The 99,705-nt window shown below is 60.0% G+C and carries 76 protein-coding genes, 1 tRNA gene, 1 pseudogene and 1 riboswitch (1 of these 79 running past the window's edge); of the genes and pseudogenes, 33 read left to right on the plus strand and 45 right to left on the minus strand.

Annotated elements, in window-relative coordinates:
* The 17 genes from ACI3L3_RS10865 to ACI3L3_RS10945 form a co-directional block, all read left to right on the plus strand.
* Positions 1-1,614: the 3' portion of a TonB-dependent receptor plug domain-containing protein gene (locus ACI3L3_RS10865; protein WP_404845130.1), read on the plus strand. Its footprint begins 879 nt before the window's first position; the window shows 1,614 of its 2,493 coding nt (coding positions 880-2,493); the start codon falls outside the window, past its left edge; it ends in the stop codon at positions 1,612-1,614.
* Position 1,615: 1 nt separating this feature from the next.
* Positions 1,616-2,509: an ATP-binding cassette domain-containing protein gene (locus tag ACI3L3_RS10870; RefSeq protein ID WP_404845131.1), complete on the plus strand. Its 894-nt coding sequence runs from the start codon at positions 1,616-1,618 to the stop codon at positions 2,507-2,509.
* A gap of 46 nt (positions 2,510-2,555) precedes the next feature.
* A complete protein-coding gene (locus ACI3L3_RS10875) occupies positions 2,556-3,227 on the plus strand; it encodes a hypothetical protein (protein ID WP_404845132.1) in 672 nt (223 codons plus the stop codon).
* Complete coding sequence (locus ACI3L3_RS10880; protein WP_404845133.1) at positions 3,221-4,465, plus strand: DUF4857 domain-containing protein; 1,245 nt, start codon at positions 3,221-3,223, stop codon at positions 4,463-4,465. The genes ACI3L3_RS10875 and ACI3L3_RS10880 overlap by 7 nt, the downstream gene beginning before the upstream one ends.
* 546 nt (positions 4,466-5,011) lie before the next feature.
* Positions 5,012-6,238 carry a glycine betaine/L-proline ABC transporter ATP-binding protein ProV gene (gene proV / locus ACI3L3_RS10885; RefSeq protein WP_404845134.1) on the plus strand — a complete coding sequence of 409 codons (1,227 nt, stop codon included), beginning with the start codon at positions 5,012-5,014 and terminating at the stop codon, positions 6,236-6,238.
* An 18-nt stretch (positions 6,239-6,256) separates the two neighbouring features.
* The gene (locus tag ACI3L3_RS10890; RefSeq protein WP_404845135.1) at positions 6,257-7,090 is read left to right on the plus strand and encodes an ABC transporter permease; all 834 of its coding nucleotides are present in this window, start codon (positions 6,257-6,259) and stop codon (positions 7,088-7,090) included.
* Positions 7,091-7,105: 15 nt separating this feature from the next.
* On the plus strand, positions 7,106-8,134 hold the full coding sequence (gene proX / locus ACI3L3_RS10895; RefSeq protein ID WP_404845136.1) for a glycine betaine/L-proline ABC transporter substrate-binding protein ProX: 1,029 nt from the start codon (positions 7,106-7,108) through the stop codon (positions 8,132-8,134).
* A 227-nt stretch (positions 8,135-8,361) separates the two neighbouring features.
* On the plus strand, positions 8,362-10,188 hold the full coding sequence (locus ACI3L3_RS10900; protein WP_404845137.1) for a cation:proton antiporter: 1,827 nt from the start codon (positions 8,362-8,364) through the stop codon (positions 10,186-10,188).
* 438 nt (positions 10,189-10,626) lie between these two features.
* Positions 10,627-10,941 (plus strand): hypothetical protein, encoded by a 315-nt coding sequence (locus ACI3L3_RS10905; RefSeq protein WP_404845138.1) that lies wholly within the window; start codon positions 10,627-10,629, stop codon positions 10,939-10,941.
* Positions 10,938-14,540 (plus strand): PAS domain S-box protein, encoded by a 3,603-nt coding sequence (locus ACI3L3_RS10910; RefSeq protein ID WP_404845139.1) that lies wholly within the window; start codon positions 10,938-10,940, stop codon positions 14,538-14,540. The genes ACI3L3_RS10905 and ACI3L3_RS10910 overlap by 4 nt, the downstream gene beginning before the upstream one ends.
* 169 nt (positions 14,541-14,709) lie before the next feature.
* Positions 14,710-15,762, plus strand: a complete 1,053-nt coding sequence (locus tag ACI3L3_RS10915; RefSeq protein ID WP_404845140.1) for an ABC transporter substrate-binding protein — start codon at positions 14,710-14,712, stop codon at positions 15,760-15,762.
* 44 nt (positions 15,763-15,806) lie between these two features.
* Positions 15,807-16,619, plus strand: coding sequence for an alkaline phosphatase family protein (locus ACI3L3_RS10920; protein ID WP_404845141.1), 813 nt, complete (start codon positions 15,807-15,809; stop codon positions 16,617-16,619).
* A complete protein-coding gene (locus ACI3L3_RS10925) occupies positions 16,616-17,458 on the plus strand; it encodes an ABC transporter permease (RefSeq protein ID WP_404845142.1) in 843 nt (280 codons plus the stop codon). Before ACI3L3_RS10920 ends, ACI3L3_RS10925 begins: the two co-directional genes overlap by 4 nt.
* Positions 17,451-18,224, plus strand: coding sequence for an ABC transporter permease (locus tag ACI3L3_RS10930; protein ID WP_404845143.1), 774 nt, complete (start codon positions 17,451-17,453; stop codon positions 18,222-18,224). The genes ACI3L3_RS10925 and ACI3L3_RS10930 overlap by 8 nt, the downstream gene beginning before the upstream one ends.
* A gap of 21 nt (positions 18,225-18,245) precedes the next feature.
* Positions 18,246-19,262: an ABC transporter ATP-binding protein gene (locus ACI3L3_RS10935; protein WP_404845144.1), complete on the plus strand. Its 1,017-nt coding sequence runs from the start codon at positions 18,246-18,248 to the stop codon at positions 19,260-19,262.
* Positions 19,262-19,924 (plus strand): HAD family hydrolase, encoded by a 663-nt coding sequence (locus ACI3L3_RS10940; protein WP_404845145.1) that lies wholly within the window; start codon positions 19,262-19,264, stop codon positions 19,922-19,924. The genes ACI3L3_RS10935 and ACI3L3_RS10940 overlap by 1 nt, the downstream gene beginning before the upstream one ends.
* Before the next feature lie 30 nt (positions 19,925-19,954).
* Entirely contained in the window at positions 19,955-20,683 is a 729-nt protein-coding gene (locus tag ACI3L3_RS10945) for a UTRA domain-containing protein (protein ID WP_404845146.1), read from the plus strand.
* A 241-nt stretch (positions 20,684-20,924) separates the two neighbouring features.
* Here the strand turns inward: ACI3L3_RS10945 and ACI3L3_RS10950 are convergent, their stop codons facing one another.
* From ACI3L3_RS10950 to ACI3L3_RS10975, 6 genes are all read right to left on the minus strand, one after another.
* A complete protein-coding gene (locus tag ACI3L3_RS10950; RefSeq protein ID WP_404845147.1) occupies positions 20,925-21,707 on the minus strand; it encodes a dimethyl sulfoxide reductase anchor subunit family protein in 783 nt (260 codons plus the stop codon).
* Positions 21,707-22,276 (minus strand): 4Fe-4S dicluster domain-containing protein, encoded by a 570-nt coding sequence (locus ACI3L3_RS10955; protein WP_404845148.1) that lies wholly within the window; start codon positions 22,274-22,276, stop codon positions 21,707-21,709. Before ACI3L3_RS10955 ends, ACI3L3_RS10950 begins: the two co-directional genes overlap by 1 nt.
* 9 nt (positions 22,277-22,285) lie before the next feature.
* The gene (locus ACI3L3_RS10960) at positions 22,286-24,529 is read right to left on the minus strand and encodes a molybdopterin-dependent oxidoreductase (protein ID WP_404845149.1); all 2,244 of its coding nucleotides are present in this window, start codon (positions 24,527-24,529) and stop codon (positions 22,286-22,288) included.
* Positions 24,526-25,098 carry a molecular chaperone gene (locus tag ACI3L3_RS10965; RefSeq protein ID WP_404845150.1) on the minus strand — a complete coding sequence of 191 codons (573 nt, stop codon included), beginning with the start codon at positions 25,096-25,098 and terminating at the stop codon, positions 24,526-24,528. Before ACI3L3_RS10965 ends, ACI3L3_RS10960 begins: the two co-directional genes overlap by 4 nt.
* A gap of 461 nt (positions 25,099-25,559) precedes the next feature.
* Positions 25,560-26,195, minus strand: coding sequence for a response regulator (locus tag ACI3L3_RS10970; protein WP_404845151.1), 636 nt, complete (start codon positions 26,193-26,195; stop codon positions 25,560-25,562).
* A complete protein-coding gene (locus ACI3L3_RS10975; RefSeq protein WP_404845152.1) occupies positions 26,195-27,820 on the minus strand; it encodes a transporter substrate-binding domain-containing protein in 1,626 nt (541 codons plus the stop codon). Before ACI3L3_RS10975 ends, ACI3L3_RS10970 begins: the two co-directional genes overlap by 1 nt.
* A gap of 242 nt (positions 27,821-28,062) precedes the next feature.
* On the opposite strand from ACI3L3_RS10975, the gene ACI3L3_RS10980 reads away from it, so the two are divergent.
* The 4 genes from ACI3L3_RS10980 (at position 28,063) to ACI3L3_RS10995 (ending at position 31,540) form a co-directional block, all read left to right on the plus strand.
* A complete protein-coding gene (locus ACI3L3_RS10980; protein WP_404845153.1) occupies positions 28,063-29,082 on the plus strand; it encodes a linear amide C-N hydrolase in 1,020 nt (339 codons plus the stop codon).
* A gap of 499 nt (positions 29,083-29,581) precedes the next feature.
* On the plus strand, positions 29,582-30,133 hold the full coding sequence (locus tag ACI3L3_RS10985) for an Hsp20/alpha crystallin family protein (RefSeq protein WP_404845154.1): 552 nt from the start codon (positions 29,582-29,584) through the stop codon (positions 30,131-30,133).
* A 313-nt stretch (positions 30,134-30,446) separates the two neighbouring features.
* Positions 30,447-30,968 (plus strand): YgjV family protein, encoded by a 522-nt coding sequence (locus tag ACI3L3_RS10990; protein ID WP_404845155.1) that lies wholly within the window; start codon positions 30,447-30,449, stop codon positions 30,966-30,968.
* Between the two features lie 317 nt (positions 30,969-31,285).
* Positions 31,286-31,540, plus strand: a complete 255-nt coding sequence (locus ACI3L3_RS10995; RefSeq protein ID WP_404845156.1) for a DUF4282 domain-containing protein — start codon at positions 31,286-31,288, stop codon at positions 31,538-31,540.
* 90 nt (positions 31,541-31,630) lie between these two features.
* On the opposite strand, the gene ACI3L3_RS11000 is transcribed toward ACI3L3_RS10995, so the two are convergent.
* Together ACI3L3_RS11000 and ACI3L3_RS11005 are read right to left on the minus strand one after the other, a co-directional pair.
* Positions 31,631-31,849 (minus strand): DUF3955 domain-containing protein, encoded by a 219-nt coding sequence (locus ACI3L3_RS11000; protein WP_404845157.1) that lies wholly within the window; start codon positions 31,847-31,849, stop codon positions 31,631-31,633.
* 361 nt (positions 31,850-32,210) lie between these two features.
* Complete coding sequence (locus tag ACI3L3_RS11005) at positions 32,211-33,230, minus strand: zinc-binding alcohol dehydrogenase family protein (RefSeq protein WP_404845158.1); 1,020 nt, start codon at positions 33,228-33,230, stop codon at positions 32,211-32,213.
* Between the two features lie 113 nt (positions 33,231-33,343).
* Between ACI3L3_RS11005 and ACI3L3_RS11010 the strand changes: the two genes are divergently transcribed.
* Positions 33,344-33,700, plus strand: a complete 357-nt coding sequence (locus tag ACI3L3_RS11010; RefSeq protein WP_404845159.1) for a winged helix-turn-helix transcriptional regulator — start codon at positions 33,344-33,346, stop codon at positions 33,698-33,700.
* Between the two features lie 141 nt (positions 33,701-33,841).
* Here the strand turns inward: ACI3L3_RS11010 and ACI3L3_RS11015 are convergent, their stop codons facing one another.
* Together ACI3L3_RS11015 and ACI3L3_RS11020 are read right to left on the minus strand one after the other, a co-directional pair.
* Positions 33,842-35,662 (minus strand): methyl-accepting chemotaxis protein, encoded by a 1,821-nt coding sequence (locus ACI3L3_RS11015; protein ID WP_404845160.1) that lies wholly within the window; start codon positions 35,660-35,662, stop codon positions 33,842-33,844.
* A gap of 681 nt (positions 35,663-36,343) precedes the next feature.
* The gene (locus ACI3L3_RS11020) at positions 36,344-37,492 is read right to left on the minus strand and encodes an iron-containing alcohol dehydrogenase (RefSeq protein ID WP_404845161.1); all 1,149 of its coding nucleotides are present in this window, start codon (positions 37,490-37,492) and stop codon (positions 36,344-36,346) included.
* 313 nt (positions 37,493-37,805) lie between these two features.
* Between ACI3L3_RS11020 and ACI3L3_RS11025 the strand changes: the two genes are divergently transcribed.
* Positions 37,806-38,675 carry a glycerophosphodiester phosphodiesterase gene (locus tag ACI3L3_RS11025; RefSeq protein ID WP_404845162.1) on the plus strand — a complete coding sequence of 290 codons (870 nt, stop codon included), beginning with the start codon at positions 37,806-37,808 and terminating at the stop codon, positions 38,673-38,675.
* Here the strand turns inward: ACI3L3_RS11025 and ACI3L3_RS11030 are convergent.
* Both ACI3L3_RS11030 and ACI3L3_RS11035 read right to left on the minus strand, forming a co-directional pair.
* Positions 38,672-38,890, minus strand: coding sequence for a hypothetical protein (locus ACI3L3_RS11030; protein WP_404845163.1), 219 nt, complete (start codon positions 38,888-38,890; stop codon positions 38,672-38,674). The genes ACI3L3_RS11025 and ACI3L3_RS11030 overlap by 4 nt on opposite strands.
* A gap of 171 nt (positions 38,891-39,061) precedes the next feature.
* Positions 39,062-39,697, minus strand: coding sequence for a GntR family transcriptional regulator (locus ACI3L3_RS11035; protein ID WP_404845164.1), 636 nt, complete (start codon positions 39,695-39,697; stop codon positions 39,062-39,064).
* A gap of 616 nt (positions 39,698-40,313) precedes the next feature.
* On the opposite strand from ACI3L3_RS11035, the gene ACI3L3_RS11040 reads away from it, so the two are divergent.
* From ACI3L3_RS11040 to ACI3L3_RS11075, 8 genes are all read left to right on the plus strand, one after another.
* Entirely contained in the window at positions 40,314-41,666 is a 1,353-nt protein-coding gene (locus ACI3L3_RS11040; RefSeq protein ID WP_404845165.1) for an FAD-dependent oxidoreductase, read from the plus strand.
* Positions 41,667-41,719: 53 nt separating this feature from the next.
* Positions 41,720-42,847 carry a mandelate racemase/muconate lactonizing enzyme family protein gene (locus tag ACI3L3_RS11045; RefSeq protein WP_404845166.1) on the plus strand — a complete coding sequence of 376 codons (1,128 nt, stop codon included), beginning with the start codon at positions 41,720-41,722 and terminating at the stop codon, positions 42,845-42,847.
* Between the two features lie 15 nt (positions 42,848-42,862).
* Entirely contained in the window at positions 42,863-44,539 is a 1,677-nt protein-coding gene (locus ACI3L3_RS11050) for a BCCT family transporter (protein WP_404845167.1), read from the plus strand.
* Between the two features lie 295 nt (positions 44,540-44,834).
* Positions 44,835-45,024, plus strand: a riboswitch (cobalamin riboswitch).
* Positions 45,025-45,155: 131 nt separating this feature from the next.
* Positions 45,156-47,426: a 5-methyltetrahydropteroyltriglutamate--homocysteine S-methyltransferase gene (metE, locus tag ACI3L3_RS11055; protein ID WP_404845168.1), complete on the plus strand. Its 2,271-nt coding sequence runs from the start codon at positions 45,156-45,158 to the stop codon at positions 47,424-47,426.
* Positions 47,427-47,698: 272 nt separating this feature from the next.
* Positions 47,699-48,928, plus strand: a complete 1,230-nt coding sequence (locus tag ACI3L3_RS11060; protein WP_404845169.1) for an ABC transporter substrate-binding protein — start codon at positions 47,699-47,701, stop codon at positions 48,926-48,928.
* On the plus strand, positions 48,906-51,110 hold the full coding sequence (locus ACI3L3_RS11065) for an ATP-binding protein (RefSeq protein WP_404845170.1): 2,205 nt from the start codon (positions 48,906-48,908) through the stop codon (positions 51,108-51,110). The genes ACI3L3_RS11060 and ACI3L3_RS11065 overlap by 23 nt, the downstream gene beginning before the upstream one ends.
* Before the next feature lie 658 nt (positions 51,111-51,768).
* Positions 51,769-51,864: transfer RNA gene (locus ACI3L3_RS11070), tRNA-Ser, on the plus strand.
* Between the two features lie 544 nt (positions 51,865-52,408).
* Positions 52,409-56,458, plus strand: a complete 4,050-nt coding sequence (locus tag ACI3L3_RS11075) for an NACHT domain-containing protein (RefSeq protein WP_404845171.1) — start codon at positions 52,409-52,411, stop codon at positions 56,456-56,458.
* 137 nt (positions 56,459-56,595) lie between these two features.
* Here the strand turns inward: ACI3L3_RS11075 and ACI3L3_RS11080 are convergent, their stop codons facing one another.
* The 30 genes and pseudogenes from ACI3L3_RS11080 to ACI3L3_RS11225 form a co-directional block, all read right to left on the minus strand.
* Complete coding sequence (locus ACI3L3_RS11080) at positions 56,596-57,291, minus strand: hypothetical protein (RefSeq protein ID WP_404845172.1); 696 nt, start codon at positions 57,289-57,291, stop codon at positions 56,596-56,598.
* 344 nt (positions 57,292-57,635) lie between these two features.
* The gene (locus ACI3L3_RS11085; RefSeq protein WP_404845173.1) at positions 57,636-57,875 is read right to left on the minus strand and encodes an XRE family transcriptional regulator; all 240 of its coding nucleotides are present in this window, start codon (positions 57,873-57,875) and stop codon (positions 57,636-57,638) included.
* On the minus strand, positions 57,802-64,917 hold the full coding sequence (locus ACI3L3_RS11090; protein WP_404845174.1) for an LPD38 domain-containing protein: 7,116 nt from the start codon (positions 64,915-64,917) through the stop codon (positions 57,802-57,804). The genes ACI3L3_RS11085 and ACI3L3_RS11090 overlap by 74 nt, the downstream gene beginning before the upstream one ends.
* Positions 64,914-66,221 carry a hypothetical protein gene (locus ACI3L3_RS11095; protein ID WP_404845175.1) on the minus strand — a complete coding sequence of 436 codons (1,308 nt, stop codon included), beginning with the start codon at positions 66,219-66,221 and terminating at the stop codon, positions 64,914-64,916. Before ACI3L3_RS11095 ends, ACI3L3_RS11090 begins: the two co-directional genes overlap by 4 nt.
* A gap of 12 nt (positions 66,222-66,233) precedes the next feature.
* Positions 66,234-67,094 carry a hypothetical protein gene (locus ACI3L3_RS11100; protein WP_404845176.1) on the minus strand — a complete coding sequence of 287 codons (861 nt, stop codon included), beginning with the start codon at positions 67,092-67,094 and terminating at the stop codon, positions 66,234-66,236.
* A complete protein-coding gene (locus ACI3L3_RS11105; RefSeq protein WP_404845177.1) occupies positions 67,091-67,537 on the minus strand; it encodes a hypothetical protein in 447 nt (148 codons plus the stop codon). The genes ACI3L3_RS11100 and ACI3L3_RS11105 overlap by 4 nt, the downstream gene beginning before the upstream one ends.
* A 2-nt stretch (positions 67,538-67,539) precedes the next feature.
* The gene (locus tag ACI3L3_RS11110; RefSeq protein ID WP_404845178.1) at positions 67,540-69,684 is read right to left on the minus strand and encodes a hypothetical protein; all 2,145 of its coding nucleotides are present in this window, start codon (positions 69,682-69,684) and stop codon (positions 67,540-67,542) included.
* The gene (locus ACI3L3_RS11115) at positions 69,674-71,332 is read right to left on the minus strand and encodes a hypothetical protein (RefSeq protein WP_404845179.1); all 1,659 of its coding nucleotides are present in this window, start codon (positions 71,330-71,332) and stop codon (positions 69,674-69,676) included. Before ACI3L3_RS11115 ends, ACI3L3_RS11110 begins: the two co-directional genes overlap by 11 nt.
* On the minus strand, positions 71,332-71,640 hold the full coding sequence (locus ACI3L3_RS11120) for a hypothetical protein (protein ID WP_404845180.1): 309 nt from the start codon (positions 71,638-71,640) through the stop codon (positions 71,332-71,334). The genes ACI3L3_RS11115 and ACI3L3_RS11120 overlap by 1 nt, the downstream gene beginning before the upstream one ends.
* A 9-nt stretch (positions 71,641-71,649) precedes the next feature.
* Positions 71,650-73,662: a hypothetical protein gene (locus ACI3L3_RS11125; RefSeq protein WP_404845181.1), complete on the minus strand. Its 2,013-nt coding sequence runs from the start codon at positions 73,660-73,662 to the stop codon at positions 71,650-71,652.
* Positions 73,663-73,670: 8 nt separating this feature from the next.
* Positions 73,671-74,249 (minus strand): hypothetical protein, encoded by a 579-nt coding sequence (locus tag ACI3L3_RS11130; RefSeq protein ID WP_404845182.1) that lies wholly within the window; start codon positions 74,247-74,249, stop codon positions 73,671-73,673.
* Positions 74,250-74,252: 3 nt separating this feature from the next.
* Positions 74,253-75,053, minus strand: a complete 801-nt coding sequence (locus ACI3L3_RS11135) for a DUF6682 family protein (protein ID WP_404845183.1) — start codon at positions 75,051-75,053, stop codon at positions 74,253-74,255.
* A 2-nt stretch (positions 75,054-75,055) separates the two neighbouring features.
* A complete protein-coding gene (locus tag ACI3L3_RS11140) occupies positions 75,056-75,607 on the minus strand; it encodes a hypothetical protein (protein WP_404845184.1) in 552 nt (183 codons plus the stop codon).
* A gap of 51 nt (positions 75,608-75,658) precedes the next feature.
* Entirely contained in the window at positions 75,659-76,693 is a 1,035-nt protein-coding gene (locus ACI3L3_RS11145) for a N4-gp56 family major capsid protein (protein WP_404845185.1), read from the minus strand.
* A gap of 18 nt (positions 76,694-76,711) precedes the next feature.
* A complete protein-coding gene (locus ACI3L3_RS11150; RefSeq protein WP_404845186.1) occupies positions 76,712-77,968 on the minus strand; it encodes a hypothetical protein in 1,257 nt (418 codons plus the stop codon).
* 176 nt (positions 77,969-78,144) lie between these two features.
* Positions 78,145-78,375 (minus strand): hypothetical protein, encoded by a 231-nt coding sequence (locus ACI3L3_RS11155; RefSeq protein ID WP_404845187.1) that lies wholly within the window; start codon positions 78,373-78,375, stop codon positions 78,145-78,147.
* A complete protein-coding gene (locus ACI3L3_RS11160) occupies positions 78,372-80,414 on the minus strand; it encodes a hypothetical protein (RefSeq protein ID WP_404845188.1) in 2,043 nt (680 codons plus the stop codon). The genes ACI3L3_RS11155 and ACI3L3_RS11160 overlap by 4 nt, the downstream gene beginning before the upstream one ends.
* Positions 80,404-80,811, minus strand: coding sequence for a hypothetical protein (locus ACI3L3_RS11165; RefSeq protein ID WP_404845189.1), 408 nt, complete (start codon positions 80,809-80,811; stop codon positions 80,404-80,406). Before ACI3L3_RS11165 ends, ACI3L3_RS11160 begins: the two co-directional genes overlap by 11 nt.
* Before the next feature lie 3 nt (positions 80,812-80,814).
* Positions 80,815-81,435, minus strand: a complete 621-nt coding sequence (locus ACI3L3_RS11170) for a hypothetical protein (protein ID WP_404845190.1) — start codon at positions 81,433-81,435, stop codon at positions 80,815-80,817.
* 14 nt (positions 81,436-81,449) lie between these two features.
* The gene (locus tag ACI3L3_RS11175) at positions 81,450-81,983 is read right to left on the minus strand and encodes a hypothetical protein (RefSeq protein ID WP_404845191.1); all 534 of its coding nucleotides are present in this window, start codon (positions 81,981-81,983) and stop codon (positions 81,450-81,452) included.
* 210 nt (positions 81,984-82,193) lie between these two features.
* A complete protein-coding gene (locus ACI3L3_RS11180; RefSeq protein ID WP_404845192.1) occupies positions 82,194-82,691 on the minus strand; it encodes a hypothetical protein in 498 nt (165 codons plus the stop codon).
* 10 nt (positions 82,692-82,701) lie between these two features.
* The gene (locus ACI3L3_RS11185; RefSeq protein ID WP_404845193.1) at positions 82,702-82,944 is read right to left on the minus strand and encodes a hypothetical protein; all 243 of its coding nucleotides are present in this window, start codon (positions 82,942-82,944) and stop codon (positions 82,702-82,704) included.
* Between the two features lie 435 nt (positions 82,945-83,379).
* On the minus strand, positions 83,380-84,501 hold the full coding sequence (locus ACI3L3_RS11190) for a Fic family protein (protein ID WP_404845194.1): 1,122 nt from the start codon (positions 84,499-84,501) through the stop codon (positions 83,380-83,382).
* A gap of 70 nt (positions 84,502-84,571) precedes the next feature.
* Positions 84,572-84,787 carry a hypothetical protein gene (locus tag ACI3L3_RS11195; RefSeq protein ID WP_404845195.1) on the minus strand — a complete coding sequence of 72 codons (216 nt, stop codon included), beginning with the start codon at positions 84,785-84,787 and terminating at the stop codon, positions 84,572-84,574.
* A complete protein-coding gene (locus tag ACI3L3_RS11200; protein ID WP_404845196.1) occupies positions 84,787-85,410 on the minus strand; it encodes a hypothetical protein in 624 nt (207 codons plus the stop codon). The genes ACI3L3_RS11195 and ACI3L3_RS11200 overlap by 1 nt, the downstream gene beginning before the upstream one ends.
* A 33-nt stretch (positions 85,411-85,443) precedes the next feature.
* Entirely contained in the window at positions 85,444-87,030 is a 1,587-nt protein-coding gene (locus ACI3L3_RS11205; RefSeq protein WP_404845197.1) for a phage terminase large subunit family protein, read from the minus strand.
* A 677-nt stretch (positions 87,031-87,707) separates the two neighbouring features.
* Positions 87,708-88,328 (minus strand): hypothetical protein, encoded by a 621-nt coding sequence (locus ACI3L3_RS11210; RefSeq protein ID WP_404845198.1) that lies wholly within the window; start codon positions 88,326-88,328, stop codon positions 87,708-87,710.
* Positions 88,329-88,419: 91 nt separating this feature from the next.
* Positions 88,420-89,460 (minus strand): hypothetical protein, encoded by a 1,041-nt coding sequence (locus ACI3L3_RS11215; RefSeq protein WP_404845199.1) that lies wholly within the window; start codon positions 89,458-89,460, stop codon positions 88,420-88,422.
* Between the two features lie 15 nt (positions 89,461-89,475).
* A complete protein-coding gene (locus tag ACI3L3_RS11220; RefSeq protein WP_404845228.1) occupies positions 89,476-90,525 on the minus strand; it encodes a replicative DNA helicase in 1,050 nt (349 codons plus the stop codon).
* Positions 90,526-90,960, minus strand: a pseudogene (locus tag ACI3L3_RS11225) (DnaB-like helicase N-terminal domain-containing protein); the annotation flags it as partial. It abuts the gene before it with no gap.
* A gap of 944 nt (positions 90,961-91,904) precedes the next feature.
* On the opposite strand from ACI3L3_RS11225, the gene ACI3L3_RS11230 reads away from it, so the two are divergent.
* The gene (locus ACI3L3_RS11230) at positions 91,905-92,573 is read left to right on the plus strand and encodes a helix-turn-helix transcriptional regulator (RefSeq protein ID WP_404845200.1); all 669 of its coding nucleotides are present in this window, start codon (positions 91,905-91,907) and stop codon (positions 92,571-92,573) included.
* Positions 92,574-93,573: 1,000 nt separating this feature from the next.
* The gene (locus ACI3L3_RS11235; protein WP_404845201.1) at positions 93,574-94,443 is read left to right on the plus strand and encodes a GIY-YIG nuclease family protein; all 870 of its coding nucleotides are present in this window, start codon (positions 93,574-93,576) and stop codon (positions 94,441-94,443) included.
* 164 nt (positions 94,444-94,607) lie between these two features.
* On the opposite strand, the gene ACI3L3_RS11240 is transcribed toward ACI3L3_RS11235, so the two are convergent.
* From ACI3L3_RS11240 to ACI3L3_RS11250, 3 genes are all read right to left on the minus strand, one after another.
* Complete coding sequence (locus ACI3L3_RS11240) at positions 94,608-95,330, minus strand: M48 family metallopeptidase (RefSeq protein ID WP_404845202.1); 723 nt, start codon at positions 95,328-95,330, stop codon at positions 94,608-94,610.
* 7 nt (positions 95,331-95,337) lie between these two features.
* Positions 95,338-98,637: a type I restriction endonuclease subunit R gene (locus tag ACI3L3_RS11245; RefSeq protein WP_404845203.1), complete on the minus strand. Its 3,300-nt coding sequence runs from the start codon at positions 98,635-98,637 to the stop codon at positions 95,338-95,340.
* A gap of 211 nt (positions 98,638-98,848) precedes the next feature.
* Positions 98,849-99,705, minus strand: an 857-nt coding sequence (locus tag ACI3L3_RS11250) for a DUF3800 domain-containing protein (RefSeq protein ID WP_404845204.1), incomplete at its 5' end; no start/stop codon positions are given.

Here is a 99,705-nt window from a genome sequence, read left to right on the forward strand (position 1 = left end):
CTCGCCAAGGTTGTGCACGACATCGACAGCGATACGTCCATTGACTTCACCGCCATCTACGCCCCCTACGCGGCGGATTGCTTTACCGCCAGCAACAAGGATTCCGAATACACCATCACCAATGGCGGCTCGTCCTTCACCCTCGGCCTTGAGCACGCCATGGACCTTGGCACCGTGGAATTCCGCACCGGCTACTCCCAAATGCGAACCGAACGCGACGCGGACAACAATATCCACACCACTTGGACAAAAGAGAACAACTCCTCCACACAGTGGGGTGACAACAACAAACTCGCCAAAGAAGGCGGCTTCGGCAGCGCATATAACGAGCAGCGCTCCCTGTCCTCCATGCTGGACTTCAGCACCCGGGAAATGGCCCTCGGCTCCACCACCCATGTGCTGAACATGGGCCTTGCGCATGAGAACGTCTTTGGCAAATACGAACAGAAAGACGACCGCATCGCCTACTATGGTCCCGACCTGCAAGCTGGGGTCATCGACAACGGCAGCGGCGGCATCATCGCTGACGAACAGTACACCAAATTCAAAAGCGTCAAGGGGGCAACCTCCCGCTCCGCCTCCTTGAACCTTCTTGGTGCATATGTTGAAGACGAAATGAGCATCGGCGACCTCACCCTGCGCCCGGGGATCCGCCTCTCCTATGACGATTTCATGGAAAACACCAACCTCGAACCCCGATTCAAGGCCACCTACGACATTTTCGGTGACGGCGACTATACAATCATTGGTGGTGCCAACCGCTACTACGGGGCCCCGCTTCTCACCTACGCCCTGCGCTCTGATGAGCCGACTGAAATGTATTGGCGTTCTTTGTCGGGCAATACTCCCGGTCCATGGAACCATCTCAAGTCCCAAGGCAACAACAGCTACGACATCACCGGGCTGGACACCCCCTACTCGGATGAACTGATGCTGGGCGGCACGGCCAACCTCTGGGGCGGCACCCTCTCCCTTGAGTACGTCAAGCGTGAAGGGCACGACCAGTTCGCCTCGCACCGCGACGGCAAGTTTGGCAAAGAGTACATCATGACCAACGATGGTGAAACGGAATACACCGGATACACCATCAGCTATGAGAAGATGGTCAAGAACCATTACTTCAGCATTGGCGCCACGTACTCTGAAAACGAAACCAACTTCAACGACTTTCTTGACTCGTCCAACAACGACTTCATGGCCGGATACGACTTTGACAAAGTCTACTACGACGGGGAACTCATCAACCGTGATGAATTGCCCGCCTCCAACTTCAACCGTCCGTGGGTGCTGACCTTTATCTACAGCGGCCGTTTCTACGACAAGCTGACCTTCACCAACACCACCCGCTACGTCACGGGCATGCGCGCCATCTCCAAAGACGGCACCTACACGGATGACGACGGCATCAGGTACTACAAGTACGACGACAAAAACATCTCCGATGCCATGACCTTCGACTGGCAGATCGACTACGAGGCGTGGAAGTACAAGAACCAGCTGCTGACGCTAAACCTCACCGTGACCAACGTCTTTGACGCCACGTCCATCGTGGACAGCGACGGCAACCGCCTGACCGGTCGGCAGTTCTGGGCCGGTATGACCTACGAGTTCTAAGATGCACAGCGGACCAGTCATATCCTGCCGCGACCTGCGGCACAGCTACGGGGAGAAGACCGTTCTGGACGGGCTGACCTTCGACGTGGAGCCGGGGAGCATCTTTGGGCTGTTGGGCAAGAACGGCGCGGGAAAGACCACCACCATCAACATCCTGATGGGCTTCCTGCGCCCGCTGTCCGGCCAGTGCCGCGTCCTCGGCGAGCCAAGCAACGACATTGCCCCGGCCACCCGGCGCGACATCGGCCTGCTGCACGAGCGGTTCATCCAGTACGACTTCATGTCCATTGAGGAGATAGAGCGCTTTCACGCCGCCTTCTACCCCAAGTGGGAGCGGGACGTGTTCTATGACCTTGTCGGACGGCTGGATGTTCCCGTGACGCGGCGCATCTCGCGTATGTCCTGCGGACAGCGCTCGCAGGTGGTGCTGGGCCTCATCATGGCCCAAACCCCGCGCCTGATGCTGCTGGACGACTACTCCATGGGGCTGGATGTCGGCTATCGGCGGCTGTTCCTTGAGTTTCTTCAGGAATATGTAGCCGAGCGCGGCACCACCGTGCTTGTCACCTCCCACGTGGTGCAGGACCTCGACAAGCTCATTGACCGGATGGTCATCATCCAAAGCGGCAAGACCCTTGTCACCGGACGGAAGGAAGACTTCTTGGACTCCTTCCACGGCTACAGACTGCCGCGTACGGAAGTCACGGACCGCCTGCGCCCCACAGGGCACATTGCCAATGTGGAGCACAGCGCCGCGACAACCAGCATCTACGGCTATCTGGCCTATGACGAGATGCGCGCCGCCCTTGCCTCGGCAGGTGTGGCTGTGGATGACCTGACGGAAATGCCCATGGACTTCGAAGACGCCTTCATCGGCATCACCGGTAAATACTAAGTACGACGCGGGGGCGCAGCATGCGCCCCCGCCATTTGGAGAACGCATGCATTCTGCATTGGCATACAAGGAGTGGCTGAAGCTGCGACGCGTGTTTTGGGTGCCGCTGGCTGTTGCCGCTCTCGCCCTTGGCTACACGCTGGTCAGCTTTCGCCACGTCGCGGAAGTCATTGGCCCGGTCATGCTGTGGCTGGACGCCGTCTTCTACGAGAAAGTGTTTTACAACCACGTGCAGTTGGTCACGGCCTTCTCGGGCATCTGGTTTGCGCTGTTTCAGTTTGTGCCGGAGTGTTCGGGCAAGCGCCTGCGCCTGCTCTTTCACCTGCCCGTGCCGCACCGCAAGGCCATCTATTCCATCGTCGCCATCGGCCTTGGGGCGACCCTTGGCGTGGCGGCACTCACTTTGGCGGGCGTGGCGGCCATTGTGGCGGCATATCTGCCCGCAGAGGTCGTTGTAAGCGCCATGATGACCACTGCGCCGTGGCTGCTGGCGGGCATCCCCGCATATATGGGGACAGCACTCGTCATCATGGAACCCCGCCCCGCGCGAAAGCTCTTCCTCAGCGCCATTTTTGTCCTGTTTCTGCTGCCGCTCTTTGATAACCCCGTCCCGGCGGCCTATGGTCCCATTTTGCCCGGCTACGCGGTTCTGTGCCTGCTATGGCTTCTGCCGCTTGACCTTCTGGCCCACCGCTTCAAAAGGGGGACGACATGGTAGCCCTCGCCCGCGCCTGCGCGCTCGCCATCATCATCTTTGTGCTTGCCAGCACCCTGCCCATTGTGGCGCATAAGGCCACCAGCACCCGCTCCGGCACGCCTGTGGTCTTCTACAGTTCCGTGCTGGAACGCTTTGTTATGCAAAAAAGCACGGACAGCGGCCTTGAGCGCTTTGACGAAAACGGCACGCCCCTTGACTACGTGGCTTATTGCCGCGCCCTGCCCTTCATGTTCCACGGCAACCTTGCCAAGTGGGGGCAGTGGGACGGCATGGTCAAGGGCCAGCCCTTCACCGCAGAACAGATTGCCCGGCGCATGCAGTTCATCCGTCTGTCCCCGCGCGATATCAATACCCCAGAGCCACCCCTTGGCCTGCTTATGGAGTCCTCCCCGCGCGGCACCAATCTGGAGTATCCCCCGGATATGTTCCGCCTTGGGGAGAGGCTGGAGTTTCTGGACTGCAAAACCAACCGCGTGAATGCCGAAAAATCCCAGCGCTTCACCGCCGCCCTCAAGGACGCGGGCTTCACCTTCCCCGGCGTGTTAGCGGCCATGAATCCCACCAACCAAAAGCCCTTTGACTGGGGCGCGTTTCTGCTGGACGGCACCGGCCGGCTGTTCCACCTGCTGATGGTCAAGGGCGAGCCGGTCTGCCGCAATACAGGCCAGCGCTTTGACCAGCCGGTGCGCAAAATCATCGTCGCCGAGGCAGAACGCCGCGAGTTCTACGCCCTTGTGGTCACGGAGACGGACATCCACGCCATTGCCTGCGACGGCTACCGTCGCATGACCTTCCCCCTTAAGGGCTATTCGCCGGATACCGACTCCGTTCGCATTCTCGCAACACCGCTGAACATCATGGTGCAACAGCAAACGCCGACCACGCTGCGTAGCGTTGCCCTTGATACCACGTGGTCCGAGGTCCACAGCCTCTCTAATGATATATACAACCCGACCAAGGAGCGCCGCGCCGAGCTTGTCGCTTTTTTCCTGCCTTTTAAAATCACCACATCCAGTCCGCTGAGCCGCTTTGCGGGCATTGCGCCGACTGATGTGTTTGCCTACCCCCTGTGGTCCGCGGCAGGATGTCTCTTTGCGATACTCCTCTACATCCCGCTCCACAGACGCCGATTCCGCCGCCTGCCAAAGGCTGCGGACGTCCTCCTCCTTGCCGGTACGGGCTTCTATGGCCTTGTGGCCATGGCCGCCTTCGGCCCCCTCGCAAGTCCGGACGAATAGCGCCCTCGTCCGCACATCGCGCCTTCAGCCGCCCCGGTCAGTTGCCGCCTGACCGGGGCGGCTTTCGTTTTACACAGCCACGCCGCCCCCAGCAGCCAACGCTGTGGAAAACTTCGCCTTTCCCCGCGCTTTTGCGCGCCCACTCCCGCGGCACAGCGCCCTACCCGGCGCGCTCTCCCCACTGTGGCCCGGCGCACCACCAGCCAACGCTTTTCCGCCTACCCAGTGCACAGACACCAGCACAATCCCCCCGCGACGAAATACGAGTTACGCAGTGTGGAATATAACCTCCCAAATCGACACAACATCACTGCACACTGCCACGAGCAAAGGAATATCGAAGATATTCCCGCGCGCATACGTTGATCCAAAGCCAAACCTTGACAAAAAACAGCATTCGAGTATTTATATTTAACACTACTGCAGTGCATTCATTTCGTCTGGCGGCAGGACACACAATCGACACTGAAAAAGAAAGTCTGCATTGCTCTTTACTCACCAAAGTACACCTTCCTGCCACAGAGCATCACTAGACCGGGAGTAAACATGGAAAAAATCCGCGTTCGCAATCTCTCCAAAATCTTCGGCCCCAATCCGCAAAAGGGGCTGCGGCTTTTGGAGAAGGGATTAGCGAAGGATGAAATCCTCGAACAGACCGGCATGACCGTTGGCGTCAACTCGGCGTCGTTTGACGTTATGTCTGGCGAAATCTTCGTCATTATGGGGCTTTCCGGCTCAGGCAAGTCCACCATCGTCCGTATGCTGAATAGGCTCATCGAACCCACGGCAGGCACCGTGGAAGTGGACGGCCAAGACGTCACCGCCATGGGCGAGGACGAACTCGTCAAGTTCCGCCTGCACAACATGAGCATGGTCTTTCAGTCCTTTGCGCTTATGCCGCACCAGACTGTTCTGGATAACGCCGCCTTCGGTATGGAGCTTGCCGGCATCGACAAGGAAAAGCGCCACGCCCGCGCCCGCGAGGCGCTGGAGCAAGTGGGGCTGGCGGGCTGGGAAGACACCTACCCCAACCAGCTCAGTGGCGGCATGCAGCAGCGCGTGGGCCTTGCGCGCGGACTGGCCGTTGACCCGGACATCCTGCTCATGGACGAGGCCTTCTCCGCCCTCGACCCCCTCATCAGGACCGAAATGCAGGACGAACTGCTCAAGCTGCAGGAGGAAGACCAGCGCACCATCGTCTTCATCTCGCACGACCTTGACGAAGCTCTGCGCATTGGCGACCGCATCGCCATTATGGAAGGGGGCAGCGTCATTCAGGTGGGCACGCCGGAAGAAATTTTGCAAAACCCGGCCAACGCTTACGTCCGCGCCTTCTTCCGCGGGGTGGACCCCACCGGCGTCATCTCCGCCGGGGACATTGCCCGCGACACGTACCCCACCATCGTCATGACCAAGCAGGGCAACCTGCGCACCACCCACGAGCTCCTCAGCGGCAGCGAACGCGACTACGGCATCGTGCTGGATACGCGCCACCGCTACCTTGGCATGGTTTCGTCCGAATCCGTCATCGAAGCGCTGGACGCCGCCCAAAGCGACGGCGACAAGTCCTTGCGCCGAGCCTTCCTCCCCGATGTCACGCCTGTGGATGTCAGCGACTCCATGCAGGAGCTTTTGCCCTCGCTTGCGGCGCGGGGCTGGCCTGTCCCCGTCGTTGCCGACGGCAACGTGTACAAGGGCGTTGTTTCGCGCAACCGCTTCCTGCGCACGCTGCACCGTACGGAAGAGGACATCGAAGAAGCACAATCCGCATAACAGCGAGGACGATACTCCATGTTCAACGAACAGATTATCCCCCTCGACGCCTGGGTCACCCAGTTCGTCGATTGGCTGGTAGATAACTACCGAGACATTTTCCAGAGCATCAAATGGCCCGTGGAACAAACGCTGAACGGCTTTGACGCCGGACTGAACGCTCTACACCCGCTCATCATCATTGCGGTGGTGGCCTTTGCCGCGTGGCGTTTTTCCGGCTACAAGCTGTCCATTTTCTCCATCATCACTTTTGTGCTTGTGGGGCTGCTTGGTCTGTGGGAGCAGTCCATGACGACCCTCGCCATGGTGCTCTCCTCCGTGCTGTTCTGCGCCCTTGCGGGCATTCCCCTTGGCATTGCCGCGGGCCGCAGCGACCAGTTCGAGGCCGGGATACGCCCGGTCCTTGACGCCATGCAGACCACACCGGCCTTCGTCTACCTTGTGCCCATTGTGATGTTGTTTTCCGTGGGCAACGTGGCGGGCGTTCTGGCAACCATCATCTTTGCCCTGCCCCCCATCATCAGGCTGACCAGCCTTGGTATCCGCGGCGTCCACCCCGAGCTGGTGGAGGCGGCGCAGGCCTTTGGCGCCACGCGCACACAGGTGCTTATCAAGGTTCAGATACCCCTTGCCATGCCCACCATTCTCGCCGGGCTGAACCAGACCATCATGATGGCGCTGTCCATGGTCGTTATTGCCGCGCTCATTGGCGCGGGCGGCCTTGGCTCACCAGTCATTCTTGGTCTGAACACTTTGGATATCGGGCGCGCCGTCATCGGCGGCCTCGCCATCGTCCTCATCGCCATTGTGCTCGACAGGATCACACAGTCGATGGCGCACAAAAAATCCTAAAACACAGGAGGCTCAATGCGACTGCACCATGCACTTCTCACCATTCTCTGCGTGGCCCTTTTGGCCACGTCGGCCATGGCTTCGGACATGAAGCCGGGTGAAGGCGTCACCGTCAAACCCGCCCGCGCCACATGGAACACCGGCTTCTTCCAGGAGGCCCTTGTCCGCCGCGGTCTGGAGGAGCTGGGCTACGACGTGGACCGCCCCAAGGACCTGCAGAACCCCATTTTCTACAAATCCGTCGCCCTTGGTGACGTGGACTACTGGACCAACGGCTGGTTCCCCAACCACGACAGCCAGCTGCCGCGCGGCTTCTATGACGACGCGCAAAAGGTCGGCTACGTGGTGAAGGCTGGCGGCCTACAGGGCTACTTGGTGTCCAAGCGCGAGGCCGAAAAGTACAACATCACCTCGCTGGACGACTTCCGCCGCCCGGAAGTCAAAAAGGCCTTTGACCAAAACGGCGACGGCAAGGCCGACCTCACGGCCTGCCCTCCCGGCTGGGGCTGCGAGAACGTTATCTCCCACCACATGAAGGTCTATGACCTTGGTGACGACATCAACCTCATCAAGGCCTCCTACGAGGCAGGCATGGCGTCCGCCCTTGGCACCTACAAGAGCGGCGGCCCCGTGTTCTTCTATACCTGGGCGCCCAACTGGACCATCTTTAAGCTGAAGCCCGGCAAGGACGTCGTGTGGATTAACGTCCCCGAAATCATCCCCTCCGAGGCGCAGGCCCCGGCCAAGGACCGCATGACGGTTTCCGGCATTGAAGGCGCAGCCACCGATCCCATCAAGCTGGGCTTCGTGGTCAGCGACATCCAGATTGTGGCGAACAAGGAGTTCCTGAAAAAGAACCCCGCCGCCAAAACGTTCATGGAAGAGTTCACCCTGTCCCTGAACGACATCAACGAACAGAACACCCGCATGAACGAAGGCGAAAAGTCCGAGCGCGACATCGCCAAGCATGTGGACGAATGGATCGCCAAAAACAAACAGACGTGGAATACTTGGCTGACCAAGGCGCGTAACGCCGCCAAGTAGTCACGCTCCCGCGCATAACGCCCCGGCGGGACATCCCGCCGGGGCGTTTTTGTACGCGCGCCCTCGCAAAGAGCGACACCTGTGCGCTGAAAAACAGCCCGTTCAACAGTGCACAGCGGATTCTCCTCGGCGCGGCGATGCCATTTCGCAAAGGGCATCCCGCTCATCCAAACGTCTCCAAAACGCAACGGATTTCCACGACTGAACAGAGAAGCAAGGCCAAACAGATGCACGAACACGCCGTCACCGGACTCGCTCTCATCCTCCTTGTTGGCTTTGCCTGCCAATGGCTGGCGTGGCGCGTGCGGCTGCCGGCCATTATCTTTTTGCTTGCCTCGGGCATCATTGCCGGACCTGTTCTAGGCTGGCTGGTGCCGGACAAGCTTTTAGGCGACCTGCTCTTCCCCTTCGTTTCGCTGGCTGTCGCTATCATCCTGTTTGAGGGCAGCCTCACCCTGCGTCTGCGGGATATTCCGGGACTGGAACGCGTCATCCGCCGGCTCATCACCTACGGCGTTGCCATGACGTGGGGCATCACAGCCGTGGCCACGCACATCCTGCTTGGCTTCTCGTGGGAGGTGTCGTTCCTGTTTGGCGCGCTGATGACGGTTACGGGACCAACAGTCATTGCGCCGCTTCTGCGCACGGTCCGCCCGCGTGAAAACGTGGCGCATATCCTCAAGTGGGAAAGCATCCTCATCGACCCCATCGGGGCCATTACGGCCGTTTTGGTGTATGAATTCATCGTGGCGGGTGGTCTGGAGGGGGGCCTTGCCGCAGGCTTTTTGGCCTTTGGCAAAATCGTCGTCATTGGCGCGGTGTTCGGCACAGTGTCCAGCGCGCTCCTGCGCGCCGCGTTTGTCCGCAACTGGATTCCCCACTATCTGCAAAACTTCGCCACCCTTGCCCTTGTTTGCGCCGTGTTCGCGGCGTCCAACGTCCTTGAGATGGAATCCGGCCTGCTGTCCGTGACGGTGATGGGCATTTGCCTTGCGAACATGGACGGCATGGACCTTGGCGAGATTTTGGACTTTAAGGAAAGCCTGAGCATTCTGCTCATTTCCATGCTGTTCATCATCCTTGCGGCGCGCATGAATCCGCAAAGCTTCATGGCACTAGGCTGGGGCGGTTTGGCGGTGTTTGGCGTCATCCAGTTCCTGACCCGCCCCCTGAGCGTTATGGCCTCCACCATAGGCTCCAAGCTCTCCATGCCGGAGCGGCATATGCTCGCGTGGATAGCTCCGCGCGGCATTGTGGCCGCGGCTATTTCCGCACTGTTTGCCATCCGTCTGCAGGAGATGGGCTACGCCGATGCCAGCGGCCTTGTCTCGCTGACGTTTTTGGTCATCATCGGCACGGTGGTTCTGCAAAGCGCCACGGCGCGGCCCATTGCCAAATGGCTGGGCGTTGCCGAGCCGGAGCCGGAGGGCTTTTTGATTATCGGCGCGGGCAACGTGGCGCAAACCGTGGCGCAGGAGCTGGTGGACAACGGCTTTCACGTCATGCTTGCCGACCAGAACTGGGACAGAGTTGTGGAAGCCCGCCTGCACGGCTTGCCTGCTTACTGGGGCAACCCCGTGTCCGAACACGCGGAGCGTCACCTGGACCTCACGGGCATTGGCAAACTGCTGGCGCTGACGCCCTACGCGGAGCGCAACGCCCTTGCCGCACAGTACTACCGGCTGGAATTCGGCCCGGAAAATATCTACAGCGTGCGCACCCACCGCGCGGAAAACACCACCGCCGACGAAAAGGCCGCCTTACGATTTGGCGGCACGGACCTGTTTGACGAGTCCGTCACCTACTCCGCCCTGCGGCAAAACCTGCAAGACGGCGCAATCCTGCGCACCACCCCCCTCACCGAGGAATTCACCTACGAAGACTACCTTACCTTCAGCGAGGGGGGCGAACGCCGTACGCCCCTGTTTGCGGTGTCCCCTGCGGGGCGCATTTTCCCCTTTACCGTGACGCCCCGGTTCACACCGGCTGCCGGGTGGCGCATCATCGCCCTCATCTACCAGCCCCCACTGCACGAGGAAACAGAAACCGCCTAACCCGCATTCTTGCCGCCACTCCCCGCTTTTCGCGCAGTTCGCCCCTGCTTCCCTTCGCCTTTCATTTTTTTTGCATGTGTTCTTCCCTTTTTCAGTATCGCCTGATACATAGACCCAACGCCTACACACATATCCGACAACCATTCCGGCATTCCCGCCACGCCCATGACGGGTCCGGATGCGCTTTTCAAGTCCTCCTCCTTCTTGGGCTTGATGCAAAGACCGCCCGCTCTGTTTCGTCGCAGAGCGGGCGGTTCTTTGTGGTGGCGTGCACCTGTCCCGCGGACATGTGTATTCATTGCCCTTCCACCGCAAAACGCGCTATGCTAAGGCGCATCCGTCGTTTTGGCAGGGCCGCAGCGCACAAGGTCGCAGCGCGTCAAAGCTTCCACAAACACCCCAACCGGACGCCACGCGCTGTCCCGAGGCCGAGAGACCATGAGCAAGCTGCGCACCATCCTCTCCGGCAAGGAATTCCACATCCTTATCTTTGTGGTTGGGTGTTTGGTCTTTGGGTGGCCGCTGGTATCCATTGCCAACATTCCAGGCGGGCCACATCTATTCATCTACCTGTTCACCCTTTGGGGTCTGCTTATTGCCATTTTGCTTGGCATAGGCCTGTCTGGCTTTTCTGATGACGCGAAGCCCTCAAGCGTGACTCCGCAGCCTCATGCCCCGCCCCCCAGCGCCAATCTGTCCACCAAAAACGAACCACCTCCGCCGCCCTACGCCAAGACGGAGGACAATTCATGAGCGTGACCAGCCTGCTCGGCCTTGGCCTTGCGGCCTACTTTGCCTTGCTCATCGGCATTGCCCTGTGGGTGGAGCGCAATGCAAACCTCAAGGACTGGTGCGCCCGCCAGCCCATCATCTACGCCCTTTCCCTCACCATCTACAACACCACGTGGAGCTTTTACGGCCTTGTGGGACAGGCCGCCAGCGAAGGGCTGACCTTTATGACCACCCACCTTGGCACCACCCTTGGGCTGTGCCTGTGGCCATTCATGCTGCGCAAAATTGTCCGCATCAAGTCCACACACCGCATCACCAGCATCGCGGACTTTCTGTCTGCGCGCTATGGCCGCTCCCAAGGCGTGGCCGGACTGGTGACCACCATCGCCCTCGTGGGCACGCTGCCCTATGTTGCCATCCAGGTGAAGGCCGTGAAGCAATCGCTCCACCACATCGTAACGGCCCTTGGAGAGCCGGATTCCTTCCTCGTCTCGGGGCTTGATCCCATCCTTGCCTCGGTGATGATTCTGTTCACCATCCTTGCCGGAGCGCGCCGCCTTGACCCGACGGAGCGCCACCATGGCATGGTGGCGGCCCTTGCGGTGGAATCGCTCATCAAACTGGGCGCCATCCTTGTGGTGGGGTTCACCATTACCTACATCTTCAACGACGGCTTTGCCGATCTGTTCTCCCGCTTTGCCGAAACGCCATGGGCGCCGCTTACGGGCCTTCCTGCTCTGGACACCCCGGCCTACTCGCAGTGGACCACTGGCATGGTGCTGGGCATGGCAGGCATTCTTGTTCTGCCGCGGCAATTCCATGTCGCCGTGGTGGAGAACTCCAATGAACGGCACATCCTGCACGCTATCTGGATGCTCCCCATCTACATGGTGCTGTTCAATATCTTTGCCCTGCCCATGGCCATGAGCGGCCTGCTGGAAGGGCTGCCCCCGCAGGAAGCGGACATGTTTGTGCTGGCTCTTCCCATTGCGCACAACGCCCCGTGGCTTGCCGGGGCCGTCTTCTTTGGCGGTTTTTCCGCAGGCATCGGCATGGTGATGGTCACCTCCATGACCATGGGCACCATGATTACCAACCACCTTCTACTGCCGCTGATGGAGCGCCTCCCCGCGCTTTCCGGCTTCCGTAACAGGCTCTTGCAGCTACGTTGGGGCGTCATCTGCGTATTCATCAGCCTTGGCTTTGCCTTCAACTCCATGGTTGGGCACTCGTATATGCTGGTCAGCCTTGGACGCGTTGCCTTTGCCGCTGTGGTGCAATTCGCCCCGCCGCTTGTAGGGGGGCTGTACTGGTCCCGCGCCTCGCGCAAGGGCGCGCTGGCGGGGCTGACCGTCGGCTTCATGGTGTGGTGCTACACCCTGCTGCTCCCCGCCTTCGTCAACGGTGGCTGGCTGCCGCCGTCCCTCCTCTCCACTGGCCCGGACGGGCTGGGGCTGCTGAACCCGGAGCACCTTTTTGGCCTGCACGGTATGACGCCGCTTACGCACTGCGTATTCTGGTCGCTCTTGCTCAACACGGGATGTTTTATCATCTTCTCCCTTGCCACGCAGACCGCGCGCGAACAATCCGAGGGCTACCGCTTCATCAATGTTATGGATGACGAGCGCCACGACTTCGCCCGCGGCGCGTCCCTTGACCCGCATATTCAGCTTGGGCCCAAAAAGCGCATGGTTGAGGAGCTTTTTGCAGAATACTACACGCCGCTTCGGGCCAAACAATTGGGGCGGCAATGCGTCAGCCGCGCGCAGCTTCTTGGCCTGCAATACGTCACCATCGACCAGCTTGCCCGCTTCTACGAGGAAGTGGAAGCCATCCTCACCGGAGCCATCGGCGCGGCCATGGCGCACAAGGCCATGCGCCGCCGCCCCCTGTTCACCACCAAGGAGGCGCAGGAGCTCTCCACAATGTACGCGGACATCCTTGCGAATATGCACCTCTCGCCCGAGGACCTCATCCGCCGCATCAACTACCACGAGGAGCGGGAAAACCTGCTCGGCCAGCACGCCGAGGAACTGGAGGAAGCCAACGCCCGCCTGCGCGCGGCGGAGGAGAACTACCGCCTGCTTTTTGAAAATGCGCTGGAGGGCATATTCCAAACCACGCCCGACGGCCGTTTTTTGGCCGCCAACCCCGCACAGGCCAAGCTCCTGGGGTACGAATCCCCCGAGCAGCTTCTTAAGGAAGTCCGCGACATAGGGCGCGACGTCTACCACTCCCCTGTGGACCGGGAGCACCTGCTCACCGCCCTGTACGATAAGGGGTTCATCACGCAGTTTGTCCACCTCATCAAACGCCGGGATGGCTCGCTTATCTGGGCGGAGATACACGCCCGCCTTGTGCGCGATGAAAATGGCACCCCCCGGCGCATAGAGGGCACCATGCGCGACATCACGGACCGCAAACGCGCGGAGCAGGAAATCATCCGCGCAGGCCAATATGTGCGCGACGTGCTGAACTCCATGCCCTCCATCCTCATTGCCGTGGACGAGGACCTGCGCATCACACACTGGAACAAGGCCGCAGAGCATGAACGCGGCATGACCGACAGCGACGTGCAGGGCCGTTACCTTGGCGACGTCTACCCGGAGATGGACCCGCACACGCCACTTATCAGCGAGGCCCTGCAAAGCCGCGCCCCGCGGTATTTGGAAAAGGTCCCCTACAAGCGCGGCAACGAAATCCGCCGCATTGACCTGATGGTCTATCCGCTGTCGTCGCAGTCACGCGTCGAGGCCGTCATCCGCATGGACGACGTCACCGAGCAGAGCAAAATGGAAGAAATGATGATCCAAACGGAGAAGATGCTCTCCGTCGGTGGGCTGGCCGCAGGCATGGCGCATGAAATCAACAACCCCCTCGGGGGCATCCTGCAAGGCGTGCAGAACATCCAGCGCCGCGTTTCGCCGGAGCTGAAGGCCAACCAGAAGGTTGCCGAGGAGCTGGCCTGCCCGCTGGAGACCATTCATGAATACATGAAACGCCGCAAGATACTCAGCATGCTCGACGGCATCCGCGAATCCGGCGAACGCGCCGCTGGCATCGTCATGAACATGCTGGAGTTCAGCCGCCGCAGCGAGGCCACCATGACCAAGGAGGACATCCACACCCTGCTGGACCACACGCTGGAGCTGGCCTCCACGGACTACGACCTGAAAAAAAGCTACGACTTCCGCTCCGTCGCCATCCAGCGCAACTACGCTGAAGGGCTGCCTGCCGTGGTCTGCTCGGCCTCGGAAATCGAACAGGTGTTCCTCAACCTCTTCAAAAACGCAGCGCAGGCCATGACCGAACACGGCTCCACAGGCCCACCCACCATAACCATTACCACCAGCCACCAGCACGGGCGCGTGCGCATCGACATCACGGACAATGGTCCCGGCATGGACGAGGGCACACGCTCGCGCATCTTTGAACCGTTCTTCACCACCAAGCCAAAGGGCGTTGGCACAGGCCTTGGGCTTTCGGTGTCGTACTTCATCGTCACCTCCACCCACGGTGGCCGCTTTGGCGTGCACAGTACCCCCGGAGAAGGCACCACCTTCACCATAGACCTGCCCGTAACGCCGCTGGACAACGCCGACGACGCGGCTCCGGCCTAGCACGCACCCGCCGCCGCACAAGGTGCCCGGCTAGCCCATCTCGTCCATCCCGCGCACCGCACAAGGCGCAGCCGCCACACAAAAACGACGCCCCCGCCACAGCGCCGACACATTTCACAGCTACTTCCTCCACATCAGACAAACTGGACTATACCAAAGGAGTCTTGCTGTGAAACACCACATCTGGGCCTTCGCCCTTGCTCTCGTTCTGACCGCCACCGCCGCCAGTGCGGCCTCTTCCGTCCCGCAGGACCTGCTTCGTGCCGCCAAAGCCGAAGGCGAGGTCAACAGCGTAGGCATGCCCGACACCTGGGCCAACTGGAAGGACACTTGGCGCGACCTCAAGGTGAAATTCGGTCTCTCCCATCAGGACACGGACATGAGCTCCGCGCAGGAAATCGCCAAATTCGCCGCCGAGAAAAACAGCGCCACCGCCGACATCGGCGACGTAGGCTTCGCCTTCGGCCCCATTGCCAAAAAGAAAGGCGTCACCCTGCCCTACAAGCCCACCACATGGGACGACATCCCCGCATGGGCCAAAGACAAGGACGGGCACTGGATGCTGGGCTATACCGGTACCATCGCGTTCATCTCCAACAACAACATCGTCAAGAATCCCCCCAAAACGTGGCAGGACCTGCTGGATGGCGACTACAAGGTCACCGTCGGCGACGTAGGCTCCGCCGCACAGGCCAACAACGCCGTCCTGGCCTGCGCCTTTGCCACCGGCGGCAGCGAAGCAGACATCTCACCCGCGCTGAACCTGTTCGCCCAACTGGCCAAGCAGGGCCGCCTGTCGCTCAGCGACACCAGCCTCGCCAACCTTGAAAAGGGCGAAGTGGAAATGGCTCTGCTGTGGGACTTCAATGCCCTCAACTACCGCGACAGCATTGACCACGACCGCTTCACCGTCAGCATCCCGCGTGATGGGTCCATCATCTCCGGCTACGCCACCGTCATTAACAAATACGCCAAGCACCCAAACGCCGCCAAACTCGCCCGCGAATACATCCTGAGCGACGCCGGGCAGATTAACCTTGCCCGCGGCTACGCCCGCCCCATCCGCACCAACATCACCCTCCCCGCCGACGTGCAAAACATGCTGCTGCCAAACGAGCAGTACTCCAACGCCAAGCCCATCGGCGACTTTGACACCTGGAACCGCACCGCGCGCAAACTCTCCCGCCTGTGGCAGGAGCGCGTGCTCATCCACATGCAGTAATCCCGAAACCCCATCGACCACAGAACCACCGACCGAGGTTTTTCTTGTCACACACCGTCATCCTCGTTCTTGTTGATGGCCTCAGCGCCAAGGTAGCCCATGCGTGCATGGGCTACCTTCAGGCCATCGTGGACGCCGGGCACGCGCAGTCCTACACCCTGACGTGCGAACTGCCCTCCCTGTCCCGGCCCCTGTATGAATGCATTCTTACCGGCGTGCCGCCCATTGCCAGCGGCATTGTGGACAACGGCATCGTCCGCCGCTCCCGGCACGACAGCATTTTCTCCCTTGCCACTGGCGCGGGGCGAACCACCGCCGCCGCGGCCTACCACTGGGTGAGCGAACTCTACAACCGCGCCCCCTACGACCCCACGCGTGACCGCTATACCGATGACCCGGCCCTGCCCATCCAGCACGGCATCTTTTACAACGTGGACCACTACCCGGACTGCCACCTCTTTGCTGACGCCCAGCACCTGCTGACGCGCCACGCCCCGGACCTGCTGTTTCTCCACCCCATGAACGTAGACGACGCCGGGCACACGCATGGCGGCGACGGGGACGGCTACCGTGCCGCCGCGCGGCGCATGGACAGTCTGCTCTCGCGCTATGTGCCCCAGTGGCAGGATGCAGGGCATCAGGTCATCATCACCAGCGACCACGGCATGGCCCCGGACCGCATGCACGGCGGCACCACGGACGATGAACGCCGCGTTCCCCTCTATGTAACCGGGAGCCGCTTCTCCATGAATCCAAATGCCTGCCCGGCCCAGACCCAGCTTTGCGGCCTTGTCTGCGAGCTGCTGGGCCTCCCCGGCCATGGCAAACCCCACTGCAAGGAGCTGCTCGCCTCATGACCCATTCCACAACACGCCGCTTTCCGCTCATGCCGGCGGCAGGCCTTGTGCCCTTTTTCGCCATGCTGGGGCTGTTTCAGCTGGCCCCCATGGGCTGGGTGCTCATCCACAGCGTCAACGTGGATGGCGCTTTCAGCCTCGGGCACTACCGCGAAATACTGTCCTCCGCCTTTATGCGGCAGGCGTTCGGCCACAGCCTGACCATCGGCCTTTGGTCCAGCCTCGGCGGGCTGGCTCTCGCCACGGTTGGCGCGGCGGCGCTGCGCCGCGTGGGCGGCAAACTGCGCCAGTTCATGGTGGCCTTCACCAATATGGTGGGCAATTTCTCGGGCGTGCCGCTGGCCTTTGCCTTTATCATCTTCCTTGGCGCCAACGGCAGTTTGACCATCATCCTGCGCGAACTAGGGCTTATCAGCGGCTTTAACCTCTATTCCATCAGCGGCCTGTCCGTGGTCTATACCTACTTCCAGATTCCCCTAGCCATGCTGCTGCTCTTTCCGGCCTTCAATGCCCTTGATGACGATTGGCAGGACGCCGCTGCCCTTCTGGGAGCCACGCCCGCCAGCTACTGGCTGCGCATTGGTCTGCCCGTGCTGGCTCCTGCACTGGTCGGAACGTTCATCATCCTGCTGGCCAATGCCATGGGCGCGTACGCCACGGCCTACGCCCTGACATCCGGCAACGCCAACCTCGTCACCATCCGCATCGCCAACCTTGTGGCCGGGGACCTGTTCCTTGAGCCAAACCTCGCCGCGGCGCTGTCCGTCCTGCTGGTAACGCTGCTGGGCCTTGTGACCATCATCAACCGCTGGCTCCTCAAGAGGAACGTCCATGCGTAGCACCACGCCCATCAACACCATCATCGTCTCCGGCCTTATCGCCCTGCTCAGCATTCCCCTTGTGGCCACGCTGGCCTATTCCCTTGCCAGCCAGTGGGGCGCAACCATCCTGCCCAGCGGCTTCACCTTCAAATGGTACATCGCGCTGTGGAGCGACCCGCGCTTTCTGGCCGCATTCGGCCACTCGCTGGCCGTATGCCTTGGCAGCCTCACACTGTGTGCAGTGCTGACCATACCGGCCATATTCATCGTGCACTACATCTTCCCCAAGCTGGACGGCCTGATGAACGTGCTCATCCTGCTGCCCTTTGCGGTGCCGCCTGTGGTGTCCTCCGTTGGCCTGCTGCAACTGTACGCGGACGGGCCGCTACCGATTATTGGCACGCCATGGATCCTCATCGGCACCTATTTCACCGTGGCGCTGCCGTTTTTGTACCGGGGCATCGCCAACGCCATGCAAGGGCTGGACGTCCACGCCCTGATGGACGCCGCCCACCTGCTGGGAGCCAGCACCATGCGGGCGTTCTTTGTGGTCATCCTGCCGGGCCTGCGGCGGGGCATTATGGCGTCGCTGTTTGTCTCCTTCACGTTCCTGCTGGGGGAATTCGTCTTCGCCAACATCCTCGTGGGCACGCGCTACGAGACGCTTCAGGTGTATTTGAACAACATGCGCAGCACCAGCGGCCACTTCACCAGCGCACTGGTCATGTCCTACTTCATCGTGACCCTTGTCCTGACGTGGTGCGCGGGCCGCTTCAACCGATAATCCCCACAGAGCACAACTCCTATGCATTACGTTACAACCCACGGCCTGACCAAACGCTTCGGCTCCGTCACCGTCTTCGACGGCCTGAATATGTCCATCAACAAAGGGGAGCTCGTCACCCTCCTTGGTCCCAGCGGCTGCGGCAAGTCCACGCTTCTGCGCTGTCTATCGGGCCTCACGCCCATCAACGGCGGACGCATCAGCGTTGGCGGGGACGACATCACCGCCGTCAAACCCCAAAACCGGGGCATCGGCATGGTCTTCCAGAGCTACGCCCTGTTCCCCAACATGACCGTCCGCGCCAACATCGCCTTTGGCCTCAAGATGAAACGCATCGCAGGCGGCGAAGCCACGCGCCGCGTGGCCGAAGCCGTCGCCCTTGTGGAGCTGGGCGGACATGAGGACAAATACCCGCACGAGCTCTCCGGCGGTCAGCGCCAGCGCGTGGCCCTTGCCCGCGCACTGGTGGTGCACCCGCGCATTCTGCTGCTTGATGAACCGCTCTCGGCGCTGGACGCCCGCATCCGCCGCAACCTGCGCAAACAGATTCGCTCCATCCAGCGCGAGCTGGGTCTGACCACCATCTTTGTCACCCACGACCAAGAGGAAGCCCTGACCCTCTCGGACCGCATCTTCCTCATGGACCGGGGCGACATCGTGCAAAGCGGCTCTGCCGAATCCATCTACACGGACCCGGCAAACGCCTTTGTGGCTGGCTTTATCGGCAACTCCAACCTGCTGACGGCCCAGCAGGCCAAGGCTCTGCTGGGCATGGACATTACAGGCCAGCTGGCCGTCCGGCCCGAGTCCATTTACGTCCGCGAACCGGGCCGCAACTACGCCCTTGGCGTCAGCACGCCAGTGGAAGCCACGGTCCTCTCCCACCAACTGCTGGGCAACGTTATCCGCTATCAACTCCTCTCACGCGGGTGCGAACTGACCGTGGACCTCTTAAACCGCTCCTCCAGCCGTCTATTCGAGGCCGGAACCGAGCTGGAAATTCTTTTCAACCGCAACGAACTTCGGGAGGTCGCCTAATGCCCCTCGCCCTCTTTGACCTTGATGAAACCCTCATTCATGGCGACAGCGCCACCATGTGGCTCCGCCATAGCGTCGCCAAAGGCTGGGCCCCCGCCACCGCGCTCGACCGCGAAGAACAGCTTATGCAGGACTACCGCACCGGCACGCTGGACATGAAGGCCTACATCCGCCACTGCGCCGGCCATCTGGAAGGGCTGCCCATGGACGAGGTAGCGCGCCGCGCGCACGAATTCGCCGAGGAATGCATCCGCCCCATCGTCTACCCACAGGCGTGGGAGCGCCTGCGCTGGCATGAGGAAAGCGGCGACACCGTGATCATCATCTCCGCCACCAGCGACTTTCTCGTCCGGCCCATCGCCGCCATGCTGGGCGTTGACAACGTCATCGCCATCCGCCTTGCCGAGGACGCCGGATGCTTCACCACGCAAACCGTCGGGACGCTCTCCTTCCGCGAGGGCAAAGTCACCCGCCTGCACGACTGGATCATGACCGAGCGGCGCAGTCTCTCCGGAAGCATCTTCTACTCCGACTCCCATAACGACATGCCTCTACTCGATGCTGTGGATGTACCCATCCCCACCAACCCGGACGACGCCCTGCGCCGCTACGCCCGCCACCGGGGCTGGCGCGTGCTGGACTGGAAACGGGTCGCGGCCTAGCCCCTGCACCATCAACGCACACACCACGGCATGAAACACCACACAAACAGACAATTCCTCTCCATCCGCGACTCCCTCGCAGACCAAATCGCCGGGGGGCTTCTTCCCGTCGGGGACAAGCTCCCGTCGGAGCGCCGCCTCAGCGAGCTGTACGAAACCACCCGCATCACCGTGAAGGAAGCTCTGCTCGTCCTTGAGGCCGAGGGCAAAATCTACCGCGAGGAGCGGCGGGGATGGTTCGTCTCGCCGCCCCGGCTCATCTATAACCCCATGACCAAATCGCACTTTCACGAGATGGTGCAAGGGCAAAAGCGCCGCGCTGTCACCTCGGTGCTGGCCGCCGCAACCGTCCCCGCGCAGGCGGCCATGTGTCGGCAGATGGACCTGCCGCCGTTTACGCGGGTACACCACATCCGCCGCCAGCGCTGTCTGGACGGACGCGCCGCGCTCTATGTGGAGCACGTGGTCTGCGCTCAGCGTTTCCCCGACCTGTTGGAGTTGGACCTGACCCAATCCATCACCGGCCTGTACGAAAGCCGCTACGGCGTACGGTATGGCCGCTCGCGATTCACCATCACCCCCACCGCCGCCATGGGCCACATTGCGGATATGCTCAGCATTGCCGACGGCAGCAGCATTCTGCACATTGCCCGCGTCAACTACGACCAACACGGCAAACTTATCGACTGCGACATGGAATACTGGCGGCACGATGCCATCCAAATCGCCGTGGATACCGACTCGTGGCAAGAGCTGTAAGCCCACCCCAGAACGCCGGACATGCACATGCTCCATCCAGCCCTCCGCCAACGCGGGGGGCTTTTCTTGTGTTATGGGAGGCAGGACGAAAAAAAAGTGCGCCCACGGCGCGGCTTCCGGTAGAGCGGAAAACCAGCGGCGCGGGCGCACGTCCCTCAGGAGAGTGACGAGGGAAAACGTCCCGGCGGGGTCTGCCGAAGGGCCAGCCGCCGCCGGGAGAAGCGGGAGGAGGATTTATGCCTTACATCGTTCCGATGAGCGATGCGGTGTGAACGCTCTCGGCGAAGAACACCACCCGAAAGAGCAGTTCCGTCACCAGCAGAAGAGCGGGCAGCCACAGGGGGATGCGCCGGGTGCGCAGAACAAAGGCCAGCGGCAGCGCCAGCCCGACAAGCCCCCGTACCCAGTACAGGGAGGATTCCAGCCACGCCGTCCCTGTCATACGCATGGGCGTACTGCCGGAGAGCCAAATGCTCGGGATGAGCAGATGCAGCACAAGGGCGAGGGCCAGAATGCCGCCAAGAATGCGGGCGGGGCGCTCCTGTTCGGCAGCGGGCAGCAGCGCGCCAAACCCGGCAACGCCAAGCATGGCGGCGGTCACGGCGAACAAGGCGCCCGGCACCGCGTTGTCGAGCGCGGGAATGCTGGGCGCCATGTACGCCAGTGCGGATGTGCCAAGGGCGGCCAAGCCCACAACGGGGACCACCACGGACACGGCGCGACTCCTTACGAACATGGACACGATCATAAGAAATGCGAATGCGCCAAATGCCAAAATCTCACGGCTGAGCCACGAATGGGCAATGTTCACCAGTGCGCGGGGCGCGCCAAGGGGGTGCCCCAGATGAAACACCGAGGCCACAAGCCCGGCGCACAGGAGCGCAATTGCCGCCATTTCGCCCGTGCGGCGCGTCTGCGCGCCTGCTGCCGCTTCCTGCGGGACCAGCGCGGCGAACACGGTCATACCCACAGCCATCTGACTCAGGACGGTAAAGAAAACCAGAGGGAGTTCCATACTATTCATTACTTGTTCCTCCTCACGATGTTCGGCTGGGAGGGCATCTTAAAACGGATGGAGGGATTTATCTTCTCCATACGGGGAAAGCCTGCGGGATACTGCACGGCGTCCACCTCGGCAAAGGCGTCAATCTCCACGACGTGAATCGCGTGGACCGGGCAGGCCTGCACACAGGCGGGGCGCAGTCCGGCGTCGAGGCGCTCGTAGCACAGGTTGCACTTCTCCACGTGCTTTTCCACGTGGTCGAACTGCGGCGCACCGTACGGGCAGGAGCGCACACAGTTGCGGCAGCCAATGCACTTGTCCTCGTGGTGAATCACAATGCCGTCCTCGCGCTTTTCGTACGCGCCAACGGGACAGACTTCCAAACAGGCCGGATGCTCGCAGTGGTTGCACCCAATGGACAAAAACCCGCGCTCAAAGTGGGGGTACACATCCTGCCCAAGGGGATACACGCGGCGGCGCTTCACACCGGGCTGGCTGCCATACTGGTTCTTGCAGGCCATGGCGCAGGAAAAGCAGCCTATGCACTTGTCGCTATCGACATAGAATCCAAGTTGTTTCATTTTCGTCATCCTTTCCCGTTATGCCTTCTCAATGTCCGCGAAGTGCTCCTGCGTCGCCAGACCGGGATGCCCGCCAAACTTGTAGGCGCCCATGTCCGCAAGGGTGTCGTCCACGACGTTTTGCACGTTGAAGGAATTGTTCTTGAACCACGCCTCGTACATCAGCAGCGTGTCCGGGGCGACGTTGTCCGTCAGGCGCGCCGTCAGCGTCAGCTCGCCAAGGCGGCTGAACACGCGGGCCTTGTCGCCGTCGCGGATGCCCTTCTCCCGCGCCACGGCGGGGTTCACGTACACGCACGGCTCGGGGTTGAAGTCCTCCATCCAGTCCAAGTTGACGAACTGGGAATGCAGGCCAAACTTGGTGTGCGGCGTCAGCACCTTGTACGGCGCATGCGGCTTGCGCGGAGCCTTGTATTCCGGCAGCGCCATGTTGCCGTAGCGGGTGGCGATTTCCGACTTGAACTCGTACTTGCCGGACGGCGTCTCAAAACGCCCATCCGCCCACGCCACGGGATTGCGCTTCGACTTCACGGGGCCGTCAAGCAGGTCCTTCCACGACGAAATGCCAAACTCCTCATGAATGGTGTCGTTGAACTGGCGAATCATGCATTCCTTGGGCGTCAAATCCTGCGGGAAGGTGCAGGAGCCGGGCTCAAGTTCATTCATGCGCTTGGAGAGCATGGCGGAGATGTCGGTATTGGACTTGCTTTCGTACAGCGGCTCAATGGCCTGTTCGTTAATGGCCAGCCAGTAATGCCAGTAGGACACGTCCACCTGCCATTCCTCAAACTGCGTGGTGGTGGGGAGCACAATGTCCGCCAATTCCGCCGTCTGGGTGAAGAAGTGGTCCACAACCACGGTCATCTCCAGCTGGCGGTAGGCCTTTTCCATGGCGTTGCGGTCCGGCGCCTGACTCATGGGATTGCTGCACGACACCCACATCATGCGGATGGGCGGATTAGCCTTGAACATGTTGCGGGCTTCCTGATTGCGGTTCAGGGAGCGGTTGGACGGGGTGACGGGCTTGCCGCTTTTGGCGGCCTTGGGGTCCACCCAGCCTTTGGAGCCTGCCGGGGGCTGTAGTTCGCACTTGGGCCAGTAGTTGAAATTCCACGTGAATTCCTGCCCGTAGCGCGCGCCGCCGCCCTTTTTGCCAATGTTGCCCGTCATGGCCACAAGGGCGTCAATGGCGCGTACGGCCACGCCGCCGTTGGTGTGGCGCTGCATGCCGTAGCCAATCCAAATGGTGGCCGGGTCGGCGGTGGCGAATTCCTCGGCAAGGCGGGCGATATCCGCGGCGGGGATGCCCGTCTCGGCCTCTGCCCACTCAAGGGTAATGTTCTTTCGCAGGTAGGTAGCGAACTCCTCAAAGCCGTGGGCGTTTCTGCGCACCCACGCCTTGTCCACAAGGTCGTGGTCCAGAATATGACGGGCCATGCCAAGGGCCAGCGCGCCGTCAGTGCCCACCTTGGGACCAAAGTATTCATCGGCCTTGGCGGCGGTCTGGCTGAGCACCGGGTCCACCACCACAAACTTGGCGCCGCGCTCGCGGGCGGCGTAGATGAACTTCATGCTGTGCACGGACGTCCACGCCGGGTTGCCGCCCCAGACGATGACGTACTTGCTGTTCGCCATGTCTTCGGGGTCGTTGCAAACCATGTTGCCGAAGTCGAAGTGCTGGGCGTCATAGCCAGCGGGCCAACAGGAGCTGCCCTCCATGCGCGTGGTGTAGCCAATGGCGGAGAAGAAGCCCTGAATCACAGAACAGTTGGTGATGCCCTCGCTGCCGGAGTTCTTTTCCAGCGCCACGCCGAGCAGGTTGCCGTCCTGTTTCTTGATTTCCAGAATCTTTTTGGCAATGCGGTCAATGGCTTCATCCCACGAGATGCGCTTCCACTTGCCGGAGCCTTTACCGCCCACCTGCTCCATGGGGTACTTGATGCGGTGCGGGCTGTAGACGCGCCGCGGATAGGAAAACCCCTTCACGCACAGACCGGACGAGGTAAACGTAGACTGCGGGTTGCCCTCCACAAACTTGAGCACGCCGTCCTTCACATAGGACTTGATGGAGCAGGTATCGTAGCAGTTGCGCTGGCAGGCGCTGGTCCGCACAACATAGTCCTGGACGCGAAAGGCGTCCGCGCGGGTGGCCGCGGGCCGCAGCAGGCTCCCAGGAACCATGGCCATCGCGCCTGTGGCGGTGAGGCCTTGAAGGAAGTGACGCCGCGTCAATGTGCGGCGCGAGCCGTTCTCGTTCTTCATATCGTTTCTCTCCGTTGCAGGTTCACCGTGCATGAGCACAGACCAGCCAGTTCCCTTTTCAGCAGCACCGCCGCAAACCGAAACAGCGCGGTGGCGTGCTCTGAGGCCAGAATCCGGTCCACAAAAAGCGGTATCCACACCCCTAGGTGGTCGTTCACGAAGAAGCAGTAGAGTTCCTCCTGCGCCTTGCCGGGGGCCTGATGCCGCGCATGGGCCAGATGCACCAGCGCTTCCAGTTCAAAGCTGACATGATCGTCGGGGAAGGTATTACGGTCGGGGTTTTCCAGACCAAGAGCGGAATACACGGCGCGCGCGTCCATGGTGGCCTCGCCCATCACCTGCGACGGCTCATCCAAATACACGGAGGCAAAAGGCGGGGCCTCAACATGCTTTGGGCCGACAAACAGGCTGTTGAAGGCGTACTCTTCCTCGTCCCAATCCGGAACGGGGGGCAAGTTGCGGCGCGTGGTGGCAGGCAGCGCATCCACAGCGCGGCGCAGGTCGGCCGCATGCTGCGCAAAGAACAGATTCCGCAGCGCCAGAAGGTTCTGCATGGTTGTTTCGTCCATAGGGTCTCCCGGTACGTTACGCCCGGCCCTGTGGGCCTGGCGGTGGTCTTGGCCGTGGCTCGTCCCGAGGTCCGCCCCTGCGGTGCACGGGATTTTTTTCACAGCTTGGGAGTGCTCTATGGCAAAAGCATAACGGAGCAAAATCTGTAGGAAGATTCTCACACCGTGTCGGATAAATCCGACACGACCTGTGAACCATTCGGAATATGGGGAGAAAACAAAGAGGGGAAAAGAGGCAAACCGAGGCGAAAGGGAATCGCGGCACAATCCCCGGCGGCAGGGGAAGGGGTTCGGGCGCACGTCACGCCCTTCCCACAGGCCCCAGGCCACGCGCAGAGATAATGGCGCTTACAGCCTCGCCGCCCCGCGCAGGGACGATGCCCCCACCGCGCCCCCCCGCGTACGGAAGAATGCGCGGCGGCGGACACAGCCTCAGCAGCGGCAGTCAGGCCGCGCGCCGCCTAAAACGGCGAGATAAGGCTATGCTTGATGAGGTATTCATACAGCCGGGCGTTGTTCTTAACGCCCAGCTTTTTCATGGCGCGGCTCTTGTAGGTGCCTACAGTCTTAAGGCTCACGCCCATCTTGTCGGCGATGTCCGTCTGGCGCATCCCTTCGGCAATGTGCAGCAGCACCTGCAATTCCCGCTCGGACAGGAGCGTACGCGGGTCGGCGCTGTCTCGCGGGGCCATCTCGCGCACAAGGTTCACCGAAAAGCGCTCGCTCACGTACTGCCCGGACGTCAGCACCTTGCCGATGGCGTCCACAAGCTCATCCGTGGCGGAGTTTTTGGCAATGTAGCCATTGGCCCCGGCTTGCAGGGCCATAACCGCGTACTCGGCCTCCGGGTGCATGCTCAGGACGAGGACGGGAAGCTCCGGGCGGACGCGGCGAATCTTCTTGAGCGTGCTCAGGCCGCTCTCGTCCGGCAGGGAAATATCCAACAGCACAAGGTCAAGCTCCTCGCGCGCCACCTGCTCCATGGCCTCGCGCGAGCTGCCCGCCTCCACAAAGACAATGCCCTCGGCATAATCCGACGCCACATCCATAATCCCCTTGCGCACAATGGCGTGATCATCCACCAGTAAAAACCGCATTATTCCCCGTCCTTCGTTCCGGCGGCGGGCACGTGCAGGTCCACCAGCGTGCCACCATGTTCATGAGCGCGAATATCAATGGTTCCGCCAATGGCCAGCGCGCGCTCGCGCATACCCATCAGGCCATAGGCGTCCGTCCGTGCAAGGGCCGCCGCGTCTATGCCCGCGCCATCGTCCAGTACGGACAGATGCACGTCGTCGCCCGCCCGCCCAAGGCGCACGCGCACCCCACCAGCGCGCGCATGGCGCGCCACGTTGGTGAGCGATTCCTGAAAAATGCGATACACGCCGGTTTTCTGCTCACGCGTTAGTCCTGCGTCATCGGCGTGGCCCTGCATATCCACCGCTATGCCCGTGCGCTCGGCAAAATCGCGCGCGTGCCACAGCAGCGCGGCCTCCAGTCCAAGGTCATCAAGGTGGCCGGGGCGCAGGTTGCGAGCGATGCTGCGCACGGAATCAATGGCCCGGTCCGTCATGGCCTGCAAAAAGCCCACCTTTTCCTCCAGGTCCACACGCGGCTCATCCAGCGCCTTTTCCAGAAAAGCCAGCCGAATCTTGATGACTGTCAGGTCCTGCCCCAGTTCATCGTGAATCTCGCGCGCCACGTGCCGTCTGTCTTCCTCCAGCCTCGCCTGCTGGTAGACAATAAGCCGCCGAATCTCATCGCGCGAGGCCCGCAGTTGCCTGTTGGAGCGCTCCAGCTCGCGGTTGGCGTCCGACAGCTCCCGCGTTTTGAGCGAGACTTGGCGCTTCAGCACCACGTTGAGCACAAACAGAAGCACCAGCACCCCGGCCGCCGCAATGGCCGACGGCACCACCCACGCGGGCAGCCGCCATTCATCGGCGTAGCCAAACCACTTGCGCAGGGAGGCATGATACACGGAATCCGGATTGGCCTTCATGTCGCCAAGGTAGCGGTCAATAGCCGCAATATATGGCTCACCACCGCCGCGCAGGGCGGCGTAGTGAATATTGGTGGGGTGAAAGATAAACGGGATGGCCTTGAGTTTGCGCTTGCGGCCTTTGAGGAACCCCGCATAGCGCCCCACCACAATGGCGTCCACGTCGCCGCGTTCTACATCGCGGAACAGGTTGCCATGTTCGTCATAGCGCACCACGTCGCACGTCACCTCAAACTGCCGCAACATGGAGAGAAATGGCTCAGTGAACACATTGCCCTTCACCACGCCAAGGCGCTTGCCCTCAAGGTCCAGCACTGTGCGCAGGTCCGAATGCCGCGATACATAAATCTGCCCCCAGTCGATGAGCAGCGACTCCGCGCTGAACACAAACTCCGAGTCGCGGTCCTCGGAATAATACATGGCGGGGAGGATATCGATTGTGCGCTGACGCAGGCGCGCCATCAGCTCCGCCCACGTGCCGTACACGTATCGGATTTGCCAGTCTTCCTGCTGCGCAATATGCTCGATAACGTCGATAAACAGGCCCTGTGGGCGTCCGTTTTCATCCACAAAAATCTGTGGCTGGTCCTCAAAAAGTCCTACGCGCACCACCTGCCGCGCCTGTACGGAGGACGCGCACAGCGTCCACACCACCACGCACAGCGCGGCGCAGACCCAGCGCGCCACCCGCTCACGTCTCCCAGCCTCTTTTCCCGTCACCATCGACCCTACCTTGAACATATTTCGTAAAAAAGAACCGCACAGCCTGATACTGGCCGGGGCATGCCCGGTCAACCTCCGCCGCCGCCCCATATGGCTTCCCGCCTCCATACGGCCAGCACTGCGAGCGCAATCACGCGTCTGGCAATTACTCACAAAACACCTGCCATTCCTCAAGAAAATCATTTATAGGCGGCAATGGCCTTCACTGCGGAACCTTCCGTACAACCCATATGGAGTATACAATGATGATCACTCTTCTTCGCCGCGCCAATATGCTGGCGCTGACCCTTTGCCTGCTCCTCGTCGGGGCAACCTCCGCCCTTGCCTGCTCGGAAATCTTTGTGGGCGGCGCGCATCCTGTTTCCGCCCGAACCTTTGACTTCATGTTCGGCGGCGGGCAGGCCCTGTTTACCCCGCGCGGCGTGGACAGGCAGACCCTCACCTTCCACGAGGACGAAACCCCGCTGGAATGGACCGCCAAATACGGCAACATCACCTTCAGCGCCTTTATGCCGCTGGAAGACGGCACCTCCGGCCTCACGGGCGTGGACGGCATCAACGAGGCGGGCTTCAAAGTCGGCACCTACTACCTGCCGGATTCCGTCCTGCCACAGGGCGCTGGCGGCACCGTGCTGAACGTGGCCTCCTTCGTCCAGTACGCTGTGGACCGCTTCGCCACCGTGGAGGAATTCATCGCGGACCTCAAAAGCGGCGAGTACCGCGTGACCTCCATGCCCACCGCCGTGGACCTGAAGCTGCACCTCTTCGTGCACGACGCATCAGGCCAAAGCGCCATCATTGAGTACATTGACGGCAAGCTGGACGTCATCCGCAACCCCGAGGTCCCCATCCTGACCAACACCCCCTACCGCCAGTCCATTGAGGACCTGAAGGCCTACCACGAATTCGGCGGCGAAACGCCCATCCCCGGCGGCCAGTACCCCCTGGAGCGCTTTGTGCGCGGTGCATACTATTCCCGCCACATCCCCACGCCCGAGAGCACGGAAGACGCCCTTGCCTCGGCCACCGCAGCCATCATGAACCTGACCGTTCCGCCCTTCTTCGACTACGGTTGCACCTTCTGGCACCTTATCACGGACATGAAAAACAAAACCGTCTACATCCACACCCTGCATAACAGAAAGCAGCGCTGGGTGAATCTGAATGAGATGGACATGAGCGAAGGCAACGCCCCCATGACGCTCGACTTCCAAAACCCCGACCTGTCGGGCAACGTGAAGGACGCCTTTAAGCCAATGTAAACCGCGCATACGCGCAAGCCGCCTTGCAAGGCGGTCCGTTGTGTGCCCATGCGCGTACGCACTCAGCACCGCGCGCTTGGAATCAGCAAAAGCATGCCGGAAACGCCCAGCGTTTCCGGCTTTTCTTATGCGGCCCAGCATCCACTTCTCAGAGCGTTCTCAGTCCCCTTCCCAAACTCTGTAGCAGGATAACATGGCGCCCACAGCTCCGGCATGCGGAACCATGTCGGCCTTCTGGCTTATGAGTGATCCGCCCGGCTATGAAGCCCAATTGAGCCTCAGCCCGCATGGGAATTCTATGCCCAATATGCCGCCTTCATCCCGCCACCTCCACAACGCCAGAAGAAACGCGGGAGGGGCGCAACAAAGCCGCTACGCGAGCGCTCTACGCCGCCCAAAAAATTATGCACCATAGTCCGTAACGCCCTCTTGACAGCGCGCAAAGCCTGCTTATTTTTTCAATCACAAAGGGAAAAACCGCTAATGAAAGGAGGATGTTATGGATATGACCAAGCTGAATCCTTGGAACTGGTTCAAGAAGGAAGACGAGCAGGCTCCCCTGCTTCCTATCCGGCGAGACGAGGACGACAAGCGGGGCGCTTCCGGCTCCCTTGCCAGCCTGCACTCGGAGATTGACCGGCTCTTTGACCAAGCGTTCAGGGGATTCGGATTCGACTCACCCCTTTCCCGCCCCAGCGCCCTGACGCGCCTTGCGGGCACGGCCTTCAAGCCCAGCATCGACGTTGCCGGGTCCGAGAAGGAATACACCATCACCGCCGAACTCCCCGGCATGGACGAAAAAGACATCTCCATCGAACTCAAGGGGGACTCGCTCATCATCAAGGGCGAAAAGCGGCAGGAGGAAAGCTCCGAGGACAAGGGATTCTACCGCGTTGAACGCAGCTACGGCGCCTTCCAGCGCATCCTGCACGTCCCAACGGACGCCGACACGGACAACATCACCGCCCGCTCGGACAACGGCGTCATCACCATCACCCTTCCCCGCAAGGACGCACCAGACGCTGAAACCAAACAGATCACCATAGAATAACCACCACCCCAACCACTCCCCCACCACGCCCCCGGCCCAGCCGGGGGTTTTTTGTATTGTTAAAATTTGGAGAGGGAGGGGGCAACCTGTACCGCCATAACCTGTTCCCTCTGTTCCCGGACAAAAGTGTTACCCATGTTCCGTGTTGTACAGAGAGTTGAGGCTTTCCTAGGAAAAAGGAAGACACTGGGAGAAGACGAAGGACGAAACACATCCTTAAATTCGGACCAAAAAACAAGGAATTGTTGCGCCTCACGTAAACCTTCCCTACAGTTCGGCCTTCCCAGTCTTTTTCCCGGAGAAGTACCACCGCATGACCCCATACACTCTGTCGCAAATCCTCGTCGGCATCGCCATTATTACGGACATCCTGTCCTTCCAGTTCAAGGACCGGCGACGCATTGTCTTCTGCCTCTTTCTCTCGGGCATACTCATTTCGTCACACTTCTTCCTGCTGGGACACAGCACGGCGGGGCTTCTTATGCTCATCGCCACCACCCGCTATCTTACCAGCGTCTTCACCACCTCACGCCGCGCCATGGGCTTTTTCCTCTCCCTCTCCACCTTCGCCGCAGCATGGACCTATGAAGGACTCCTCAGCATTATCAGCTACCTCGGCTCAGCCTTCCAAACAGCAGGAGCCTTCGCCCAACACGACAAACGCCTCCGCCAACTCATGATCATCGGCACCCTCTTCTGGCTCCTCCACAACACCCTCGCCCACTCCCCCACCGCCGTCCTGATGGAAGCGCTATTCCTTGTGAGCAATATTGTTGGCTATTATCGCCATTATAAACGGCAAGACATCCCTACATATCAGCAGACGAGGCAATAAGCAGTGTCCTGACATGCCTTCCCAACGACGACATAATTTTGCCCATTCTACTCTTCCCGTTTCGTTTGTTCTCCCACTGACATTCTCCACTAAATGCGCGCCTTGCCTCGCACAAAAAAGCCACGTTGTGTCGTCAACTCGCCTTTCTTCTCTCTTGCGAGTCGAAAAGCAAAGGTGTACGTGTTTTCCGATTTTCACAATCATATTGCCGCACTTTTCGTAAAGAATGCGTAGCACCGCTCTCTGACACGCCTATGAACAACTTCATGGCGCACAGGGAGGCGGTGTCATTCGGAAACACTCGCAAGGAGACAGGCATGAAGAATCTGTTGTTTTTCAACAAAATGATCACCCCGAACATTATTACATTTATCTATTGGCTGATGCTGGTTGGTGCTGTGTTCGGTGGGGTAGGGATTATGTTCAGCGGGTACGGCGGATTCAGTGCAGGCAACTTCTTTGGGGGGCTTTTTACCATCATTGGTGGAGCTGTCGGCGCAAGGATATGGTGCGAGCTTCTTATTGTGCTGTTCAAGATGAACGAAGCCTTGCAGGAAATGCGTCACAAATAGCAAAGGCGCGTCACTCCATCGCCCAAAAAACCGCCGTCCTCCTCACGGAGAACGGCGGTTTGTGCTTTGGCGTGATTATGGGCCTCGTCCCTATGGCCTGCGGCAGAAGCAGCGCCGCAGGTACCATCCGGCCATGACCAGCAAACCAAGAATGATAAACAGCCAACCTATGGGGATGAAGGCGAAGGCTTCGCGCAGGACGCCTGTGTCGTCAACGGTGCTTCCCTTAATGCGGTAGGCGATGATGCAGGCGACGCCAAGGGCGAAGAGGATTGCCGAGGTTGTGAGAGAAAAGACGCGTTGCCACATGCCGTCCTCCTGTGAACGTTATGCTGAAACGCCAAACGGGAGCGCTACCCAAGGGCAAAACCCCGCGCTTTTGGCTGAGGTATGCTGCGCATTGGGCCTATCCTCGCCTTCTGAAGAGTCGCCAGAAAAGCGGCCTCAGGTGGCGTTCACAACGCTGTCGCAGAATCGTGAAACCCTACCGCTACGCCGCAGCCTGAGGCGTGGTGCGGCCTGAGCGGGCTTTTACACACCCGCCGTATGTCGGCATCCCAAACGGGCCCTCCCGCCGGGACACCTCAACCGGACATCCCAGATGTCAGGCTCCCCTACCATCAGGGCACCCCGACCATCGCACGGCCCGCGCACAGGCGCGCCTGCCCGCTTACGACGCGGCGCTTTCGTCCACGACAAGCACCTGCTTGCCCATCATTGTACCGCTTTCCTGCCGCACATGCATGGCCTGAACGTTTTCCGCCGTCAACCCATGTAGCGTCTCCTGCCGGGTGGACACGAGGTGCCCGTCGTCCAGCAGCGACGCAACACGCCCGAGCAATGCGCCCTGTTCCGCCATGTCCTCGGTCTGAAACATGGAGCGGGTATACATAAATTCCCACGCGATGCGGACGCTCTTTTGCTTGAACAGGGTCAGGTCCAGCGGATTGTCCGGGTCGTCTATGAGGGCGATGGTGCCCTGCGGGCGGATACATTCGGCCATGGCTTGCCAGTGACGCTCCATCTGCGTCGTGCAGAAAATGGCGTCGACGGTCTGCATGCCTTGTTCCTGTAACTCGGTCGCAAGGTTGTTTCTGTGGTTCAATACGGTCTCAGCACCCATTTTGCGGCACCACGCGGCGGTTTCCGGGCGCGAAGCCGTGGAAAAAACCGTCAGCCCCGCCCATGCGGCCAACTGGGTCGCCACGGAACCAACACCGCCCGCGCCGCCAATGATAAGGACGCTCTGCCCGGCATTAGCTCCAGCCTCGGGCGTAAACCCAATGCGCAGGAAAAGGGCCTCCCACGCGGTGATGGAAGTCAGCGGCATGGCTGCGGCATCAGCGGCGCTCAGGCTGACCGGGGCGTGCGCGGCAATCCGCTCGTCTACGAGGTGGAATTCGCTGTTGCAACCGGGGCGCGTGATATCGCCCGCGTAGAACACCCGGTCGCCCGTGACAAATCCCCGAACCTCACTCCCCACGGCCTCCACGATGCCAACGGCGTCCCAGCCAAGGACCTTGTCGCCCTCCATGCGCTGGCGGACCTTGGTATCCACTGGATTCATACCTATGGCCACAACCCGCACCACAATATCGCGCGCGCCGGGAGACGGCCTGTCCTGCTCCACACTGCGAAACGCCCCTTCATCTCCGGCGGGCATACCGCCTCTTGCCTGTATTGTCTTCATGATGTCTGCTCCTTGCAGGTTGGTCGTCATTATGCTTGTGTGACCTACGGTATCAACAGCTGACATTTCAGCAAGAGCGAACATAAACGACCCATAGTATACTCGGCGGCACCATGAAGAAGAAACACGCATTCAGCGGCTGCCACCAAGGCTGCCCGGTTGAGGCAACGCTGGAAGTCATCGGCGGCAAGTGGAAGGGCATCATTCTGTATCACCTCATGGCGGCACGCGCCCCCATCCGCTTCAACGCCCTGCAGCGGGAACTGCCACAGGTCACCCGGCGCATGCTCACCCGCCAACTCCGCGAGATGGAAACCGACGGCATCATCCTGCGCACCGCTTATCCGGAAGTGCCCCCACGCGTGGAATATTCCCTCACGGCCAAGGGCCACACCCTTGCGCCCATCATCAATGCCCTGCGGGACTGGGGCGAAAAACACGCCCTGCGCCCCGACGGCACACGGGCCTAGCCCCGTCCCTCGCCACGGCCCCGCGTCTCCACAGCCCACCGCCCGCAGCGCCCCAGCCTGCGCGCAACGAAAAACGGGCGGCCGTCATAGACAGCCGCCCCGGTGGTGGTATGTATCTATGGCGCGTCCCCGCGCCAAGGCTTAGCCAGCCGCCTGCGCCCGCTTATGCAGCGAGGCGCTGACGTCATTAAGGTTATCCATAATGCCGGACAGCGTGGACACCGCCCCATTGGAGCCCTGAACGTCCTGCTCTGCCTGTCTGACCAATTCTTCCATATTGTGCAGGGCGGCGGCCACCTGCTCCGTTGCCGAAGCCTGCGCCTCCGCGGCCTGCGAAATGCGCGAGGAGCGTTCGTACGCCATCTGCACATCCTGCGCGATGGCGACAAGGTCCTCCCCGGACTTCTCGGAAAGCTCTGCCGTCTGGGTGATTTCCGCCGCGATGTCCGACATGGCGCGGGCATTGTCCTGCGCGGACTGCTGGATGCCGTGGATGGTCTGGCCGACCTCCTTGGTGGCGAGCATGGTCTTCTCCGCCAGCTTGCGGACCTCATCCGCGACAACGGCAAACCCACGCCCGGCCTCGCCAGCGCGGGCGGCCTCGATTGCGGCATTGAGGGCCAGCAAATTCGTCTGGTCCGCGATGTCGGAAATCACGTTCATGACTTCGTTAATGGACTCCGCGTGGTGCTCCAGCGTTTCCATCTCGGCCCGCAATTCCTGCGCGCGGACATGGATGCCCTTGATGGCCGTCACGGAATCCTGCACGGAGCGCGCACCGGCGTTGGCGGCTTCCATCTCGCTTTTGCCCTGATGCATGGCTTCATCGCCCATGGTGCGGATAGACAACGCGGCTTCGCTCAGGCTCTGCATAGCGGCTTCAATCTCCGCCATCTGCGTCTGCTGACCGCCGGACTTTTCATCCAGCCCCGTCATGTGCGATTGCACCGTCACCATCACGGAATTGCCCTGCACCACGGTCTGCTCCAGCGTACTGGCCGTGCGCAGCAGTTCCTTGAGGGACGTTTCCACGCGGCCCTGACTGGTCTCAGCTTCGGAGCGGGCGCGGGCGGCCTCGCGGGCCTCCTGCCGGGCGCTTTTCATGGCATCCTCCAACTCGCTGTAGCTGCGGCGCAACTGGGCGGCCATGGTATTCATGGTGCGCATCAGCTCGGACAACTCGTCCTTGCCGTCCTCGGGCAGGCTGACGTCCAGCGCGCCGTCAGCAATGCTTTTGGCCCCGACAACCGCCTGCGAAAGTGGGCGCAGAATGCTGCGGATGATGAAGACGCACAGGGGCAAAACAATACAAAGCCCCACTGCGCCAAACACCCCGGCAGTCATCATGATGCGCGGACGCGTAATGGACACCAGCGCCTGCTGCAAACGGTTTTCCGCGGCCTTGATGTTGGACAGATACGCGCCGGTACCAATCCAAATATCCGTACCGGGAATGTAGACGGCGGAGCCAATCTTCTGCTGCACGCCTTCGCCCGGCTTCTCCCAAGGGAATTCCGTTACGCCGCCGCCGGAGCGGGCGATGCCCAATAGATTGCGGATAAGATAGGCACCGTCCGGGCCTTTGAGGCCACTGAGGTCCTGCCCGATAAGACGGGACATGGTGGCGTGCGCCACGCAAACGGTTCCGCGGTAGGCATAGAAATAGCCGGAGTTATCCTCACCAAAGCGGATGGCGTCCAAATTGCGCTGCACAATGGCGTACTGCTCGTCACGGTCCGTCACGCCGCGAAGCTGTGTCGCAAGAGAATTGGCCAGCACCGAGGTAACGACGCTGATTTCCTCCTCCACGTCCTCCAGCTTGGACGCCTTGATATGCTCCACGCTGGACTGCACCAAATACCGGGACGTATCCCAATACGAATACAGCATCACTCCAAGAAGCAGGAATAAAATGCCAACGATGAGCTGAATCCTGATGTTGATCGTCAACTTACGGATCACGATATCCTCCCCGATTGGTATGGTTTAACACCTCATCAGCGCAGGAATGCAGTGCGGCTCTTTGAGCGCCCAGCTAAGCAGGCCTCATATTCCCCTCACGCACTGCTCCATTGCCGCTGCCACCGCTGCAGGCGGCAGTCCGCATCACCACGGGCGTAACACGGCAGAGTCTTGTCCCTCAAAATACTTCATGCCAGTGTATTTCCATCACTCATGCATTGCGCGCGCCGCATTCAACAGCGCATCGGAGCACTGGACGTATTGCGCCCATGCCGAGGCCGCACTTGTACCATACAAGCGGGCGACGACATATTCATCACAGCCGTGTCACCGGAAGATGAAAATCCATTGCGTCCGCAAAACAATGCAGTAACGATAAAGACGAGAACCTAGTCACCTTTTGTAGCAAAAGGCAAGAGACAAAACTCTTCAAAGAGACGCCTTGTGCATTTTTTCTACTGCCAACACAACAAAACGTCACCTGCGCGACATAGTGCCACATAAAATCAGCCTCCCCGCGCCACAGACGCCAGGACAAACCACTACAGACAGCAGGACGCAGACGCAGAGGCTCCATCTGGATGGGCCACGAAACGGAGCACGAAAAAAGGGGCGGATGCCAATGCATCCGCCCCATGGTGTGTGCCTTCGATTCCGGCGTGGAGTTGCCGCGCCGGCAAGCTACTGCGCAAGCTTCAAAATAGCCTCAAAGTCCTTGGCCGTCAGCTTTTTCACCACGCCCATACGGCCGAAGCCCACCGCGCTTTTGACGATGTCATCCATACGAGCCATATCCACACCCAGTTCAGCAAGTGTGGTCGGGTGGCCCCAGTCGCGGAGCTTCGCCTTCCATGCGTCTACGGCCTCCTGCACGGAGTCCGCGCCCCAGACCTCACGCGCCCAGCGGCGGAACAGGTCCGGCTTTGCGTCCGCGCAGTAGGTCACCCACGCGGGTTCGATGACGCCAAGGCCCGCGCCGTGGGAAATCTTGGGATACACGGCGCTGATGCCGTGCTCAATGCCGTGGGTCACCCAGTCGCCACCATCGGCGTGGCCAACCCGCGTCAACCCATTAATAGCCAGCGTCGCCGCCCATGCCAGACTCGCCCGGGCGTTGTAATCGCTTTCATCGGCCTTGAGGCGGTCAGTCATGGCCACAACGGTGCGCATGAGGCTCTCGTCCATAGCCAGCGTGACCTCGCTGTCGCCGCCCGTGAAGTAGACTTCCATCACGTGCGAGAGGGTATCCACCGCGCCGTTAACGGTCTGCCACCACGGCAACCCCGCCTGAACGGACGGGTCAATGGCCGACACCACAGGATGGAGTGGCTCGCCAAAAAGGGCCCACTTTTTCTGCTCGGCCTCATTGGTGACAACAGCGCCCGCGTTCATCTCGGACCCTGTGGCGGAGATGGTGAGCACAGTGAAGACCGGCAGAGCGTCCTCAACGGGCCGACGCCGCTCAAACAGCTCCCACACGTCGCACTGCGCCTTGACGCCAGCGGCAATGGCCTTGGTGGAATCAATCACACTGCCGCCGCCAACGGCCAGCACGGCGTCCACACCCTCGGCGCGGGCGAGCTCCACACCTTTGCGCACGGTGACCAGCTCCGGATTGGGCTGAATGCCCCACAGCTCCACCCATGACACCCCGCTTTCCTTCAGCGATGCATGCACGCGGTCCAGCACGCCGTTTTTCTTGATGCTCCCGCCACCGGCCACAAGCAGAACTTTTCCGGCCCCGGCGCTGCGGATGGCCGGGCCCATTTTTTCGATACTGTCCGTGCCAAAGTGGACACACGTGGGATTATGAAATGTGAAGTTAAGCATATGACTTCTCCTTGTATCGCAGTTTGTTGCGAAGATGCACAACGCACCATGCCAGAAAAATCACGCTGCGTACAAGCCTCTTTCTCCGTAGTATACTTCCTGACACCACACGGCAGGGGGGAATCAACATGCGCCCGCCCTCGCGCCCCTCTTGCCGCTGAGGACATGGCCGATAACTCGGGCGGGGCGACGCCACCAACGCCAACATAGAAAACTGAAGCGCGCCACACCACTCCCTCCCCAGCCCCGGACATTGACGCGCGCCGCCCGCGGCGGTACGCGGGACGCCTGCACCCTTCAATCAGGAGCCGACATGCCCTCCCTGACGCTGATTCACGACACACCACTCATCTGGGCCCACCGGGGCGGACGCTCCCTTGCGCCGGAAAACACCCTTGCCGCGCTCCGTCAGGCGCATGCCACCGGTGCCGACGGCTGGGAGCTTGATGTCCAACTGACCAAGGACGGCGAAGTCATCGTCCTGCATGACCTCAGCCTCCTGCGCACCACCAACGCGGCGGCGCATCCTGCCATATCACGCACCCCGCCCCTCGTGCCGTGGCGTTTTACGCTGGCGGAATTGACGCAACTCAGCGCGGGACTTTTCCCACGCGGGGCCGCTGCGGCGTGCGCGCATCCGGGCGCCATTTCACGCGCCAGCCTCCCCACCGCCGACACCGCCATACCCACCCTGCGCGGCGCCCTTGCCCTAACCGCAGAGCTAGGCATGTGGGTGAATATTGAAATAAAGGACGTCTCCAAAACCCTGCCCCGCCCCCTCGCCCAAAGCATAGTGGACGCCGTCCTGCGCGAGGTGGCCAAGGCAGACATGGACCGCAGCGTCGTCATCTCGTCCTTCAACCACGCGTACTTGCGCGCCATAAAAGACAAAGCCCCGCACATCCTCACCGGCGCACTGACGCCCCACACGGCAGACCCGGACCCAGTGCGTACCGCTCGCGATGCGCGCGCCGACGCATGGCACCCCGGCTACCGGGGGCTGACAAAGGCGGCGGTCAGCGCGGCGCGACGGGCCGGGATTGCCGTTACGCCCTACACCGTCAACACCATCCCCAACATGCAGCGCCTGACCGACTGGGGCGTGACGGGCCTTGTGACGGACCGCCCGCAGGACGCCATGCCATGGCGCAATGGTCTGACAAACGGCCTCACCCGCCCCTAGCACACACAAGCCGCCAGCGGCCCAACACCCAATGCGGCACAGGGCGCGGCGCGACTCGGCACGCCAGAGGCGCAACGCACGGCCGCCTGCACCGCCAGCACCGCCAGCACCGCCAGCACCGCCAGCACCGCCAGCACCGCCAGCACCGCCAGCACCGCCAGCACCGCCAGCACCGCCAGCACCGCGCAAACCATCTCTCCCCCCCCCCTGTCCACCTACCCTTGCATATTATCCCCGCACCCCAGCGACACCGCACCCAGCCTGTTTCCACTCGTCAACCACACAGCGGGCCAAGGACACACAATGCACCGGCCCGCACACAAAAAAAGCCGCGCCGGACCTTCTGGTCCAGCGCGGCGAATGCGTCTGTATATGGCGGAGAACACTCAGGGGATGCTGCGGTAGGCGGCTTCCGTCAGGTGCTCAAGGAGCTTACGGGAGTAGTGCAGGGCCTCCTCTTCGTTGCCATAGGCTACGGCCTGCATGATGCTCCTATGCAACAGGCTCCCCTTCATGTTGTCCGACTTCTCCTTGTTGGCAAACCAAAACCGACGAGACAGGCTTTGCACCTGCTCCATGGTGTGGTGGAAGTACGGGTTGCCCGTGGCGTCGGCAATAAGGGAGTGGATGTCCTGCAGGCAGTGCAGCAGCCCTTCCTCGTCGTTTCGTTCCGTGCTCTCGACAATAGCCTCGCCAAGGCGGAGCATCTGCTTTTTCTGCTGCACAGTGCCGCGCATGATGGCGAACTTCAGGCAGATTGGCTCAATCTGCTTGCGCACCTCCAGCAGCTGAATCTGCTGCTTGGGCGTAATGGCCAAAAACTCAACACCCTTGCGGGGGTGAATCTTCAGCAGGTGCTCCTGCTCCAGCTTTTGCAGCGCCTCGCGCACGGGGGTGCGCCCAAGGCCGAGCATCTGGGAAAGCTTATTCTCGGAATACAAAACTGATACATCAATCTCCCCAAAAACGAGCTTCCGCTCAATTTCAAGGCGTGCAATTTCTGACTGTGTCTTTTCGTGCATAACCTGTGCTTGGTGGTGAGTTGTACGGGATGGACGCCTTGTCCGGCGGGGCACCCACAGCCGCAGCCTGCCATGGATGTGGCAAACTGTGCCGCGGCCTCCCTCCTTAAGGCTACATCACCATACAGAGGTCGCGCCTGCGGCGCAATGCCTTTGAAAGCCCCGCCCACAGCCTATCATCCAGCGCCAGCGTCCCTCCCAGCCGATCCTCCCCTCTTCCTCAGCAGTTGATGTATCAGACCGTCAATCCCTTTTAAGATACCACGCTCACAGAAAATATTTCAACGCACCCACCCAATCTGCCACGCCCCTCCCGGGGGCGCCCCAATCTCTTCGACAATATACAGCAACAGTCTTATATCATTTGCTTTTTCCATAACACCATAGCAACTCACCCCTGAAACCTTCTGGCATATCTTACGCCAAAAAACTCCCCCAACACCCCTCCAAGACCCCATCAAAATGGTGTCCAGTTGACGAAAATCCCATTTTTCACTTGCGCTGAAATATCAGCTGATATACAAGCCATCCCCATACGGTGCCTGAACGCACCAAGAACAGGCGTTAAACCCCGCCAATCGGGATTTTAGTAACATATACCAATATTGGAGAAGGCATGAAACTTTGGAATGAGGTCGCTTTCGCAGACAAAGCCTCCCCTGTTCTCCGCGAAGTGGACGTTGTTGTCTGCGGCGGAGGTCCTGCCGGTGTTGCCGCCGCTACTGTCTGCGCCCGCCAAGGTCTGGACACTCTGCTGGTGGAGAAGAATGGATACTGCGGCGGCGCTGCCGTTGCGGGGCTGTCCGGAACCATCTGCGGCCTGTTTCAGGCGCAGCAGGACATCAAAAATGCCGACCCCAAACAGATCGTCTTTGGCTTCGCCGAAGAATTTCGCGCCCGCATCGCGGACAAGGGCGGCCTGACCGACCCGCAAATCTACGGCAAAACCCACGTCGTCACCTTCGACCCGCACATCTGGCGCGAGGCCGCGGACGACATCCTTGAGGAAGCCGGCGTCTCCTGCCTCTACCACACCACAGTTACCGAGGTGTGCAAGGAGGACGGCGCCTACACCGCCATCCGTCTGGAATCCACAGCCGGAAGCACCTTCGTCAAGGCCAAGGCATTCATTGACGCCACGGGCGACGCAGCGCTGGTTGCCAAGTCCGGCCTGCCCTACACCTACGGCAGCAACGGCGCCATCCAGAACCCCACAATGATGTTCCGCCTTGCGGATGTGGTGGAAGAAGACTTCTACGACTACTTCGGTGTTGACACAATATGCCCGCCCGACCTAACGAAACGGCTGACCGAGGCATACGAGTCCAAGACCTACGCCACCCCCCGCAATCGCATCTGGGTTTTCCCTACCTCTCAGAAATCCGTCTTCCTGATGAATTGCACTCAACTTGCCGGTCAATGTGGCGAGATGCTCAACGTCATCAACCCCGAAGACAGGACCTACGCTGAAATCTCCGGCCGCAGGGCGGCCCGCGAGTACCACCGCTTCTTCAAGGACAACGTCAAAGGCTTCGAGAACTCCCAGCTTGTTGACATGGCACCGGAAGTTGGCGTGCGCCAGACCCGCACCATTCAGGGCGAAACGCGCCTGACCAACGACCATGTGGTCCAATGCACCAAGGCCGAGGACGGCATTGTTCGTTCCTCGTGGCCCATTGAGCTGCACGCGGGCGACGTCTCCAAGCTCCACTGGCTGGTGGATGATTACTACGAAGTCCCCTTCGGCACCCTTATCCCGCAGGGAACCGACAACCTCATCGTTGCCGGAAGAAGCCTCAGCGCCGACCACGAAGCACTGGCCTCCGCCAGGGTCACGGCCCAATGCTTTGAATACGGGCACGCCGCCGCCATCGCCACTGCGCTCATGCTGCAGGGCGGGTGCACGTACAAAGACGTTGACGTCCAGCAGATACGCCGCCGCATGATCGACAACGGCAGCGCCTTATAACTCGTACAACCTCACGAACGGACCCCGTTCACGCCACGAAAAGGAGAGGAATCATGGACAATTGCAAGATCAGCCGAGTAGAACTCTACGCCGTCGCAGACCGTGAAGCACCGCCCATCCCCTGGGCCGACAATCAGGAACCGCTGCTGTACACCAACAACATCGTCCGCCTCATCACCGAGGACGGCACCGAAGGCGTTGGCGCCACCATCAGCTACACCGAAAACGACTTCGACAAGTGCATCATTGAATCCATGCGCACCATCGTCCCCGGCCTCATCGGCAAAAACCCGCTGATGACCGAGGAACTGAACTCCTGGCTGATGGCCCGCTGCTCCTGGGGCGGCCTGCCCGCCAAGTCTCCGGTGGACATCGCCGCATGGGACATCAAGGGCAAAAAGGCCAACATGCCTGTGTACATGCTGCTCGGCGGCGCACGCACCAAGATCCTCTCCTACGCTTCCACCCCCATGTTCGACACCGTCGAAGAGTACTTCCCCTACCTCGACGACTGCATCGAGCACGGCTTCACCGCCATTAAGCTGCACTGCTACTGCGTGTTCCACAAGGACCTCGCTCTCGTAAACGCTGTGCAGCAGCGCTACAAGGACTCCGGCGTCCGCTTCATGCTGGACACCGCCACCTTCTACACGCCCGAAGAGGCCATGAAGATGGCCAAACTGCTGGACGAGTACAACTGGGAGTGGCTGGAAGCCCCCGTGTCCGACTACGACTACAAGACATACCAGCGCCTTGTGGCCAACACCGATCTGGAAATCTCCAGCCACGGCAACTGCCTGCTGACCCTGCAGGAAGTCACTCACGCCCTGTCCAACGACCTGTGGTCCGACGTACGCCAGGACGCCACGGTCTGCGGCGGCATCACCCCGCTGAACAAGTGCTTCGCCATTGCCGAAGGCCACTCCAAGCCTCTTGAAATCCAGAGCATGGGCTACACCATCACACAGGCCGCCAACCTGCACGTGGCTCTTGCCCACCACAACTGCAAGTACTTCGAGCAGTTCTACCCCTACGAGAGCTTTGAGCTGGCCTGCAAGTCCACGCCCATCCGCACGGACAAGGACGGCTTCGTCCACGCCCCCGAAGGCGCAGGCCTTGGCGTTGAAATGGATTGGGACGCCGTAAAGGCCGCTTCCATCGCCACGTACAGCTTCGAGTAAACAGAGGGACCACCGATGAAACTCAACGCATCCAATGTTGACCTGAGGCTCACCCTGACGAGCTTCGCGGCCGTTGTCGCCCTTGGCGTCGTGGCCGTCCTGTACCCCGAGGGCACCAAAGGAACCATGGGCAGCATGCTTGACTTCACCGTCAAGAACCTTGGCTCCGGCTTCCTGTGGTATGCCATGTTCGCCACTGCCATGCTGCTGTATCTTGCCCTGTCCAAATACGGCAACATCCGCCTTGGCGGCGACACACCCAAGTTCAGCAAGTTTCAGCTGTTCACCATGGCCCTGTCCGCCGGCATGGGCGCCAGCACCATGTACTGGGGCTTCATCGAAGCCGTGTACTACTACATGGATCCGCAGTTCGGCATTGTGGACAAGCCCTTGTCCATGGAATACGCCGCCGCCTTCAATATGTTCCACTGGGGCGCTGCGGGCTGGTTCATGTACCTCATCGTAGCCATCCCCTTCTGCATCGTGTTCTACGTGAAGAAGAGCCGCCGCATGAGCCTGAGCGGTGTTGTCAACAGCATGTTTGACGATGCCCTGCCCCTGTGGGCGCAGAAGCTCATCGACCTGCTGTTCATCATCACTACGCTGGCGGCCACGGCGCTGACCCTCGGCCTTGGCATCCCGATGATTTCGTCCAATATCAGCCACCTGACCGGCATCCCGGACAGCCTGACCATGGGCATTGGCATCATCCTTGGCCTGTCCGTCATCTTCTCGCTCAGCTCCTACATCGGCATCGAGAAGGGCATGGCCCGCCTGAGTAATGCCACGGTGTACATCTGCGCCGGTCTTGTTGGATTCGTGTTCATCATCGGCCCCTCGGCCCTCATCATGAACAACACCACCAACGGCATCGGCATCATGCTCACCGAGTACCTGCGCATGAGCACCAACACCGATCCGTATGGCAACTCCTTCTTCCCGCAGTACTGGACGATCTTCTTCCTCGCGAACTGGATTTCCTACTCTCCGGGCCTTGGTGTGTTCATCACCAAAATTGCCAAGGGCCACAAGCTGCGCGACCTCATCCTTGTACTGGTCGGCGCGGGCACCCTCGGCACCAGCATCATCTTCGGCGTGTGCGGCACGTTCACCATGGACCTCATGAACACCGGCGCCCTTGATGCTGTTGGCTTCATCAACAACAACCAGCCCACCGCGCTGGTGACAGCCATCTTCGGCGAAACGCCGTTCCCGCTGGCCATGACCGCCGTGTACCTCATTGCCATGGTGCTGTTCACCGTGACCACCCTTGACGGTACGTCCTACTCTCTGGCCAGCATCTCCACCAAGCACCTGGACAAGGACGCCAACGTCTCCCCGATGTTCCGCCTGTTCTGGTGTCTGCTGCTGACGGTTATCCCGATTATCTTCCTGCTCATCAACGCGCAGCTGAATATCCTGAAGTCCTTCCCCGTGCTGATCATCGTCCCGATGATGCCTATCTTCGCCGTCCTCGGTTACAAGACCACGGCATACATCCAGCAGGTGTTCGGCAAGTTGGACGCCAAGGAAATCGAACTCTACTCCATCCGCCTGTCCCAGACGGACAAAAGCCCGGCCGAAATGCCCCCCATGGAGGCTGGCATTGCCGCCCCGGCAGCCGCTGACCCCACCGTCGGCGCCATGCTGAAGGACGACGCCAACATCGTCGCCCCGGCGCAGGCCGACTAAACCTGCGCCGCATCAGCCCGCGCCCACGCGGCGCAGACCGATGCACACCATCCCGGCTTGCCCCTCAAAGCCGACCGCACACCCGCCCCGGTTTCCTCAGGAAGCCGGGGCGGACTGCGTATGCAAGGCGTCGCCCCGCATGACTCCTGCTCTACCCCCTGCGCAACCATGCACATGCCAGCCCTACCAGAGGTGTATACAGCTCCGGGCCTTGTATTGGGCCGCATCCCCCATCTCTCACACTCTATAAACAACGCCGCCACCCTCTGAGCCGCCGCCTTCCACTTTTCCCTTGCCATCCAACAAAGCACATGGCTATTCTTCCCGCTCGTCCTCGCAAGGAAACGGAATACGGTGAAAATCCGTAGCGGACGCGCCACTGTAACTGACATATACCTTTCGCAGTCACTGCATTCCTCACATGCGGGAAGGCTGTGGAGCACAGGGTCAGAAGCCAGGAGACGCCCTTGCAGGCAGAGCACGACAGTCTCGCGATTTGGACTGACTCGTCATGCACGCCTTGCCACGCCCAACCGGGCGGGGTCTCTTTGTGCATTGTGTCTTCGCGCCAGTCGGTCGTTGCTCCTTGTTCATCACACATCAAAGGAGTGACCACATGCCTACCCACATTCTCGGTTTTCCCCGAATCGGAGCGAAACGAGAGCTGAAAACGGCTCTTGAAGCGTTCTGGAAGGGCGACCTCCCAGCACAGGAACTTGCCTCCACCGCCCAGTCCCTGCGCCGCGCTCACTGGGCGCAGCAAAGAACGCTGGACATGGTTAGCGTCGGCGATTTTTCGCTGTATGACCATGTGCTCGACATGAGCTTCACCCTCGGCAACATTCCGTCCCGCGCCACCGCCTCACCGGGCAGTGAACTGGATGCCTACTTCCGCATCGCGCGCGGGCGCTCCGCCGCCGACCGAAGCAAAGACGGCGTCAACGCCGGTGAAATGACCAAGTGGCTCGACACCAACTACCACTACATCGTCCCCGAATTCACCAAGGACACCACCTTCTCCCTGAACGCGGACCGCTTGCTCGACCAGCTTGCCGAGGCTCACAAGGACGGACGCCAAGCCAAGCCCGTCATCATCGGCCCCGTCACCTACCTTTGGCTCGGCAAAGCGAAGGATGACAGTGACAAATCAAAGCTGTTGCCACGGCTCGTACCCGTCTACGAACAGCTCCTCAACGCGCTCCATAAGGCTGGCGCGCAGTGGGTCCAGATTGACGAACCCATTCTTGTCACGGAGTTGGACGCCTCGTGGCGCGCCATGCTTGAAGCCACCTACAACCGCCTTGCATCAAGCCCGGTAAAGTCCCTGCTTGCCACCTACTTCGGCACGCTGGAGGAGAATCTCGACTTTGCTCTTGGCCTCCCGACCAACGGCATCCATATCGACGCCGTGCGAGGCCGCTCGGAAGTCCCTCAGATTGTCGACGCGCTCCCCGGTGACAAGGTCCTCTCCCTTGGCGTCATCGACGGCCGCAACATCTGGAAAAGCGACCTCACCGCACTGCTTGACTGGCTGGAACCTTTGGCGACGCAGTTGGGGGATCGCCTGTGGCTGGCGCCATCCTGCTCCCTGCTGCACGTTCCTGTTGACGTAGAACTTGAGGACGCCATGGACGCAGAAATCCGCAGCTGGCTTGCCTTCGCCACGCAAAAGCTAGATGAACTGCGCATTCTCGACATAGCGCTCACGCAAGGACGCGACGCCGTTTCCACCGATTTGGCCGACAACGCCCGGGCCATACACAGCCGCCAAACCTCCACAAGAGTCCACAATCCCACGGTGAAGGAGCGCGTGCGGGCCATTACGACAGAGATGGGGCGCCGCAACAGCCCGTACAATGAGCGCCGAAACAGACAAAAAGACGCCCTCAACCTTCCCCTCTACCCAACGACCACCATTGGTTCCTTTCCGCAGACCAAGGACATCCGCGCCGCACGACTGCGCTTCCGCAAGGGGGAGCTCGATACAAAGGCCTACACGGAGCAGATGCGCCACCAGATCGAAACCGTCGTCGCAGAGCAGGAAAAGCTCGGGCTGGACGTCCTGGTACACGGTGAACCGGAACGAAACGATATGGTAGAATACTTCGGCACGCATCTGGAGGGCTACGCCTTCAGTGCCTATGGCTGGGTCCAGTCCTACGGCTCGCGGTGCGTCAAGCCGCCCATCATCTTCGGCGATGTCTCCCGCCCCGGTCCCATAACCGTGAAGTGGAGCACCTTTGCCCAATCCCTCACGGAGAAGCCGATGAAAGGCATGCTCACAGGCCCGGTGACACTCCTCAACTGGTCCTTCGTCCGCAACGATCAACCCCGCGCACAATCCTGCCGCCAGCTCTCCCTCGCCATGCGCGACGAAGTTCTGGATCTGGAAAAGGCGGGGATTCACGTCATCCAAATTGACGAAGCCGCCCTGCGTGAAGGCCTGCCCCTGCGGAAGTCGCAGTGGAGCGACTACCTCGACTGGGCCGTTGCATCCTACAGGATTACCGCCAACGGCGTGCAGGACGTCACCCAGATTCACACGCACATGTGCTACTCGGAATTCAACGACATCATCGCGGCAATTGCCGACATGGACGCAGATGTCATCACCATTGAGACGTCCCGCTCCGATATGGAACTTCTCGATGTGTTTGACGACTTCTCCTATCCCAATGAAATAGGGCCCGGCGTCTATGACATTCACTCGCCAAACATCCCGTCTGTGGATTCCATCGTGGACCTGATGCGCAAGGCCGCACAACGCATCCCTGCCGAAAGGCTCTGGGTCAACCCCGATTGTGGCCTTAAAACACGCGCATGGCCCGAGACTCTCGCCTCTCTTGAAAACATGGTTACAGCCGCCAAGCAGCTGCGCGGCCAGTAGCACCACCTTGGTCGCATCCGCGAGGATGCCGCCATGCCTTGTGCGCGGCCTGTCCCCTGAGCAGGGAAGCAGGCCGCGCTTTTTGTCTCACTCCCTCCCCCCTTCGCATCCGCAGCCGTAGGGCCACAGCCCAAGCCATCCGCACAGAATACAGCCCCACTACCGACGCGAAACTCGCACAAAGAACGCCCATACACGGCGATGCCTCTTGAACTCTTTCCTTGCGTCATCACCTCAAAAATGAGTGTATAGAGAGTATGGAGGTGTATTCCATGCGTTGTGCTCTTGCCCTGCTTCTCACCATCGTGCTCTGTGGCGCGGCCCCATCCGCACTGCATGCTGCCGAGCCGCTCCGCATCTATCTCGACGCCGACAGGTCAAGCGCGCAGGAATCCACAACCGCCATTGAACGCGGCATCAAAACCGCCTTGGCAGAAGTCCACAACACACTCCTTGGCCGCCCGGTGGAGCTGACCGTCCTCGACCACCGGGGCAATGCCATGCGCAGCCTTGCCAATCTCAAAGCCGCCGCCGCAGACCCCAATATGCTGGCAGTGTATTGTGGCCTGCACTCTCCGCCCGTGCTGACGAACCTCTCTTTCATCAACGACAGCGGGATTCTGCTGCTCAACCCGTGGGCCGCCGCAGGCCCTATCACGCGCCCCAAAAGTGGCCCAAACTGGGTCTTCCGCCTTTCTGTAGACGACACCAAGGCCGGAAAAGTCATCATCAACCGCGCCATTGCCCAGCGCGGCTTCACCCGCCCCGCCCTGCTGCTGGAAAAAACCGGATGGGGATTCTCCAACGAAAAGATCATGGTCAACGCCTTGGCCGCGCATGGAGCCTCTCCGGCCGTCACCAAACTGTTCAACTGGGGCATCAGCGTGCCCGCCGCCAAAATCATGCTCCGCGACGTGGTCACCGCAGGGGCGGACGTCATCATCTTTGTGGGCAATGCTCCTGAAGGAATTGTCTTCTGTCAGGCAATGCTCGAGCTGTCCCCCGCGCTGCGCCGCCCCATCATCAGCCACTGGGGCATCACCGGCGGCGACTTCCCCCATGTCATCACACCGGCACTGCGCGCGCAGCTTGATATTGAATTCCTGCAAACGCGCTTCTCTTTCCTCAACATACGAGACAACGCCCTTGCGCGGCAGGTTTTCGCAAAGGCGACAGCGCTCTTTGCCGACGTTGCCACGCCGGAGGACATCACAGCGCCGACAGGCTTCGTCCATGCCTACGACCTGACGCGGCTGCTCATCGAGGCCACCAAACAGGTAGAGCTCGCAGGCAAAACACCCGAGAACATCGCCGCCATCCGCCAGCAAACCAAACATGCCTTGGAGCACCTTCACGCTCCTGTGCAGGGCCTCATCAAAACATACACGCACCCCTTCACCCCATATTCCCCAGACGCGCCCGACGCCCACGAGGCCCTTGGCGCGCAGGACCTGACCTTCGGCCAATATGGAAGACACAATGAAATCATCCTCATCCCCTAACGCCGACCACCCGCTTTCCACAGATGATGCGGGCCGTCCGTCGCTCTCCCGGGTGCTGACGTGGTCCATCATCGTGTTCTTTGTCCTGCAAACGCTCTCCGGTGTCGCGGTTATCGTCTTTTTCATCGGCGGCGCTATGACCGACCTGCAACACACCCACATGAAAAGCGAGTTGACCGACAGAAAGCAGAATCTGGACTTCTACCTCAACAGCAGACTGAGCCTGCTCCAGTTTCTTGCCAAGCAGCCAGCCATCATCACCGGCGCCATGAACCCTACGCTCAGCAAGGCCAGCGCCATCGACACCATAGATTCCTTCTCGCTCTTGGAAGGCTCCGCCACCATCATTTTTCAGGATTTTCAGGGAAATATCATTCACAGCACCGCCCCACTTGCAGAACATGCGCCACAGGGCGAACACTTTGCAGCCCTGATGCAGGAGGAAGCCGCCTCGCACGTTGATGTCGTTACCATGGCTGGCGGCGCAGGATCTTACTGGCGGCTTGCCCTTCCCATCCGGTATCAGGGACGCCCCGAAGGTGTGCTGACAGCGCTCATCCCCATGTTCCTTGGCGAATTCACGGAATCCACCCTCGACGAAATGGCCGTCTCCATCGTCTACGACGGTGTGCCAGTCTTTCAGGAAGGCAAAGCCGCACCGCCCGTCGTCGTGACAGAGGTCGACTCGTCATTTCCAGGCATCACCCTGCGGCAGGAAATGAGCAGCAGCGTCGTCAACAGACAGGTGACGTACCTCGTCACCCTGCTCGCAGGCGCACTGGTTGGAGGCACTGTCCTCATCGTGGTCATCGTCCTCACCATCAGCCGCAGGGCCATCCTTGTGCCGCACGAAAAACTCCAAGCCCTCAGCGCAAAGCTGGAGGAAAAAGTGCAGGAACGCACCAGAGAGCTACAAAAACGCCAAGATCAACTCACAATTGAAGTCCGCGAACGCGCCGAAGCAGAAATGGTTGCACGGGAAGGCAATCAGCTTGTTTCCGCCCTGCTGGCGGGCATTGGCGGCGCATTCTACATCATTGATCCCAAGGGGCGGACCATCATCCGCTCAAACTCTATTCTGCACGGCATGTTCTCCACCACTCCGGAAGCCGTGAACGGCCAACCCTGCGAAGCCGCCTTTGCAGGCCAGCCCGACGATGCGCAGCAATTCTTCTGCCCCGGCACCATCGAAACCCGCTACTGTGAAGGCGTAGGCACCCTCCCCGATGGCTCCAAGTTCCCGCTGGCGCGCTACCTCGTGCCTATGGAAATTCAGGGCGAGGACCACATCGGCGTCATTCTTATGGACATAACGGAGCGCAAAACCCTTGAACGGCGACTCAACACCGCGCAGAAGCTGGAATCTATCGGCGAACTCGCCACAGGCATCGCGCATGAAATCAACACGCCCATTCAATTCGTCAGCGACAGCGTCCGATTCATCAAGGAAGCCTTTGAGGATATTTCCGAAGTGCTGGACGCGTATGACGCTCTGGCCAAAAGGTGCCGGGAAAACGGCATGGAGACGGAGCACCTCAACGCCATCGACACCGCCGCTGACGACGCGGACCTTGAATTCCTCCGGGACGAATTCCCCAAGGCGTGCGACCGGGTTTTGGATGGCACAGAACGCGTGGCTAAAATTGTGCGCTCCATGAAAAACTTCGCCCATCCCGGCGAGGGAACCAAGAAGCTGGTCGACATCAACCAAGCGCTGGAGAACACCATCATCGTAGCCAAAAACGAATGGAAATACGTCGCAGACCTCACCACAGACTTCGGCGACATTCCCCTCGTCCACTGCCTGCCGGGCGACATCAATCAGGTGTTTCTGAACATCCTCATCAACGCAGCCCACGCCATAGAAAGCGTGGTGGGCGCCTCCGGCAACAAGGGCCAGATTACCCTGTCTACCACCGCCGACGACGGCATGGTCACAGTCGCCATCTCCGACACAGGAAGCGGCATCCCCCAACAGTTCCAAAACAAAATCTTCGACCCCTTCTTCACCACCAAAGAGGTCGGCAAAGGCACAGGCCAAGGCCTCGCCATCGCCCACGACATCATCGTGGAACGCCACAACGGCGAACTGGACTTCACCTCAACTCCAGACGAAGGCACAACATTCTTCATCAAACTCCCCATCATCAGCGCCGGGGACGAATCTGAGGGCGAAGAATGAAAAACGGTGATAGGGAGTCAAGGAGTGAGGGGGTTAAGGAAGCAACGCGGCACACCGTGGTGAGGCGAGTAATTGAGTATGATTTTATGAATGGAGCAGGCGGGAAAGCCGTGCAGATGGCCTGCCGAGCCGAAAAGGAATGGGCGGTAGAGAATCACCGAAGGCATCCCTAGCTGAATGGAAAAAGCTCAGAAGTGGTCCCGTTTGTTCGGGCCTTTTGGTGGCACAACGGAGGGACTGGTTTTCGAGAATGATTGCACATGGCTTCACGGATGAAGCAGGTGGAAGACACAAGCAAAGAGTTTGCCGAGCCGAGAAGGGCTGCGCGCGGCAGAGAATCGCCGAAGGGTATCCCAGAAGTGGTCCAACTTGTTCGAACCAGTCGGCGGCAAAACTAAGGGGGACTACTTTTCGGGTTACGCCGCCAGCGCTTCCGCCGGGCCGCACACCGTAAAGTCCTCAGGAAACCTCACTCTATACAGAAACCAAGAACGACGGCAGAGCCTCACCCTTTCAGACCACTAAAGAATGCGAAAACTCCCCATCCACCACATATACCTCAAAAATTCCCCAACCTCACAAATTTTCCCTTGCAACGAACCCAATTCTCCCTTAACTATCCCCTCGTCCGCACGCGGACACCACATACCAAGAGCGCGGAGAGGTAGCGAAGTCCGGTCGTAACGCGCTCGACTCGAAATCGAGTTATCGGTGATGAGCCGATACGTGGGTTCGAATCCCACCCTCTCCGCCATCTGCAATTAAAACAGGCCCCTAGAAGTAATTCTGAGGGCCTGTTTTTCTATATTCTAACCCCGTCTGAAACCCTTGTGGGGTGATTTGTGGGGTGAAAATTGTTTGTTGGGGTTTGGTAACTCGACCTAGTCGCAGGGCTCTTAATATCTAAAAGGACTTTTGCAGCCTCCCCCTTCAACAGGTATCACGCCATTCAAAAACGTTTACCCTACTCGAATCGTCTACAATCACTTTCACCCTCCTTACGAACGCAGGCCAATATACGCCGAAGATACACTCCCCAAAAATCTAATCCAGCGCCAGTAGCCCTCTCCCTTTATCTATCTTGAGAAATTCGATAACAGAACCAGTTCAAAAAAGATCAAGATTAAAATCAGCCAGCTCCATCATTACTTCTGCCTACATCTCTCTTTGGAGTCATACTTACACAAAAAGCACAACATGTTTACACCCTTGCACATAACGCATCGCCAATATATCCTTTAGAAGTTGTCCTAACGTATGCCTACTCATCACTCACCCCAGAAAGCGAACTATACAAAATGACCTCAAATTTCTATCTACCTCGAAAGCTCCGCAGCGAAGACCATACATACACTGAAGAAGAGCTACTCAGGGAATCAAATTACATTATTATTTTATCCGAACCAGGTGGGGGAAAAACTGAACTTTTGAATAGCCTTGCTCAAAAGATTGAGACCCCTTTAGAGACGGCAACCCGTTTCACCATTACAAACCCCAGTCGAAAACGACAGCCAATTATAATCGACGCATTTGACGAGCTATCTAAAATAGAAACAAACAGCTCCTATGCTCTCCATAAGCTTCTGGGAAAAGCAGCAGAAACGGAACCAACTCGATTTATCATCTCAAGCAGGTCTAGCGAGTGGGACGATTCCGCGACAAAATCTGTCGAAAATTTCTTCAGGGAACCCCCTCTTGTAGTTAGACTGGTAGAATTTTCTGAACCAGAACAGAAAAAAATATTCAAAAATCATTCTCCTGACGAGGACTTTCGTAATTTTTATTCAGAAGTCACCCGATTTGAGTTGCAACCGCTTTTACCAAACCCACAATTCCTAAAGATGCTTACGGACGCATATCTCGAAAGCGAAAGAGAATTCACCAACAAAAGATCCATTTTTAAACTGGCCGTTGAGCGCCTCGCAAAGGAGGTTAATAAAACGACTCCCCGGACTCATCATGCGCTCTCAACAAGCCAAAAAATAGAAATCTCTTCTGAAGTGTTTGCCAAGCTTTTACTGGCAGGTGCGGAGGGAGTTAGCGTAGCAGAAGCGTTTGAAGACAGAGTTAACCCAGCTCTTTCGTCATTAGTTAATAGCTCGGAACCAATCACTGAGATCTTAGGCACACGACTTTTTAAGCTAGGAAACAATCCAAATCAGCACCACCCAACACACAAGATTGTCGCAGAATACTGTGCAGCAGACTATCTTGTACAACGAATTTCTGACCGCGCAGCCCCCTTGGCATTACCAACCTGCTTGTCAATTATTGCTCCTAACTCAACCGTACGAGATGAGCTTAGAGGGTTATTAGGATGGATGGCGACATTAGGAAACCATGACATTCAAAAGGAAACTATTGAACTTGACCCTTTCGCAGTACTTGCGAATGGGGACCCATCTCAACTTGATCCCAAATCTAAACAACAACTACTATCAGCACTTGAAGCTATTGAAAAAGAGTATCCATATTTCCGCCGCAACGATCTCTGTCGACGTTTTAGCGTGTCAGGTTTTTTTACAACAGAGATTATAGACGATGTTAAAATACACCTAGCCCGCAAAAATAGCGGGCAGTTTCGAACCCTTCTTCTTGAAATGCTATTAGAATCTTCTATCAATCATTCTTTGAAGGGTGATCTGCGTCAAATCCTGCTAGACACTGAAGAACGCAAATACAATCGGCTGCTTGCGAACCAATCCTTATTGAAAACCGAAAATTACGATAAAGAATATGATTTGAGATGCCTTATCTCTGAGGCGAGCGAAACGTCACTGAGAATCGCGACGAATAACATTATATCATTGGGTATATACAAATTCGAATTGCAACTTCTTGAACACTTACTTCGCAAATGTTCCGAACTATATCCTAAACAATCTAGGTCTATACGAAGCAATTTCACGAACCGTGATTTCATAAACGACTTAATTAAAGAGCTGGACACTTGTTCCACAGAAAAACTCTTGGACTCTTTATCAAGCAGCATATCTTGTTCGTGCGAGCTAGATTCTTATCATTGTTACTGCCGAAACGGGATAAGTAAAATTATCGGCTTAATGTTGGACCATTATTTTGACGTCGCAAAACCACAGTTTGACCCCACTCGTGTTTGGAGTTGGATCAAAAACTTAAGATTTCAACGAGATAAATCTTCAAAAAACAGTAAATCTGTCCAAATTTTACGTGAAGACAAAGGACTGCGGCAAGCTATATTCACTCTTATTTTTGACAAAGTAACCGACCCTGAACAAATATTGCAAATCAAAATATATCAATTAGGTACTCACAACCATTCGGGCCTCAGTTTATTATACGAGGACCAGGAGTTCTTAATCAACTTGGCATTCAATTCCGATAATCCAGCCTTATGGTCTAGTTTTTTTGCTCACCACAAAAGACATCACCAAAGAGAAATAAAAACTCAAGACCCTTTGCGACACTGCATGCGTGTACAGGCACTTGAAAAGCCCGAGTTTATGCGTGAATGGGCTAAACACCAGAAGAAAGCGCAACTCAGGCTCAAACAGGAGAAACAAGACTGGATAAACCCACAAAGACGGCGCGCAAGGCGGACTCAAAAGAAAAAGCAAAAGACTTGCACGCACAACAAAAACTATATCCAAAACCGGAGGCAACTAATTGAAAGCGGCAAGGACCCAAATGTTTTGCTCTTTTTTGCAGAACTGGTCCTTAGAGAGCCAGAGCATATCGAACAAGAAGTTGGAGACTTCCAAATTGTTCGAAAAGCTTTAACAAACTGCTTAACCTCCATCGAACAAGAAATCCCAACACTACAGGAACTTGCCAAGCTACAATGCGCTTCTAAAAGTATGAATATAGAAAAAATTCTATATGCATCTTGTATTGAAATCATGCGCAGTGAGAAATCACTACGCAGTGTCAATCCGTCATTGGTAGCAGCTCTGAAAACCAATCTGAATATGATCTATCCAGGTGTTAAACAAAGCGAGCGTGCTGACCTTAAGTCGGAGGTTAATCACCTGCTTTTTAAGAGCAAGGAATCTGCAGAGCGATTTCTACGCCAGTATCTAGAACCCCAGATAGCTCAACCACAGTGCCAACATCCTGAAGTTGACCTGCTAACACGAGACGACGTGTTCAAAGATTTACGTTCTAAACTATCCATTGAATGGCTTGAGCAGTTCGACAATATTGCGTATTTAGCTTTGGACTCATTATTTGAGTGTGCTGCTCAGCATGGAGATCGCACAAAATTAAATCAAATTATCCTCACACGATGTTCTAAACTATTCCTTGCGAGGAGCGCTGCTCCAACTGACGAAGATATCGAACAAAAATGCAAATTCTGGTTTATTCGAGCATTCTGTTTTCTTAGCCTGCAAAAAGCTGCACCATTCTGGTCTTGTCTGACGTCAGACAGAAACACAGTGCTCCAGCTCTATAGAGTCGTTGATAGGCTGCGATATGAAGATCGATCTTACTGGCCCAAACTCTCATCCGCAAAGATAAAAACTATTTTAGATAACTTCTTTGACAAATGGCCAAAAGTCCCCCTACCCCATGCTTGGGGTTCGTTCAGTCCTGATAAGGAAAAAGCCTATCGTTTTCTTACGGAACTCATTGGTGCTATAGGCAATGATTCTCCTGATGAAGCTTTACCTGTCCTAAGCTGGCTTCGAAAAGACACACGCTTCGCAGAAAAGATCCCAGAAATAAAAAGCATCCAAGCCGAACAGATTAAACGAAAGGCTTTAATGGAGTTTGAGCCGCCTACCCCAGAAAATATTGTCAACTTGCTAGATCATGACGCCGTTGTCACTGTTGAGGGATTACGCAAGCGCATCCTTCAAGAATTAACAAAATATCAAAAAGACATTCATGGAGGTGAATTTAATTCTGGAAGTCGTTTTTATTCAATTGACAAAGATGGGAATCACACTCGTCTCAATGAAGTTAAATCCATTGAAATTATTGCTGAACGACTAAGCTTGGTACTTTGCTCTCAAAACATCATCATTACTCCTGAGCATCAGACCAAAAATCAAAACAGAGTTGATATAACCGCAGCTAAGATAATTGATGGGGTAAGGCATTTAGTTGTAATTGAAGGAAAAGGCCAATGGCATAAGAATCTATATTCTGCGGCGTCTACACAACTGCACGACAGGTACTCGATTCACCCTGATGCTAAATTTCAAGGGATTTATCTAGTCTTATGGTTTGGAATTGATGAACTTGTTGCAGGCCGAAAAAACCATGACATTAAAAGCGCATCTGAATTAAAAAGGCGCATTGAGCATCATATTCCTCGAGAGATAAAGGGACGAATCGATGTCTTTGTTTTAGATGTATCAATTTAGATTCATAATTTACGTTTCCTTCCTAATCTTTTATTATACAACAACCATACGATGATTGTTGCTATTACACACTTTAGCTTCAAAAAGAAGCTTGCTTGTCTCTCCAAATCACATCACATCAATATAGTCACACGCCCCTAGTCATCTAAATTAACAAATTGGTCCAAAAGCAAAAGAAACTCACCGAAGTTCGTATAAAAGTCTTCGTTTATACTTTCATTTGAAACAGATTCGTCCAATTGATGGTTATAAACATCATTCAATTTTTTTGTGCTACTCGTCATTCCTATCCAGCATAATCCATGGGCGCTGGACACAGCCATCGCTGCAGGCAATGCACTTTCAAAAAGATGAAGCGCCTCAGAAAAATGCTGTAGATACAGATTCACGGCCAACAATGATACACGCTTCTCCTGCACTTCACTCTGCAACTCTTTAATATTACGACTAGATTTCAATTTTATATCACTAAGTGCTACATTTTTACACCACCCACAAACGTTCTCTTTCTTGGCCTCCAGTATGTAACAGACAACATGCAACAAGCACTTCTTTATTTTCCGTTTCCTTCTGTTTTCTGGATTTAAAACCAAAAAGTACGTAAAAATCATGCTAACCAAAAAACCTGCACCCAATGTAAACGCCACGGTATTCCCGTATTCAAACCTGGAAAAAAAAGCTGTAAAACGTCCAAGACCATCAACCACAGGATCAGGTGAAGCCTTAACCATCACAAAAACACTAAATAAAACCATCCCCCAGACCCCAATGTGGCGAACAGTGCTCCACCTGTGCTCCTTAGCTGCGAGGCCTCGAATTTCATCATACTGCATTTACATTTTCCTATTTTTTCAGTCTCAAACTCAGGCCTTAACGATTCATAACAGAAATTACCGACACAACAAAAAGTAGACGATGCTTATCGCAAACTGACAAGCCCCCACTAAGTCAACACAAGACACAAATCAATAAATTTAACAGACCAAAAGACATACACACCCAGGACAGATACCTATAAAATAAAAATCAACATTAAACACTTCGCGTGACTTCTATTGCAAAAGTGACGCATTTGCATCCTGTTTTAACCAATTTTCTTTATTGGTCATCTTGATGCAAGCAAAATAACTCTCATAATCCAACTTCTAAAGAAAATCCTACAAGAACACCCCCCCCCTCACACCAACTCCTCCGGCACCCCGACAACATCAATAAGCTGACGCCGTCGTTCCGGCGTCAGCTTTTCTGTTTTGGCCACGAGGACTTTTCCGGGCCAGGTGTGGTGGACGCCAAGTTGGGTGGCGATATCTTTGAAGGTGAGGCCTTGGTCGCGCATCCAGAGTTCAAGGCGTTTTGCTTTGGGGACTCCAGGGCCGAGGTTGAGGGGGAGGGTTGGGCGTTTGATTCTGCGTCCCATGGCTGCTCTCCTGGATTGGGGGCTTGCCGATGCCTTGGCGGGCCACGTTGATCATTTGGATAAAGATGGCGTCTAGCGCCTCGCGTTTGCCTTCTGCGGTGGCGTTTTCGTCGGCGTAGATGTCTCTGGCCATACGTCTGAGCAGCGCGAGGGCTCTGGCCGCTCTGTCCATGGCCTGCAGGTCCGGCGGAAGCTCCACGCGTGCGCCCGTACCCCGCAGTCCTGCGCGCTGTTTGATGCTGTTGATCGTGCGCTTTCGTTGATTGTAGCGCTTGTAGAAGACTTCGATGGAGCGCGTGCTGGTCGTGGGGAAACGCCGTGCCATTCCCCTGATGCCGGGGAGATCCTGCCAGCCGTGTTTGGGCGCTGGCGGGGCTTCAACCACTCCCGCCGTCTCCAGCAGCGCGTCCAGCCCTTCGAGCGAAAGCCGCCCCAGCCCGCCCGTGAGCGAGCGCACCAGGTTGTCCATCTTGGCGGGGTTCGCGGCTTCCTGCAGCCACGGGATGCGGTGCATGGCCCTCGCCAGCAGCTTGAGCGTCTCGGGCGTGTGCGTGCTGTATTGCAGCACCGGCTCCAGCGCTTCCTTCCCGCGCGGCACGGTCGGACGGTCGAAGAACCAGTTTCGCCCGGCCCACCATTCCACAAAGGGCGTGAGGCCCGTTGGCATGATTCCCGGCCACAGACTTTCCAGCAGCGCCCTGCCCGCCTCTGTCAGGCCTTCCGGATCTTCCTTGTCCATCCAGTCCAGAACCATTTCCGGAAAGCTTCCGAACAAAATCCCCGGCGCGTGGGGCTTGGGCAGGCTTACGACGTAGGGTTTCGCGCCGGTTGGCCGAACCACAACGTTCCAGAACAGGATCCGCCGCCACGCCTTCAGCTCCTGATAAATGGGATCGTCCTTTTGCGTGAGCCAGAGCAGAATACTCGGCAGCGTAATACCCATGAACGCCCGCGACGCGTAGCGTTTCGGGTTCTTCCGCATTGCCCGCACCATGCGGTCCGTGCCGCCCACCGTGGCCCGCCAGAACGCCACCAGCATGTTCATGGCCAGCGTTTTGGCGCCGCCGCGTGAGAAGTCGATCGTAAGATCCCGCGCGGCGATTCCGGCCTCAAGATGCCCTCGCCCGCTGGCGTCCCGCTTGGTGCGCGCGTCAAAATCCGCCACGCGCGTGGCCTCTTCCGTGGCTTCGGAGAACGCCCTGAGCAGCTCGATGGGATGCGTGATGAGATGCTTGACCTGCTTTGTCCTATCCGCCAGCAGGTGGTCGAGGTTCTTGGAGAGATAGTCCCTGTCCAGCGATACCAGCGCCCCGTGTGCCCCGCCACTGGCGTAAAAACGCTTGTAGGCATCGTCACGCCCCATCACATGGAACAGGCCCTTCATCATGGAATAGTACGGGACGTGGAGTTCCTCGGAATTGAGGAAGGCCTCAAAGGTATCGCGCCCCGGATTGCGCAGCGCAAACTCCGGCGCCAGTGTGGCCCCGGCCCGCAGGATGGACGCCGGCAGCGCCAGAATCCGAAGCAGCAGGCTCGGCGCCTCGGGATTGAGGCCCTGCACGGCCTTGTACATCTCGTCGTCCAGCTCCACGAGGTACGGCCTGCCCTTGCTGTAGAAAATCACCTCGCCCGGCCCGGTGCGGTGGAAGTCCGGCCGGAAGGTCTGGAAGAACTTCTGCAGCGGCTCCAAATCATCAAAGGTGAGGCCGCGCTCCTTGAGCACTTTCTGGACGCCCTCGATGCCGAATTCTTCGAGAAAGTCCTGCGCGGTGACGATTTTGATGACCTCATCTATGGCGTCCACGTCCTCCACCAGCTCGCCCACCACGTCAAAATAGTCGCCCAGCTTGCCGCGCATCATGCTGAGCATATCCAACAGCTGGCGCAGCGCCTCGCGCGTTTCCACGCGGTTGACCTTGGTGTGCAGGGGCTTTGCCTCAATCTTCACCCCAAGGCCCTCAATCAGCGTCAGCTCCAAAAGCGCCCGGCCCACGCGGTTGCGCTCGGCCACGTTCATGAACGCGAAGGTGTTTTTGAGGATGGATTCCGTGGGCGGGATGATATCGCGCGAGCTACCCTTCAGCCGCTTCACCGGCGAGAACAGCCCACCAAAGCGGCGGCGCGACGTCCCGGCCGATGCTGGCGTTTCGCGCTCCATGACGCGGTGCAGGGGCGTGTAGAACAGATTCTTCTTGCGGATGAACGCCGCCGACTCCGCAGACATACGCCCGCTGTCCACAAGCAGGTCCAGAAGCGAATTGCAGTACGCTTCCAGCTCCTCCGCCGCTTGGACGACCTCCGGGTGCGCCTCGCGGATTTCCGCCTCCGCGTTGCCCCAGACCGGTTGCGGGATGATGTTCTTAAAGCCCGAATGCACGCGGGCATCCGCCCGGGCCCGGCGCGCGACAAGGTAAGCGTCCAAAAGCCGCCGCAGGCCCTTTTGCTCGACAGGGAGCAGGATTTCGCGCAGGGACGGGCCTGTGACCGTGTAGCCGTCCGCGTCCATGCGGAACGTGCCCCACTTGAGGAAGTGCTCAGCCTTGCCCACCCAGCCCCGCAGCGCCCACGCCAGCAGGTACGGATCCTTACGCGGATCGAGCTTGGCGCCGCGCCGTTTGGCGGCCATATCCGAGAGCACCTTGAACGGGTGCAGCTCGTCCACAACCTGCGTGTAGAGGTCATTGAATGTCGGGAACCACCGGCGTTTTCGGTCGCCGCGATGGTCAATGACGGACAGCACCTTGGCCACATCCGGCTGCGCCATCCACGCCTCCCACTGTTGGCGCACGTGGGCGAGCAGGTTTTGCAGATCCGGCTGCTTGGCGAGGTTGGTCTCGAAAAGCGCGCAGAACCCCGGCGCTTCCTCACGCGCCACGGCCTCATTGGTGATCCACAGCCGCACAAACTCCGCAAAGCCCTCACAGTCGAGGTCTGTTGCGCCATCGTAGGCAAGCAGCTGCACTTCTGTCGGCATCACGGCGGGCAGTTCCATGAGCTGCCATTCCTGAATGTGGTGCGCGATTTCGTGGGCGGCCACTTCCACGTCGTTGGCCTGCAGGAGCCGCACGACCTGCGGGCGAATCTTGTAGACGCCCGCACGCGGCCAGCGCACCCCGCCAACGCGAATGGGGATGCCAAGCCCCTTAGCCATGGCGGCGATGATGGATGAGCGCCGCACGGGATCCTCCAGCGCGGGCGTGGTCGCGATGCCCGACGGGATGGGTCTGCGCGGGGCCGTGGTCCGGCCAAGGGCGGCGCGCTGCTCTGGTGGTGCGCCCTTCCCCTTCTCCGGTCCAGCTGGCGGTTTGGCAGATGGCTTGGCAGGCGGCAGCACATCTTTCGGGGTCTTGGGCGTTGCGAATGCGCGAAAGGCCTTGCTCTGCGACGTCGCCAGCCCCGGCAAGGCCTGCACCTCACCAAGGGCCATGCCCGCATGATGCGCGTAGCTCTTCCACGCGGCCTCAAACTCGCGGGGCTTCATGTAGCGCAGGGCGTAAAGCAGCGCCTGCACCACACGATCCTGCTTGGCGGGGTTGTCCTCGCCCATGAGGCTACCGGTGTTCAGGAAGGCGGACAGGGAATCGTGTGTGCTGGCGCGGAAATCCACGAACAGCTCCAAGGCCTGCCGGAACTGGGGGATGATGTTCCAGTCGCTGCCAAGGGCCATGATGCGCGCGGCGGAAGGAATAATGCGGTCCACATATTTCACGATGCTGGCGGGCAAGCGCTGGACCAGCTCGTAATCGTCCACGACCACGCCGCGCAAAACGCGCTCCACGTGGGCCTTGCCCTCTTCGTTCAGCCGCCCGTCCGGAGCGCGCAGGCGGCCGGCCTGCGTCTTTTCCAGCGCGCCGTCCTCAATGAGCTGGTCCACCAGAATCCGCGAATGCGGGGAATCGAAATACTGGCGCAGGGTATCGACATCGTGCATGGCGCTGCCGATGTGCTGCCACGTGCGCGGGGAGATAAACCGTGCGGCGGAGACGCCCTCGGCGCGCGAGTCCACGGCCTGCTTGAAGTCCCGGTTGAAGGTGCTGATAAGGCGCGGCGCCTTGCGCGGGCCCACGTCGTCCGTGAGCATCCGCACCAGCACCGGCTGCTTCATGGCCGCGACGTCCTCAGCCGACAGGCCCACCAAATCGGCCCGCGCGGTAAGGGCGTCGCGGTAGGCGGTGGCGGCTTCGGGATGGTCGCCGTAGACGCGCTCCAGAATCATGGCCCGTGAATTGCCGCCCAGCACAACGCCGCGCGCGTCCACCACCGGCGGGCCATGCACGGCGTCCACGGCCTCGCTTACCACAAAGGCCGGGTCAAAGACGTCCGCCTGGGCGCGCTCCAGAACCTTCTCCTGCTCGCCTGTGTCACGGTGATAGGGGCGCTCGTTTTCGTAGGGATAGGCGGGGTTGCGCTGGAATCCGCTCTGCGGCAGATGCGAGGCGGTTACGTCTTCGAGCTCGACGAGGGCGTAGACGGCGCGCTCTTGTCCGCCCGGGTGGCGGATGGTGACGCCTGCTCCGCGTCGACCTGCCGCGACTTCTCCTGAAACAGCAGTTTCCCCAGCGCCTTCCCGGTCATTGTGGTCCAGTCCAGCGTGCTGAGATCCTTGGATGCGTTCGTCATGGCCAAACTCCTTGTCGAGGATTGCCGTGATGCCGTCGTAAAAGCCGTACTCGCCGGGATTCAGGCCATGGGCGCGGAACACCTCGGCCCGCGCGTCCTTGCTCATGTCCTGCAGCTCGCGGCTGCGCAGGGTGCGTGGGTCCTGTTCCGGCGCCACGTCCGGCTGTTGGGGCGTTGACGGCTCGTTCTCCAGCGCGGCGCGCACGTCTTCCACGCCCCAACTTTCGGGGTTGGTATAGGTGGCGACGCCCTTGTCCCACTTGATGCGCGCAATATCGCCGGACACGCTGATAACGGTGCCGGTGTGTCCTTCGGCCATGCTCACGCGGCGGCCAACAAGATCGGCGGCGGAGCTTTCGCCTTCGGCCTTGCCGGAAACAGCTGGGGAAGGTTCAGGCTCAGTAGACAGCGGCTCCGCAGGTGGCGCGGCGTCAGGCTGCAACGACTCTTCCGCCGTCACAGGCTCCGGCGCCAGCCCCTCGCCGCCCTGCTCCGCTTCACCCGCCGTATTCGGCGCCGCGTTCTGGGCGTCATCGGCCACCAAAGCGCGCACCAAGTCCGCCTTCTTGCGCGTGGCGGGCGTGAGGGCGCGTTCGCGCACCAGCTTTTGGAGCACGCTGTATTTCATAGATTCGTAGGGAGTCGCAGAAGGCACCAAGTCAGCCCCCGCATGTGGAGGGACGGGGGCCGACGTGGATGAGGAAGGTGCCTCATTGGACGGGCTGAGATGGTGGGACGACGGCGGCTCCAGCTGGGGAGGAGAGAGCGCGCCGTCTGGTGCCGCGTCCGAGGCTTCTTCTATAATTGCGTGCGCAGTGTTTTGTCCAGCCTTTTCTGACGTATCCACTCCAGAACCCTGAGGATACTCGGCGTCGTCAAGCTCCGGGCGTAGGCGAACGCGTTGGGTGCGCAGCGCGGCCTCGCGTTCCAAAACCCGCGCGGCGCCAGCTAGCCGGGCGTCCTTGGGATCCTGCCGCGCCAGTTCGCGGACGTTGTTGCGGATGGCCTCGAAGACCTCATCCGGCAGCTCGCCAAGGCGCCCTTCGCGCGCGGCGTCCTCCACAAGGCGCGAGGCCTTGCGTCCGGTGAGTTTGCGCTCTGCCGCATCAAAGACGGCCTTGCCCGCCCAGGTGCCACCGCCAAGGACCGTGGTCAGCAAAACGGTCTGGGGCGCCACCTCGCGCAGCGCCTCCAGCCACGAGATATCCGGCACGCGCGGGTCCACGGCCTGCTCAATGGGGTTTTGCCCCTTCTGGGTGATGGTTTCGGAGACGAGCTCCTCGCCGTACACACCGCCCACCTTGCCCAGCACCCGCGCGGCAAGGCTTTTGCCAATCATTCGCTTCAGCGGCGTGATGAGCAGCTTCAACCCAACAGCGCTGCCGATGGCCTCGGGGAGCGCCTCCCACAGGCCGTATTCCACGGCTTTGGCGTCAAACTCCTCGCGGGCGGCGTTCCATTCCTCTTGGGTCAGCGGCTGCGCTTTTTTCCCGGCCGCCTTGGCCTCTTGGGCCTTCTGCTCCTGCAGGGCGTCGCGGTAACGGGAGACGATATCATCCTTAGCCATGCGAAAGGCTGCGGCGCCGGACGCGGACGTCCCGGCCAACCACGCGCCGGGGCGCGCTCCGGGGACCGGGGCCAGGGCAACCGGCACACCAGCGCCAAGGCCCGCGCCCATGCTGGTCAGGGAAAATCCGAGGTTTCGCGGGAACTGCGCCACATCGCGCACGGTGATGCCGGGCAGGAACTCCGCGCCGGAGCCGTAGCGCTGGGCGTAGTCCTCGCCCCGCTGGCGCACGCGGCGGATAAAGGCGTCCACCGCGCCCTCCTCGTGGTCAATATCCCCGCCGCGCCACGCGCTGGCCATGGCGGCTGCCGTCTCCTCCGGCACGCGCGCAAAGGAGCGGCCAAACACCGACAGGCCGCCCAGAAAGTCCGTCTCGGGCTCCCTTTTCCGCCGCTCGCCGGGCTGTGGGCGGGTGAGGATGGCGTCCGGGATGGGCACCAGCATCTCATCCACGCGCCGGGCTTCCTCGTCCGTCAGGCCCGGCCCTGTGGGCTTTGCGCCGGTCATGCCGGACATAACGGAGCCGGGCAGGTCGTCCACCGGCGGCGTTGGCGGATTGCCGGGAATGCCCACGGCGCGCCCGGAAAAGTCCGGGGCATTGCGCTGGGCCACAATGCGCGGATCCTCCGGCGTCATGCCGCGCACGGCCTCGTCCGTAATGCTGGGCCCCCTGCCTACGCCAAGCAGCTCCCCCAGCGTGCCAAGGAAGGTGTCGCCTGGCTCCGGCGGTGGCGGCTCTTTGGGCGCGTACTTATCGATGTAGCGCTGAAACTGCGGCGTGATGGCGTCAATGGCCGGGGAGAAGCTGGCGTCAGCGGGCTTTTGCGGCTGGTCTCGATACGCTTTTCCCCTCATCGCCCACCCTCCTGCGCGGCCACAAGCCCGCCCGGCAGACCGCCTTCACCGGGGTACAGGATGCCCTTGATTTCGTCGTAGGACAGGACGCCCTCGGCCAGCAGGTCAATTTCCATCTCACGCCGGGCCGCGCCCCAGTTGGGGCCGGTGGCCTGTCGCACGCGCTCTACTTCGGCGTGCACGCCCTCCAGCACGCGGCGGCGCATGTCGTCGCCCACCTGCACGCCCGTGGCCTGCCGCGCCTTGGCCTGCAGCTGGTTCACGGCGATAAGATCGCGCATAGCTCCGGCGCTGCCGCCCTTGGCCCTCGCCGCCATATCCGCCAGCGCATCCTCCACGCCCTGCGTGTTGAAGGTGTAGCCGCCCTGCCCGTCCGGCACCATCAGCGGTTGCCCGCGCTCGCCGTAGCCCTCAAGGTGCATGGCCATAGCCCCGCGCAAATCGCTCACCTTGGGCGCGGCCTGCGGCTGGCCGGAGAGCGGCTGAAAGCGTCCGCCCTCGGCCACGCCAAGGGTGCCGTCACCGGCCTTCAAAATCTTTGGCGCATCGTCCTGCTTGGGCTCGGGCTGACCCTTGATGAGGGAGAACACGCCGCCCTCAACCGTGCCAAGGCTCCCGTCGCTGGCGCGGAGCACTTTGGGCGCTTTGGCCTGCTGGCGAGTCAGCGCCGAGTCATAGACCGGGCCGGAGTAGCCGTCCAAACTGTCGCTGTAGACCGGCAGCCCCCGCGCGTCGCGGCCAATCTCCTCGCGCGGCTCGCTCCCGGCCAGAATCTGCACGCGCAGGCCGCCGGGCGCGCCCTCGTCTGGCACCACAACGCCCTGCCCCCGTCCGGGGACGTTAACCACTTGCGGGGCGCTCTTTTTCATCTTCCCGGCAAGCACCGTGGTCAGCCACGTTTTGGGGTCTGTGGCCGCCGGTACCACGCGCTGCATCAGGTCCTCCCGGCCGGAAAAGCGAAACTCCGACGCCGGGTCGTATTCCTTGGTGCGCCCCTGATCCACCATGCGGTAGCCTTTGAAGGTAATGGCGCCGGTCTGCGGGTCCTCGGTGTAGTCGTAGCCGAGGTCATTGGGGAAAAGGTCAGTCCCCAGCTTCGCCACCACGGCTGGGTCGCCGCCGGAAAGGATAAGCGCCTTGGCAAATTCGCCCTGCCGCTGTGCTTCCTCGCGCAGTTCGCGCTGGGAGAGGAGTTCCTCCATCTGAAACTCCCGCGCCGCGTTGTCCGCGCGAAGCTGCGGCAAGCGCGCGCCAAGATTCACGCCCCGTTCCAGCCCCTCGCTTGCGCTGTCCCAAAATCCCATGGCTCACCCCCCTTACAGCAAAAGACTCATCAACCCGATGCCAGCGGCCTGCCCGCCCACATTGCCAAGGAATCCGCCAATCCCGGCCCCACCGCTTTGCGAGGACGACTGCGACTGCGTGCGGGTGCCGGCGTTCAGCGCGGCAAGGGCACGGTCTGCGGGGTTGCCCACGGGCAGGCCCGGCAAGCCGCCGGCCTGATACGGCATGGCCCCGCCAGCGCCGGTGCTGGTGCTCGCGACGCCCGGCAGCCCGGACGCGCGACCACGCATGCTCATGGCGGTGGCCAGCTTGGACCACGCTTTGTCGTCCTCGCCAACGCGCGCGGCGGTGCGCGCTCCGGCTGTGGTGCGCGCCCGGTCCCGCGCAATGGTGGACAGCATGGAGCCGGAGCTGGCCCCGCTGCGCCCAGCGGCCCGGCGCGCCGCGCCTTCCGTGCCCTTGTATGCTGCGGCAACGTCTGCGCTGGCCCGGCCCATAGCGCCAAGGGTGTCCGGCCCTTTGGCGGCCTGTGCGTAGAAGGCGTCCGCCACGGGGCGCGCCCGCTCCATCTCCGCCAGCTGCTCCGAAACCAGCGCCTCCTTCACCGGGCGCCCCAGCTCTAGATCAAAAAGCGTTTCCTCAAGGCCCGCCTGCGCCACGCGGCGGCGCAGAGGGAGTAGCTCGCGCTGGGTGGCCAGCTCCTCCGTGGTCAGGCCCTGCCGCTCAGGCAGCACGGCCAGATTCGCGTTGGCGAGCTCGCGCTCGTAGGGCAAAAAGTGCTCCTTGTAGAGCGCAAGCTGTTCCTCGCTCAGGGTGGCGAGCTTGCGCGCGGCCTCGGGATCCACCGCGTTGATGGTGGTTGTGCTCTCGTATCCGCTATTGCCAACGCTCATGTCAGGCCCTCCAAATATGCGCCAAGGGTTTCATCGTGCACCATGCGCCGCACCTGCGGACCAACGCTGCGCATGTAGTCATACCCGCCGATAAGCCCGGCGCACTGGATGATGACGTCGCCCAGTACGTCGCGCAGGACAAAGGCCACGGTGCGGTCGTGGTCCGTGCCGCGCTCCAGCTCGTTGGCGTCCAGCCAGCACGTGATGTAGCAGCGCATGAGCGGCTGGAGCATGGCCCGGTGGCGCCGGAAAAAGTGGTTCTCCGGGATGCCCACCAACGCCAGCCAAAAGGCTTTGCTCACGGCCTGCGGCGGCACAGCGCGGTCGCCGTCCACAAGGTCGTCCCAGATTTGGCTGAGCAGCCCCATGTCCTCCACAAGGCGCACGGCCTCCGGCTCATTCTGCAAAACGTCCGCCCAGCGGGCATATTCCTGCGTTGGCATGGCTACTCCCCTATGGCGATGATGTTCACGTCCCCGCTAGCGAGGACCGTGGCGCTGGCAAGGTGAAAGTCAAACGCGTCGAACTGGATTTCGTTGGTGACTTGGGACGGATTGGTCGCGTAGCGCCACAGCGTGGCGGAAACGGAGACGCTGGTCAGCGTCAGCGACGCCGACGCGGCGCAGTTGGTGAGCGAGGTGAAATCCAGCTCAAAGGACGAGGACGACAGCACCGAGCCTGCGCCGTCGCTTTCACTGCGGCTGACGGACGTGGAGCCGCCACCAAAGGTGGTGTACCACTGGCCCACGCCGGAAAGGCGCACCTCCGCGATGACGCTGGCCGCTTCGCCGTCCACCAGGGCCTGCGTCACGTCCACCTGCCCGGAAAAATTCCACGTGTAGTCCACGGACTGGACGTTCCAGCCGGACGTACTCACCGCAGGCATGGCCACGCCCGCGCTGGTGGATGTGGGCCCGCTTGAGGATGAGCCGTTCAGGCTGAGCGCCGTACCGGGACTGACCTGCGCCGTGCGCGTGGTCCACTCCTTTTCCGGCGCGGACACGGTGAAGGTGCCGCCCGCCAGCGCGCCCATGGCCTGCACCGCCAGCGCATGCGTGCCGGCGCTGAGCGAGAGGGAAAAGGCGTCATCGACAAAGTCCAGCGTGGGACCGATGGTGACGCTGCGCCACGGCTGGGCCGCGCCGTCCACCACCACGCGCCACTTTATACGCTTGGCGTAGAACGTGTTGCTGGTGCCTGTTGGCGTCACGGACTTGAGGCGCACGTGGACGGTGACGCCATCGCAGTTGGCGGGAGTGTGCACGGTGCCCGTGGCGAAGGTCGTGTTGTCCAAGGCTGAGGAGCCGGCCAGCCCCACCACCTGACTGCCGCCCGCCGGGTCCAGCGTCAGCTGCGCTACGGGCAGCACCTCCCAGAAGTCGGTGAGGCCGGACTTTTTGCGCACCTGCGCCCCAAGGTGGAAGAACTGATTCTGCCCGCTGTGCTCGCCGCTGTAGCACTGCAAATTGGCGGGGGAGACCAGCACGCTTGGCTGCGTGCGGAAGTAGCCAAGGTCCGCCCATTGGTTGTTGGGCACGGCCACAAGGTGATTCCAGTTCTTCACGTTCTTGGCGAGGCGGTGGGCGCCGTCCAGCCAGCGGTAGAAGCGCAGGTCCCCGTCCTCCAGCTGGGCAAAGTCGAAGCCCTGATTCACGCTGCCGTCTTCATTCACCGCGCCATCCGGGCCTATGAGCAGGCGCGCGTGGTTGGCGCCAACGTTGCCGGTATCCAGCAGCACGTTTCCGGCTCCGGCGTAGAGCACGCCGCCTTCGGCAAGCCGCAGCGCCGCCCGCGCGCTGATTTCGCGGCCCGTGAGAGTGCCGGCCTCCACCATTTGGGCAATGATGGTGCCGTCGCAAACCATGTCCGCCGCCAGGCCCACAGCGGGCTGCCCGGCAATGGTGCCCACGGCGAACACCGGCTTTGGCGCAAGGCCCTCCTGCGGCAGCGCCACCTTGAAGCTGTCCGCGATGATGGTGTGCACCGCGTCGTAGCGGGTGTCGTCAAAGAGCTTGGTCAGGGCCTCGTTGATGGTGGCCGGGAACACCGCCGGCGCCACGGCCCCGCCCTGCACGTCCGGTGGCGTCCACACGGAATAGCGCTCCATGTAGGACTTGGAGCGTACCCAGTAGTAGGCGTCGGCCATGGTGGAGACGGCGGTATCGCGAAACGTCGCCACCGGCTTGGTGACCACGCCCACACGCTGGGCGTCCCGGCGGTCCGGCGTCAGCGAGCGCCAGACCTCCACATGCCACAGGCGCTCGTCGTCCGGCAGCGTCCACGACAGGTGCGCCGACGCCATCTGCCGCTGCACAACAAGGTTCGTTGGCGGATTAGGCGCGCGCTCGTCGGTTTGCAGGGTGGAGAAGTTGAACATGGCGCGGGTGGACCGGGCAAAACGCGCCGGCGGCACGCCGATGGTGTCGAGGTCACGCACCAGGAGCGCGCGGTCCAAGGCAGCGCCAGAGCGCCGCCCAAGGAGCACCTCCAGCACCTCGCGAACGCGGGTGAAAAACGCGGCCTGCTCCGGGGGAAGCCCCGCCGGCACTGCCGGAAGCTGGGGAAGGAGCGTCCTCGGCTTACCCGCCACGGCACACCTCCGACACGCTCAGGCCAAGGCGCACCTCGCGCACCAGGGCCGTCCCTTCAAGGCGAATGGCGTAGCGCCGCGCCCGCGCGCCGCCCGGCAGGCGAAACACCGCGTCATCCGTGACCTCATGCGCGAAGACCTCCGCCCCGTCTTGGATGAGGGTGAAGGTCACGCTTTCCCCTGCGGCAAAGTCTCCGCGTACCTGCGCCGCGCGCGGAGTGACGGCAATGCCCGTCACAATGTCCCGGCTCTGCCACGCATACGTCAGCGGCGCGCCCTGCTTGAAGGCCTGCACAGCGGAGGCGCCGGCGGCCTCGGTGAGCAGATGGAGCGTGTCGGTCTGCGGATCCACATGCGCGCCCCACACCGCGCCCGGCAGGGCAAAGCGTTGGCATTCGCTACCGTCAAAGGCGATGCGGTAGCCGGCACCCGTGCCGCGCACAAAGGCGAGGTACGCGCCGCCATAGAGCACCGCGCACCAGTCCTGCGGCGCAAGCTCCTGCCACTGCTCCCGCGTGAATAGGGCCCGCGTCACGCACTCGCCGCTACCGCCGCGCAGCACGAACAGGCCTTCCGCACTGGCGTAGGCCACGCCGTCCGGAATATTCACAAGGCTCGCCCCGCTCACGCAGCCCTGCATAAACGGCAGCGGGCGCAGGGTCATGCTGGCCGGGTCCGCGCCCTCCAGCAGATAGGGGCGCGTGCGCGTAGCCGCCACCACAATGCCGCCCATATGCCCAAGGCCCATCACCTCGGACTCGCAAAACCGCCGGTAGTCCACGCTTCCGTCGTTTTCGCCGCGCGGAAAGGCATACGGCACGCGCGCTGGCGAAACATACAGCGTATTCCCGGCGTGCCCCACCAGCACACCGTTATCCGTGGCGATGCACCCTGCCAGCGCATCCGGCGGCGCGTCCCACCCTTCGGTTTCCAGCGCGTCTCCGGGCAAGTCGGCCTCGGCCAGCGCGTCCACATACGCGCCCTGCGTGGCGGGGATTTCGGCCACAAACAGATACGCCGCCCCGCTCGTCCCGGCCACGGTGCGGTACACGCGAATGTGCGACACCGTCAGGCCCACAAGGACCGGCAGCGCAAAGCCACTGACGCGCACGCTCTGCCCGTCAGCGACGTCCACCACCGGCGTTGGCGGCGAGGGCGCGGACTCGCGAAGGGCCGCTCCGCCCTCTCTCCACGGCGCGCACAGGGTGTAGACATAGGACGACGAACGCGCCACCTCCTCCCCGGCCTCGCCCTCCAGCTCCAGAACCGGCGCGGTCTGCGGGGCGGGGATGCCAAGGCGTAGGGTGTTATTGGGATACGTAGCCCCAGCTCCAGACGTCGCCAGAGCATGGTCGGTGAGCTGGGCGGGTCCGTCACCAAAGATAAAGATGCGCCCGGCGGTGTCCTCGGCAAAGGCGCGCACCACCGAGACAGGCGCGGTCCACGCCAGCCAGTCGCCCTCCAGCAGGAAGATGCGCCGCACGTCCCCGGCATGGGGCAAGGGCGTTGCCGCCCCAAGGCCCGCCAGCGGCGCGAGGGTGCCGCGCGCAAGGTCGCAGTTTTGAGCCAGTGCGGCGTGCTCCGGCGGCAGCAACTCCGGCGCGGCGCTGGGGATTTCGCCCCGGAAGAGGCGCGTTTGAAACAGCATTACAGCACTCCCACGCACTGGGTGAGGGGCACGCCCTCGTCGTCGTGACCGTCCGCAATAACGCGCGCCCACGCCTCCACCTCGCTCTCCCCGGCGGCGGGGATGACCACGGCGCGCGGATACTCGCTCCGGTGCCGGTCCACGGTGAAGGCCGCGCTCCGCGCCTCCAGATGCGCCATAATGCCCGCCGTGTCGCCCGCGAGTTCCGCCGGGACGTCGCCGCACCGCCATGCGCGCCCGTCTAGTTCAAACTCCACATGGAGCCGGCCTCCGTCCGGGCGCTCTCGGATACTGAGCACTTCAATCATTTCGGCCTCCTATCGCAACTGCACGCCCAGAAAGTTCAGGGCGCTGACGTCGAAGGTATTGGAGCCGGACGCGTTGATGTCGTACTGGATTCCCCCGGAGAGGTCGCAGGACGCCCAGCCGGACAGGAGCTGGGGCGCGTCGTTGGTGCGTCCGGCCACCATGCAGGCGAAGTCCGCGCTGGTGTTGGCCCCGCGCAGCAGAAAGGAAAAGTTGCCCGCACCGGCGCTGCCCGAGTCCCGGCAGTTCACGTACATAAGCACGGCCTTGGCATGGGCCGGGAGCCTGCCGCCCGCCTCGGCCTGCACGCTGGTCTGGTTCCAGCCCTCGGAGCTGAAGGTGCCGCCGTAGAGGGACGCAAAAGGCACAGGCGTTTCCAGCCACAGCACCTCGCCGGGCACAGGCTCATACGCGCCAGCGCCAAGGGAATCGGCAAGGCCAAACATGGGACAGCACGCGCTCACGTCCCCGGACGCCTGCGCCAACACAAAGCCCACGCACACCCGCGTGACGCCTTGGGTAATGGCGCGCGTCACTTCCAGCCATTCCCAATTCCCCGAGCCGGAATGCTGGGCGCTCATGGTGCTGCCGCTTGAGTCCAAAATCCGCAGGCAGGCGTGCCCGGCGACGCTGGTCTTCACCCACGCGCCAAGGGTGACGGTGCGGCCCCGGCAGTGCTGGGGCGGAACATCGGCATTGAGGACGTCCCCGGCCTGCGAGGGATGCATGATGACGCCGTACATGGCGTTGCCGGTGAGGTCCTTGCGCGTGCGCTCCACCGCAAGGGAATTGCTCTTGCCCCAGCCGTCCAGCGCCTTGGAGTTCGCCTCGGCGCAGTGGGGGACCATTTCGTAGGCGGTGCAAAAGTCGCAGGTGATGGGCCTATCCAGCGTAAAGCTCACATTCGGCGTCACGGCCACCACCTCAAAGGCGCGGCCCGCATAGGTCCCGGTGACGAAATGGACAAGGTCGCCCACGGTGATGTCGCGGGTGTTTGATGTGGTACACACGCCGCCCGATATGCCGTCCGCCATGCTGAGCGCCCCGCCAAAAGTCTTGGCCGTGGCATTGCTCCACACGCCAAAACCGGCGTTGGGGAGCAGGTTCCGTGGGCGCGCCTTGGTGGCTAACGCCGCGGCCTGCGCCTCATCGCGCGCGGCTTCGGCCCCGGTGCGGGCGGTGGCGGCATCCGTGGCGCTTTGGGCGGCGTCGCCGGCGGAGACGGCCGCGTTGCTTTCGGACAGGCCTGCGCTCTGGGCTGAATCCTGAGCGGCGGTTGCTGACGAGGACGCGGCATCAGCAAATCCTTCTGCGGCGTTGCGGGACGTCATCGCCTCATCCTTCGCCAAAACAGCCACATCCCGCGCCGTTTGCGCCGCACCCTGCGCGCTTTGCGCCCCATCTCTGGCGGCTTCGGCAAGGTTCTGGGCGTCAACAGAGGCGTCCCGCGCCGCCTGCGCCTCGCTTCGCGCCGTGACGGCGGAATCGCGCGCGGCCACAGCAGTCTCCCGCGCCCCAAGGGCTTCCCCGGCGGACAGGGCGGCTCCGTCCTCAGCGACCTGCGCCGCGTCTCTGGCGGATTCCGCCCCGGTCCGCGCGGTTTCGGCGGCGGTTTGCGCGCTGCACGCGGCGTCGCGGGCGGCGCTGGTTTCATCGCGCGCGGCAAGGACGGCGTCCGTCACCACCTGCCCCGCGCCAACGGCCTCATAGGGGCCAAGATCCGCGATATCCTCAAGGCGGCAATCGCGGTTCGGGACGCCGCAGGTCACCTTCACCGGGCGCACCATGTCGCCGGCTTGGTGCACCACAAACGCCCACTCCGTGCCCCGCCGCCCCAGCTCGTTGGGGAACACGCGCAGTACGGCGGCGCCTGCGGCGTCCGTGAAAACCTCCACATCCGCCGGGACCACCACACCCTGATACACCTCGGCAGCGGTGAGGCGCGCCGTCACCAGCGCCCCCACAACGGGCGCGCCCACGGCGTCGCTGATGGTTACGGTCACGGCAACGGTGGGTACGGGCATGGCTCCTCCTATTCAAAACGCTGGGGGTGCACCGTCAGCGGCTTGCGGGTAAAGGACTTGCGCAGGCGGCGCTTAGCGCGGCCCATGCTCTCGCGAAACTGCGCGCCGTAAAACTGCGCAAGGCCCGGATTGGTCCACGCCTGCCCCGGCATCACCAGCAGCGAGGCCAGCGCGCCAGCGGCAATGCCCCCGGCCCACGCCTCATGCACGGCGCGGGGGATGCCGCTGGACGTCTCCGACGGCTTGAGCGCCACCCGGCAGGTCAGCCACGCGCGGCGCTCCGGCGGCCACAACAGCGACAGCACCGGCGGCGCAAAGGTAAAGCCCTGCCCCGCCTCAAGGCGCGTCTCCCCCACGCTCACACTCACAATGCCCGCCACAAGGCTGCCGCCCTCGGGCGCGTCAATGTCATATTCCATCAGCCCCGGAAGCACGCGCACGCGGTCGGCATCGGCCTGCCATATCCATGTTTCCTCGCAGAAGGTCGCGGCCGCATCGCGCAGGGCGTTTCGGGCCTGCTGGGCCGGGAGCTTGGGGCACACCGGATACAGGCGGTTAAAGAACTCATCCCACGATACGCGCGCCATGCCTTACTCCTTGCCAGGATTATTGGGGGAGATGATGATGTCCGTCTGCGTCTTGATGCCAAGGCTCTGGTAGAAACTCTTCTCAAACGCCGCCGCGCGCACCGTGGACGCGCCTTCGTCCTCGCGCAGAAAGGCCATGCGCAGCATCCATTCCACCACCGGCCCGGCGTAGATATCCGGCAGGCTCAGGGCCAGCGGCTCCTCAGCCCACCACGCCGGAGACTGCGCGGGCGCGTTGCCCACATTGTCCGCCGCCAGACTGCGAAAAATGACGCCCGCAGCGCCTGCCCCCTCACGGTAAAAGGCCAGCTCGCCGGCGGCGTAGGTCACGCCCTCGGCCCAGCCCAGAATCCGGGGCACGTCAGCGGGCGACACCGCGTAGCCGATTTCCACGTGCACATCCGTCACGGCGGACACGGGCGGGGACACCCAAAAGCTGCGCGGGTACAGGTCGCTAAAGGCCCAGTTGTCGATGGCGGTGGCGCCCGGTCCGGCGGGCCATGCGAGGTTGGCGGCGTCCAGCGCGGCCTTGTCCACCAGCTGGATGCTGGTCCCCGGCGTGGCGCCGTCCGCGCCCATATTGCGCAGCACGTCGAGCAGGCGCACGCCGTCGTCTGGGATTTCCTGCAAAACGCCCGGCGCCAGCCGCACTACGGTAATGGCGGAGCTGGCATCCGGGCGCTGCAGGGCCACCTGCCGCTGCGCCGCATTCAGGTACTGGCCCCACAACGGAACAGGCACGCCCGTCCCGCCAAGGTCGTTGTACTGCTGCTGCGCAAGGTGGATGCGCTCCGCCACCAGCATGATCAGGCCCCGTCCATGCGGTTCACGATGAAGCGCGGCTCTTCAGCCGAATGGGTGACGTTGTGCTCGTCGGTCCACCACACGGTGCGCACCGCGTCGCGCAGCACATTGAAGACGGACTCCGGCACGCTGACCTGATGCTTGCGCCGGATAACCCAGTTTTTACCGTTGACGGTGACGGTCACATCGCGCTTGCCGTCCTCGCCCGCGTCCTCGGCAATGATGATGGGGATGGTCCGCTCCGGGGCGGCCGGCGCTGAGGGCCGGGGCGCGGAAAGGGGCGCAAGGGCGCGCTCCTCGGCTTCGGCCTCGATCTCCGCCGCGCTCCCTTTGGCGTCCTCGATGATCGCGTGTGCCTGTGCCTGCGCTGCGGCGATGATTTTCTGGGCCTGCGCCTCGGACTCGGCCAAAAGCGCTTCGGCGCTTTCCAGCGCGGCGTCGTCCGGCTGCACGTCCTCTGCGGAAGCGTTCTCTTTCTCTGCCAACGCCGCCACGGCCTGCTCTTCCACTGCCGCATCCTGCGGGGCCTCACCGCCAGATCGCTTCTTGCCCATAGGTACCTCGCTTGAGTCTTGGCGGCCCGGACGTCCGGGCCGCCCGCGTGCTTACTTGGAGACAGCCACTTCCGCCCGCACGAACCACAGGTCCTGCAGAATCTTGGCGGCCGCCCAGGTCTTGAAGCCAGCTCCGCCCTTTTGGCCCAGCATGTCGCTTTTGGTGGACTTGGACGGGTTGTGCACGAAGGGAATGGCCGGCAGCACCGGCTCCATCTTGCCGTTGGAGTTCTTGGCCAGATGCCCGGCAAGGGACACGATGCCGTAGGCGTTCTCCGCGCAAATGAACATGGGGTAGACGTCGCAATTGGTGCCCGTGGTGGACATTTGCGAGCCATCCACAGCGCCGCCCGCATCCGCCCACGGTTCCAAAATGTCCGTGAGCAGGAAACGGAAGATGCTCCACGCGCCAATCTCATTGGGCCACGGCGAGGCCTGCCCGTAGTCCTCCACGTGCTTGAAGCCCGGCAGCGCCTCGATATCCGTTTCCAGATCGGGATGCGCCAGCACCGGGTAGCAGCGATGGATGTTCACGGTGTTGAAGTTCGGGGTGGAGTCCACGATTTCGGTCACGGGCTTGGCGCGGTTGCGCCGCATGGTCCGGCGCACGCGGCGCATCAGGTCCACGCTCACCTTCTCCGTGATGAGATCGCGCGAGGCCACATCACCGGCGCGGTGGACGTTGGTGCCGGCCTTCAGCTCGCCAAAACGGAAGCGCTCCACCATTTCCACGTACTGCACGCCAAGCTCGCGGCAGGCGATTTTCAGCACGGGATCCTCGTGGGTGTCCTCGATGACGTCGGTGATTTCCACCACCGAGCCAAGCTGGACAAGGTCCGCGCTGACGCTGCGCTTGCTCATTTTCTGCGCCAGAGGGGTCACGCCCTCCGCCAGCGGTGTGGGGGTTGGGTCCAGCGGGTCCCAGCCAATCCAGCGGATGGTTGCGCCCTTGTTTTTGGGCATTTTCTCGGCCTGCCCGAAGGGCTCGAAGCACACATAGGGAAGGCCGTTTTTGATCATATTCGCCGACACATGAATGCCGGTGTTGTAGCCAATGTCGCCAAGTGCAGTGAGTCCGGTCGCCATAGTTCCTCCGCGTGAGCCTTACCCAAAGGCCTCCTTGAACGTTGCCACGGAGTCCTTTCGGGCCTGCGGCCGTGAGCCGGGGGACGGGCCGCCTCCGCCACTGCGCCGTGGCGCGGGCGTGGCCACCTCCGCCGCCTCATCGGCCGCTGGATCCTTGTGTCTGTGATGCGGCGGCGTGCGCGGGGATTCCGCCCTAGCCACCGCCTGCCTGTATTCGTTCAGGACGGCGCACACCTCTTCGGCGCTGCCGCGTTCAAGAGCGGTCATCCGCGCTCCGGCCTCCCGGTAGGGCAGGCCATCCAGCCACGTCTGCACACCGCCAAAGAACCCGTCGAACTCGTCCTCGTGCCCGGCAATGGGCATCAGGGTCACCCCGCGCACAGGGTCGGTCTTCACCTCAGCAAAGGTCAGTCCGGCCCGGTCCACAATGCGCTGGGCGTGGTGCAGATGGCGCTCCTCTTCCCGGCGCTTCTGGGCCGTAGCCTCGCTGGTCTGCACCGTGCGCTGCAGCAGGATGCTTGCCGCGCTGGAGCCCACCACCGGCGGGTCATAGTCCCGCGCCAAATCGCGCAGGAACGCGCCGTCCGGGGAGTTTTCCATGATGAGGTCCGCCCAGCCCTCGCGTCCGGTGCGCCGCGCCCAAGTGCAGAAGTCCCCCACGTCCTTTTTCTCGTCCTCGGTGAGGGCGAGCGGCGTCGCATCAGCAGACGTTTCGCCTTGCTTCGCGCTACCGCCGCCCTTTTTCAGCGCCTCCAGTTCCTGACGGAGCCGCTCGCTTTCAGAGCGGGCGAGTTCCAAGCGGCGCTCCATGGAGCTGCGGTAGGAGGAGTATTTCTGCTTCCAATCCGGTTCCGGGGCCGTGGCGTCATCTGCGGGGGCTTCTGCTGGAGCTTCCGTGCCAGAGTCCGCGCCAGAATCCGCGCCGGGGTCGTCGTCCTTTGTACCGGGGGCGTCCGCGCCTTTGGCTTGGGACTGGTCCGGCGTTGGGGCGCTCGCTTCATCTGAATCCTTCGTGGCGGAATCGTCCGAAGTGGCGGAATCGCCGCCGCCTGCGGGGTTGTCCTGCCCGCCCTGCTTTTGGTCAGTGCCGGCGGCGTCGTGGGTATTGGCCTGCGCCTCTGCGCCGGGATCATCCACTGAGGGGGATGGCCCGTCTTGTGGTGCCGCCTCCTGCGCGGGAATGTCGCCGCCGCCGGGAGCTTCGGGAGTTCCGAAAGCCCGACCGCCCTGCCCAAACGCCTCTGCAAACACGTCGAGTTCTGACTTTTCGCCCATGCCGTCCTCCTGAGACCGGGCCGCTCAGCGCGGGGGCCGGTCCTCTCGTGGCGTGGTGAAACGGGGCCGCTTGTGGTGGTGCGATGCGCGGCTGGTGGGCGTGGCCTTGGCCTGTGGCCACGGAGCCATCAATCCGCGCATGCGCCGCCCTCTGCGGGCGTTTCACAGGGTGCCTGTTAGCTGTATGCGCCGTCCCTTTTGGGTTTTCGCTCCTGTTCTAGCCGCGCCGCCACTTCGCGCAGGGCCTTTATGCCGCCCTGAATCTCCCGCACGCGGGCCAGGGGCGCGGACTCCAGCTCCCGCGACAGGGCGGTGGCCTTCGCCCGGAAGGCCTCCAAAATCGCCCGCCCCGCCGGGGTATCCACATGCTCGCGCGCGGCGTCTACCGCGTCCTTGAAGGGCATCATGCGGCCTCCACATTGCGCGTCTGCGCGGCCGTGGTCTGAAGCAACATGGCCAGCGCCTCCTCGACCTTTTCCGGGCCGAATTTCTCTTCCACTGCCTCAAGCACGGCCTCCACCTGCGCCCGCGCCGCGTGCCGCGCCTGCTCCACCTGCCACTCGGCGAATTCCTCGTCCGTGCGCAGCAGGTCGGCGGAGACGTCCAGCTTGCGGAAGATTTCCGCGAGAAGATCGCGCTCCTTGGTCATGCCCGCAAAGCGCGGGCGCTCGCTGAGTTCTGCGGCCTTGATGAGCTTTTCCCCGTGGATTTCCTTGGCGATGAGCGCGCTCGAACCCTTGGCGACAACGTCGGCGTCGCACATGATTTCGGGCTTCTGGGAGAACTGCATATTCCAGTGATAGAGGGCTTTGACGAAGGGAGAGGTAATACAATCATCGTAGGTGCGGACCAGTTCCTTGAGGTTGATCTGGAGCGCGCCCATCAGCATGGACAGACCAGAGGCGGTTTCGCCCGCGCCCTTGACGCGGCGGCCACTGCCCTGCGCGAACGAAGGCGTGGTGACCTCGTCCGCAAAAAGTTGCATGAGCTTGACGATGTGCAGGTAATGTTCGGTATTGGCGGGGATAAGCCACATTTTGATGGCCTTTTCCACGTCCTCAACGTTCTCGAACAGGAACACCCGGCCGTTGTGGATGTCCTGCGGATCGTCATCGCGGCAGGCCTGCTCGTTGATACCGAACATCACGCCGCTGATGGCGGCCTGATCCAGCATCTTGCGCACGGCGGCGTTCAGGGCGGCCTGCGGATCGCGCATAACGCGCGGCACGCCCTCGCCAAAGATGCTGCTTTCGTCCTTCTCGTAGTACCAAAGATAGTATGGCAGGCGGACGCCGCGCAGCGGGCTGACCACGGCCTTGATGATGGTGGATTCACCAAGCATCCAGACGTTGGACATGTACTCCCGCCCCCGCACATGCTGGCGCAGCGCGTCGGCCTCATCCTGCGCGGTGAGCTTCGCCTTTTGCGCCGCCAGCCGCAGCACAACGCCCTGCCGCTCTGACTCGGGCAGGAGCCTCTCCACAGAAACGCCCGCGTCCAGCAGGTCCGCCCCGGAGAGGAAGCCCCAGCGCTCGCGCACGCGGTAGCGGTGCGTCAGGTCGCGCGGCACTTCGGCGTGCTGGTCCAGCCCGCGCAGGTCGCGCTCGAAGGGCTCCAGCGTGGCGTCACCCTCGGGGAACTGGCGCAGATAGTCGCGGATGACCGCGCCATTAAACGAGGTGCGCTGAGCAAGGGCCTCCATGTCCGCCTTGAGGAGCAGGCTCGTTTCCCAGACGAACCGCGCGTCCTTGATGTTCACGCAGTCCATGTCCGGGTAGAAGTTCCAGATCAGGACGTCCGTGAAATACGGCAGCAGCTCGCCGGTCTCGACCTCGCTCAGGTCCCACGCCTGCAGGATATCCAGCGCGCCGCCCTCGCCCGCGCCATCCAGAAACACCCAGCGCATCTCGCTGCGGCGCTCCACCAGCGGGCCCTTGAGGATGCCAAGGCCGTAGATAAGCCCGCTTTTGAGGACGCTACGGTTGACGCTGCGGTAGCCACGGCGGCTTGGCCCCTCCGCCAACTGGTCCTTCATCTCAAGCGTCATGGCCTCGGCGGCCTGCTCGGCGATTTTGGGCGCGATGGGCTCAAGGTCCGCGTCGGCGGGGATGTCCTGTTGAGCCACCTCGGCGAGGTAGCGCCGCACCCACGCGGGATGGGGCTTTGGCGTTGGCGCGATGGCCCAGTTTGCCTCGCCCGTGCTCGGGAACAGCAGGTCCAGCAGGCGGGCGAGGATGACGTCGCACTTGATTTTGGTCAGGCGCATGAAGGCGCGGGAGCGCTTGGCGCCAAGGCGCGCCTCGATATCCGGGTCATAGCGGCCCTTATACTGGCGCGCGTCCTCCAGCCACACGGATTCCATGTGCTGCTGGCGGCGGGCGCGGACGTCGGCAAACTCTGTCCACAGCGTTCCCGCAAGGCGGCTGAGCGGCGTGCTACCGGCCACGGTGCACCTCCGAAACCGCTGGGGGCTGGGCAAAAGCGTCCTGCACCTGCGTGTGTACATAGGCGCCCACCGCCACCTGCAGCAGAAACAGCGCGACAATGGCCCCGCCAAGCCACAAATTCACCTGATTCGACATTCTGGACATGTTCTGATTGAGCTGCAGCAGGCAGCCGTCCACATGCAAGCGCTCCGCGCGAAACTGCGCGTCCGTGCGGTTGCGCTCCTCTTCGATGCGCTCGTGCAGGCGCCGGACATTAGCGCTGGCGCTGCGGTCGGCTTCGGCGAGGGCGTCCTTGATCTCGGCAAAACCCGCGCGGACAAGGTCTTTCAGCTCGTCCTGTCCGCGTTCGAGGGCTTTGACCGTGGCGTCGTGCGCTGCGCAGGTTCCGTCCACCATGCCCTACTCCGCTCCAACCGCCGCGATGGCGAGGCGTTGCTTGGCCAGATGGATGCGCACAAGGGCGCGGTCGCAGGCGCTGATGGGCAGCGGGGAGTCCAGCTGGGGCAGGATATCCGCCACAAGGAAGACCTGTGTCCCGGCGCGGGCGTTCGCGTCTGCAACGCGCGCCATCACAAAGCTGACCAGCTCGCTGTAGCTCCCGGCCTGCGCCAGAAAAGCCTCGATAGTGTCGATAACAGCCAGCGCCTCACGTGCGGTGTAGAGCTCCGCCTTCACTGCGGCGGCGTTCGCCACGATAAGCAGGCCCGACGCGGCGCGCGGGTCCGGCATCTTCTCCAAAATGAGCGAGGGCTGGCCCTCGCACGGCGCAGGCGGCGTGTAGGCGGGAGCGGTCTGCGTGGCGCAGGCCGCAAGGAGCATGGCGCACAGCGGCAGCGGAAGAAGTAGCACCTTGAGCTTGCGGCCCGTGGCGGCGCCCAGTGCGGCCTTGGCGCCCGTGACCAGCAGGTCGTCCCACTTGCAGGGCGTTGCGGCCACCACCTTGTCCACCACCAACGTCCCCAGCGCGATAATCTCCCAATTGGCCTTCAAAAAACCAAGAATCACGGCAAGCGTCCCCATACGATCCTCCGGGGCTACATATTCAGACTCCGCAGCATCTCGGCAATGCCAAGCCACGGCACCACATGCTCGTACCTGTCGAAGCTGCACAGGTACTGCCCCCACGCATCGCGCACCCAATAGAGCCGGCGCCCGTTGTCGCGGGGACGAAGGTCGATATGCCAAAACGGCCGCATGCGCTTACGCCCGCGCCGGGTGCAGAAACCAAAGGGATAAAACCCAATGGCCCCAACGCCCTCGCGCGCGGCGATATGCGCAAACTGCCGCTCAAAACTCAGGGGACGGCCGCCCGGCGCCGGCCCAAAGCGGAAGTCCACAGCAAGGGCCCTCTCGCGGCCCGGTATGTCTGGGAAAACGTAATGGTAGGATTTCGGGGAATGCCCCTCAGTGGCGTAGGAGCACAGGACGATAAACGGCGCGCCGGAAGCCTCGCGGATGGCATTGGCCTCATAGATCAAGGCCGGAGCCACCACCTCCACCCGAGGCCCCCACTCTCCGGGCACAAAATGCGGAGCCAAACTCCAGTCCACCGCATCACCATGCACCATCCCAAAACCCCGCTCCCGTAGCCCGCCTTGCCAGCCAAACGCCAACAAAAAAGCCGGGCTGATTTTTCAGCTCGGCTATAACACGGGGTTTTGGGAAGGGACGTGCCAGGGAGTTACTAGGGATGCACCAGGGCGGTGCCAGGGAGGGGGTTGACAGCCTCCCCGAGTGGCTAGCCCAAACTGTTCCTCTGCAACAAATTTATGAGTAAATCATTCCGTAACCATTGACATTTGAATTAATTCAGAATCATTTATTTCACCATTATAATACTTCAGCAGTGTAAATACTATCTCTTTCATACTGACATCGCCAATGTGGGCAACATAATACATAAAAGGCGCCTTATTCGATATCACATCCAAATGTACCCACTTCCCGCCTCGCCTACACGCCAAACCACCCTCTGCAAGACTTTCTGCCATACTCCACAAGTCTTCTTGTGTTGCCCCACTTCTATTCATGATATCTGATATGAAGCCATCTTGCATACACAGGTCAAGATACTCCAGCTTTGCTGCTTCGTATCTGAGTGCCTTCGTTTGTTGCGAATTTGGATTTAATTCCATTTCATTAAGCTGATCTAACAGAGCACCTGCAGCTGAACCACCATCCTGGTAATATTTATAGTCTTGGCAAAGTTCATTCTGTAACTTAACCAACTTTGCTTCCCTACTTGTAGGATTAAAGAACCTAGATATAAAACCCATCGCACACCTCTTAAGCCTGCCCGATTGATATTGAACCTGAAAGCGCAGCCGCAATAAACCATGCTATAATCCACGTTACTATCTGATGCACCCAAGGAGAGCCAAAACTCTTACCTTCTTCACCCTTCTCTAGAGCAATACGAAAAAAGATTTGGTTCCCAATGCATGTCACAACAAAAAACACACCGCCAGCTATTACACCGAGTTGATAGCCGACGACTATTGTTATCAGAATTGAAGCTGCTAACGGCATAAACTTGTCATCCCCCTCACACTTAAAGGACAGTTGTTGAAAAAGCTAAAATACAAAAAAAACAACGCATAACCTTCACCCTTCAACCAAAGTAAAAACAAATAATAAAAATAGAGTTAAAAATAAACCCCTTATTCCCGACCAAACCTATTGCATACCAATTGACAAACTTACCAATCTACGCGCAAGAACTCCCTTTCAGTCAAAATAGGCGGGCATCGATATTCACTAACCCAGTACATAAGCTTCTTTTCCCCTACTTTAAAAAAAGCCTTCGACTCCCGCTTTCCACAAATCATTCTCGGCTGCTGGTAGTCCATCAGTTCCTCCAACACTACTCGTTGTCCTTCTTTGAATTCATACAGCCCCGAGCACAGGGACGACGAAAGAGCAAACCGGCCTCTCTCGCCGCGCCCCATTCACCAACTTGCCACCTCACCACACCAAATCATACGCCACGCTTCGCCCCTTTTTGGCGCGCTGTGAAAGGATACCCTTTTCCACCAGGTCCGTGATTTCACGGTAGGCGGTGGCGCGGGAGGCTTTGGTCATGCCGCTGTATTTGCGGTTTGTCAGGCCGCCTTCAAAGCCGCCCCCGAGGTGCTCTGGCCCTGCGTCGAGGAGTCTGTTGACGACTTTGCGTTGGCGGTCCGTCAGTGGGGTTGCGGCGTGCTTGCGCCAGAACTCTGCCTTGAGAAGCACGCGGGCCATGGTTTGGCCGGCGGTTTTGACTGAAAGGCGGACCTGCTCAAGGAACCACAGCAGCCACTCGGTCACATCGCCGTCGCCCTTTTGGGTCTGCTCCAGAACGTCGTAATACTCGTTGCGGCGGCTCATGATCTGCGCGGACAAGCTGTAATAGCGCACCGAACGCCTTTCATCCTGCGCCAAAGCCAAATCCGTGAGCGTTCGGGCGATGCGGCCGTTGCCATCGTCGAAGGGGTGGATGGTCACAAAACGCAGGTGCGCCAGCCCGGCCCGAAGCACTCCGTCCAGCCCCTGACGGCTCTGCTCCCACCAGGACACAAAGGACGCCATCTCGTGCTCCAAAGCGCTGGGACGCGGGGCCACATAGTGGACCTTGGGCCGGTTGATTGGCCCGGACACCACCTCCATATGCTCGTCGCGCCACGCCCCAACTACAATGCGCTTCAGGCCAGATTGCCCGGTCGGGAATAATGCGGCGTGCCACGAGCAGATGCGCTCCAGCGTAAGCGGCTGCTCATAGTTTCGGGTGGCGTCGAGCAGCACTTCCACCAAGCCATCCGTGGCGCGGCTGGCCGGACGCAAGCCGCCTTGCTCAAGGCCCAGATGCGTTGCTACAGACGAACGCACCATCTCGCGGTCGAGCTTTTCGCCCTCAATCGCTGCGGTTTGGATTGCGTCCTCTTCCAGTGTTTCAGCCTGCGCCGCAAGGTCATCCTCAAAGCCGGAGCTCTCCAGCTGCGCCTGCAGCCGGCCTTGCTCCCGCCGGCACTCGGCAAGAGGTTCAAGCAGCTTCGATGAATCCCACGTAAAATCAGGCCAGTTTGCCTGTTCCCAGATATATTGAGGCATTTACGGCTCCTAATCGCTTCACTATTTGAAGCGATTATTACGCAGAAACGCTTCATGCGCAAGCCCGCGCTCACGACAAGCGGTAGGAATCATCACGTTTTGGGCTCGGGCCAAAGGCTTCGGCGTACCACTCCGTCAAATCACCGGACCACGCGCGGTACACACCCTGCGTATCGGGATAGGCCGGGCAATCCAGCTCTTTGATCCACTTCATGAGTTTCTTTTCGCCGATGCCGAAGAACTGCATAAGTTCACGCTTGCCGCTGAGCATTCTGGACTGCTGCATCAGTACCCTCCAACACTATCCGCCGGGCCTGCTGCCACGCGGCGCCGGGTGGTGGGGTTTGGGGTGGTGAATTCGAGGGCGGCCAGAGCGCAGAAGAAGGCGGCCGCTGGCGGGTGGTCGTCGAAGGCGACGCCGGTGAGATCCGGCGGGAAGGTGGCGAGGTCGCCGGGGATGAGGCTTTCGCCGAAGTGGAGCGTTTTCTGGGTGGCGACGCGTTTGCGAACCATGGCGTTGTAGAGCGTTAGGGCGTTGCCGTCGTAGTAGTGCGGGGGCGCGGTCACGCGGACTCTGGCGCCGCGCTCGCGCTCCAGCTCGCGGTTGAGCTCGCGCAAGGCGGTGTGCTCGAAAACCGACTGCGGCGCGTACCACATGGGCACCAGCCACAACCGCGCTAGCTCCAGCGCGCACCGTAAAAGCGGCTCCGGGTGCATGAAGGACTCGCCCTGCCATTCCGTTGCCTCAGTCAGACGCCGGACATGACGCACGCCGAAGTCCGGATCCTTCTTGAGGTCCTCCCCGAGCACCACGAGGAATCCCGGCTTCCCGCGCGCCGGCCAAGCAAGGCCGCCCGCCACGCGGCTGAACTGCCGTCCGTCCCCGGCCTCCAAAAAGGCCCCAGCCATTGCCGTTTCCTGTTTTGTGAGTTGCCGCATCGCTTACCCCATGTCGCAGTCGCCGTAGTAGCTGCCCTCGCAGCGCCGCATGGCCACGGTCATGTAATTCATGGCGTGGCGGAAGTGGTCCTCCTGCGAAAGCTTCACGTACACGTACTTTTTGCTGCCGTCGTCGCGCTCCTCCAGCTTCTTTGCGAGGTTGTTGCAATGCGCGGCGAACGTCTCCACCACTCCGCAATATTTGGGCAACACCACCTGCCCTTTGAGAAGCACGTGCTGGGAATCATCGAGGCTTTCGGTGCGATTCACCGTCACCACCTGCTTGGCCTCGTTCCACGCGTAGCCGCCGCGCTGCTGCTCCGAGTAGAAGCAGCAAAACACCTTGCCGGGATGCCGCTGCGCAAAGGCCCGCGCGGGGCGCATTTCCGGCTGGGCGTCTACCACGCAGCAGGCCACGTTGAACTCGTCCATGAGGCGGTCCAGCTCCTCCCAGTCGCCGTACTCCCCCAGGTGCGCCACAGTATCCGGATGCCGCCGCCCCACCACCACGTGCAGCTTGCCGCCCTGATCCACGCCCATGACGCACGGCCCCTTATCGCTCGACGCCACACCGTGTGTGCCGCAGAGCGCCAAAATCTGCTCCCGCGAGAGGCGGTTTTCCGCCTCGATGTAGGGCATACCCAGCACGTAGTTGTGGAAGTCCCCCGGCTTCTTGGTCGTGCGGTAGCCGTGCAGAATCTCCGCCGGGCTGACGAAGGACGAGAAGAGCTGCGAGTAGTGGTAGCCGCGCACCTCGGTCACGCTTGGATATTTTGCCACCCACCGCCCCTGCGTGACGTCCAGCTCGCCGTTGCGGCACTGCTGGCACAGGCGGATCACCTCCCCGTCCGCCTTCTCCCACAGCACCTCCTCCAGCGGGTGTTCCTCCATGCACGTGTACTGCCCACACCTCGGGCACCGCACGTGCCAGTAGCGCTGGTCCGAAAGCTGGAATTGGCGGTCGATGCCGAAGTCCGGGATGGTCGGATTGGAGAGATAGCGCTCCCACTTGTAGTCCGAGTGGCCGAGGCGGCCCTTGGCGGCTTCCTCCACGCCCGTCGGCATAAGATCGTACTCGTCATAGAGCACCATGTCGCAGGGGTCGGAGCGCAGGCCCTCCGCCGATTTTGTGCCCCGGAAGATGAGGTTGGTGCCGCACATACGCTTGAGGCCCACGCTGTCCGTATCGCGCATGAAGGCGCCGATTTCCTCGGGGTTGTCCTCTACCAACGGGTTCACGCGCGAGCGCACAAAATCGCCGACGCCGGACTTGGACGGGAACAGGTACAGAATGCCCACAAACGGCATGAACCGCGCCGAGTAGAACGTCGTCAGCATGGCCTTCACGCTGTTGCCCATCTGCGCGCACTTTTCCTCCACCTGCCGGGGATGGTCGTCGCGGTAGGGTTCTTCGAGGTACTCGTGCCGGTCGAACGTAAACCACCCCCGGTCCAGCCGCAGCTGCTTCTGCTCCGCCCATTGCCCCACGTTTTCGGGGCGCGGCCCGGAGTCGTGGTGCCCCGTGGCCTCCTGCAGCTTGTAGGTGAACTCGCTCAGGAGCCCGCCGCCGTAAAAGCCTTGCTTCATCATGCCGTCATTCCCCGCTGTGGCCGCCGCGCCGCCGCTTTGTGGCTCTCGATAGCCTGCGCCGCCGCGCGCCAATTTTGCGCTCTCGTTTGCCCTGCTGTTGGCGTCTGCCGCCGTGCCCCGGCGATTTTCCGCCAGCCAAAAATCCCAGAAAAATTTCCAAGCGACACACGCCCGCCAGAGCGAAATACCCCCAGGGGGATGATGGCGCGGGTACCTCCGGCTGCGCCCCCGTACCCCCCTCTGCCCCTGCGCCCATTTCCGCCTCTGCGCGCCGTCCTGGCCGCTTTCGCGCCCCTCGTGGCCTCCAGAGCCGGTTCGTGCTGCCTTGTGTCGCGCGCTCCGTCCGGCTCACTTCCCGAGATGGGAGAGACACCACTCCCCAATTCGCCAACAGTCTCCCACGGCAGGCCTTCGACCCGCCCTTCCTGGAGCCGTCATGCCCAGCGTCTACCGAGGATAGGCGCTTTTCGCCGAGCTACATTGAAACTGCGTAATACCGTTAGCCGCCTATTGTCTCATAATGGTAGTTGTGTAAACTTTGAGCTTCCTCAATACGGCTGTAGAACCAAAAGGTTAATGGAGTCCGGCCGCGCATTTTAAAAAATCAGCCAGGATTGCCGCCTCAAACGCACGCCCTGTGCCACAAATCCGCTCAAATCTGACCACCAGGCGCATACTTAGCATTCGATGGCCTCCCCGAAGTCCAAGGCGCTTCGCGCCGCATTCACCTCCACCAGCCGCTCCGTAATGCGCTTTTGCACCTCGGGCGCCGCCCGGCCGATCTCCTCCAGCACCACCGCCTGAAACTCCTGCACCTGCTTAAGGTCGTAGATTTTAGCCTTCATGGAGAAGTCCAGCTCCAACTGCTTGCGCAGCTCGCCCTGCAGCTTCACGCACGCCGTCAGCAGGTCCGAACGGCCGCCGGCAAGACGCAGGAGCTTTGCTCTCGCAGCAGAAGAAGCCTTTGTTTCCCCCTCCAAGACAAGATGGACAAGATCCAAAAGCTCGCGAGCCTGACGGCCAATGGCCTCCAACTGTTCACCCGTTGACAACTGCCGTTCCAAAATGCGTTGCGCCGAGAACAAACTCACATTGCGAGAAACCACAGCCTCGAGCCGCCTTTTCCGGTTCGAAATGGCCGACTCACGAACGCCAAGTAGCGCCGCTACCTCTTTTTGTGAGTCCGCACAGGCCAGGAGCACATGAAACTCTTCCCGCGTTACCGAAGGCTGTTCGCCGCGCGCTTTTGCATGCTTGCACCGCTCAACGAGTCGTTCGTAGCTTTTCCGTATGCTCATAGCGCCATCCTTCCTTCACAGTCCTCATCCACGCGTTCATCACTCTCGTTTCGCCGCAGTTCACACAAATCGCTGTCGCTTTACGTTTTCTTCACGGTAAAGGGTCCTCCGGCGAGCTCTGCGCTTCTTCCCGCATGCGCCGAAGCTCCTCATCGCTAAACGACTCTGGCACCCGCTCCTCTGAAGATGCTTCGTTTTGCCGTATAGGCCGCGCCCGATTCTGACTTCGCGCAAGCCACGCGTTGATGTGCTTGTACACGCCGTCAGCTGTTTTCCTGCGGCGAGGGTTGTCGATATTCCATTGACGGCAGGCGCGGAGTTCCTGTTCCACGTCAACAGCGGGATAGGTCTCCTGCCACTCACGAACCTTCGCAATAGGAATGGCCACGTCATGGCCTTTTCGATTTGTCGGAAAAACACAAAAGGCAGGGAGAGAAGATGACACCCGTCCGGAGCTTGGAGCAAAGCTCCGGTCACTCTTCTTACTCTTTCTTGTCTTACTCTTTATACTCTTAAGAAGAAGAGCAGTCCCCGCGGCACTGCCCAAAGCCCCGGCCCTTTCATCCGGCGCAGCTTCAGCTTGGGCATTGTGCGACGCAGTGCAATTCGCTGTGCTGTCAGCATGCTCATGTCCTGCCCATCGCCGATGTGCATTTTGCTCGGCGCGGCGACGCCGGGCTGCGGCACGGCTGGCCCAAGCATTGTGTCTAATCCAGTTGTGGAGAGCAAAATGCAACACATGCCCGTCAGCTTCAGCCGCATCCAAAAACGCAGCCACCTCACCTACGCTTTCGAACACACCTCGCACCCGTGCGGCGTTAAGTGCCTTGAGCCGCGCTTTATCATCTGGGTACACTTCAAGGCGGACGTCATCAGTTAAAACGTCAATAAAACCAAGCCAAATCAACGTTTCAACAAACCGTGGAAAACGCTCACCAAAAGAATCAACGCGCGCTGCTGCCGCCAGCCTTGCCCGATTGGCATCGCGGTAGATTCCATCACACCAGCATATCGCCGCCTGTTCCCAGAGGCTCAACAACGCGAGCACTCCTTCCGGTCCAAAATGGGCGCGCAGCTCCGTCACTTTCCGATGGTTCTGAAACCCCACCGCAACCTGAAATCCTTTATTCATAGCCCACCTCACCTCTTAGTCATCACGCGAAACCGATTCTGCCTTTGGCCTGAAGGGTTCATTCTCAAATCGCAAAAACCGCTTGCGATAGACCAAGTGAAACGACCCAACGGTGTTATTGCGGCCCTTCGCGACATCCAGTTCAACGCGGACGTTCTGTCCCTGAGCGTCTTGTCCTTTGCTCTTCCAGGGCACAATGAACACAATGATGTCCGCATCCTGCTCAATAGCCCCGGACTCCCGCAAATGAGAAAGCAAAGGGCGCTTCGTCTTCTCCGCTTCGCGGTTGAGCTGTGAGAGTACAATCACACTCACGCCGCACTCCACAGCGGTCGTTTTAAGAAGGCGGCTCGCCTCTGCAAGCTCTCGCTCTCGGCTCCCACCGCGTTGCTCCGGCGCAATAAGCTGCAGATAGTCCACGGCCACAACACGCACACCCTGCCGGCACCATCGCCGGACCTGCTGCCGCAACTCGCTCGGACGAATCGAAGGCTTGTCCGCGAAATGAAGCGGTAGGCGCTGGGCCCGCTGGGCAAAATCATAAATCGCCTTCCAGTCACTCTCTGAGAACCGGCCGTCGCGAAACCGCTGTGCATTGACGAGCCCTCCCCCCTGCGACGCATGCCCTCCACCGGCAGCACAAAGACGGTTCATCAACAGCAAGGCCTGCATCTCCATGGAAAACACACCAGCTCCATGCCCTTGCTCCGCGGCATGAAAAAGAAGATTCAGTGCCAAAGCCGTCTTACCGCACCCCGGACGCCCGGCAATTACAAAAACCTCGCCGGGGACCAAGCCTGTGACCAAAGTATTGAGCCGATGAAACGGAGTCTTGATCCCAGCTCCCCCTTCACCCTGCAGGTGTTCGAGCGAGGCAACCCACCCTTTGACTAACTCACCTGCGCTTTGTGAAAAGGCACCCCCGCGATCCTCAAGGACTCCGTCAAGACGGCGCTGCACATCGAGAATACAGGCACCGATGTCTTCTGTTTGGTCAAAAGCGGCCTCGCCAATACTCGTCCCAATCTGAGCTAGCGCCCTACGGCGCGCCCTCTCACGTACCACTCGCGCCGCGCTCTCCCCTTGGGAGGGTAACGCGACAGCATCGGCCAAAGCGGCAAGGCGAGAAGCTCCCCCCACTGCGCCAAGGGTTCCCGTGCGTTCGAGCTCTGCAGACACTGAAACAAGATCCACGGGCTCAGACCGCCGCCCAACCTCGCATAAAGCTCGGAATATTGATGTGTGGCGAGGATCATAAAAGTCTTCAGGGCGCACAATCTGTACAATGTGCTCCCAAGCTGCTGGACGCCTGAGGCACGCGCCGAGCACAAATTCCTCAGCCTCAACACTATGCGGAGGGACCTTCTGCAACGCGCCCCCCTTTTTAAACAGGACGCCCAAGGACGCGTGTTGCCCACAGTCGAAGTGCCTTATTCCCTGTCGCACAGCGCTGAAGCACACCGTTGTAGACATACCGACGCCGAGGCACCTTACCTCCATGCTTTCTAACAAGGCGAATAATGGCACGCTGTTGCTTGGGCAGAACTCCTTCCCGCATGGCGAGATCGTTGAAAAGCTGCCTCAGCGCATCAAGCGGATAACGCCTCAAGCTATCCCATGCAGCGGCTTCAACAGCTCGCGCGAAAAGTTGCTCAATGACCGAGACGGGCTGTTCCCCTCTTCGCCCTGTCAGACAATGGGACCACCACAAGGGAGCCGGAACAATCCCTCCTGGCCGTATATCTCGCCAGCCTGTGCAGACAGAACAGGGTAAAGGCAAAGGCTCAGACTCCGGCCATCTCGCCAGCTCCGGCCGTTGGCGGATTGCTTCGCATTTCACGGGAGTCATCCGTACTCGAAGGGCCTCACAGTAAAACGTATGCTCTGCGAGCCACGCCTCCTGCTCGTACCGTGACGGAGTTGCTTGAATTGACATCACGCCCTCCACGCTCCGCCCTCAGCAGGCCCATCGTCGTCATACGGCCTAACACCGCAACGCTCTTCAAGCCGCTCACCAAGGCGATGATTTGCCGCTATGAGCTGGTCCACCTTTTGCGAAAGACACAGCGCTCGCGAATTAGCCCTTTGGACGCGGGAATTCAGCCACAAGACGACGTCTTCGAGCTCAGCAATCCGATCATCTTTCGTGCTCATGCTGCCTCCATACAATGAGATGCAACACCAAGAAGTACGAGAGCCCACCTACGGCAATGGAATTCGAAAGGCGGCGACTCTGTGCAAGAGGCGAAATCCTCGCCTTCACACTGAAATGATGGATATATGGGCATTGCGTTAAGCTGAAAAGGCAAGGCAGGGAAGAGCCTTCAGGGCTAAACGCTAAGCAGGGAAGGTATGTTTATTTGAAAATTAGAACTTTTTGTTCTAAAAATCAAGTAAAAAATATCACTTTGACTTTATGAAATTCAAAGACAAGTATATACAGTATGAATTCTGAAAAAGGATACCAACGGTTCATCAAGGCGTTTATGATTGAGCACTTGGCAGACCTTAAAAGGCCTGTACGCCTCGAATACGCAAAAAAACTTGGGATATCTGATAGATATCTCGACATGATTCTGCGCGACCCTGAAAAAGTGCCGGGAAAGAATCTCATCACGAAGATTCCCGAACTTTTCGACCTCTCTCTAGAGGAAATACTCATTCGAGGAAGACAACTCTCTGGGGAATCACCCGAATTGTTATGCTATCCGTCCGAGTTCGCACTTATCCCCTACCTCGAGCAGCAATCTGTTCAAGAACTCACAACACACGTTGCCTTCCGCCGAGACTGGCTTCATCAGAAAGGAAACCTAGACACTATGAGGAGCATCATAGCGACGGGCAATTCCATGGCACCGAGCATCCATGACGGGGACGTCGTACTCATTGATCAAAGTCAGAGAAAAGTCGAAGTAGGAAAGATTTTCGCGGTGAAGCTGGACGACGATGTGCTGCTTAAACGACTCGAACGTGAGCCAGGATACATCATCCTTTGCAGCGACAATCAGGATAATCATCGCCCGATAAGCATTTCTCTTGAGGCATTAAACGAAGAACTGATCAATTTTGAAATAATGGGCAAGTGTATCAGCACCTGCCGAGACCTCAGCTGAACAGATTCGGACCCATCTCTCCCCCTATATGAACAGCTAGCAGATGTTGCTGTTCCTCTTTTGTTATTGGCAGAGCCCAATAATCGACAAGCCTAGCGCTCCCCTCCTTACACACCATATGCATCCCGCTCCAGCACCTGATCCGCCGTATATTCTCGCAAAGGCGTAACGCCCGCCTTTCGTCATGTAGGAGGCATATTGTTCTATTAGGATCATCATCCATTGCCAGACGTTGCAACCCATCGCAGTACCAAACCAGATTGAAGCCTCTTTTCTGCAAATCCACTTTATAAATCCCCACCCCAAATTCTCCACTGCCTAGCCTTAGAAGTGCTTCCAATCCTTTTCGCATAGCGATGCCCCTTCTTATAGATTCAAGACACCACATATTGCATCGTCAATATTTGTCAAATTGTAAAGAAATATTTCGAAAAACTCAGCGTAGTCTCGCTGGGATATGTTCTAAGTGCTCTGACCAGTGCGTTCCACAAAGTCAATTCCAACCGCTCCCTCCCCATTGGACAAGGGGTACACAGCCCGATAGGGCCGCAAGTTCAAACGCTTGCACTAGACACCCAGCGCCGCCCTCCCCTCGTCTCTGCTTGTAGCCCTGCGTTTTGCGTTGATTTAACACAAAGAGCCTTTCTACACCGTCAACCCCCTGTGGAGCGTTCAGAACGCTTACCGATACATATCGGAACCGCCCAGTGCTTGGCTTGTTTTGCCACGATGCAATCAGCCTGGAGTGAACTGTAAACTTCACAATCAACTTGCAAAATATCGTCAAACCAACACTGTAAAAGCAAATAGGCCATGAAACCGGCAGTGTCATATGAACGCTATACCTGCCCCCCCCCGGCAAAGCTTTCGCATTATCAAGCTCCCCCCCTCCTTCCAGTCCCATTCCTCCCGCTTCACCGGCCCCCTGCCCTCTGGACCAAGCGCGTCCTAACGCGTACGAATATCGACATAAATTTAACCAACCAGACACGAGTACCACATGCAATCAACTCAACTCCCTCCCTTTTCAATCCGCATCTTTTTGCCAGATGGTGATCCCGACGGCCTACGCATTATTGAAAAATCAAACTGGACCGGGATAGGCGTCGTTTTTACGCGTACGGGCTATAAGGCCGCTCTCCGGCGCGACGAATTCGAACGAACCGGTGTTTACGTTCTCGTCGGCAGTCTGGACGACAGCAGCCTCCCCACCGTCTACATCGGTGAAGGAGATCCGGTCCGCCCGCGCTTGGAAAACCACAACGCAAAAAAGGACTTTTGGGATTGGGGAGTGTTCTTTGTCACCAAGGACATGAGCCTTAACAAAGCGCACGTAAAATACCTTGAAAGTCGTCTCATCGAACTGGCCACCGCTGCCAAGCAATGCAACCTCGACAACACCAATAACTCAAGCCAGCCAAGCCTTGCTGAAGCAGATATTGCAGACATGGAGAGCTTCCTAGCTGATATGCTCAAGGTCTTCCCTCTTGTGGGCCTTTCAGTCTTCGAAGAGCCTACACAGCAGGACACGAGCCAGCACGAGCTCCTTTTCATCAAAGCTAAAGGAATTGTCGCGAGTGGCTATGAAACAACGAAGGGGTTTGTTGTGCTCAAAGACTCACAAGCCGTTATCAAAGAAGTTCCATCAATTGATGACTACCTTGTTACGTTACGTCGCGACTTGGCTGCAAAGGGTGTTCTCGTCGAAAGCAACGGCCATTACTTGTTTACAGAGAACTACCTTTTCAAGTCCCCGAGTACTGCAGCCGGTGTAATCCAAGCCCTAAGCGCTAATGGCCGAACATGCTGGAGAAACCGCGCTGGTAAAAACTTAAAAACTCTTCAAACATCAAACTCCACAACAACTTGACATTCTCCCCTTCGCCCTAACCCATTGCCAATTATAAAAGGCCATCCACACAGCCCACAGCCGCATGGATGGCCTTCTCTTTAAGACCTACAAAAAGAATTCTTCTACCTGCCCAGAACCAAAAGGGACCATATCGGCCCACTCTTGATCAAAAAACCTCCCCTTCACTCATTCAGCAGCAGCTCCGACATACCGTCCAGCTTCGCCTTGACGGACTTCCAATCTGGCATCCGGTCCGCCAGCAGGCGGTAGAAGCGGGGGCTGTGGTTGTGCTCCTGAAGGTGGCATAGCTCATGCGTCAGCACGTAATCGATACACTCTCGCGGCGCTTTGATGAGGTGCGGATTTATGGAGAGCGTGCCGTTTGGCGAGCAGCTTCCCCATTGCTTTTTCATGGTTAGCAGTCGCCACGGTGGCACATCATCCTTCCACGGAGTTCTCTCCACAATGGCTTCCAGTCGCCGCGCAAAGTATTCCTTGGCGCGTTGCCTGTACCAGTCCTTCAAGAGGCTCCTGACGCGTTCCGGTGAGCTGTCTTCCGTGCTCACTTCCAGCCTCCCGCGATAGAGCCGCACCTGCGCCTTTTGTTCCTGTATCGTGATGATTTTGAGCTGGTGGCGGCGGCCTTGATAGAAGTAGCTTTCGCCGCTCACGTATTCACGTGGCAATACGTACCTGCGAAGCTCCCGTGCGCGGAGCATGTGGTCCAGAACCCATCTGGCGCGCTTCTGCACGGCCTCTTTTATTTGAACGAGGTCGGCGTCCTGCGGCGCATCGACCTGAACGGAACCGTCCGGATGCACATGGATGGCGACTTTCGCCTTCCGCCCCGGCACGTGGCACACTTGATAGCGAATGCGTTCATCGCCATAGGTGAGTGTTTGCATGATTGTCTTATCTGTTTCCATGAGCCAGACGCACTCTGGTAATCTGAATAACGTGTTCGATGACATCCTTTGCTTTTTCAAGCCCGATGAGCTTGAACAGGCGCGGCAGGATGCCCTTGTGAATGGTGGATTCCATCGCCTGCGGACTTAGTGAGTGCTCCACAACAGCGGTGCCGACGATGGAGTCGATGGCCTTGGCTTCCTCAATGAGCTTCTTTTCTTCATCCGGCGGGATGGCTTTGAAGTGGTCTTCGCCCAGCACCAGCCGGAATGTGCCGTAGTACGCCCTGGCAGTCTCGCTGCCATCAAGCTCGTCCGGTATGCCTGACACGGCGCGGTTGTTCAGCTGTTCCTCGAATTCCTTGAAAAGGGCGTATTGCTTGAAGGGATGTTCGAACATCTTTTCGGCCTGCGAAATGGCGTCCTTCAGCAGCTCGGAAAAGACCTTCTGGGCATACGGGTCGTCGCTGAGTTCCTGCTCGATGGTCTTTCTGACGCGTGTGCGGATGATGTCCGTCTCGTTGCGCGTCTTCTCCTTTGACCAGTCTTCCGGATTTTCCTTGCCGATTTCGTTCACCAGCACAACGCCCTCAGGGTCTTCGATGGATTCGCCGACCACGTGCTTGTCCACGAGTCGGCGTATCTGCTCCTCGTAGGCGCTGTAGTCAACCGTTTCCTGTGCGTCCTGACGCGCTATCTTGCGCAGGTTCGTGAAGAATCGCAGATCGCTTTTGTACTTGGCGATGTCCTTTTCGCTGAAGCTGCCATCCTCGAAGAACGAGCGCGACGAAAGCGCCACCTTGAGGCACAGGCCAAACTCCGTGAGCGCCTGATAGAAGTCCTCTCGCACCTTCTGACGCAGGTCGATGCTGGTTCCGTCGTCATCCTCCGTGTACTGCGGCATGAGGATTTGTCTGTACTGCTCAAGGTCCTGCCTGTTCTTGACGTATCTGAATATTCCCCACAGGCGTTTGTGCAGCTCCGGCAGCCGTTTGTATTCGGTGCCGACCTGATGATACAGCCCCTCGATGTCGTCCACGTCGAAGCCGCTTTGCGTGCGCTCCTGAAGGTCCTGATACTCCTTGAGTGTCGTATCCAGTTCCTTGAGGATGCCGCGATAGTCGATGAGCAGGCCGTATTCCTTGGCCTCGTGCAGGCGGTTTACGCGTGCGATGGCCTGAAGCAGGTTGTGCTCTTTCAGCGGCTTGTCGATGTACAGAACCGTGTTCCTCGGTTCGTCAAAGCCCGTCAGCAGCTTGTCCACCACTATAAGGATGTCCACGCCGTCGTCGGTGGCAAAGTCCTCGATGACGCGTTGCTCGTATTGCTTGTACTGTTCGGCGCTGGCGCTCTTGCCTACGGTTTTCTCGGCCCACTGCTGCACCTCCGGCAGCGCGGATTCGTCCACGTCCGAATGGCCTTCGCGGGAATCCGGCGGCGAGATGACCACCGCACTCGTGACCAGCCCCGTTGCGTCGAGATATTTCTTGTAGCGGACTGCGGAGAGCTTGGAATCTGCGGCGAGTTGGCCCTTGAGTCCCATGCCGAGGGTTTTGATATGGTCCGAGAAATGGGTGGCAATGTCCCACGCGATGAGTTCAATGCGGTTCTCGGAGCCGTACACTGCGCCCTTGTTGGCGAATTTCTTTTTGAGGTCGGTCTTCTGCTCTTCGGTCAGCCGCGCCGTTATCTTGTCGAACCAGTTGTCAATGGCGGCCTCGTTCACGGCCAGCTCTGGGCGGCGCTCTTCGTAGAGCAGTGGGGTGACCGTTCCATCCTCCACGGCGCGCTGCATGGTGTAGGCGTGAATGATGGGGCCGAACTTGTTCTGCGTCTTGTCGTCCTTGAGGAGCGGCGTTCCGGTAAAGGCGATGTACGCCGCATTCGGCAGCGCCTTGCGCATACGTTCATGGGTTTCACCGCCGTGGCTGCGGTGGCCTTCGTCCACCAGCACGATGATCTTGTCGCTGGGGTTGTAGCACTCCGGCAGCTTGGACGCGGTGTTGAACTTGTCGATGATGGAAAAGATGATGCGGTCGTCGCCCTTGCCGATGCGCTGGGCGAGGTCGCGACCGGAACCCGCTCTTGCCCGTTCGCCTTCCTTCTTGGTGGCAACGGCGGAGCCGAACGCGCCACCCGTGAGGAACGTTCTGGAGAGCTGTTTTTCAAGGTCAACGCGGTCCGTGACGATGATGACGCGGCAGTCCCTGAGGTCCGGTTCAAGCAGAAGCGCCTTGCTGAGGAAGACCATGGTGAAGGACTTGCCGGAACCCGTGGTGTGCCAGATAACGCCGCCCTCGCGGCTTCCGGCCTTGTCCAGTCGCTTCACGCGCTCCAGCATGGCTCTGATGCCGAATGCCTGCTGATACCGCGCCACAATCTTGCCGACGCGCTTATCGAAGAGGATGTAATACTGCACCAGCTTCAGCAGGCGGTCCTTTCGCAATAGGCTGACAAGCAGCTTGTCCTGCTGTGTGGGCAGAACGTCGCCGGACCACAGCGATTCAAAATAGTCCCGCATGGCCTTGGGGCGGTCCTGAAAAAGCGCGTCCTTGTCATCTGCTGAAAGCGGCGTGTTCTTGATGGTGTGGAAGGTGGCGTCGTCGAAGATTTCCTCGCGCCACGTGGCCCAGAACTTCTTGGGCGTCTTGGTGGTGGCGTAGCGTCCTTCGGTGTTGCTGATGGCCATGAGCAGTTGCGCATAGCAGAAGAGGTGCGGAATTTCGTCCTTCTTCTGATTGCGGATGGACTGGCTGACGCCTTCCTCCAGCATGGATTTGTTCGGGTTGCCGGATTCAGGCCGCTTTGCCTCGATAACCACAAAAGGGATGCCATTGACGAAGCACACAATGTCAGGGATGCGCCTATGCGTGCCAGCCGAAGACAGCACGTCCATCTCTTCGGTGACGTGGAACAGGTTGTTTTCGGGGTGCTCCCAGTCGATGATGGGAATGGTCGGCTGAACGGGCTTTCCGTCGATGAATTCCTTGACCGTGATGCCGAGGGTCAACTTGTCGTAGATGCGCTCGTTGGCGGTGCGTAGCCCCTCGTGCAGCCCCGGCGATGACAGTTCGCGCACAATATGCTCGATGGCATTGGGCGAAAGCGCGTGCTTCTTACCGTCCCATTCAAAGCGCCGCGCCTGGAGCGAACGGATGAGTTCATCCTTCAGCAAAACCTCACGGTTCGTGCCGCGCTTGGTCAGGCACTGCGAGGGCGATATATACGTCCAGCCGAGGTTCATGAGAACCTGCAAGGCCGGAATCTTGGCGCTGTATTCTTCCTTGGTTTCTGGTAGGTGGTGCATTTTGATTCAGTTCCCTATTGACCTTGGCTGGAGCCATAGTTATCTGATTAGTGAGTTCGATGCCCATCGGCACTGAATCTATCGAGGTCTCGGACGCTGACCCCGCGTGGCAAATCAGCGTGAGAATTTGTTGACCTGGTTTACCTTTTAGGTATACAAATTATTTGTCTGGTGCTGCTTGTCAGCTTGATAGGGTTCGCCCCGCCGGACTTCAAATTTCTGTAAGGCACCCATTGTTTGGGTGCCTTATTTTTTGGGCAATTTCCACGAGAGGGCTTTCGTTGGGGAAAATTTTTAACCCGTCAATTTTAGTGTTGTGCGTATTTTGGGAGAAATACATTTTGGGAATCAAGCGTTTGAATGGCGGGTATTCCCAATCACTTTGCCGAAATGCACGATAAACGTTGTACGAGCACAAATCCGCAAACTGTACACCCTCAGAAAGTTCACTTCGGACGAAGAACGGCGTTTCAATTATGTTTTTGAAATTGAGTCCGGATGATGTGGCATTTTCGAGGAAATACGAATGCTTCAAAGAGAGGGAGATGTTATCTTGTTTGCTGACATCATCCGCAACAAGCAATGCCTTATGCTTTGGATGAAATTCCCTCATAAAGAGTTCTATCCGCTCGCACAGAAGCTCCCAAGCCTTTCGATGCAATTGGTGTCTATCCATATGTTCGCGTAGGTATCTTTTGTCCACAACGACAGAAAAGAGTCGAACGGGAAGAGTTTCCAACCCTCTATAGTATGTCTCTACAAGCTGAGTTATTTCCTCGTCTCCAAGTTGGGAAAGGAAAGGATGTTCAGCGCGTTTTTTGGGAATTCGTATCCATGTTGATTTCATCTCGCACTTGTGTAGATCAATGCGAATCCCTGTCCTTTGTTCTATCTTTTGAATGAGATAGCGTTTGTGTTTGATTATAGGGTTATAGAAAGCCCGCCATTTGTGCTCAAAGAGACCAAAGGCTGTGAGTGAATATATCCATTCCTTATCATATGTGCTCCCATCTCTCCTTGTTCCCGTAACTTCTGGGTCAAGAGTCCCTGATTCATCCACATAGAAGA

It is taken from the genome of Desulfobaculum sp. SPO524 (assembly GCF_044987625.1).
Taxonomy (GTDB): Bacteria; Desulfobacterota; Desulfovibrionia; order Desulfovibrionales; family Desulfovibrionaceae; genus Desulfobaculum.

Coding starts and splice junctions, on each gene's coding strand:
- ACI3L3_RS11180 (WP_404845192.1), bottom strand. CDS start 82,691: ATGGGTTTTATATCTAGGTTCTTTAATCCTACAAGTAGGGAAGCAAAG.
- ACI3L3_RS11085 (WP_404845173.1), bottom strand. CDS start 57,875: ATGGGACGCAGAATCAAACGCCCAACCCTCCCCCTCAACCTCGGCCCT.
- ACI3L3_RS10955 (WP_404845148.1), bottom strand. CDS start 22,276: ATGACGAAAATGAAACAACTTGGATTCTATGTCGATAGCGACAAGTGC.
- ACI3L3_RS11150 (WP_404845186.1), bottom strand. CDS start 77,968: ATGGGCGAAAAGTCAGAACTCGACGTGTTTGCAGAGGCGTTTGGGCAG.
- ACI3L3_RS10910 (WP_404845139.1), top strand. CDS start 10,938: ATGAGCGTGACCAGCCTGCTCGGCCTTGGCCTTGCGGCCTACTTTGCC.
- ACI3L3_RS11215 (WP_404845199.1), bottom strand. CDS start 89,460: ATGAATAAAGGATTTCAGGTTGCGGTGGGGTTTCAGAACCATCGGAAA.
- ACI3L3_RS10935 (WP_404845144.1), top strand. CDS start 18,246: ATGCATTACGTTACAACCCACGGCCTGACCAAACGCTTCGGCTCCGTC.
- ACI3L3_RS10890 (WP_404845135.1), top strand. CDS start 6,257: ATGTTCAACGAACAGATTATCCCCCTCGACGCCTGGGTCACCCAGTTC.
- ACI3L3_RS10900 (WP_404845137.1), top strand. CDS start 8,362: ATGCACGAACACGCCGTCACCGGACTCGCTCTCATCCTCCTTGTTGGC.
- proV (WP_404845134.1), top strand. CDS start 5,012: ATGGAAAAAATCCGCGTTCGCAATCTCTCCAAAATCTTCGGCCCCAAT.
- ACI3L3_RS11190 (WP_404845194.1), bottom strand. CDS start 84,501: ATGCCTCAATATATCTGGGAACAGGCAAACTGGCCTGATTTTACGTGG.
- ACI3L3_RS10870 (WP_404845131.1), top strand. CDS start 1,616: ATGCACAGCGGACCAGTCATATCCTGCCGCGACCTGCGGCACAGCTAC.
- ACI3L3_RS11090 (WP_404845174.1), bottom strand. CDS start 64,917: ATGAGGGGAAAAGCGTATCGAGACCAGCCGCAAAAGCCCGCTGACGCC.
- ACI3L3_RS11100 (WP_404845176.1), bottom strand. CDS start 67,094: ATGAGCGTTGGCAATAGCGGATACGAGAGCACAACCACCATCAACGCG.
- ACI3L3_RS11040 (WP_404845165.1), top strand. CDS start 40,314: ATGAAACTTTGGAATGAGGTCGCTTTCGCAGACAAAGCCTCCCCTGTT.
- ACI3L3_RS11170 (WP_404845190.1), bottom strand. CDS start 81,435: ATGGGGACGCTTGCCGTGATTCTTGGTTTTTTGAAGGCCAATTGGGAG.
- ACI3L3_RS11145 (WP_404845185.1), bottom strand. CDS start 76,693: ATGGCGACCGGACTCACTGCACTTGGCGACATTGGCTACAACACCGGC.
- ACI3L3_RS10905 (WP_404845138.1), top strand. CDS start 10,627: ATGAGCAAGCTGCGCACCATCCTCTCCGGCAAGGAATTCCACATCCTT.
- ACI3L3_RS10875 (WP_404845132.1), top strand. CDS start 2,556: ATGCATTCTGCATTGGCATACAAGGAGTGGCTGAAGCTGCGACGCGTG.
- ACI3L3_RS11095 (WP_404845175.1), bottom strand. CDS start 66,221: ATGGGATTTTGGGACAGCGCAAGCGAGGGGCTGGAACGGGGCGTGAAT.
- ACI3L3_RS10995 (WP_404845156.1), top strand. CDS start 31,286: ATGAAGAATCTGTTGTTTTTCAACAAAATGATCACCCCGAACATTATT.
- ACI3L3_RS11165 (WP_404845189.1), bottom strand. CDS start 80,811: ATGGTGGACGGAACCTGCGCAGCGCACGACGCCACGGTCAAAGCCCTC.
- ACI3L3_RS11130 (WP_404845182.1), bottom strand. CDS start 74,249: ATGGCGCGCGTATCGTGGGATGAGTTCTTTAACCGCCTGTATCCGGTG.
- ACI3L3_RS10950 (WP_404845147.1), bottom strand. CDS start 21,707: ATGAATAGTATGGAACTCCCTCTGGTTTTCTTTACCGTCCTGAGTCAG.
- ACI3L3_RS11195 (WP_404845195.1), bottom strand. CDS start 84,787: ATGCAGCAGTCCAGAATGCTCAGCGGCAAGCGTGAACTTATGCAGTTC.
- ACI3L3_RS10975 (WP_404845152.1), bottom strand. CDS start 27,820: ATGGTGACGGGAAAAGAGGCTGGGAGACGTGAGCGGGTGGCGCGCTGG.
- ACI3L3_RS11075 (WP_404845171.1), top strand. CDS start 52,409: ATGACCTCAAATTTCTATCTACCTCGAAAGCTCCGCAGCGAAGACCAT.
- ACI3L3_RS11105 (WP_404845177.1), bottom strand. CDS start 67,537: ATGCCAACGCAGGAATATGCCCGCTGGGCGGACGTTTTGCAGAATGAG.
- ACI3L3_RS11025 (WP_404845162.1), top strand. CDS start 37,806: ATGCCCTCCCTGACGCTGATTCACGACACACCACTCATCTGGGCCCAC.
- ACI3L3_RS11200 (WP_404845196.1), bottom strand. CDS start 85,410: ATGGCTGGGGCCTTTTTGGAGGCCGGGGACGGACGGCAGTTCAGCCGC.
- ACI3L3_RS10970 (WP_404845151.1), bottom strand. CDS start 26,195: ATGCGGTTTTTACTGGTGGATGATCACGCCATTGTGCGCAAGGGGATT.
- ACI3L3_RS10990 (WP_404845155.1), top strand. CDS start 30,447: ATGACCCCATACACTCTGTCGCAAATCCTCGTCGGCATCGCCATTATT.
- ACI3L3_RS10930 (WP_404845143.1), top strand. CDS start 17,451: ATGCGTAGCACCACGCCCATCAACACCATCATCGTCTCCGGCCTTATC.
- metE (WP_404845168.1), top strand. CDS start 45,156: ATGCCTACCCACATTCTCGGTTTTCCCCGAATCGGAGCGAAACGAGAG.
- ACI3L3_RS11240 (WP_404845202.1), bottom strand. CDS start 95,330: ATGCAAACACTCACCTATGGCGATGAACGCATTCGCTATCAAGTGTGC.
- ACI3L3_RS11185 (WP_404845193.1), bottom strand. CDS start 82,944: ATGCCGTTAGCAGCTTCAATTCTGATAACAATAGTCGTCGGCTATCAA.
- ACI3L3_RS10940 (WP_404845145.1), top strand. CDS start 19,262: ATGCCCCTCGCCCTCTTTGACCTTGATGAAACCCTCATTCATGGCGAC.
- ACI3L3_RS10880 (WP_404845133.1), top strand. CDS start 3,221: ATGGTAGCCCTCGCCCGCGCCTGCGCGCTCGCCATCATCATCTTTGTG.
- ACI3L3_RS11010 (WP_404845159.1), top strand. CDS start 33,344: ATGAAGAAGAAACACGCATTCAGCGGCTGCCACCAAGGCTGCCCGGTT.
- ACI3L3_RS11235 (WP_404845201.1), top strand. CDS start 93,574: ATGCAATCAACTCAACTCCCTCCCTTTTCAATCCGCATCTTTTTGCCA.
- ACI3L3_RS11050 (WP_404845167.1), top strand. CDS start 42,863: ATGAAACTCAACGCATCCAATGTTGACCTGAGGCTCACCCTGACGAGC.
- ACI3L3_RS11120 (WP_404845180.1), bottom strand. CDS start 71,640: ATGATTGAAGTGCTCAGTATCCGAGAGCGCCCGGACGGAGGCCGGCTC.
- ACI3L3_RS11205 (WP_404845197.1), bottom strand. CDS start 87,030: ATGATGAAGCAAGGCTTTTACGGCGGCGGGCTCCTGAGCGAGTTCACC.
- ACI3L3_RS10980 (WP_404845153.1), top strand. CDS start 28,063: ATGATGATCACTCTTCTTCGCCGCGCCAATATGCTGGCGCTGACCCTT.
- ACI3L3_RS11210 (WP_404845198.1), bottom strand. CDS start 88,328: ATGAGCATACGGAAAAGCTACGAACGACTCGTTGAGCGGTGCAAGCAT.
- ACI3L3_RS11230 (WP_404845200.1), top strand. CDS start 91,905: ATGAATTCTGAAAAAGGATACCAACGGTTCATCAAGGCGTTTATGATT.
- ACI3L3_RS10960 (WP_404845149.1), bottom strand. CDS start 24,529: ATGAAGAACGAGAACGGCTCGCGCCGCACATTGACGCGGCGTCACTTC.
- ACI3L3_RS11035 (WP_404845164.1), bottom strand. CDS start 39,697: ATGCACGAAAAGACACAGTCAGAAATTGCACGCCTTGAAATTGAGCGG.
- ACI3L3_RS10925 (WP_404845142.1), top strand. CDS start 16,616: ATGACCCATTCCACAACACGCCGCTTTCCGCTCATGCCGGCGGCAGGC.
- ACI3L3_RS11065 (WP_404845170.1), top strand. CDS start 48,906: ATGAAATCATCCTCATCCCCTAACGCCGACCACCCGCTTTCCACAGAT.
- ACI3L3_RS11080 (WP_404845172.1), bottom strand. CDS start 57,291: ATGCAGTATGATGAAATTCGAGGCCTCGCAGCTAAGGAGCACAGGTGG.
- ACI3L3_RS11000 (WP_404845157.1), bottom strand. CDS start 31,849: ATGTGGCAACGCGTCTTTTCTCTCACAACCTCGGCAATCCTCTTCGCC.
- ACI3L3_RS11045 (WP_404845166.1), top strand. CDS start 41,720: ATGGACAATTGCAAGATCAGCCGAGTAGAACTCTACGCCGTCGCAGAC.
- ACI3L3_RS11155 (WP_404845187.1), bottom strand. CDS start 78,375: ATGATGCCCTTCAAGGACGCGGTAGACGCCGCGCGCGAGCATGTGGAT.
- ACI3L3_RS10945 (WP_404845146.1), top strand. CDS start 19,955: ATGAAACACCACACAAACAGACAATTCCTCTCCATCCGCGACTCCCTC.
- ACI3L3_RS11135 (WP_404845183.1), bottom strand. CDS start 75,053: ATGCTGGTGGCGGAGCGCATCCACCTTGCGCAGCAGCAGTACAACGAC.
- proX (WP_404845136.1), top strand. CDS start 7,106: ATGCGACTGCACCATGCACTTCTCACCATTCTCTGCGTGGCCCTTTTG.
- ACI3L3_RS11245 (WP_404845203.1), bottom strand. CDS start 98,637: ATGCACCACCTACCAGAAACCAAGGAAGAATACAGCGCCAAGATTCCG.
- ACI3L3_RS10965 (WP_404845150.1), bottom strand. CDS start 25,098: ATGGACGAAACAACCATGCAGAACCTTCTGGCGCTGCGGAATCTGTTC.
- ACI3L3_RS11175 (WP_404845191.1), bottom strand. CDS start 81,983: ATGGTGCATGGTGATGCGGTGGACTGGAGTTTGGCTCCGCATTTTGTG.
- ACI3L3_RS11005 (WP_404845158.1), bottom strand. CDS start 33,230: ATGAAGACAATACAGGCAAGAGGCGGTATGCCCGCCGGAGATGAAGGG.
- ACI3L3_RS10985 (WP_404845154.1), top strand. CDS start 29,582: ATGGATATGACCAAGCTGAATCCTTGGAACTGGTTCAAGAAGGAAGAC.
- ACI3L3_RS11020 (WP_404845161.1), bottom strand. CDS start 37,492: ATGCTTAACTTCACATTTCATAATCCCACGTGTGTCCACTTTGGCACG.
- ACI3L3_RS11125 (WP_404845181.1), bottom strand. CDS start 73,662: ATGCCCGTACCCACCGTTGCCGTGACCGTAACCATCAGCGACGCCGTG.
- ACI3L3_RS11060 (WP_404845169.1), top strand. CDS start 47,699: ATGCGTTGTGCTCTTGCCCTGCTTCTCACCATCGTGCTCTGTGGCGCG.
- ACI3L3_RS11115 (WP_404845179.1), bottom strand. CDS start 71,332: ATGCTGTTTCAAACGCGCCTCTTCCGGGGCGAAATCCCCAGCGCCGCG.
- ACI3L3_RS11140 (WP_404845184.1), bottom strand. CDS start 75,607: ATGGGCAAGAAGCGATCTGGCGGTGAGGCCCCGCAGGATGCGGCAGTG.